This window comes from Nonomuraea sp. NPDC005692, from assembly GCF_040631115.1.
Taxonomy (GTDB): Bacteria; Actinomycetota; Actinomycetes; order Streptosporangiales; family Streptosporangiaceae; genus Nonomuraea.
Map to the genome: position 1 here is coordinate 57,672 of NZ_JBEXYU010000006.1, position 110,154 is coordinate 167,825.

Annotated in this window: 106 protein-coding genes, 1 tRNA gene, 1 pseudogene and 1 riboswitch (2 of these 109 running past the window's edge); of the genes and pseudogenes, 47 read left to right on the forward strand and 61 right to left on the reverse strand. The window is 71.8% G+C overall.

Going from position 1 to position 110,154, the window contains the following annotated elements; all coding sequences use genetic code 11:
- Together ABZ459_RS15400 and ABZ459_RS15405 are read left to right on the forward strand one after the other, a co-directional pair.
- On the forward strand, positions 1-540 hold the final stretch of the coding sequence (locus tag ABZ459_RS15400; protein ID WP_357970794.1) for a glycoside hydrolase family 15 protein. 1,275 nt of this gene lie to the left of the window's left edge; the window shows 540 of its 1,815 coding nt (coding positions 1,276-1,815); the start codon falls outside the window, past its left edge; its stop codon occupies positions 538-540.
- 90 nt (positions 541-630) lie between these two features.
- Complete coding sequence (locus ABZ459_RS15405; RefSeq protein ID WP_357970797.1) at positions 631-2,133, forward strand: alpha/beta hydrolase; 1,503 nt, start codon at positions 631-633, stop codon at positions 2,131-2,133.
- A gap of 4 nt (positions 2,134-2,137) precedes the next feature.
- Here ABZ459_RS15405 and ABZ459_RS15410 read toward each other — a convergent pair whose 3' ends face one another.
- Entirely contained in the window at positions 2,138-2,716 is a 579-nt protein-coding gene (locus ABZ459_RS15410; RefSeq protein WP_357970800.1) for a YbhB/YbcL family Raf kinase inhibitor-like protein, read from the reverse strand.
- A 267-nt stretch (positions 2,717-2,983) separates the two neighbouring features.
- Between ABZ459_RS15410 and ABZ459_RS15415 the strand changes: the two genes are divergently transcribed.
- The 3 genes from ABZ459_RS15415 (at position 2,984) to helR (ending at position 6,824) form a co-directional block, all read left to right on the forward strand.
- A complete protein-coding gene (locus ABZ459_RS15415) occupies positions 2,984-3,256 on the forward strand; it encodes a GlsB/YeaQ/YmgE family stress response membrane protein (protein WP_357970802.1) in 273 nt (90 codons plus the stop codon).
- A gap of 170 nt (positions 3,257-3,426) precedes the next feature.
- Positions 3,427-4,410, forward strand: coding sequence for a sporulation protein (locus ABZ459_RS15420; RefSeq protein ID WP_357970804.1), 984 nt, complete (start codon positions 3,427-3,429; stop codon positions 4,408-4,410).
- Between the two features lie 236 nt (positions 4,411-4,646).
- Positions 4,647-6,824, forward strand: a complete 2,178-nt coding sequence (gene helR, locus ABZ459_RS15425; protein WP_357970807.1) for an RNA polymerase recycling motor ATPase HelR — start codon at positions 4,647-4,649, stop codon at positions 6,822-6,824.
- A gap of 43 nt (positions 6,825-6,867) precedes the next feature.
- On the opposite strand, the gene ABZ459_RS15430 is transcribed toward helR, so the two are convergent.
- Positions 6,868-8,064, reverse strand: a complete 1,197-nt coding sequence (locus ABZ459_RS15430; protein ID WP_357970810.1) for an FAD-dependent oxidoreductase — start codon at positions 8,062-8,064, stop codon at positions 6,868-6,870.
- A gap of 94 nt (positions 8,065-8,158) precedes the next feature.
- Positions 8,159-9,103 carry an RNA polymerase sigma-70 factor gene (locus ABZ459_RS15435; RefSeq protein WP_357970812.1) on the reverse strand — a complete coding sequence of 315 codons (945 nt, stop codon included), beginning with the start codon at positions 9,101-9,103 and terminating at the stop codon, positions 8,159-8,161.
- Positions 9,104-9,218: 115 nt separating this feature from the next.
- Here ABZ459_RS15435 and ABZ459_RS15440 point away from each other — a divergent pair, with 115 nt between their 5' ends.
- On the forward strand, positions 9,219-10,079 hold the full coding sequence (locus ABZ459_RS15440) for an alpha/beta hydrolase (protein ID WP_357970815.1): 861 nt from the start codon (positions 9,219-9,221) through the stop codon (positions 10,077-10,079).
- A 21-nt stretch (positions 10,080-10,100) separates the two neighbouring features.
- Here the strand turns inward: ABZ459_RS15440 and ABZ459_RS15445 are convergent, their stop codons facing one another.
- A complete protein-coding gene (locus tag ABZ459_RS15445) occupies positions 10,101-13,220 on the reverse strand; it encodes a BTAD domain-containing putative transcriptional regulator (RefSeq protein ID WP_357970818.1) in 3,120 nt (1,039 codons plus the stop codon).
- A 169-nt stretch (positions 13,221-13,389) separates the two neighbouring features.
- Here ABZ459_RS15445 and ABZ459_RS15450 point away from each other — a divergent pair, with 169 nt between their 5' ends.
- The gene (locus tag ABZ459_RS15450; RefSeq protein ID WP_357970821.1) at positions 13,390-14,442 is read left to right on the forward strand and encodes a hypothetical protein; all 1,053 of its coding nucleotides are present in this window, start codon (positions 13,390-13,392) and stop codon (positions 14,440-14,442) included.
- 209 nt (positions 14,443-14,651) lie between these two features.
- Positions 14,652-15,224, forward strand: coding sequence for a Pycsar system effector family protein (locus ABZ459_RS15455; RefSeq protein WP_357970824.1), 573 nt, complete (start codon positions 14,652-14,654; stop codon positions 15,222-15,224).
- 35 nt (positions 15,225-15,259) lie between these two features.
- Here ABZ459_RS15455 and ABZ459_RS15460 read toward each other — a convergent pair whose 3' ends face one another.
- The 4 genes from ABZ459_RS15460 to ABZ459_RS15475 all read right to left on the reverse strand — a co-directional run bounded on the left by ABZ459_RS15460 (position 15,260) and on the right by ABZ459_RS15475 (position 19,636).
- On the reverse strand, positions 15,260-16,009 hold the full coding sequence (locus ABZ459_RS15460) for a hypothetical protein (RefSeq protein WP_357970826.1): 750 nt from the start codon (positions 16,007-16,009) through the stop codon (positions 15,260-15,262).
- Between the two features lie 25 nt (positions 16,010-16,034).
- Positions 16,035-17,990 carry a hypothetical protein gene (locus ABZ459_RS15465; protein ID WP_357970829.1) on the reverse strand — a complete coding sequence of 652 codons (1,956 nt, stop codon included), beginning with the start codon at positions 17,988-17,990 and terminating at the stop codon, positions 16,035-16,037.
- Positions 17,991-18,118: 128 nt separating this feature from the next.
- Complete coding sequence (locus tag ABZ459_RS15470; RefSeq protein ID WP_357970832.1) at positions 18,119-18,874, reverse strand: hypothetical protein; 756 nt, start codon at positions 18,872-18,874, stop codon at positions 18,119-18,121.
- A 57-nt stretch (positions 18,875-18,931) separates the two neighbouring features.
- Positions 18,932-19,636 carry a Crp/Fnr family transcriptional regulator gene (locus tag ABZ459_RS15475; protein WP_357970834.1) on the reverse strand — a complete coding sequence of 235 codons (705 nt, stop codon included), beginning with the start codon at positions 19,634-19,636 and terminating at the stop codon, positions 18,932-18,934.
- An 89-nt stretch (positions 19,637-19,725) separates the two neighbouring features.
- Between ABZ459_RS15475 and ABZ459_RS15480 the strand changes: the two genes are divergently transcribed.
- Positions 19,726-20,178, forward strand: a complete 453-nt coding sequence (locus ABZ459_RS15480) for a hypothetical protein (protein ID WP_357970836.1) — start codon at positions 19,726-19,728, stop codon at positions 20,176-20,178.
- Positions 20,179-20,336: 158 nt separating this feature from the next.
- Here the strand turns inward: ABZ459_RS15480 and ABZ459_RS15485 are convergent, their stop codons facing one another.
- Both ABZ459_RS15485 and ABZ459_RS15490 read right to left on the reverse strand, forming a co-directional pair.
- Complete coding sequence (locus tag ABZ459_RS15485) at positions 20,337-22,349, reverse strand: CehA/McbA family metallohydrolase (RefSeq protein ID WP_357970838.1); 2,013 nt, start codon at positions 22,347-22,349, stop codon at positions 20,337-20,339.
- A gap of 396 nt (positions 22,350-22,745) precedes the next feature.
- Positions 22,746-22,817 (reverse strand) — tRNA-Arg (locus tag ABZ459_RS15490).
- Between the two features lie 114 nt (positions 22,818-22,931).
- Here ABZ459_RS15490 and ABZ459_RS15495 point away from each other — a divergent pair.
- The 4 genes from ABZ459_RS15495 to ABZ459_RS15510 all read left to right on the forward strand — a co-directional run bounded on the left by ABZ459_RS15495 (position 22,932) and on the right by ABZ459_RS15510 (position 25,023).
- On the forward strand, positions 22,932-23,318 hold the full coding sequence (locus tag ABZ459_RS15495) for a response regulator (RefSeq protein ID WP_352349704.1): 387 nt from the start codon (positions 22,932-22,934) through the stop codon (positions 23,316-23,318).
- A gap of 122 nt (positions 23,319-23,440) precedes the next feature.
- A complete protein-coding gene (locus tag ABZ459_RS15500) occupies positions 23,441-24,103 on the forward strand; it encodes an AIM24 family protein (RefSeq protein WP_357970841.1) in 663 nt (220 codons plus the stop codon).
- A 64-nt stretch (positions 24,104-24,167) separates the two neighbouring features.
- On the forward strand, positions 24,168-24,467 hold the full coding sequence (locus ABZ459_RS15505; protein ID WP_352349708.1) for a winged helix-turn-helix domain-containing protein: 300 nt from the start codon (positions 24,168-24,170) through the stop codon (positions 24,465-24,467).
- The gene (locus tag ABZ459_RS15510; protein ID WP_357970844.1) at positions 24,457-25,023 is read left to right on the forward strand and encodes a YbaK/prolyl-tRNA synthetase associated domain-containing protein; all 567 of its coding nucleotides are present in this window, start codon (positions 24,457-24,459) and stop codon (positions 25,021-25,023) included. The genes ABZ459_RS15505 and ABZ459_RS15510 overlap by 11 nt, the downstream gene beginning before the upstream one ends.
- 85 nt (positions 25,024-25,108) lie before the next feature.
- Here ABZ459_RS15510 and ABZ459_RS15515 read toward each other — a convergent pair whose 3' ends face one another.
- Together ABZ459_RS15515 and ABZ459_RS15520 are read right to left on the reverse strand one after the other, a co-directional pair.
- A complete protein-coding gene (locus ABZ459_RS15515; protein WP_357970846.1) occupies positions 25,109-25,945 on the reverse strand; it encodes a universal stress protein in 837 nt (278 codons plus the stop codon).
- A 2-nt stretch (positions 25,946-25,947) separates the two neighbouring features.
- On the reverse strand, positions 25,948-26,298 hold the full coding sequence (locus ABZ459_RS15520; protein ID WP_357970848.1) for a hypothetical protein: 351 nt from the start codon (positions 26,296-26,298) through the stop codon (positions 25,948-25,950).
- Between the two features lie 59 nt (positions 26,299-26,357).
- Here ABZ459_RS15520 and ABZ459_RS15525 point away from each other — a divergent pair, with 59 nt between their 5' ends.
- Positions 26,358-28,601: a glycoside hydrolase family 95 protein gene (locus tag ABZ459_RS15525; RefSeq protein WP_357970851.1), complete on the forward strand. Its 2,244-nt coding sequence runs from the start codon at positions 26,358-26,360 to the stop codon at positions 28,599-28,601.
- Here ABZ459_RS15525 and ABZ459_RS15530 read toward each other — a convergent pair.
- Complete coding sequence (locus ABZ459_RS15530; RefSeq protein ID WP_357970853.1) at positions 28,561-29,181, reverse strand: class I SAM-dependent methyltransferase; 621 nt, start codon at positions 29,179-29,181, stop codon at positions 28,561-28,563. The genes ABZ459_RS15525 and ABZ459_RS15530 overlap by 41 nt on opposite strands.
- A 35-nt stretch (positions 29,182-29,216) precedes the next feature.
- Positions 29,217-29,329, forward strand: a riboswitch (TPP riboswitch).
- Between ABZ459_RS15530 and thiC the strand changes: the two genes are divergently transcribed.
- Positions 29,322-30,800, forward strand: coding sequence for a phosphomethylpyrimidine synthase ThiC (gene thiC, locus ABZ459_RS15535; protein ID WP_357970856.1), 1,479 nt, complete (start codon positions 29,322-29,324; stop codon positions 30,798-30,800). Its footprint overlaps the riboswitch before it by 8 nt.
- A 9-nt stretch (positions 30,801-30,809) precedes the next feature.
- On the opposite strand, the gene ABZ459_RS15540 is transcribed toward thiC, so the two are convergent.
- The 4 genes from ABZ459_RS15540 to ABZ459_RS15555 all read right to left on the reverse strand — a co-directional run bounded on the left by ABZ459_RS15540 (position 30,810) and on the right by ABZ459_RS15555 (position 36,626).
- A complete protein-coding gene (locus ABZ459_RS15540) occupies positions 30,810-31,661 on the reverse strand; it encodes an SDR family oxidoreductase (RefSeq protein WP_357970859.1) in 852 nt (283 codons plus the stop codon).
- 79 nt (positions 31,662-31,740) lie between these two features.
- Complete coding sequence (locus ABZ459_RS15545) at positions 31,741-34,830, reverse strand: DUF3427 domain-containing protein (protein ID WP_357970862.1); 3,090 nt, start codon at positions 34,828-34,830, stop codon at positions 31,741-31,743.
- Positions 34,831-34,921: 91 nt separating this feature from the next.
- Positions 34,922-35,755 (reverse strand): hypothetical protein, encoded by an 834-nt coding sequence (locus ABZ459_RS15550; protein WP_357970865.1) that lies wholly within the window; start codon positions 35,753-35,755, stop codon positions 34,922-34,924.
- Between the two features lie 73 nt (positions 35,756-35,828).
- On the reverse strand, positions 35,829-36,626 hold the full coding sequence (locus ABZ459_RS15555; protein ID WP_357970867.1) for an SDR family NAD(P)-dependent oxidoreductase: 798 nt from the start codon (positions 36,624-36,626) through the stop codon (positions 35,829-35,831).
- Between the two features lie 96 nt (positions 36,627-36,722).
- Here ABZ459_RS15555 and ABZ459_RS15560 point away from each other — a divergent pair, with 96 nt between their 5' ends.
- The 5 genes from ABZ459_RS15560 to ABZ459_RS15580 all read left to right on the forward strand — a co-directional run bounded on the left by ABZ459_RS15560 (position 36,723) and on the right by ABZ459_RS15580 (position 40,578).
- Positions 36,723-37,133, forward strand: coding sequence for a hypothetical protein (locus tag ABZ459_RS15560; protein WP_357970868.1), 411 nt, complete (start codon positions 36,723-36,725; stop codon positions 37,131-37,133).
- Between the two features lie 12 nt (positions 37,134-37,145).
- Positions 37,146-38,543: a HAMP domain-containing sensor histidine kinase gene (locus tag ABZ459_RS15565; protein ID WP_357970870.1), complete on the forward strand. Its 1,398-nt coding sequence runs from the start codon at positions 37,146-37,148 to the stop codon at positions 38,541-38,543.
- Positions 38,540-39,202 carry a response regulator transcription factor gene (locus tag ABZ459_RS15570; protein WP_352349732.1) on the forward strand — a complete coding sequence of 221 codons (663 nt, stop codon included), beginning with the start codon at positions 38,540-38,542 and terminating at the stop codon, positions 39,200-39,202. The genes ABZ459_RS15565 and ABZ459_RS15570 overlap by 4 nt, the downstream gene beginning before the upstream one ends.
- A gap of 87 nt (positions 39,203-39,289) precedes the next feature.
- Positions 39,290-39,820, forward strand: coding sequence for a DUF4956 domain-containing protein (locus ABZ459_RS15575; protein WP_357971206.1), 531 nt, complete (start codon positions 39,290-39,292; stop codon positions 39,818-39,820).
- Positions 39,817-40,578, forward strand: coding sequence for a polyphosphate polymerase domain-containing protein (locus ABZ459_RS15580; protein ID WP_357970872.1), 762 nt, complete (start codon positions 39,817-39,819; stop codon positions 40,576-40,578). Before ABZ459_RS15575 ends, ABZ459_RS15580 begins: the two co-directional genes overlap by 4 nt.
- On the opposite strand, the gene ABZ459_RS15585 is transcribed toward ABZ459_RS15580, so the two are convergent.
- Complete coding sequence (locus ABZ459_RS15585; protein WP_357970874.1) at positions 40,573-41,796, reverse strand: acyl-CoA dehydrogenase family protein; 1,224 nt, start codon at positions 41,794-41,796, stop codon at positions 40,573-40,575. The genes ABZ459_RS15580 and ABZ459_RS15585 overlap by 6 nt on opposite strands.
- A 68-nt stretch (positions 41,797-41,864) precedes the next feature.
- On the opposite strand from ABZ459_RS15585, the pseudogene ABZ459_RS15590 reads away from it, so the two are divergent.
- Positions 41,865-42,041, forward strand: a pseudogene (locus ABZ459_RS15590) (TetR family transcriptional regulator); the annotation flags it as partial.
- Between the two features lie 447 nt (positions 42,042-42,488).
- Here ABZ459_RS15590 and ABZ459_RS15595 read toward each other — a convergent pair.
- The 5 genes from ABZ459_RS15595 to ABZ459_RS15615 form a co-directional block, all read right to left on the reverse strand.
- A complete protein-coding gene (locus ABZ459_RS15595) occupies positions 42,489-43,484 on the reverse strand; it encodes an acyltransferase family protein (protein ID WP_357970876.1) in 996 nt (331 codons plus the stop codon).
- 73 nt (positions 43,485-43,557) lie between these two features.
- A complete protein-coding gene (locus ABZ459_RS15600; protein ID WP_357970878.1) occupies positions 43,558-45,510 on the reverse strand; it encodes a DUF6807 family protein in 1,953 nt (650 codons plus the stop codon).
- On the reverse strand, positions 45,501-46,550 hold the full coding sequence (locus tag ABZ459_RS15605; protein WP_357970879.1) for a mandelate racemase/muconate lactonizing enzyme family protein: 1,050 nt from the start codon (positions 46,548-46,550) through the stop codon (positions 45,501-45,503). The genes ABZ459_RS15600 and ABZ459_RS15605 overlap by 10 nt, the downstream gene beginning before the upstream one ends.
- Positions 46,547-47,419 (reverse strand): 5-dehydro-4-deoxyglucarate dehydratase, encoded by an 873-nt coding sequence (locus ABZ459_RS15610; protein ID WP_357970881.1) that lies wholly within the window; start codon positions 47,417-47,419, stop codon positions 46,547-46,549. The genes ABZ459_RS15605 and ABZ459_RS15610 overlap by 4 nt, the downstream gene beginning before the upstream one ends.
- A complete protein-coding gene (locus ABZ459_RS15615; RefSeq protein ID WP_357970883.1) occupies positions 47,416-48,306 on the reverse strand; it encodes an NAD(P)-dependent oxidoreductase in 891 nt (296 codons plus the stop codon). The genes ABZ459_RS15610 and ABZ459_RS15615 overlap by 4 nt, the downstream gene beginning before the upstream one ends.
- Positions 48,307-48,498: 192 nt before the next feature.
- Between ABZ459_RS15615 and ABZ459_RS15620 the strand changes: the two genes are divergently transcribed.
- From ABZ459_RS15620 to ABZ459_RS15645, 6 genes are all read left to right on the forward strand, one after another.
- Positions 48,499-49,452, forward strand: a complete 954-nt coding sequence (locus ABZ459_RS15620) for a LacI family DNA-binding transcriptional regulator (RefSeq protein WP_357970884.1) — start codon at positions 48,499-48,501, stop codon at positions 49,450-49,452.
- A 206-nt stretch (positions 49,453-49,658) separates the two neighbouring features.
- Positions 49,659-50,618 carry a sugar ABC transporter permease gene (locus ABZ459_RS15625; protein WP_357970885.1) on the forward strand — a complete coding sequence of 320 codons (960 nt, stop codon included), beginning with the start codon at positions 49,659-49,661 and terminating at the stop codon, positions 50,616-50,618.
- Complete coding sequence (locus ABZ459_RS15630) at positions 50,602-51,468, forward strand: carbohydrate ABC transporter permease (RefSeq protein ID WP_357970887.1); 867 nt, start codon at positions 50,602-50,604, stop codon at positions 51,466-51,468. Before ABZ459_RS15625 ends, ABZ459_RS15630 begins: the two co-directional genes overlap by 17 nt.
- 45 nt (positions 51,469-51,513) lie before the next feature.
- Positions 51,514-52,791, forward strand: a complete 1,278-nt coding sequence (locus ABZ459_RS15635; RefSeq protein ID WP_357970889.1) for an extracellular solute-binding protein — start codon at positions 51,514-51,516, stop codon at positions 52,789-52,791.
- A gap of 10 nt (positions 52,792-52,801) precedes the next feature.
- Positions 52,802-54,082 carry a Gfo/Idh/MocA family oxidoreductase gene (locus tag ABZ459_RS15640; protein ID WP_357970891.1) on the forward strand — a complete coding sequence of 427 codons (1,281 nt, stop codon included), beginning with the start codon at positions 52,802-52,804 and terminating at the stop codon, positions 54,080-54,082.
- A gap of 16 nt (positions 54,083-54,098) precedes the next feature.
- Positions 54,099-54,956, forward strand: a complete 858-nt coding sequence (locus ABZ459_RS15645; protein WP_357970892.1) for a hypothetical protein — start codon at positions 54,099-54,101, stop codon at positions 54,954-54,956.
- On the opposite strand, the gene ABZ459_RS15650 is transcribed toward ABZ459_RS15645, so the two are convergent.
- From ABZ459_RS15650 to ABZ459_RS15680, 7 genes are all read right to left on the reverse strand, one after another.
- Positions 54,928-56,712, reverse strand: coding sequence for an ABC transporter substrate-binding protein (locus ABZ459_RS15650; RefSeq protein WP_357970893.1), 1,785 nt, complete (start codon positions 56,710-56,712; stop codon positions 54,928-54,930). The two genes, ABZ459_RS15645 and ABZ459_RS15650, sit on opposite strands and share 29 nt — an antisense overlap.
- Positions 56,713-56,731: 19 nt before the next feature.
- Positions 56,732-56,995 (reverse strand): DUF2160 family membrane protein, encoded by a 264-nt coding sequence (locus tag ABZ459_RS15655; protein ID WP_357971207.1) that lies wholly within the window; start codon positions 56,993-56,995, stop codon positions 56,732-56,734.
- A gap of 11 nt (positions 56,996-57,006) precedes the next feature.
- Positions 57,007-57,759 (reverse strand): carbohydrate ABC transporter permease, encoded by a 753-nt coding sequence (locus ABZ459_RS15660; protein WP_357971208.1) that lies wholly within the window; start codon positions 57,757-57,759, stop codon positions 57,007-57,009.
- A gap of 62 nt (positions 57,760-57,821) precedes the next feature.
- Positions 57,822-58,790, reverse strand: a complete 969-nt coding sequence (locus tag ABZ459_RS15665; protein WP_357970894.1) for a sugar ABC transporter permease — start codon at positions 58,788-58,790, stop codon at positions 57,822-57,824.
- On the reverse strand, positions 58,787-59,893 hold the full coding sequence (locus ABZ459_RS15670) for an ABC transporter ATP-binding protein (RefSeq protein WP_357970896.1): 1,107 nt from the start codon (positions 59,891-59,893) through the stop codon (positions 58,787-58,789). Before ABZ459_RS15670 ends, ABZ459_RS15665 begins: the two co-directional genes overlap by 4 nt.
- Positions 59,886-60,977, reverse strand: coding sequence for an ABC transporter ATP-binding protein (locus tag ABZ459_RS15675; protein ID WP_357970898.1), 1,092 nt, complete (start codon positions 60,975-60,977; stop codon positions 59,886-59,888). Before ABZ459_RS15675 ends, ABZ459_RS15670 begins: the two co-directional genes overlap by 8 nt.
- Positions 60,978-61,093: 116 nt before the next feature.
- The gene (locus ABZ459_RS15680) at positions 61,094-61,522 is read right to left on the reverse strand and encodes a MarR family transcriptional regulator (RefSeq protein WP_357970900.1); all 429 of its coding nucleotides are present in this window, start codon (positions 61,520-61,522) and stop codon (positions 61,094-61,096) included.
- A 63-nt stretch (positions 61,523-61,585) separates the two neighbouring features.
- Here ABZ459_RS15680 and ABZ459_RS15685 point away from each other — a divergent pair, with 63 nt between their 5' ends.
- Positions 61,586-61,975, forward strand: a complete 390-nt coding sequence (locus tag ABZ459_RS15685) for a VOC family protein (protein WP_357970901.1) — start codon at positions 61,586-61,588, stop codon at positions 61,973-61,975.
- Positions 61,976-61,988: 13 nt separating this feature from the next.
- Here ABZ459_RS15685 and ABZ459_RS15690 read toward each other — a convergent pair whose 3' ends face one another.
- Positions 61,989-62,771, reverse strand: a complete 783-nt coding sequence (locus ABZ459_RS15690; RefSeq protein WP_357971209.1) for an SDR family oxidoreductase — start codon at positions 62,769-62,771, stop codon at positions 61,989-61,991.
- A 106-nt stretch (positions 62,772-62,877) separates the two neighbouring features.
- Between ABZ459_RS15690 and ABZ459_RS15695 the strand changes: the two genes are divergently transcribed.
- Positions 62,878-64,452 (forward strand): DUF4434 domain-containing protein, encoded by a 1,575-nt coding sequence (locus ABZ459_RS15695; RefSeq protein WP_357970903.1) that lies wholly within the window; start codon positions 62,878-62,880, stop codon positions 64,450-64,452.
- 52 nt (positions 64,453-64,504) lie between these two features.
- On the opposite strand, the gene ABZ459_RS15700 is transcribed toward ABZ459_RS15695, so the two are convergent.
- Positions 64,505-65,164 (reverse strand): TetR/AcrR family transcriptional regulator C-terminal domain-containing protein, encoded by a 660-nt coding sequence (locus tag ABZ459_RS15700; protein ID WP_357970905.1) that lies wholly within the window; start codon positions 65,162-65,164, stop codon positions 64,505-64,507.
- Positions 65,165-65,244: 80 nt separating this feature from the next.
- Here ABZ459_RS15700 and ABZ459_RS15705 point away from each other — a divergent pair, with 80 nt between their 5' ends.
- Both ABZ459_RS15705 and ABZ459_RS15710 read left to right on the forward strand, forming a co-directional pair.
- Positions 65,245-65,673, forward strand: a complete 429-nt coding sequence (locus ABZ459_RS15705; RefSeq protein WP_357970907.1) for a hypothetical protein — start codon at positions 65,245-65,247, stop codon at positions 65,671-65,673.
- Positions 65,670-66,194, forward strand: a complete 525-nt coding sequence (locus tag ABZ459_RS15710) for a nitroreductase/quinone reductase family protein (protein ID WP_357970908.1) — start codon at positions 65,670-65,672, stop codon at positions 66,192-66,194. The genes ABZ459_RS15705 and ABZ459_RS15710 overlap by 4 nt, the downstream gene beginning before the upstream one ends.
- On the opposite strand, the gene ABZ459_RS15715 is transcribed toward ABZ459_RS15710, so the two are convergent.
- Positions 66,180-67,061, reverse strand: a complete 882-nt coding sequence (locus ABZ459_RS15715; protein ID WP_357970910.1) for an arginase family protein — start codon at positions 67,059-67,061, stop codon at positions 66,180-66,182. The genes ABZ459_RS15710 and ABZ459_RS15715 overlap by 15 nt on opposite strands.
- 28 nt (positions 67,062-67,089) lie before the next feature.
- On the opposite strand from ABZ459_RS15715, the gene ABZ459_RS15720 reads away from it, so the two are divergent.
- Positions 67,090-67,620, forward strand: coding sequence for a CGNR zinc finger domain-containing protein (locus ABZ459_RS15720; RefSeq protein WP_357970912.1), 531 nt, complete (start codon positions 67,090-67,092; stop codon positions 67,618-67,620).
- 31 nt (positions 67,621-67,651) lie between these two features.
- Here the strand turns inward: ABZ459_RS15720 and efeB are convergent, their stop codons facing one another.
- The 7 genes from efeB to ABZ459_RS15755 all read right to left on the reverse strand — a co-directional run bounded on the left by efeB (position 67,652) and on the right by ABZ459_RS15755 (position 75,498).
- Positions 67,652-68,914: an iron uptake transporter deferrochelatase/peroxidase subunit gene (gene efeB / locus ABZ459_RS15725; RefSeq protein ID WP_357970914.1), complete on the reverse strand. Its 1,263-nt coding sequence runs from the start codon at positions 68,912-68,914 to the stop codon at positions 67,652-67,654.
- Between the two features lie 15 nt (positions 68,915-68,929).
- Entirely contained in the window at positions 68,930-70,069 is a 1,140-nt protein-coding gene (gene efeO / locus ABZ459_RS15730; RefSeq protein ID WP_357970916.1) for an iron uptake system protein EfeO, read from the reverse strand.
- An 11-nt stretch (positions 70,070-70,080) separates the two neighbouring features.
- Positions 70,081-70,914 carry an iron uptake transporter permease EfeU gene (gene efeU, locus ABZ459_RS15735; RefSeq protein ID WP_357970917.1) on the reverse strand — a complete coding sequence of 278 codons (834 nt, stop codon included), beginning with the start codon at positions 70,912-70,914 and terminating at the stop codon, positions 70,081-70,083.
- 123 nt (positions 70,915-71,037) lie between these two features.
- Positions 71,038-72,405, reverse strand: a complete 1,368-nt coding sequence (locus tag ABZ459_RS15740; RefSeq protein WP_357970919.1) for a cellulase family glycosylhydrolase — start codon at positions 72,403-72,405, stop codon at positions 71,038-71,040.
- A 2-nt stretch (positions 72,406-72,407) separates the two neighbouring features.
- Positions 72,408-73,253, reverse strand: coding sequence for a carbohydrate ABC transporter permease (locus tag ABZ459_RS15745; protein ID WP_357970921.1), 846 nt, complete (start codon positions 73,251-73,253; stop codon positions 72,408-72,410).
- Complete coding sequence (locus tag ABZ459_RS15750; protein WP_357970923.1) at positions 73,250-74,209, reverse strand: sugar ABC transporter permease; 960 nt, start codon at positions 74,207-74,209, stop codon at positions 73,250-73,252. Before ABZ459_RS15750 ends, ABZ459_RS15745 begins: the two co-directional genes overlap by 4 nt.
- Positions 74,206-75,498 carry an extracellular solute-binding protein gene (locus ABZ459_RS15755; RefSeq protein WP_357970924.1) on the reverse strand — a complete coding sequence of 431 codons (1,293 nt, stop codon included), beginning with the start codon at positions 75,496-75,498 and terminating at the stop codon, positions 74,206-74,208. Before ABZ459_RS15755 ends, ABZ459_RS15750 begins: the two co-directional genes overlap by 4 nt.
- 152 nt (positions 75,499-75,650) lie before the next feature.
- Here ABZ459_RS15755 and ABZ459_RS15760 point away from each other — a divergent pair, with 152 nt between their 5' ends.
- Positions 75,651-76,661, forward strand: coding sequence for a LacI family DNA-binding transcriptional regulator (locus tag ABZ459_RS15760; RefSeq protein ID WP_357970926.1), 1,011 nt, complete (start codon positions 75,651-75,653; stop codon positions 76,659-76,661).
- A gap of 488 nt (positions 76,662-77,149) precedes the next feature.
- Here the strand turns inward: ABZ459_RS15760 and ABZ459_RS15765 are convergent, their stop codons facing one another.
- The 3 genes from ABZ459_RS15765 to ABZ459_RS15775 all read right to left on the reverse strand — a co-directional run bounded on the left by ABZ459_RS15765 (position 77,150) and on the right by ABZ459_RS15775 (position 80,245).
- On the reverse strand, positions 77,150-77,281 hold the full coding sequence (locus ABZ459_RS15765) for a hypothetical protein (RefSeq protein ID WP_357971210.1): 132 nt from the start codon (positions 77,279-77,281) through the stop codon (positions 77,150-77,152).
- A gap of 276 nt (positions 77,282-77,557) precedes the next feature.
- Positions 77,558-78,787, reverse strand: coding sequence for an ATP-binding protein (locus tag ABZ459_RS15770; RefSeq protein WP_357970927.1), 1,230 nt, complete (start codon positions 78,785-78,787; stop codon positions 77,558-77,560).
- A 102-nt stretch (positions 78,788-78,889) separates the two neighbouring features.
- Positions 78,890-80,245, reverse strand: a complete 1,356-nt coding sequence (locus ABZ459_RS15775; RefSeq protein ID WP_357970928.1) for an FAD-binding oxidoreductase — start codon at positions 80,243-80,245, stop codon at positions 78,890-78,892.
- A gap of 46 nt (positions 80,246-80,291) precedes the next feature.
- Here ABZ459_RS15775 and ABZ459_RS15780 point away from each other — a divergent pair, with 46 nt between their 5' ends.
- Positions 80,292-80,645, forward strand: a complete 354-nt coding sequence (locus ABZ459_RS15780; RefSeq protein WP_357970930.1) for a nucleotide pyrophosphohydrolase — start codon at positions 80,292-80,294, stop codon at positions 80,643-80,645.
- 132 nt (positions 80,646-80,777) lie between these two features.
- Here the strand turns inward: ABZ459_RS15780 and ABZ459_RS15785 are convergent, their stop codons facing one another.
- Complete coding sequence (locus tag ABZ459_RS15785; protein WP_357970932.1) at positions 80,778-82,256, reverse strand: MFS transporter; 1,479 nt, start codon at positions 82,254-82,256, stop codon at positions 80,778-80,780.
- Between the two features lie 102 nt (positions 82,257-82,358).
- On the opposite strand from ABZ459_RS15785, the gene ABZ459_RS15790 reads away from it, so the two are divergent.
- Positions 82,359-85,484, forward strand: coding sequence for a BTAD domain-containing putative transcriptional regulator (locus tag ABZ459_RS15790; protein WP_357970934.1), 3,126 nt, complete (start codon positions 82,359-82,361; stop codon positions 85,482-85,484).
- 18 nt (positions 85,485-85,502) lie between these two features.
- Here ABZ459_RS15790 and ABZ459_RS15795 read toward each other — a convergent pair whose 3' ends face one another.
- Positions 85,503-85,955 (reverse strand): SRPBCC domain-containing protein, encoded by a 453-nt coding sequence (locus ABZ459_RS15795; protein ID WP_352320052.1) that lies wholly within the window; start codon positions 85,953-85,955, stop codon positions 85,503-85,505.
- A 4-nt stretch (positions 85,956-85,959) separates the two neighbouring features.
- Positions 85,960-87,168: an MFS transporter gene (locus ABZ459_RS15800; protein ID WP_357970936.1), complete on the reverse strand. Its 1,209-nt coding sequence runs from the start codon at positions 87,166-87,168 to the stop codon at positions 85,960-85,962.
- 109 nt (positions 87,169-87,277) lie between these two features.
- Between ABZ459_RS15800 and ABZ459_RS15805 the strand changes: the two genes are divergently transcribed.
- Both ABZ459_RS15805 and ABZ459_RS15810 read left to right on the forward strand, forming a co-directional pair.
- Positions 87,278-88,492 (forward strand): amidohydrolase family protein, encoded by a 1,215-nt coding sequence (locus ABZ459_RS15805; RefSeq protein WP_357970938.1) that lies wholly within the window; start codon positions 87,278-87,280, stop codon positions 88,490-88,492.
- A 92-nt stretch (positions 88,493-88,584) separates the two neighbouring features.
- On the forward strand, positions 88,585-89,283 hold the full coding sequence (locus ABZ459_RS15810; protein WP_357970940.1) for a helix-turn-helix domain-containing protein: 699 nt from the start codon (positions 88,585-88,587) through the stop codon (positions 89,281-89,283).
- Here the strand turns inward: ABZ459_RS15810 and ABZ459_RS15815 are convergent.
- Genes ABZ459_RS15815 through ABZ459_RS15830 form a run of 4 tightly spaced genes read right to left on the reverse strand, consistent with a single transcriptional unit; the run spans position 89,249 to position 91,513 of the window.
- Positions 89,249-89,893 carry an alpha-ketoglutarate-dependent dioxygenase AlkB gene (locus ABZ459_RS15815; RefSeq protein WP_357971211.1) on the reverse strand — a complete coding sequence of 215 codons (645 nt, stop codon included), beginning with the start codon at positions 89,891-89,893 and terminating at the stop codon, positions 89,249-89,251. The two genes, ABZ459_RS15810 and ABZ459_RS15815, sit on opposite strands and share 35 nt — an antisense overlap.
- Positions 89,887-90,330 carry a hypothetical protein gene (locus ABZ459_RS15820; protein WP_357970941.1) on the reverse strand — a complete coding sequence of 148 codons (444 nt, stop codon included), beginning with the start codon at positions 90,328-90,330 and terminating at the stop codon, positions 89,887-89,889. Before ABZ459_RS15820 ends, ABZ459_RS15815 begins: the two co-directional genes overlap by 7 nt.
- Positions 90,327-91,028, reverse strand: a complete 702-nt coding sequence (locus tag ABZ459_RS15825) for a 2OG-Fe(II) oxygenase (RefSeq protein WP_357970943.1) — start codon at positions 91,026-91,028, stop codon at positions 90,327-90,329. Before ABZ459_RS15825 ends, ABZ459_RS15820 begins: the two co-directional genes overlap by 4 nt.
- Positions 91,025-91,513 carry a methylated-DNA--[protein]-cysteine S-methyltransferase gene (locus tag ABZ459_RS15830; RefSeq protein WP_357970944.1) on the reverse strand — a complete coding sequence of 163 codons (489 nt, stop codon included), beginning with the start codon at positions 91,511-91,513 and terminating at the stop codon, positions 91,025-91,027. Before ABZ459_RS15830 ends, ABZ459_RS15825 begins: the two co-directional genes overlap by 4 nt.
- A gap of 74 nt (positions 91,514-91,587) precedes the next feature.
- Between ABZ459_RS15830 and ABZ459_RS15835 the strand changes: the two genes are divergently transcribed.
- Positions 91,588-92,400: a lysophospholipase gene (locus tag ABZ459_RS15835; protein WP_357970947.1), complete on the forward strand. Its 813-nt coding sequence runs from the start codon at positions 91,588-91,590 to the stop codon at positions 92,398-92,400.
- Positions 92,401-92,630: 230 nt separating this feature from the next.
- On the opposite strand, the gene ABZ459_RS15840 is transcribed toward ABZ459_RS15835, so the two are convergent.
- Positions 92,631-92,933: a hypothetical protein gene (locus ABZ459_RS15840; protein ID WP_357970949.1), complete on the reverse strand. Its 303-nt coding sequence runs from the start codon at positions 92,931-92,933 to the stop codon at positions 92,631-92,633.
- Positions 92,934-93,866: 933 nt separating this feature from the next.
- Here ABZ459_RS15840 and ABZ459_RS15845 point away from each other — a divergent pair.
- The gene (locus tag ABZ459_RS15845) at positions 93,867-94,757 is read left to right on the forward strand and encodes an SMP-30/gluconolactonase/LRE family protein (RefSeq protein WP_357970951.1); all 891 of its coding nucleotides are present in this window, start codon (positions 93,867-93,869) and stop codon (positions 94,755-94,757) included.
- A 299-nt stretch (positions 94,758-95,056) separates the two neighbouring features.
- On the forward strand, positions 95,057-95,644 hold the full coding sequence (locus ABZ459_RS15850) for a TIGR03086 family metal-binding protein (protein ID WP_357970953.1): 588 nt from the start codon (positions 95,057-95,059) through the stop codon (positions 95,642-95,644).
- 204 nt (positions 95,645-95,848) lie between these two features.
- Here ABZ459_RS15850 and recQ read toward each other — a convergent pair whose 3' ends face one another.
- Positions 95,849-97,696: a DNA helicase RecQ gene (recQ, locus tag ABZ459_RS15855; RefSeq protein WP_357970955.1), complete on the reverse strand. Its 1,848-nt coding sequence runs from the start codon at positions 97,694-97,696 to the stop codon at positions 95,849-95,851.
- Between the two features lie 64 nt (positions 97,697-97,760).
- On the reverse strand, positions 97,761-98,981 hold the full coding sequence (locus ABZ459_RS15860; protein WP_357970957.1) for an MFS transporter: 1,221 nt from the start codon (positions 98,979-98,981) through the stop codon (positions 97,761-97,763).
- A gap of 75 nt (positions 98,982-99,056) precedes the next feature.
- On the opposite strand from ABZ459_RS15860, the gene ABZ459_RS15865 reads away from it, so the two are divergent.
- The 3 genes from ABZ459_RS15865 (at position 99,057) to ABZ459_RS15875 (ending at position 100,486) form a co-directional block, all read left to right on the forward strand.
- Complete coding sequence (locus tag ABZ459_RS15865) at positions 99,057-99,818, forward strand: SDR family oxidoreductase (RefSeq protein WP_357970959.1); 762 nt, start codon at positions 99,057-99,059, stop codon at positions 99,816-99,818.
- A gap of 28 nt (positions 99,819-99,846) precedes the next feature.
- Positions 99,847-100,092: a type B 50S ribosomal protein L31 gene (locus tag ABZ459_RS15870; RefSeq protein WP_357970961.1), complete on the forward strand. Its 246-nt coding sequence runs from the start codon at positions 99,847-99,849 to the stop codon at positions 100,090-100,092.
- 154 nt (positions 100,093-100,246) lie between these two features.
- Entirely contained in the window at positions 100,247-100,486 is a 240-nt protein-coding gene (locus ABZ459_RS15875) for a DUF3040 domain-containing protein (RefSeq protein WP_357970963.1), read from the forward strand.
- Here the strand turns inward: ABZ459_RS15875 and ABZ459_RS15880 are convergent.
- The 4 genes from ABZ459_RS15880 to ABZ459_RS15895 all read right to left on the reverse strand — a co-directional run bounded on the left by ABZ459_RS15880 (position 100,394) and on the right by ABZ459_RS15895 (position 103,093).
- Positions 100,394-100,765 (reverse strand): DUF6343 family protein, encoded by a 372-nt coding sequence (locus ABZ459_RS15880; protein WP_357970964.1) that lies wholly within the window; start codon positions 100,763-100,765, stop codon positions 100,394-100,396. The genes ABZ459_RS15875 and ABZ459_RS15880 overlap by 93 nt on opposite strands.
- A 12-nt stretch (positions 100,766-100,777) precedes the next feature.
- Positions 100,778-101,479, reverse strand: a complete 702-nt coding sequence (locus tag ABZ459_RS15885) for a maleylpyruvate isomerase family mycothiol-dependent enzyme (RefSeq protein ID WP_357970966.1) — start codon at positions 101,477-101,479, stop codon at positions 100,778-100,780.
- 17 nt (positions 101,480-101,496) lie between these two features.
- Entirely contained in the window at positions 101,497-102,180 is a 684-nt protein-coding gene (locus ABZ459_RS15890; RefSeq protein ID WP_357970968.1) for a DUF4344 domain-containing metallopeptidase, read from the reverse strand.
- 172 nt (positions 102,181-102,352) lie between these two features.
- Positions 102,353-103,093 (reverse strand): hypothetical protein, encoded by a 741-nt coding sequence (locus tag ABZ459_RS15895; RefSeq protein ID WP_357970970.1) that lies wholly within the window; start codon positions 103,091-103,093, stop codon positions 102,353-102,355.
- 190 nt (positions 103,094-103,283) lie between these two features.
- Here ABZ459_RS15895 and ABZ459_RS15900 point away from each other — a divergent pair, with 190 nt between their 5' ends.
- The 3 genes from ABZ459_RS15900 to ABZ459_RS15910 all read left to right on the forward strand — a co-directional run bounded on the left by ABZ459_RS15900 (position 103,284) and on the right by ABZ459_RS15910 (position 106,021).
- Complete coding sequence (locus ABZ459_RS15900) at positions 103,284-104,156, forward strand: sugar kinase (RefSeq protein WP_357970972.1); 873 nt, start codon at positions 103,284-103,286, stop codon at positions 104,154-104,156.
- A 191-nt stretch (positions 104,157-104,347) separates the two neighbouring features.
- Positions 104,348-105,337: a LacI family DNA-binding transcriptional regulator gene (locus ABZ459_RS15905; RefSeq protein ID WP_352320092.1), complete on the forward strand. Its 990-nt coding sequence runs from the start codon at positions 104,348-104,350 to the stop codon at positions 105,335-105,337.
- A gap of 48 nt (positions 105,338-105,385) precedes the next feature.
- Positions 105,386-106,021, forward strand: a complete 636-nt coding sequence (locus ABZ459_RS15910) for a hypothetical protein (protein ID WP_357970974.1) — start codon at positions 105,386-105,388, stop codon at positions 106,019-106,021.
- A 60-nt stretch (positions 106,022-106,081) separates the two neighbouring features.
- Here ABZ459_RS15910 and ABZ459_RS15915 read toward each other — a convergent pair whose 3' ends face one another.
- Complete coding sequence (locus ABZ459_RS15915; protein ID WP_357970976.1) at positions 106,082-106,954, reverse strand: LysR family transcriptional regulator; 873 nt, start codon at positions 106,952-106,954, stop codon at positions 106,082-106,084.
- Between the two features lie 82 nt (positions 106,955-107,036).
- Here ABZ459_RS15915 and ABZ459_RS15920 point away from each other — a divergent pair, with 82 nt between their 5' ends.
- Complete coding sequence (locus ABZ459_RS15920) at positions 107,037-107,798, forward strand: SDR family oxidoreductase (protein ID WP_357970978.1); 762 nt, start codon at positions 107,037-107,039, stop codon at positions 107,796-107,798.
- 24 nt (positions 107,799-107,822) lie between these two features.
- On the opposite strand, the gene ABZ459_RS15925 is transcribed toward ABZ459_RS15920, so the two are convergent.
- The 3 genes in view from ABZ459_RS15925 to ABZ459_RS15935 are tightly spaced (at most 33 nt apart) and all read right to left on the reverse strand, a layout consistent with a single transcriptional unit that may run on beyond the window.
- Complete coding sequence (locus ABZ459_RS15925) at positions 107,823-108,719, reverse strand: aminoglycoside phosphotransferase family protein (RefSeq protein ID WP_357970980.1); 897 nt, start codon at positions 108,717-108,719, stop codon at positions 107,823-107,825.
- Positions 108,706-109,701 (reverse strand): LacI family DNA-binding transcriptional regulator, encoded by a 996-nt coding sequence (locus tag ABZ459_RS15930; protein WP_352320101.1) that lies wholly within the window; start codon positions 109,699-109,701, stop codon positions 108,706-108,708. The genes ABZ459_RS15925 and ABZ459_RS15930 overlap by 14 nt, the downstream gene beginning before the upstream one ends.
- Before the next feature lie 33 nt (positions 109,702-109,734).
- Positions 109,735-110,154, reverse strand: partial view of a GH1 family beta-glucosidase gene (locus ABZ459_RS15935; protein WP_357970982.1) — the 3' end only. The gene runs 951 nt beyond the window's last position; 420 of the gene's 1,371 nt are visible here — the last part of the coding sequence; its start codon lies off the right edge, out of view; the stop codon is at positions 109,735-109,737.

The window sequence follows — 110,154 nt, forward strand, 5'->3', positions numbered from 1 at the left end:
GAGCGCGCCATGCGCATGGCCGCCCGCCGCGGCCTGCCCGCCGACATCCCCCACTGGCGCGGCGCGCGCGACGACCTCTACCGGCAGATCATGGCCCACGGCTGGTCGGACGTGCGGCAGGCGTTCGTCCAGCACGAGGACGGCGACGTGCTCGACGCGGCGCTGCTGATGATGCCGCTGGCCAAGTTCGTCTCGCCCACCGACCCGAAGTGGCTGTCCACCCTCGACGCGCTCACCGCCGACCTGGTGTCCGACTCGCTGGTCTACCGCTACGACCCGGACGCCAGCCCCGACGGCCTGCGCGGCCAGGAGGGCACGTTCTCCATCTGCTCCTTCTGGTACGTCGAGGCGCTGGTCCGCGCCGGCCGGGTGGAGGAGGCCCGCCTGGCCTTCGAGAAGATGCTGACCTACGCCAACCACCTCGGCCTGTACGCCGAGGAGATCGGCCGGACGGGCGAGCAGCAGGGCAACTTCCCGCAGGCGTTCACCCACCTGGCCCTGATCAGCGCCGCCTTCAACCTCGACCGCGCCCTCGGCTGACCCCGGGGATCCCGAGGCGCGGCCCGGGGGTATCGGGGGAGCAGCCGGAAGCTCATGATCGGTGTCACCCCCCGACCGATGGGACATCTCATGCTGCGACCGATCCTTGCGGCACTGGCCCTGCTCGTGGCCGTGCTCGTCCCGCTCCCGCCCGCCGCCGCGACCCCGGGCGCCGGCTGGTCCCCCTGCCCGGAGGACCCGGCCGCCCAGTGCGCCCGGCTCACCCTGCCCGTCGACTGGGCCGACCCCGGCGGCCCGACGTTCGACCTGGCCGTGGCGCGGCGTCCCGCCACCGATCCCGCGGCCCGGATCGGCTCCCTGGTGATCAATCCGGGCGGCCCCGGCAACTCGGGCGTGGACGCCGTCCTGCGCGACGACCTGCGCCTCAGCCCGGAGCTGGCGGCCCGTTTCGACGTGGTCGGCTTCGACCCGCGCGGCGTGGCCCGCAGCCATCCGGTGCTCTGCTCGCTGCCGCTGGCCCGGCAGGCCCCCGACCCGCTGACCCGCGACCAGGCCGGCTTCGACCGGCGGCTGGCGTACAACGCCCGCTACCGCGAGGACTGCCGGGCCCGTACCGGGCCGCTCTACGACCACGTGGACAGCGCGTCCGTCGTCCGCGACCTGGAGGCGCTGCGGGCGGCGCTCGGCGAGGAACGCCTCACCTTCTACGGCATCTCCTACGGCACCCTCATCGGCCAGCTCTACGCGGAACGTTTCCCCCGGCGGGTCCGCGCGCTGGCCCTGGACAGCAACATGGACCACAGCCTCGGCACCACCGAGATGCTCGACACCGACACCTGGACCACCCAGGACTCCTTCGACGCGTTCGTCTCGTGGTGCGCCACGGCCCCCGCCTGCGTGCTGCGCGGACGCGACGTGCGGGCCCTGCTGAGAGACCTGCTGGCCCGGGCCGGACGCGGCGAGCTGTGCCTCCCCGACGGCCCGCTCACCCCGTCGGTGCTGCTCCATCTCGTGTTCAGCACCTTCTACGCCCCCGACTGGGCCGGCCTGGCCACGTTCCTGCGCGACCTGGACGCCGGCTCCGCCGCCGTGCCGCCGCTCGCGCCGCCCGACCCGGACCAGGAGGTGTTCAACGACGTCACGCAGGTCATCTGCCAGGACTACCTGCTCCCCGTACGCGACCAGCGGGCCTTCGAGCGGCACCTGCGGCGGCTGGCGGCCATCGCGCCCGACATGCGGATGAGCCCGATCTCGGTCTCGCTCACCGTCGCCTGCCTGGGACAGCCCACGCCGATCCCCGACCCGCAGCACCGGCTGCGCGTCTCGGGCACGCCGCCGCTGCTGCTCGTCAACGGCCTGCACGACCCGGCGACCGGCTACCCGTGGGCGCTGAGCACCGCCCGCCAGATCGGCCGGGAGGCCCGGCTGCTGACGTACGACGGCTGGGGCCACGGCGCCTACGGCCGCAGCCCCTGCCTGACCGGGGCCGTGGACCGCTACCTGACCACCCTGGCCCTGCCCGCCGCGGGCGCCCACTGCCCGGCGGTGCCGCCCGCGCGGGGGCTCACCGCCGGGCCCGGCCGTCCGGCGGGACCGGTGCCGGGTCTGCCCGGCTGGACCTGGCGCTCCTGAGGGTTCAGGACTCGCCGGACAACACGGCCGTCCCCAGGGACGCGCCGGAGATCACCCTCGCCGCGGTCGTCGTGGACGAACCGGAGCCCAGTTCGGTCAGGGCGGCCCGGTCGAGGGCGTGCACGGTGAACTGGTAGGTGTTGACCGACCAGGGGGAGCACGGCCCCTGGTAGCCGTACAGGCTCGCGCTGCCGCGGTAGTAGATCTGCCGGGCTCCGGCGGGCGCCGCGGGACGGTAGGCGTGCTCGACGTTCTGCGGCAGCGAGGTCACGCCCGCCGGGATGTCGTAGATCACCCAGTGGATGAGGTTGTTGTTGTCGAGGTCTCTCATGACCAGGGCGTAGCCGCGGGTCCCGGCCGGGCCGCCGCTCCAGGTCAGGGGCGGTGACTCGTTGCGCCGGCCGGGGTCGGTCTGGCCGCCGCTGGTGCACTCGTGCACCTTCGGGATGATCCCGCCCTGGGTGAAGGCGGTGCTGGTCAGGGTGAAGGCGGTGGCGTGCGCCGGCGCCGCGGCGGTCGTGGCGGCGGTCGTCGCGGTCGTCGCGGCGAGCAGGGCGTGCAGCACGATTCGTCTGACGGTCACAAAGGGCTCCTGAGGGGGTTCGGTGCGCCGTTCGTTCGCGTCTGCTGTTCGTGGGGTGTGCCCGCAGTGTAGGCACCGCGGGGCCGCCTGCGCCACCACCGCGAACGGCACACCCCCATGGATCCTGTCCGCCATGAACCGATATCAGGCTGAGTCGTCCGGTTTCTTTGTGATGCTGATGGGAAGCAATGGCGCTGTCAGGCCGGGGGTCACTCCTCCCCCACGAGGGGTGACGACGCCCGGCGCGGCAGAACGGGAGTGTGAAGCGTGGAAGTCACCGGCATCATCTCCGCCCTCATCATCGGGCTCGTCATCGGCGTCATCGGCCGGCTGGTCGTGCCGGGCCGTCAGAGCATCCCCATCTGGCTCACGATCGTGATCGGCATCGTCGCGGCCCTCATCGGCACCGCGATCGCCGCCGCGGTCGGCGTCGCGGACACCCGCGGCATCGACTGGATAGAACTGGTCATCCAAGTCGTGCTCGCCGGTCTGGGGGTGGCCCTGGCGGCGGGACTCTACGGCAGACGCGGCGTCCGGTAGAGCGGGACGCGCCGGGATCCCGGCGGTCGGCGAACGCGCCGCCCGCCGGGATCCCGCCGTTCCCGCCCCCTTGCGGGCAGACGTTTTCGGCATGACCGGAACCGGGGCCGGACGGAGATCGTTGTGCGGGGCGGCTGCACACATTCGATCTTCGACAGGGAGAACAAGCCGTGGTCTTCAAACGCATGCTGGGTGCCTTCGGCGTCGGCGCGCCCTCGGTGGACACCGTTCTGGCGACCCCGCGCGTCCAGCCGGGCGGCACGCTGTCCGGCGAGGTGCGGCTCAAGGGCGGCGACTTCGACGCCGAGATCGAGCACGTCACCCTCGGCCTGGTCGCCCGCGTGGAGTTCGAGCACGGCGACGGCGAGCACGCGGGGGCGGGGGAGTTCTTCCGCGTCCAGGTGTCGGGGCCGTTCCTGCTGCGTCAGGGCGCGGAGCGCACGATCCCCTTCGAGGTCGGCGTGCCGTGGGAGGCGCCGATCAGCCAGATCGGCGGGCAGCCGCTGCACGGCATGGCGCTCGGCGTGCGCACCGAGCTCGCCATCGCCAAGGCGGTCGACAAGGGAGACCTCGACGAGGTCGCGGTCGAGCCGCTGCCCTCCCAGCTGCGCATCCTGGAGGCGCTGCTGCAGCTCGGCTTCGCGTTCAAGTCCGCCGACCTGGAGGCCGGCCGCCTGTACGGCGTGCGCCAGGAGCTGCCGTTCTACCAGGAGATCGAGTTCTACCCGGCGGGCCGGTACGCCGGCGTGCTCGGCGAGCTCGAAGTGACCTTCGTGGCCGATCCGGCGGGGCTGGAGGTGGTCCTGGAGGCCGACAAGCGCGCCGGCCGCTACTCCGGCGACGCGATCGGCCGCTTCACCGTCAGCCACGCCGACGCCCTGCGGACCGACTGGGCCGCCGAGCTCGACCGCTGGCTGTCCGGCCTGGCCTCGCACGCCCACGCGGGCTTCGCGCACGGCGACCACCACGGCGACCACCACGGTCACCATGGTCACCACGGTTACGGCCATCACGAGCAGCACCACGGCGGGCCGGGCTTGGGCGCGGTGGCCGCGGCCGGCGCCGCCGGCGTGGTCGGCGGCCTGGTGGCGGGGGAGATCGTCGAGGAGATCTTCGAAGGCGACGAGGACGAGGGCGGCGACGGCGACTGGTGACCCTTGACCGGTGATCCGCCCGTCACGGGCGGGTCACCCGCTTCCGCTGCACCGCGAAGCGAGGTCTGTGCCGTGGAGCGGGCAAAGTGGCAGAAAAAGGAGCTTCTACTCCTTTCCACTCTCAACGTATAGCGCACCGGGGGGCTTGCGGCAAGACCCCCGTCGTGGCGCAGAATCGTCCGCCGAGGCCAGAAGCCTTGCCACGCGAAGACCGACCTCGTAGCGGAGCCACATACATGAATCCCCTGACCACCGGCGTGTTCGACCTGCCCGGCAACCTCGCCGCCAAGGCCGACCCGGCGCTGATCGCCGTCGACGAGCGACACTTCGCGGCCCTCGCCGAGAGCCTGGAGCAGTCGATCGCCGACCTGTCCGCCCGCCTCGACGCCGAACGCATGGCCCCCGGCGGCAAGGGCCGGCAGGCGCTCGACCGGGACCTGGAGATCCACCGCCTGTCCGCCCGCCTGCGTACGCTGCGCCGCTTCGGCCTTGACCTGTGCCTCGGCCACATGGTCACCGCCGACCACCCCGAACCGGTGTACATCGGACGGCTCGGCCTCACCGACAGAGACGGCCGCCGCCTGCTGCTCGACTGGCGTTCGCCCGCGGCCGAGCCGTTCTTCGGCGCCACCCACGCCAACCCCATGGGCCTGGCCAGCCGCCGCAGGTACCGCTGGACCCGCGGCCGGATCAGCGACTACTGGGACGAGGTGTTCACCGCCGACGGCTTCGAAGGGCACGCCGCGCTCGACGACCAGTCCGCCTTCATCGCCAGCCTGGGCGGCAACCGTTCGCCCAGGATGCGCGACGTGCTCGGCACCATCCAGGCCGACCAGGACGCCATCATCCGGGCCGGCTCCCGCGGCGCCCTCGTCGTGGACGGCGGCCCCGGCACCGGCAAGACCGTCGTCGCCCTCCACCGCTCGGCCTACCTGCTCTACTCCGACCCCCGGCTCGGCCACAACAAGGGCGGCGTGCTGTTCGTCGGCCCGCACCAGCCCTACCTGGCCTACGTCGCCGACGTGCTGCCCAGCCTGGGGGAGGACGGCGTGCGCACCTGCACCCTGCGCGACCTCGTGCCCGAGGGGGCGGCGGCGGCCCCCGAGCGGGACCCGGAGGTGGCGCGGCTGAAGGCGTCCGCGGACATGGTGAAGGCGATCGAGCCGGCCGTCAGGTTCTACGAGAACCCGCCCGCCAAGGGCATGACGGTCACCACGCACTGGTCGGACGTCTGGCTGAGCGCCGAGGACTGGGCCGAGGCGTTCCAGGCCGCCGAACCCGGCACCCCGCACAACGAGGCCCGCGACCAGATCTGGGCGGAACTGCTCACGATCCTCATAGACAAGCACGACCCGCATGACCAGCACGGCGATCAGGAGGTTTCGCCGGAGCTGCTGCGCAGGTCGCTGCGCGCGAACCGGGAACTGATGGCCGCCTTCAACCGCGCCTGGCCGCTGATCGAGCCCACCGACCTCGTCGGCGACCTGTGGACGGTCCCCGCCTACCTGCGGCTGTGCGCCCCCTGGCTCGCCCCGGACGAGATCCGGCGGCTCCAGCGCGCGGACGCCCAAGCCTGGACGGTCTCCGACCTGCCCCTCCTGGACGCGGCCCGCCAGCGCCTCGGCGACCCGGAGGCGTCCCGCCGGCAGCGCAGGCAGCAGGCCGCCCTGGCCGTCCAGCGCGAGCGCATGGCCCAGGTCGTGGACAACCTGATCGAGGCCGACGACGACGGCGAGGGCCTGGTGACGCAGCTTCGCCGGGCGGACCTCCAGCGCAACCTGGTGGACGAGTCGGAGCTGCCCACCGTGGAGCCGGACCTGCTCGCCGGGCCGTTCGCGCACATCGTCGTGGACGAGGCCCAGGAGCTGACCGACGCCGAATGGCAGATGTTGCTGCTGCGCTGCCCGTCCAGGAGCTTCACCATCGTCGGCGACCGCGCCCAGGCCAGGCACGGGTTCACGGAGTCGTGGACGGAACGGCTCGGCCGGGTCGGCATCGACCGCGTCGAGCTGGCCGGCCTGAGCGTCAACTACCGGACCCCGGCGGAGATCATGGCCGAGGCCGAGCCGGTCATCAGGGCCGCCCTGCCGGACGCCAACGTGCCGACCTCCATCCGGGAGAGCGGCGTCCCCGTCACGCGCGGGCCGGTCGCCGAGCTGGGCACGATCCTCGACGCCTGGCTCGCCGCGAACCCCGAGGGGATCGCCTGCGTGATCGGGGACCCGGCCTTCCGGGAGCGGCCCCGGGTCCGGTCGCTGACGCCGGAGCTGTCGAAGGGGCTGGAGTTCGACCTGGTCGTCCTCGTCGATCCGGACCGGTTCGGCGAGGACGGCGAGGGCGTCGAAGGCGCGGTCGACCGTTACGTGGCGATGACCCGGGCGACCCGGCAGCTCGTCGTCCTCACGACCCCCTGACGGGGGCCCGCCGCCGGGTGCGCCAGGCCGCCGCCGTCCGTCGTCACGCACGCGCCCTGGCGGCGGCGGGGCCGGCCGGGGCGTTCGGGCGGGTGACGCGGCGGCGCCGGGCCGGCAGGCCCAGCATCGGGTTGGCGACGCCCCAGGCGGCGCTCTTGCAGACCAGCTCCTTGTAGACGGCGGCGACCCGCCCGGTCAGCACGGTGGGCACGGCGCGGTCGTCGGCGGTGACGAACTGGATCAGGCCGTTGCTCCGGCCCAGCGAGACGCACTGGTTGAAGTAGCGCAGCGAGGTGTTCGGCAACTTCCCGCCGGTCAGCCGCGCCGCGATCGAGTCGGCGGCCTGCCAGGCGGTCGGGATGCCCGACGCGCACGACATCCGCAGCGGCTTGTCGCCGGGGCCCATCGCCATGGCGGCGTCGCCGACGGCGTACACGTTCGGGTGCGAGACCGAGCGCATGGTCCCGTCGACCACGATCTGGCCGGTGCCGGTGACCTCCAGGGTGGTCGCCCGCGGGATCGGGTGCACGGCGAAGCCGGCCGTCCAGACGGTCACCTCGGCCGGGATGGGCTCGCCGTCGGTGGTGACGCGGCCGGCCTCGACGCCGGTGACGGCCGTGTGCTCGTGCACGCTCACCCCGAGCCCGGAGAGGACCTTCCGCACGTGCGCGCGGCCCTTCGGCGAGAGCCAGTCGCCGAGACCGCCGCGGGCGGCGAGGGCCACGTCCAGGTCGGGACGGGCCTCGGCGATCTCGGCCGCGGCCTCCAGCCCGGTGAGCCCGCCGCCGACGACGACCACGCGCTGACCGGCGTCGAGCCGGGCCAGCCGCTCGCGCAGCCGCAGCGCCCCCGGGCGGCCGGCGACGTCGTAGGCGTGCTCGGCGGTCCCGGGCACGCTCTCGGCGTTCCAGCCGCTGCCGAGCGCGTAGACCAGCGTGTCGTAGGCCAGCTCCGTGGCGCCGTCCGCGCCGGTGACGGTGACGGTCCCGCGGTCGGCGTCGAGGCCGGTGACCGTCCCGAGCCGCAGCTCGACGCCGGTGCCGGCGAACATCTCGCGGAACGGCCGGGGCCTGAGGTCCTGCCCGGTCGCCACCTGGTGCAGGCGGACGCGTTCCACGAAGTCGGGCTCGGCGTTGACGAGGGTGATGGCGACGTCCTCGCGGCTGAGCCGCCTGGCGAGGCGGCCGGCGACGACGGCTCCGGTGTAGCCGGCTCCGAGGACGATGATGCGGTGCTGCATTTCCTCGCTCCTGTCTGACGCGGGTTCGCCACCTGAACCGGACGGCCCGCGTTTTCCTGACAGGATCACGATGTGAAGCGCGTCACACCGTGCCTCAGAAGACTCTGAACAGCGGCTCCCCGTGCTCGGTGGCCGCCCAGCGCGTGGTCGCGCGGTCCAGCTTGTCGGGGTTGACCTGGTTGCGGAACGCGGCGATGCCCTCGCCGGTGACCTCCAGGCACATGACGCCGACGACCCGGCCGTCGATGACCGCCACGACGGCCGGCTCCCCGTTGGCGGTCCAGGGGTAGATCTCGGGCGAGCCGCCGATGATGGCGCGCTTGGCCTTGCCGGGCTTGACCAGGCCCCACAGGAACTTCGCGACCGCGACGGCGCCCACGAACGCCTTGGCACGGGCCGGGACCTTGCCGCCGCCGTCGCCGATCGCGACGGCGTCCTGCGTGAGCAGGCGTACCAGCGGCTCGGTCTGCCCGCTGGTGGCGGCGGCCAGGAACTCCTCGACGATCCGCCGGGCGGCGGCCTCGTCGACCTCGGTGCGGGCCCGGCCGTCGGCGACGTGCTTCTTGGCACGGTGGAAGATCTGCTGGCTGGCCGACTCGGTGATGTCGAGGATCTCGGCGATCTCCCGGTGGGAGTGGTCGAAGGCGGCCCGCAGCACGTAGACCGCCCGCTCGTTGGGGGACAGGCGTTCCATCAGCGTGAGCACGGCGTACGAGACCGATTCGCGCTGCTCGGCGGTCTCGGCCGGGCCGAGCATCGGGTCGCCGGCGAGCAGCGGCTCGGGCAGCCACTCCCCGAGGTACGTCTCGCGGCGTGCCCGCGCGGAGCCGAGCTGGTTGAGGCACAGGTTGGTGAGCACCTTCGTCAGCCACGCCTCGGGCACCTCGACGTGGCCCGTGTCGGCGGACTGCCAGCGCAGGAACGTCTCCTGCACGGCGTCCTCGGCCTCCGCGGCCGAGCCGAGCAGGCGGTAGGCGATGGCCTCCAGGCGGGGTCTGGCGGCCACGAACCGGTCGACGTCGTCCACGGTCAAAGGCATGGCCCGATCCTAGAACGTCCCCTTATGCGGCGGAACTCCGGTTAAGCTGCCTTTCTCCCGGCGCTCTTGCCCGAGGTGGGTGTTGATCGGCGACGGTCCCGGGTAGAAGCGGCCGATGTTCGACGACTTCACGACCGGCATGATCGACGTCGGCGAGACCGAGCTGTTCGTCCGGTACGGCGGCTCCGGAACGCCTGTCCTGCTGCTCCACGGCCATCCCCGCACCCACGCGACCTGGCACCGCGTCGCGCCCCTCCTGGCCCCCCACCACACGGTGGTCTGCCCCGATCTGCGCGGGTACGGCCGCTCGGGCAAGCCGCCCACCACCCCCGACCACGCCCCCTACTCCAAGCGGGCCATGGCCCGCGACATGGTCGCCCTCATGCGCTCGCTGGGCCACGAACGGTTCGCCGTCGCCGGCCACGACCGCGGCGCCTACGTCGCCCACCGCCTGGCCGCCGACCACCCGGACGCCGTCACCCGCCTGGTCGTGATGGACGGCATCCCCATCGGCGAGGCGCTGGCCAGGGCCGACGCCCGCTTCGCGGCGTCCTGGTGGCACTGGTTCTTCCTCGGCCAGCTCGCCAAACCCGCCGAACGCGTCATCAACGCCGACCCCGACGCCTGGTACAAGGGGAGCGCCGAGCAGATGGGCCAGGAGGCGTACGAGGACTACCGCCGGGCCATCCACGACCCGGACACCGTCCACGCGATGTGCGAGGACTACCGCGCCGGCCTGACCGTGGACCGCGCGGCCGACGACGCCGACCGCGCCGCCTCCCGCCGCCTCACCTGCCCCACCCTGTTCCTCTGGACGTCCAAGGACGACATGGAGGACCTGTACGGCGACCCGCTGGCGATCTGGCGCACCTGGGCCGACGACGTGACCGGCCACCCGATCGACAGCGGCCACCACGTGGCCGAAGAGGCCCCGGACGAACTGGCCGCCTCCCTGCTCGCGTTCCTGCGCCGCTGACCCCGAACGCGCCGCCCCCGCTCAGCCCGCGGCGACCCCGGACGGATCCGCGCGCAGGGCCAGGAGCCGGTCCATCGCCTCCTGCCGCGGCAGGCCCGCGCCACGCCGGTACGCCTCCTGGTAACCCGCGTCGCCGAGCCGCCCGGCCAGGACGGGCACCAGCCGCCGCAGATCGGGGTCGCCCTCGTCGAAGACGCCCCTGATCACGTGGCTCATGCCGAGCGCCGATGCGGCCCCCGCCGCGTCGCCCTCCAGCCCGAGCAGCCTGGCCAGCAGTTCCGCGGCCCGGGCCATGGCGTTGGCGTTGGTGTGCCCGAGCACGCCGCGCATCGCGCGGGGCAGCAGCTCGCGTGCCCGGTCCGCCGCGCCCTCGGTCACGAGGACGGCCATCCGGGAGGACACGATCACGTCGCCGTTCAGCTGGGGCGGGCCGGGCAGCCGGTGGACGACCGTCTCCAGCTCGTCCACGACCTCATGGGCCCGGTCCAGGTCACCGGCGTGGCGGTGCACCTCGGCGAGCGGGAACAACATGCTGGCCTCCAGCCGCCGGTGGCCGTGCTCGCGAGCCACGCGTCGCGCGGCGTGGACGTCGTGCAGCGCGCCGTCCAGGTCGCCGCCGCGCATGCGGTTCTGGGCGAGATGCGACTTGGTGATGAACAGGTGTTCCTCGGTGCCCAGCTCGGCGGCGATCGCGACGGCGCGCTCGCAGGCCGCGACTGCGCGTTCGTGCTCGCCGCGCAGGCCGTGAACGCGGCTCTGCCGTACCAGGCTCATCACCAGGCCCCAGCGGTCACCGACCTGCTGGAACAGGCGCAGCGCCTCGTCCCTGTGGCGGGCGCCGGTCTCCTGGTCGCCCTGCTCCGTGAGCAGGAAGTCGTAGGCCCAGCGGGCGCTGGCGCGCACCCACGGGTCGGGGGAGTCCAGGGCCTCCAGGTCTCCGGCGTCCTGGGTGGTGAGCCTGGACAGGCGGAGCAACGGCAGCGCGTTGTGGAACTTCGTCACCCCGGGACGGCTCAGGTTCTCCTGGACCTCCGGCCCGCCCCGCCGGCCCGCCGTCGCCCGCACCACCTCGAAGGCGGTGCGGGCGTCGGCCGGCAGCTCGTCGCCGAAGGCCAGCACCTCGCCCAGGAACGCGTCGGACTCGGTGGACATCCCGCGCATGCCCCAGTACCAGATCATGGACCTGACGAACCGGGCCGCCGTGGCCGCGTCCCCCGCCCCGATGGCGGCCCGCAGCACGGCGACCAGGTTGTCGTGCTCGGCGTCGAAGACCTCGACGGCGCGCAACTGGTCCCCGGTACGCAGCAGCGGCTCGTTCTCCTCGGCCAGCGCCAGGAAGTACGCGCTGAAGCGGTCGCTGATCGGCGGCTCGGCGAGCTGGGCCGCCGCATAGGCGCGGACGGTCTCCAGCATCCGGTACCTGTCCCCGACCTGCTGGATCATGGACTTCTCGACCAGCGCGCCCGCGACGTACACCACGTCGGCGGCGGGCAGGGACGCGTCGGAGCAGATCGCCTCCAGCGCGGCCAGGTCGGCTCCGCCGGGGAAGGCGGCCAGCCGGGCGGCCAGCACCCGCTCGGGCTCCTCCAGCAGGTCCCAGCTCCACTCCACCAGCGCGAGCAGCGTGCGCTGGCGCGGCAGCGCGGTCCTGCTGCCCGAGGTGAGCAGGCGGAAACGATCGTCCAGGCGCTGGGCGATCTGCGTCACGCTCATCGCCCGCAGCTTGGCCGCGGCCAGTTCGAGCGCCAGCGGCATGCCGTCCAGCCGGCGGCAGATCTCCACCGTGGGCCCCAGCGTGGCCCCGTCGAGCGCGAACCCCTGGCGCACCCTGCCCGCCCGCTCGACGAACAGCCGCACGGCGTCCGACTCGGCGGCCTCGGCCAGATCCGCGTCCGGCACGGGCAGGCCGAGCGGGCCGAGGTGGCACAGGGCCTCGCCGTCGATCGCCAGAGCCTCCCTGCCGGTGGCCAGGACGCGCAGCTGCGGAAGCCGGCCGAGCAGCTGCTCGGCGAGCTCGGCGGCCGCCTCCAGCAGGTGCTCGCAGTTGTCCAGCACCAGCAAGGCGGGGCCGACGTCGAGCTGGGCGGCCAGCCGGGCCGGCGCGGGAGCCTGCGGCTTGAACCCGCCCTCGAACAGGCCGCCGCAGGCGCTGAGCACCGCGTCCGCGATCTGGTCCGGCCGGGTGACACCGGCGAGCGAGACGAACCACGCCCGTTCCCCGACGTGCTCGGCGGCCTCCAGCGCCAGCCTGGTCTTGCCCGCGCCGCCTGGCCCGACGATCGTCACCAGCCGCGCCTCGGCGAGCAGCAGGGTGAGCTCGCCGAGCTCACGCTCCCGGCCGACGAAGGTGGTGAGCCTGGCCGGGAGCCGGCTGGACGCGGCCTGCGGCCGTACGGCGGGCCGGCTCAGCTCCCCGCGCAGGAGGGCGAGGTGGACCGCGCGGAGCTCGGGCGAGGGGTCGATGCCCAGCTCGTCGCCGAGCCTGCCGCGGACCTCGTCGTACACGGCCAGCGCCTCCGACTGGCGTCCGGCGGCCGACAGGGCCCGGATCCGCAGTTCGGCCAGGCGCTCGCTCAGCGGCCGGGCGACGGCCGCGACACGGAGGTCGGCCAGCACCTCGGAGTGGCGGCCGAGCCGTACCTCCGCGTCGAAGAAGTCCTCGGCGACGGTGGCGCGCAACTCCTCCAGCCGCGCCGCCACGTTACGGGCGAACGGGGCCTCCAGCACGTCCGCCAGCGCGTCGCCGCGCCACTGCTCCAGGGCGGCGCGGAGCAAGGAGGAGGCCTCCCGCGGCCGGCCGGCCGTGAGCTCCCGCCTGGCCTGCCCGGCGAGCTGCTCGAACCGGTGGGTGTCCACGTCCTCGGGACGCAGCGGCAGCCGGTATCCGCCGGCCACCAGCTCCACGGACTCCGGCCCGCCCAGCGTCCTGCGCAACCGGGAGACCAGCCCGTGCAGCGCGTTGACGGCACCGGCCGGGGGCTCCTCGCCCCAGATGCAGTCGATCAGGGCGTCCGCCGACACCGGCCGACCGGCCTCCAGCGCGAGCCGCGCCAGCAGCACCCGGAGACGTACGCCGGGAATGTCGATCGGGGAGGCGTCGTCGGACGCGGCCGCAACCGGGCCAAGGAGGGAAATCTGCACCCGGCCACCTTCCCACCCACCCTTCCCCGAACAACCGCCGCCCTCCGCCACCCCGCCCTCCGCCGCACGGTCCGAACCACCGGTCACCGGCGGCGAATCGGTGACGAGCGGTTCCTCCAGGACCGAATGTGAGTGAGCATGATCCAGTCGTTGTGATGCGGGAGGGCGGATGGTCGTGTTCGCGTGTGCGGGATGCGGTGCCGTGCTGACGGCGCGGCTGTCGCGGGTCGCGCTCCCCGCCCATGCTGATCAGCAGCTCGGCCACGAGTTGCTGCCGGCGTTCCTGGAGCCTGGGACGTACGCGGTGAACCCGGAACCTTCGGGACCGCCGTGGCGGCTGTGGGAGGAGGTGGGCGCGGACGAAGCGGAGACCCGCGGCGTGTATGCGCCGGTGTCCGCCCTGTCGTACGGGCCGCCCGGAACGGTGGGGGTCGCGCCGGGCAATGTTTGCGGAACCGTGCTGATACCGGAGCGGTGCGACGGCTCCTGCTTCGGGCTGGACGGTCGTGACGGTCCGAATCTGGCGTGCGAGAGGTGCGGGCAGGCGGTGGCGACCCGCATTGACGACTGCACGCTCTGGCAGGTGGTGTGGCTGGACCCGCGCGCCGTGCGTCCGGTCAGCGTCGAGGGTCCCGCTCGTCGGGCGGTCGGCTGGGAGATGCTGCGAGAGGAGCATCCGGGCACGCCACCGATCGAGCAGCCGGGATGGTGGAGCCCGGTGTGGACGGCGGCCGTCGGGGCGGCGCTGGCCCAGCTGCTCGCGGTGTCGGGTGGCAAGCGGGTGGCCGTCCCCGACGGACCAGTCGCCGAGGCGTTTCGCAGGGCGATCGACATCTTGCTCCCGCCGGGACCGCCGACACGGGACCTGGTCCTGGCCGGTCCCGGCTTGTCCGTCACGGCCACGGACATGGCCCTGGTGCCGCGGCATCCACAGACCGATGAGGTGTGGCCGACTGGCGCACAGGCGGTGGTGCCGCTGGCTGCTGACGTGTGGATGTACATGGCCTTCCACGACGATCAGCGGCTCGTCCCGGCGGCGGGCGGGATGCCGGACGAGGTCCGCCGCGATGATCCGCCACCGCTGTTGCCGTGGAATCCGTTCCGACCAGACTGGGACGTGTTCCTCAGGACATTGGCGCGCCTGCCGGAGGTCCGTCAGCCGTGGTTACGCGCCATCTATGACCAGGTGCGCGACCGCCGATACCGACAGCCGTTCTTGTAGATGATTTTCGGGTGGCGTCCAGCAACGGTGGGCCTCAGGCCGGCCCTCTGAAGAAGAAGAAGGTGCCTCACGCGTCGGTGCTGTCCGCAATATGCAGAGAGCCTCCTGCTGAGGTGGTGTGCAGCGGGTGCGAAGAGCGGTACGGGCTTCAACTCGCGGCGGTCGTGGAATGCTCTGCGTTGTGATCGCCCCCGGCGAGGAGGTTTCTCGTGTTCCGCAAGATCGTGCGAGCCTTCAGCCAGCCCCCCGCCGACGAACGGCGGGCGGCCGAGGACGACGCGTGCGCCTACGGAACGCAATTACTCACGGAAGCCCGTGAGGAGCTCAACCGGGCGGACGCCAAAGCCCAGGTCCTCCTCGGCATCGTCGGCATCGGCCTCGGCGCCGTCGCAGGCGGCCTGCTCGCGGGAAGCTGGTCCCCCTTCGAGATGTCCAACGCCGTCGAGTGGCTGTGGTGGGCAGGGGCGGCGGCAGCTCTGGCGTCCGTGGTCGTGCTCGCCGGTGCGGTCTATCCGCGCCTGGATCGGCGGAAGGAAAGCCACGCCGTCATGTACTACGCCGATGTCCTGCACCTCGACTCCGCGGTGGCCGTCGGCGGCGCTCTGATGCGGTCATCGGCACTCGACCTGGAGCGGGTCGCTGATCAGCTGTACCGGGTCAGTCGCATCGTGGGGCGGAAGTATCGCCTCATCCGCTGGGGGTTCTGGCTGCTCCTCGGGGGAATGTCGGCCACGGTGAGCGCGGCGCTCATCGACGTGGTGCTCACCGGTTCCCCGCCGTGACCGTGCAGGCGCAGGCATGACGCCTGCACGGTGGGTCACGCTCTGCCTTCCAGCAGGGTGTCGTCCTCCAGGGGCGGAACGGGAAGACCGAGGAGTTCCAGGGTGCTGCGCAGCACCGATTCGTTCCGGACGACGAAGTCGAGCATGTCCACCTTCTCGTAGCTCTGCATGATCTTGTCGACTGTGTCGAGCAGCTTCTGCGCGCCCTGCTGCCGCTGCTTGTCGAGATCCGCGATGATCTGCGGCAGTTGCTCCGGAGCGGCAGCCAGTTGGATCGCGTGCACCACGCGGGCGCTTCCCTCCACGGCGGCGAGAAACTCCTGCCACTTCTGCCGGACCTCGTCGGTGCTGCTGATGTGCAGCAGGGCCGCGGCGGCGTCGGATCTGATGCCGTGCAGCTTCCTGTGGCTGTCGCGGTTGAGCTGGCGGACCTCGTCGGGAACGTTCACCTCGGCGCGGACCGTCCACCTGTAGACGCCCGTCATCGCGCCGGAGATCGATTGGAGTTTCTCGTTCGCGGCCCGTTCTGCCGCACCCGCCTCGGTGATGTCGAACTGCCGGGTGATCACACGAACCTCCTGGCACGCGCGCTGGAGAACCGCTTCGGCTTCGGGCACTTCGTCGTCGAGCAGAGCTCGGGCCGACTTCCCGGCCGAGGTCGCGGTCCGGAGCAGGGTGACGGAGAAGTCGTAGGCGTCGCCCTTGGCGGGCGCGGTCAGAACGAACGGCTCGATGTCGACAGGCGGTTCGGCCTCGGGCTCGTTCAGCTGGACGTGGTAGAGCATGGGGGCCAGCCATTTGTGCATGGGATCAGCTCCTTTGAACGAGTTGACGCAGGTGTTGGTAAAGATCGGCGGCGATCTCGCCCTGGCGCCGCCAGAGCCGGAGGTAGAGCAGGGCCCGTTTGGCGTTCCGTCCGTCGGTCAGGCTGAAGATCTGGTCCGTGATCTCCCGTACGGTGGGCCGCTCGTCGTAATGGCGCAGCCATTCGCTCAGCAGCAGGTCCCAGGACTCGGGCACGACCAGGCGGCCATCCTCCTCATGGCTGAGCGCGTTGCGCCAGAGCGTCACCAGCGAGGGGTGGGGGTCGAGCCGGCTCAGGTGCGGCCGTTCGGGGCTCGGGACGGGTAGCGCGGTCAGCCGTCCGAAGGCGAGGGCGGCACTGCGATGACCTGCGGGCCCTCCTTCGTCGACCCAATCGGCGAGGCTGTTCAGGATGGTGTGCGCGGTGTCCGTGCGATACAGATAGGCGACGGACTGGGCCACGTCCTGGTGGAACTTGTCGCCCCTGGTGAGGACCAGGGTCCTGAACGCGGCGAGGGCTTGGTCGGGGGCGGAGAGGCCGACGGACGAGGCATAGGCACGGATGGCGATCGCCTTCGTCACGTCGTTGCCCTGGATCATCGAACGGAGGTGGAGGTGAACGCGGCGGGTCATCGACGGGTCTTCGGCGGCTGCCTCCAGCGCCAGAGCGGCGAGCTGGTGGTCCCGCATGCGGCGGGACCGGCTCCACACCTGCAGGAACCGCTTGTCCACAAGGGCGAAGTCGAAGGTCGCGAGCTTCCCGACCGCGTGCCCGACCTTGATCCTGGTGTGCGACGAACCCTCGCCGCCGAGCCAGTGCAGCCAGTCGACCAGCGAGTCACGGATGGTCGGCTGGTCTTCCCAGATCACCCGCAGCATGACGGCCGCGAGCTGAGGACGTCTCAGCCTGATGCTCCGCCCGCCACCGGGCCCGGCGGGTGTGGCCTCGGCGTCCACGTAACGCAGCCAGAGAGGGAGCTTCTCCCAGAGCTGGACCGGTTTCGGCGAATGATCACGGCGCCACTTATCGTCGAGCCGTTCGGCCAGAGCCAGCGCCGCACCGGAGATCTCCGCCTCGGGCAGCCCATGGAGCACGGCGATGCTTGTCATGAAGCACCGGCCCAGGGTCGGCCTGCGCTTCTCCAGGTCTTCGCCGACCTTCGCGCGCATCCGGTGGAACCGCCGGTTCAGCATGCCCTCGATGGACGTGCCGGCCTCCAAGGTGGCGGCCACCTGCTTGGCCAGTTCGACCACCTGCCAGGGGGCGGAGTGGGCACGAAGCTCCTCCTCCAACAGCCGCCGATCGTCCGGGGCGAGCCGCGTGCCTGAGGCCTGAACGGACAGGTGCCTGGCGAAGATCCGGGCGTTCGGCGGGGCGTCGTGCTCGATCACGGGGGCGACGGTGGAGCTGATGTGCCCCGGCACCAGGACGATCACCCTGCAGTCCGCGTTGACGCCGGCCCGCTTGAGGTTCGTGGCTACCTTGTCCACGGCCTCGGGCGTATCGACCAGGTCGAGCAAATAGCCGTGTCCCGATTCCAGTTTCCACTCGCGGGGGTCCGGCGTGCTCGCTCCGCGCGGACTGATCCAGCTCGCCCTGCCGCACCAGTCGAGCAGCGCCGCCGCGGCCGTGGTCGCCTTTCCGGTCTCCGCCGGGCCGCCGAGCAGGACCAGGCGTTCGCTGTCGAGCAGCCTGCGTGTTTCGGCCTGCGACCGGGTCGGTACCAGCGTTCGCCGTAGTTCCTCGATCTCGTTCTCCGTCAGCTCGTGAATCTTCGCGGTCGGTTGGGTCCCTCCCTGAGTTACGTGGATGTCGCCTTGGGCGAACCAGACGTTCCCCTTCTTGACGCGGTTGTGCACGCGGCCGAACAGATCCCGAGTGCCGGCGCTGGGCCGCTCGTCGGCGAACAGGTCGTCCAGGCTCTGCTCACGTTCCAGCCACTCCTGTCCAGAGGCGGTCATCTCGTTGCGGATCGATGGGTTGTCCGGCTCCTGGGGTGCCTCGTCTGCTTCCTCCGGAACGGCGGCCTCGATCGCCGGAACTTCCTGCTGCGAGGGTTCGGATATCGGTTCCTCAGGTGGAGAGTCGCTCATTTCTCCCTCCGCTTCGGTTCACGAGTGACGTGCATGTCTCCCTGCGCGAAGAAGATCTCGCCCTTCTTGACCCGGTTCTTGATCGACCCGGTCCCCGGCGGCGGTGATGAGGGGGTGTTTCCGGGCGGGGGAGACTTCGGAACCTCCATGTCATGGACGTCGAAGTGCGGGACGTACAGGTATGCCGTGTACTCCTGTTTCTTCTCCGCCACCGCGACCTCCAGGAACTCCGACGGCCTCGGCCGCCCCGGCCCCTGTGACACGTAGTCGCGGAAGACCTCACGCGAGACGATCAGCGCCAGATCGGCGTCGCGGAAGGTGTCGAGGGCGGTCCGGATCGGTGCCGAGTCGCGCAACCTCGCGGGCTGTACCGCATGCTGCCCAGGCCAGCCGGCCGCGCCGTCCAACTGCAGCGGTCCGACGTGAACGGCCAGCCTCATTCTCATCCGGGCCCAGGTGGGATCGGAGCGTTGACTGTTGTGGGCCGCGATGGCCAGGTCCAGCTCGGTCAGGAACTGGTCGAGGAGGAGAGGAATCGTGACGAAGGGGCCCGGCTCGGCGGGAAGGCGGACGGTCAGCGAGTCACCGCCCACCTGGCGCTCCCACGCCCCATGGTCCAGCTGGACGCGGTCCGCCGCAGTCTCGATGGTGCTGACCAGTCCGAACTGAAGGTTTCGCTGCTGGGCGTCGGTACGGCCGCCGTAGTTCTCGATGTCCGCTGTGAGCAGGACGCGGTAATCGTGCGTGACCATGGCATCTCCAATGACCGGGTGGGCTCAACAGTGCGGCACCACCCGGCGGGAGAAGCCTTAGAAATATGGCTTGGCGAGGATCGGTAGGTCGGCGAGCGCGGTCAGCCCCGCCAGATCTTTCACCACGACGTCGCGGTGCCCTCGCCGGATGACCCCTTCCGCGGCCAGTTCGCGCAGCGCCTTCTGCGTCGTGATCTCCTTGGCGCCCACCAGCATGCCGAGCTCGGCTCTTGTGAGCGGTACTCCGATGCTCACGCCGTCGTCCATGGCGCAGCCGTGCCGTGCGACCAACGCGATCAGCACCCGTGCCAGGCAGATCTTCGTTTCGTAGCCGGCGAAGTCGAGGCGTCGCTGATTGGCCCAACGGAGGCGCTCGGCCACGACCTGCGTCAACGCCAGTGCCGCCGCCGGCCGCCGGGTGACGAAAGAGCGGAAGACCGGGCCTTTGACCTGTTGGAGAACTGCGCGTCCGCAGGTGGTCACGGTCGCCGACCGTGGCGACCCGTCCATGGCCGCCATATCGCCCACGACGTCGCCCGACACCCGGATCGCCAGGGTCGCCTCAACGCCGTTCTCAACGCCCCCGGTCACCTTGACCAGCGCATCCAGCAGAATCCACACCGATGTGCCGCGATCTCCCTGCCTGATCAGCACGTGTCCGGGCGGGAGCGAGCACAAGGTTCCCAGCCCGAGGAGCTCCGAGCGGAGCTCATCCGTCAGCCGGTGCATGAAGGTGCCGATCGGCCATCGATTGGAAGCCAAGTTTCCTCCAGTAGGCGATGTCCCACGCATACGCCGGCTGGGCCACGTCGGCAAGGGAGTCAGGCGTTCACGGGCGTTCTGTCCCGTCGATGGCCTTTGCGGCGGTGGTTCGCACTTCTGAAGGCGCGTCGATTCAAGTGGCGTTTGTCGTGGACGGTGACCACGAGTCGTCGGTCGAAATGCCATGCCGCTTTGGTTCGGCCGTTCGGGGGAGGCTGGAAGAGCAGCGTCGCTTGGCGGCGGCACATGAGAACTCCAGGGTGGCGCGTATCGCCATGGGCGTGTGCACGGGATCACTTGGGCTGCTTGCATCTCTGGCCAGCCTGGTGCCTACTGATGACGATCGGGATCCGGCCATGCCGGACTACAGCGATCCGCACGCGGTGATGATGGCGACGACCGCATCTGGTTTCGCCCTCTTCTTTTTCGTGTCGGCCATCATGTTTCTCTGGCGGAGCAACGCGGCTGCTGTCTTACCGCTGCTCTTGCTCGCCGGTGAAACGTATCGATTCGTTACCGTGGTGCCTCATTACACAGGCTGAATCGCGTCACAGACGAGTGCGCCGAACTGGCCGGCCACACCAGACGGAGCAGCCTGCCACGCGTCCGCCTGATCCACGAGCACGCCTGGCTCCTGGCGTGCGACCGTACGGCGCCCGGACCGTCGCCCCGCGGCCGGGCGCGCTCCCGCGGACCGAGGTCAGGGCAGGCGGTTGCGGTAGACCTGCCTGGCTCGCTCGTACAGGGCCAGGTGGTCGTCCAGCTGGGCGGGGGTGTCGAAGCGGCCGAACTCGCGCAGGATCGATTCCAGCCGGTCCAGCCAGGCCAGGCACCAGCGCACGTCCGCCTCCCTGGCCACGTGGCCGCCCGCGACGTCAAGGTACACAGGGCTGGTGTGGGCGTATGCGCCGCGCCGGTGTTGGGAGCGCGGATGCGGCCCGCCGGTTGCCACGGCCACCACGTACGTCGGTTCGTCCGCCGTCATCGTGGCCACCAGCCGCCCGGGAGGCCCCTGCGCGAGCACGCCCGCAGCGGTACGGATCTCCAGTTGCTCGACCTCCGGCCCGATCGTGGAGACCGCGATCTCCAGTTCCTGTCCCGGCGGCAGCTCCAGCGTGTCGCCGGGTCCGTGCCCGTTCACCGTGAGCTCCAGCCACGGCCCGGTGGTGGCGAACGTACGGCCGAGCAGGATCGCCTCGGCGTAGGACTCGGCGGTGAGGGGGCCGGCGACGTTGGCGTACACACGCTCCCAGCCGGGCGGGGCGGAGGCGGTGCCGCGGCGGCAGAACGACAGCACGGCGTCGGTCCCCGCCGTCACCGCCAGTCTGTTGCCCGCGCCGATGAGACGGCGGTACACGGCCGCCGTGGCCAGGACGGAGGAGTGGTTGAGCACATCGAGGGAGTCGATCAGGCCCAGTGCGGCATCGGCCACGATCTCCCTGGCCGCGCAGGACCGCCCGCGATCGAGTACGACGTCCGGCGGGGCGTCGTCACCGAACGCGGTGTGGAACGGGTGCCCGTAGGAGACGATCCCGCCGAGTGCCTTCAGCTCCTCGCACGCCGCCGCGTTGGGCGGCCAGTCCGCCGTACCGAACCCCGAGTGGTAGCGGCTCGGCAGCCCGCGCAGCCCGAACGCCGTGCAGTGGCCGAGCACGTCGTTGCGGTACTCGACGCCGATCCTGGCCACGTGCCGGTCGTCGGACCACGGCAGGTCCTTGCCCACCCACTGCTCCAGCGCCTCCACATCGTAGACGCGCTCGCTCGCCACATTGCCCGCCACCAGGTTGAGCACGTGGAGGTCCTCGCCGCGCTGCGCGGCGGCGGCCAGCTCGGGCGCGGCGGGCTCCTCGCCCATCCAGTTGAGGTGAACGTGCAGGTCGCCGCCGTACCAGCCGCGGGCGGCCGCATCGTACAGCCGTTCGGGCGCCAGCTCCACCAGCGTCTCCGCGCCGGCCTGCGGAGTCGTGGTCACTTCGGCGGTGTCGTACTCCATCCCTCTGGTCACGGTCACGGTGACGGGTTCGGCGGGTACGGCGACCACGAGGTCGTCGCCATGGAAGAACGGCCGGCGGTGCGCGTCCAGCTTGGGCGGCGCGCCGTCCGGGTACCAGCCCTGGCCGTTCGCGCTCGTCACGCTCCACCGGCACGGGAACCCCGCGCGCAACCGCACCCTGGCCGCCGCCACCCGCCTGCTCAGCGGCGCCAGATCGACCGGCTGCCCGTCGACGACGACGGACTCGGCGACCTCGACCACCTTGGCCCCGCGCGCCTCCACCGTGTACCGGGTGCCGTCCACGATCACGGTGACCGGTTCGTCCCTGCTGGAGTCGAGCAGCAACGCCGTACGACACGGTTCGCCCTCCAGCACGATCCGCGTGACGGCCTCCACCGCGCAGCCGCCGGGGGTCAGGCGCAGCACCGGCAGGTTGTCCACGACGTCGCCGCCGAGCGCGTCACGTACCACCCGGTCGGGGTCCACCTCGCCGAGGTGATCCTCCAGCTCGGCGGCGGGCACGTCGGGGTAACGTTCGGCCAGTTGGCGCAGTCCGGTGTTCCAGAAGTCGTAACGGCGATCGAGGAAGACGGTCGCCCATGCCTGGACGACGTAGGACAGAGACGGTTCGCCCCAGCAGGGGCCGTGCGCGTCACGGAGCGCGCGGTAATCGGTCAGGGCGGCGGATACGAGGGCAGGAAGTAACGCATCGTCACGCATTGGACACTCCTTGGAGGGGACCCATCGTCATACTGGCAGGGATCTCCCGCTGTGTCCCGCTTCGCAGGGAAGGGAGAAGGTCCTGACCTCGCAGCGATCGTCGCGTCGAACCCAACATGTCCACCGGCGTCGCATCGTCGATCGAGGCCCATGCGGCCCCGGCAAGGGGGCGCCTTATCCGTCCATTGGCGGCGTTCTCAGGTGCCACCATGCGGCTGCCGGCCTTCAGGCTGGCTGGTGTCGACCTCGCCGGATCGGCCAAGCGCCCGCCACCCGAGGTTGGCCCACAACCAGTGGGCTACAACGAGAACGGGCGGGGCTCCGTGAGACTGGAGGCCCGCCCGCATCTGTGATGTTTGCCCTGGTCGGCGGCCTGAGCCGCTGATCAAGATGGTGTGCCCCCTGTAGGATTCGAACCTACGCACCCGGCTCCGGAGGCCGGTGCTCTATCCCCTGAGCTAAGGGGGCGACGAGTGATAAGGCTATCAGCATCCGGGGACCACTCGGCACCAGATAACGCTCCTTGCACGCATCCCGCGAAAACCCCACGTGACCGGCCCGCTACGGGCTAGCTTTGCGCCCGTGAGCGACGTTCTTGGCAAAGTACTGGTCGTGGATGACGACGAGGTCATCCGGCAGCTCATCGCGGTCAACCTGAACCTCGAGGGGTTCGAGGTGTCGACCGCCACCGATGGGCAGGACTGTCTGGATCGCGTGATGGACGTCATGCCGGATGTGATCACGCTGGACGTGATGATGCCCTGCCTGGACGGGTGGGCGACGGCGGAGAAGTTGCGTACGGAGGAGGCGACCAGTCACATCAAGGTCGTCCTGATCACGGCGCGGGCGCAGGACGACGACCGGAGGCGGGGGCTGGGGATCGGGGTCGACGCGTACCTGACCAAGCCGTTCGATCCGGCCGAGCTCATTCAGGTCGTGCGGGAACTCGCTTCCGGGGCGCCGAGTTGATGGGGGTGTAGAACGGCGCCGGAGTGGTGTGCCGGAGGTGGTGGGAGCGGCGGAGATGACGCCGCTCGGGCCGGCTCCGGGTGCACGTCGGCGGCGACGACCATCGACGTGAGAGGCGCGACGTGCGTAGTTCGATCTTCGGCAACCTGGCCGGCCAGCCGCTTCCCGGCGGGTTCGCGCTGGAGAACCACAAGATGCTGCGGGTCCAGTTGCCGCACGAGGTGCTTGCCAAGCAGGGGTCCATGGTCGCCTTCCAGGGGCAGATGGACTTCGACTACGAGGGCGGCGGGCTCGGCAGGCTGCTGAAGAAGGCCGTGACGGGGGAGGGGGCCTCCCTGATGCGGGTACGCGGCCAGGGGCTGCTCTATCTGGCCGACAACGCCGACGACATCCACCTGTTCTACCTGGAGAATGAGGGGCTGACGGTCAACGGGCGGAACCTGCTGGCGTTCGGGCCGGAGCTCAAGTGGGACATCCAGCGGGTTCAGGGCGCCGGGGTCGCGGCCGGTGGGCTGTTCAACACCACGGTGACCGGCACCGGGTGGGTGGCGGTGACCACGCACGGCACGCCGGTGCTGCTGGACGTGGCGCGGATGCCGACGTTCGTGGACGGGCAGGCGGCGGTGTGCTGGAGCACGGGGTTGCAGGTCGGGGTCAACCGCACGGTGAAGGTCGGGGCCCTGATCGGGCGGGGCAGCGGCGAGGCCATGCAGCTGGCGTTCCGGGGGCAGGGGTTCGTGCTGGTGCAGGCCAGCGAAGGCGCGCCGGTGGTGCAGACGTCCTGAGGACCTGCGGTTCAGGGGCTTTCCGGGCGTGGACAGGTAATTAGCTTATTGCCATACTGGCTCGGTGGATGTGGATCTGGTCAAGGCGCTGGCCAGTGACAAGCGGCTGCTCATCCTTGAGTGGCTGCGCGACCCCGAGCGGCACTTCGGCCCCCAGCGTGACGGCGATCTCGTACGCGACGGCGTCTGTTCGCTGTTCATCGCCGAGAAGCTGGGCGTGAGCCGGCCCACCTGCGGCGAGCATCTCAAGGTGCTGGCCCAGGCGGGGCTGATCCGGGGCACGAAGATCAAGCAGTGGGTGTTCTACCAGCGCGACGAAGGCCGGATCGCCAAGGCCAAGGAGATGTTGAGCAGTGACTGGTGACGCGACTGACGCCTACGAAGGTCCCGACGCCTACGAAGGGGGCGAGGAGGATCGGCGGCCGGACGCCTATGAACGGCTGATCGCCGACCTCGACGCGGGCGGGGCGCGGTACCGGGTGATCGACCATCCGGCGGAGGGGCGTACCGAGCAGGTGAGCGCCCTGCGCGGGCACGGCGTCGAGCAGGCGGCCAAGTGCCTGATCGTGATGGTCAAGATCGGCAAGAAGCGCACCCGGCACGTGCTGGCCGTCGTGCCGGGCGACGCGCGGCTGGATCTGCAGGCGGTCAAGGGGTTGCTGGAGGGCACGTACGTGGCCTTCGCCGACAAGGACCGGGCGGAGGAGCTGGCCGGCAGCGTCAGCGGGACGGTGTTGCCGTTCAGCCATGACCCCCGCCTTGAGCTGGTGGTCGATCCTTCGCTGCTGGAGCTGCCGGAGATCTACTTCAACGCCGCGCGCCTCGACCGCTCCTTGGCGCTCGCCACCGACGACTACGTACGGCTGGCCGCGCCCCGCGTGGCCGGCATCGTGGCGGCGGCGGTGCCGGCCGCCGGTTAGCCACCGGCGGGCGGTGGGGGGCGGTCCAGAAGGACGGGACCGGGCCGGGGGAGTGGCGGACGGCGGTGACCCGCGGGACCGTACCCTAAACGGATGTAGCCTTCACGATCGCGAGCGGGCCGGGCGCGTGGTGCAGCATGGCCTGGCTGACCGAGCCGATGAGCATGCCCTTCAGCGTGCCGTGGCCCCGGCTGCCGACGACCAGCAGGTCGGCGCCGGCCGCCACCTCGCGCAGCACCTCGACGGGATGGCCGTGCACGACGTCCTCGATCACCTCCACGCCGGGATGGCATTGCCGGGGTATGGCGAGGAAGGTCCGCAGGGCCTCGCGGGTCTCGCGTTCGGCCTCCGGATCGGCGGGCTCGAATCCCGAGGGACGCGGCCAGGCGAAGGCCTCCACCGCGCGCAGCCTGGCACCGCGCAGCTCGGCCTCGGCGAAGGCGAACTTCAGCGCGCGGAGGCTGCCCTCGGAACGGTCGACGCCGACCACCAGCTCACCGCGCGGAACGGCGGGCGGGTCGCGGACCAGGACGACGTCCGTCTGGGCGTGGGCGGCCACACCATGGGCGACCGAGCCGAGCAGCAGCCCGCGTACGCCGCCCAGGCCGCGACTGCCGACGACGAGCAGGTCGGCCTGCTCGGCGGTCTTGATCAGCGCGGCGCGGGGATCGCCGGGCACGAGTTCCGTGGTCACCTCGGCGCCCTCTTCGCGGGCCCGCCGTTCGGCGGCCGCGAGCACCTCCTTGGCGCCGTCGCGCATCCACTTCCCCACCTCCGCGTACCGGCCGGAGATCGGGTGGCAGACCCAGTCGGGCACCACGTGGGCCACGGTCAGCGACACCCCGCGCAGCACTGCCTCCTTGGCGGCCCAGTCGACGGACAGCAGTCCGGTCGGCGAGCCGTCGACACCTGCGACGATCATGGTCAGGCCACGTAACATTCCACTTCGGCGCGGCGATAGGCCAAGCCCTGTCTGGTGGACTCGTCGATGCACGCGCGCTCGGTCTTGCTGAGGAGCAGTTCGCCGCAGACCGTCACGCCGGAGTACGTCCGGCAGTCGAGTGAACGGTTGCGCCGGCCGATTCGGTAGTTGTCCTTGACCGCCTGCCTGCACTTCTGGCGCAGGGCCTGTGTGTCGGCGTAGCGGCACTGGGCGGTCAGCGTCCGGTATTGCTGCTTGCTCACTTCCTGCTGCTCGATGCCGTCCCCAGAGGCGGCAGCCGGTCCGATCGTGGTGAGAGCCACGATCGCGGCCACAGCGGCGATCTTCATCATAGTTCCCCTGAGGGAGTCCGTACCGCCAGGGGCGATCGCCAAACCTTAGGCTGATCGCCATGCTGACGCTCCGGTACGACGAGCCCGCCCCCAGCTGGGAAGGACACGTCCTTCCGATCGGCAACGGAGCGCTCGGCGCCTGCGTGTTCGGGACGCTTGCGACCGAGCGGGTACAGCTCAACGAGAAGTCGTTGTGGACCGGCGGTCCGGGCAGCGCGGAGCCCTGCGGATCCGGCAACTGGCCGACGGACCGTCCCGGTGCTCTGGACGCGGTGCGGCGGGTCATCGACGAACGGGGTTCGATGGCGCCGGAGGAAGTGGCCGAGATCCTGGGAAACCCGGCCTACAGCACGGTGGGGCACATCCCCGGCTTCGGGGCGTACCAGAACTTCGGCGAGTTGCTGCTCGACGTGACCGGCGGTTCCTCCGGCGGCTACCGGCGCACGCTCGACCTGGAGACGGCGGTGGCCGCCGTGACCTACGAGGACGCCGACGGCGTGGTGCTCACCAGGGAATATTTCGCCTCGTACCCGGCGGGCGTCATCGTCGGCAGGCTGACGGCGGGACGCCCGGGACGGGTGGGGTTCACGTTGCGCTTCGGCAGCGCGCATGACGGCGGTGAGGACGTGACCGCCGAGGCCGGACGGCTGCGCGTCCGGGGCGTGCTGGCCGACAACGGCCTGGTGTACGAGGGCCAGATCCAGGTACTGACCGAGGGCGGCACCCGCACGGACGACGGCGACCGCGTCGTGGTGACGGGCGCCGACAGCGCGGTGTTCGTCTTCTCGGCGGCCACCGACTACGCGCCCGTCCACCCCGGCTACCGCGGGCCGGACCCGGCGGCGCGGGTCACGGCGGCGGTGGACGCGGCGGCGCGCCGGCCGTACGCGGAGCTGCGGGCCGAGCACGAGGCCGACCACCGGGCGCTGTTCGGCCGGGTACGCCTCGACCTCGGCCGGCGCCTGCCCGACCTGCCCACCGACCGCCTGCTGGCCGCCTACCAAGGCGCCGGCACCTCGTCCGACAGGGCCCTGGAGACGCTGTACTTCCAGTACGGCCGGTACCTGCTGATCGCCTGCTCCCGCCCCGGCTCGCTGCCGGCCAACCTCCAGGGGGTGTGGAACGCGTCCAACTCGCCGCCGTGGGAGTCCGACTACCACACCAACATCAACCTGCAGATGAACTACTGGCCCGCCGAGCCGGCGAACCTGGCCGAGACGGCGGTGCCGTACCAGGAGTTCGTGGCGGGGCTGCGCGCGCCCGGTCGCGAGACCGCGCGGTCGATGTTCGGCTCCGCGGGCTGGGTGGTGCACTCCAACACCAACCCGTTCGGGTTCACCGGGGTGCACGACTGGCCCACGTCGTTCTGGATGCCGGACGCCGCCGGCTGGCTGGTGCGCCAGCTCTACGAGCGCTACCTGTTCGGCGGCGACGAGAGCTACCTGCGCGGGCACGCCTACCCGGCGATGCGCGAGGCCGCCGAGTTCTGGCTGGCCAACCTGTGTCCCGACGGGCGTGACGGCAGCCTCGTCGTCTCGCCCGCGTACTCGCCCGAGCACGGTGACTTCACCGCGGGCGCGGCCATGGCGCAGCAGATCGTCCGGGACCTGTTCGCCTGCACGGCCGAGGCCGCGCGGACGCTCGGCGTGGACGCCGAGTTCGCCGGACGGCTGCGCGCGGCGGCCGACCGGCTCGATCCCGGGCTGCGGGTCGGGTCGTGGGGGCAGCTCCAGGAGTGGAAGGCCGACCTCGACGACCCGTCCGACCGGCACCGGCACGTCTCCCAGCTCTACGCCCTGCACCCCGGGACGCAGCTCACCGCTCCCGAGCACCTGGCCGCGGCGCGCACCACCCTCGAAGCCCGCGGCGACGGCGGCACGGGCTGGAGCATGGCCTGGAAGGTCAACTTCTGGGCCCGGCTCAAGGACGGCGACCGCGCCCTGAGCATGCTGAGCGGGCAACTGCGGTCCAGCACGCTGCCCAACCTGTGGGACACGCATCCGCCGTTCCAGATCGACGGGAACCTCGGCGCGACCGCCGGGGTGGCCGAGATGCTGCTCCAGAGCCACGCCGGCGTCATCGAGCTGCTGCCCGCGCTGCCGGCCGTCTGGCACGCGGGCTCGTTCGACGGGCTGCGCGCCCGCGGAGGCTTCACCGTCGGGGTGACCTGGGCGGACGGCGTGCCGGTCGAGGTCAGGCTGGCGTCGGCGCGCGGCGGGACCGCCCGGCTGCGCGGCCCCGGGTTCGCGCTCGACCTGGAGACTAAGGCAGGGGAGAGCTGCGCGCTGTCGCCAGCACGCTGAACCACGTGCGGTGGGTGACGTTCGTCTCGTGCCAGGCGACCGCGAACCCGGCCGCGTCCAGCACCGCGAGCAGGTCGCCCGCGTCGCGGTGGACGAACCAGCGCTCGTACTCCGTCCGGTACGGCACCGGCTCCCAGCCCTCGCTGTCGCCCAGGGCGGTGATCAGCGCGAGCACCCCGCCGGGGCGCAGCGCCGCGTGCCAGGCGCGCAGCGTCGGCTCGGTCTGCTCGGACGGCACGTGCACGAGGGCCGCGGCCGACCAGATGCCGTCCAGGGACTGCGGCGACAGCGGCGGCCGCCGCAGATCGCCCAGAACGGCGGGCACGCCGCGCCCGGCGGCGAGCCTGGCCATCTCGATCGACAGGTCCACGCCCACGGTGGTCAGGCCGCGTCCGGCGAACCAGGCCGACTCGCGCCCCGGGCCGCATCCCAGGTCGGCGACCGTGGCTCCGGCGGGCAGGGCTGAGGCGAACCGGTCGCGGACGGCCACGATCGAGGGTGACGGATCGGCGACCTGCTCGTCGAACTGGCGCGCGATGCGGTCGTAGGTGGCGGTCGTGTGCGCAATGGGATCAGACATCCCCTTGATCCTGCCACGCGCGGGGTTATGATCGCGGTGACCAACGCGGGAGCCCGGTACGGACCGGGCTGAGAGGACGGCTGTCAGCCGCCGACCGCCAGAACCTGCTCCGGATAATGCCGGCGAAGGGAGTTTGCGCGATGAGCGACGCGCGCTTTTCCAAGATCCACATCGGTGACCTCCAGGTGCCGATGCGCGAGGTCAGACTGTCGAACGGCACCTCGGTGCGGCTCTACGACACCTCGGGGCCGTCGTGTACCGACCGCTCGGCTTGGGGGTCGCCGGTCACCCAGCTCGGCGCCGCGCGGCGCGGTGTGGTGACCAAGGAGATGGAGTTCGTGGCCGTCCGGGAGGGTATGACCCCCGAGTTCGTCCGGCAGGAGGTCGCGGCCGGCCGGGCGGTCATCCCCGCCAACGTCAACCATCCCGAGTCCGAGCCGATGGCGATCGGCCGGAACTTCCTGGTCAAGATCAACGCCAACATCGGCAACTCCGCCGTCACCTCCTCGATCGAGGAGGAGGTCGAGAAGATGACCTGGGCCACCCGGTGGGGCGCCGACACCGTCATGGACCTGTCCACCGGGCCGAACATCCACGAGACCCGCGAGCAGATCATCCGCAGCTCGCCCGTTCCGGTCGGGACCGTGCCCATCTACCAGGCGCTGGAGAAGGTGGGCGGGCGTCCGGAGGCGCTGTCGTGGGAGGTCTACCGCGACACCCTGATCGAGCAGTGCGAGCAGGGTGTCGACTACGTGACGGTGCACGCGGGCGTGCGGCTGGCGCACGTGCCGCTGACCGCCCGCCGCAAGACCGGGATCGTCTCGCGCGGGGGCTCGATCATGGCCGCCTGGTGCCTGGCCCACCACCGCGAGAGCTTCCTGTACGAGCACTTCGACGAGATGTGCGCCCTGCTGGCCCGCTACGACGTGACGTTCTCGCTGGGCGACGGGCTGCGCCCCGGGTCGATCGCGGACGCCAACGACGAGGCCCAGTTCGCCGAGCTGCGTACGCTGGGCGAGCTGACCAAGATCGCGCATGCGCACGACGTGCAGGTGATGATCGAAGGGCCCGGCCACGTGCCCATGCACAAGATCAAGGAGAACGTCGACCTGCAGCGCGAGCTCTGCGACGACGTGCCCTTCTACACCCTCGGCCCGCTCGTCACCGACATCGCCCCCGGCTACGACCACATCACCTCGGGCATCGGCGCCGCCATGATCGCCTGGTACGGCACCGCCATGCTCTGCTACGTCACCCCCAAGGAGCACCTCGGCCTGCCCAACCGCGACGACGTCAAGACCGGCGTGATCACGTACAAGATCGCGGCGCACGCGGCCGACCTGGCCAAGGGGCACCCGCAGGCCCAGGCGTGGGACGACGCCCTGTCGGACGCCCGGTTCGAGTTCCGCTGGGAGGACCAGTTCGACCTGTCGCTCGACCCGGACACCGCCCGCGCCTTCCACGACGAGACCCTGCCGGCCGCGCCCGCCAAGACCGCGCACTTCTGCTCGATGTGCGGCCCGAAGTTCTGCTCGATGAAGCTCAGCCACGAGGTGCGGGCGGGCATGGCCGACAAGGCGGCCGAGTTCCTCGGGAAGGGCGGTTCGATCTACCTCTGACCTGCGCGGTCAGCCCGGGAGCGTCTCGCCGCCGATCGGGGCCAGCACCTCGCCCGTGTAGTACGAGGACAGCCGGTCGGCGGCGAAGAACACGTACGAAGGGGCGATCTCGTCGGGGTCGGCGGCCCGCTTCATGGGCACCTGCGCGCCGAACTTCTCCACCTTCTCCTCCGGCATCGTGGCCGGGATCAGCGGCGTCCAGACCGGGCCGGGGGCGACGGCGTTGATCCTGATGCCGCGCTCGACCAGGTTCTGGGCCATGGAGTAGGTGAAGGCGTTGATCGCGCCCTTCGTCGCGGCGTAGTCGATGAGGGTCTTGTTGCCCCGCAGGCCGTTGATCGAGGAGGTGTTCACGATCGCGCTGCCCTCCCGCAGGTGCGGCAGCGCGGCCTTGGTGACGCGGTAGTAGCTGTGGATGTTGACCGCGAACGTGTGCTCCCACTGCTCGTCCGTCAGCTCCTCCAGGGAGTCGACGGGCGCCTGGTAGGCCACGTTGTTGACCAGGACGTCCAGGCCGCCCAGCTCGGAGACGGCCTGCTCCACGACCGTCGCGCAGTGGTCGCGGTCGCCCAGGTCGCCGGGCAGCAGCACGCAGCGCCGTCCCTCCTGCTCGACCAGGCCGCGGGTGTGGTTGGCGTCGTCGTGCTCGTCGAGGTAGGCGATGGCGACGTCCGCGCCCTCCTTGGCGAACGCCACCGCCACCGCCCGGCCGATGCCCGAGTCACCGCCGGTGATCAGCGCCTTCTTGCCCGCCAGCAGGTCCCTGCCCTCGTAGCCGCGCATCTCGTCGCGCGGCTCGGGCGACATCTCGCTCGTACGGCCCGGGTACGGCTGGCTCTGGGGTGGTGGTGTCTCCGACATGTCCGGCGATCTTCCCCCGACGGGGTATCGATAACGTCATGCTTCGCCCAGATCACCCCTTTACGGCCAGCTACAGCTGTCAGCCGGCGATGGCCGCGCGCCGGAACAGGTCCGCGGGCATCTCCTCGTCCAGCCTCCAGGTGACGGCCATCGGGCGTTCGCCCTTGTGCTCGACGTAGCGGGCGGTGCCGTGGAAGACGTACGGCTCGGGGTGACGATGGTCGTTCTCCGTGCGTTCCCTGGTGAACAGCAGGACGTGGCTGCCGGCGTGCTCATGCCTCTGGTAGCGCAGGCCGGTGGCCGACCCCGCGCCGGTCCGGTTCTGGGACTCCCAGTGGAAGAGCTCCGGGGTCAGGGCGTAGTCGCGGTACATGGTCTGCGGGGAGAACTCCTTCTCGTTCTTGCGCAGGGTGACGAAGAGGGCGTCGCAGCGGGTGGCCGGGCACCACGCCACGCCCTCCCGCATGGTGGCGGGCACGGAACCGCCGAGGCTCGCCCAGCCCAGAGCGGCCAGGACCTCGTCGGCCGAGTAGTGGCCGTTGAGCACCAGCGGCACGCCGGCGAGCGTCGCGGGAAGGGGCCTGGTCACATGGCGCGGGCGCTCCACGCCGTAGGCGAGGACCTCCAGGATCTCCGCGCACAGGTCCGGCTCGGCGCGCAGCCGGTCCAGGCCCTCGTCGTAGGAGGCGAAGCCGCCGCCGTCCCGCCAGAAGGAGAAGAACAACATGCGGGCGAACGCCTGCGTGGCCGGCGGGCAGTCGTCGTAGCGGGGCCCGCCGGGACGCAGCAGGTCGGCGTAGGCCGCGGCCCGCGGGCGGTCGTCGACGTGGAGCAGCGCGCGGATCCGGCGGCCCAGCGCGTTCTCCAGCGCGGAGGCGGGGGCGGTGACCAGGCCGGACCGGCGCAGCAGGTCGGTCCAGTAGCGGCGGTTGCGGTACAGGTCGTCGATGTCGCGACCGCTCGCCTCCAGGTACTTCATCAGCGACGTCTCGGCGAGCGACCGGATCTCCTGCGTGACCATGGTGACCGTCGCGCTCAGATGGATCCGCAGCTCGTCGAGCAGGCGGTCTTTGGTGACCCGGTCCAGGACGATCTGCGAGCCCGACGGCAGGAGCGGGAAGTCGTTCCTGACCTGCGTCTCCAGCCGACCTCGGACGAAGCCGGTGAGCGCCTGGAACCGGTTGCCGAAGCGGTACTCCTTGCGGTGCTGGCCGACGAAGTCGAGGACGGTCAGCACGTCCTTGTCGGGGGTGCGGCGCAGGCCGCGGCCGAGCTGCTGCAGGAAGACGGTGGCGCTCTCGGTCGGCCGCAGCAGGAGCAGGGTGTTGACGTCGGGCACGTCGAGGCCCTCGTTGAACAGGTCCACGGCGAACAGGAAGGTGACCTTCCCCTCCCGTAGGGCCTTCAGCGCGTCCTTGCGCGACAGGTCGTCGGTGCCGCTGTCCACCGCCCGCGAGGGCAGCCCCGCCCTGGTGAAGAAGTCGGCCATGAAGCGTGCGTGTCCCACCGAGACGCAGAATCCGAGCCCGCGCACCGTCGCCAGGTCGCTGACCTTGTCCAGGAGCGCGTTGAACACCAGCCGCGCCCGCGCGGTGTCGCCGGTGAGGACGTTGTCCAGCGACGCGAGGTCGTAGGAGCCGCGCGACCACTTCACCGTGCTGAGGTCGGTCTCGTCGTTGATGCCGAAATAGTGGAACGGGCAGAGCAGGTCGGCGTCGAGGGCGTCCCACAGGCGCAGCTCCGAGGCGATGCGCCCGTCGAAGAACTCGTCCTGCACCCAGGTGCCGTCCGCGCGTTCGGGGGTGGCGGTCAGGCCCAGGAGCTCCTTGGGCCGCAGACGGTCGATGATCTGGCGGTACGTACGGGCGGCCGCATGATGGAACTCGTCGATGACGACCACGTCGAAATGGTCGGGGGCGAAGGTGTCGATGATCCTGCTGAGGGACTGCACCGAGGCGAAGACATGCTGCCACTGCCGGGAACGTTCGTCGCCGACGTGCAGCTCGCCGAAGTCCGGGACGGCCAGCACCTGCCGGTAGGTGTGCATGGCCTGGGCCAGGATCTCCCTACGGTGCGCCACGAACAGCAGAGTCGGCCGGCGGCCGAGACGCCGTTGCAGGTTGCGGTAGTCGAACGCGGCGACGACGGTCTTGCCCGTGCCGGTCGCGGCCACGAGCAGGTTCCGGTGCCGGTCGTGGACGGTCCTTTCGACATCGAGGTCCTCCAGCATCTCCCGCTGGTGCGGGAAGGGATGCGGGACCAGGGCCGGGATGTCGAAGAGCCGTTCACCGCTCCGCGACCGGGACAGCGCCTCGTCCAGCCGGCCGCCGTCCGTCTCGGGGGCGTACGGCTCGAACTCGGGACGGTTCCAGTAGGAGTCGAAGGTCGCCTCGAACTTGTCCAGCAGCCGGGGTGTCGTCACCGACGACAGGCGGACGTTCCATTCCAGCCCGTCCAGCAGGGCCGCGCGTGACAGGTTCGAACTGCCGACGTACGCGGTGTCGAAGCCCGTACGGCGGCGCAACAGCCACGCCTTCGCGTGCAGCCGGGTCGAGTTCTGCTCGTAACTGACGCGGACCTCGGCGCCGAAGTCGCGGACCAGCCGGTCGAGCGCCCGGCGTTCGGTCGCGCCCATGTAGGTCGTGGTGATGACCCGCACCGGCACGCCGCGCCGCCCCAGCTCGGCCAGCGGACGTTCGAGGATGCGCAGCCCCGACCACTTGACGAACGCGCACAGCAGGTCGACCCGGTCGGCGCTGGCCAGCTCGGTGGCCAGCTCGTGGGCCAGGTTGGGGTCCTCGCGGGCGTTGGTGAGCAGGGCCGCCTCGGAGAGCGACGTCAGCGGCCTGGCGGGGGCGGCCGCGCCGGGTTCGTTCCTGACGACGGACAGCAGGCGGGCGGGCCCGTCGGAGACGACCTCCACCTCGGCGTCCGCGAGCAGGCCGAGCAGCCGGTTGGCCAGCCGCACCTGCTCCTCCGGGTCCTTGAGCGCGGCGAACGCCCGGGTGGCCGTCTCGCCCAGGAACCGGCCCAGCAGGTGGCTGACCTCCTCCTTGTCGACGGTGGAGATCTCGACGAGGTGATCCGCGTCCTGCCAGCCGGCCGCGCGCTCCTGGAGTCTGCGGGTGAGCAGCGAGTCGTACAGGCCGGGGACGGGGGTGTCGGGCACGGGTCGCTGCCTCCTGTTTCCTGGCGCCTGGACCTCGGATCCTGGATCGGGAGGATCAGCGTAGATCGGGCGCCGGCGGGGGCGCAGGCGATCAGGTGAGCTTGAGGAGGCCGGAGTCCACTATGCGGCGGCCGAAGGGGCGGGCGAGGTCGGCGAGGCGTTCGCAGTCGGGTTCGCCCAGGGCGCCGTAGGCGGGCATGGCCAGGGTGTCGGTGCGGGTTTCGAGGTGGTGGCGCAGGGACTTGCCTTCGGGGGTCAGGTCGTTGCCGGGGGTCAGGAGGCCGCGGGTGCGGAGGGCGGTCTCGGCGTGCGCCCACTGGTCCGGGGGCCAGGCGCGGCTCATGGTGAGGAACGGCTTGGCGACCTCGCCGCTGGCCGCGTGCAGGACGAGGGCTTCGAGGCCGGTGATGCCCTCGGCCAGCAGTGTCGCCACGTGGCCGTCGCCGCGGAACTCGCGCAGGAGGGTCTGCGCGTGCCACAGCTGGAGCAGGGGGTCGTCGGGCCAGGGGAGGGCGGCGTGGGCGGCGAACAGGGGGCGGCCCTGGGGATGGTCGCAGGCGGCCTCGGCGGCGCGCCTGGCCAGGGTGAGCACGGGGACGAGGTCGGGAAGTTCGTGGACGGCGGCCCGGCGGAGGGCCTCGGCGGCGGCTTCGAGGCGGGCTTGCAGGACCTGGGCGGGGGTGACCTTGTCCCAGGGGAGGGAGCGGCGTACGAGGTCGGGGTTGAAGTTGTAGAACGTGGCGATGACGAGGTCGGCGGGGGCGGGGCCCAGGGGGGCGGAGCGTGAGGTGAAATATCCGGACATGCCGGTGAGGCCGAGGGCGGCGTACCGGGTGGTTGCCTCGGGGACGAAGTAGATCATCCCGTGGACGGGTTCCAGACGGCGCCAGGCTCGGCGGGCGGTCCGGGTGAGCTGCTGGTCCATGATCAGGTCGGGCCTTTCGCGAAGGGCGACGGCGGGGGGAGCGCCTTATGGGGTGCGGGGAGGCGGCTCGTGGTCAGTCGGTTGGGGGGGATTGGAGGGTGGTGATGAAGTTGGACATTCCGGCTAGCCATCTGTCCGGGGCCTCGGCCTTGCGGCGGTAGAAGTCGGCCACCTCGGGGTGGGGCAGGATGTGGAACCGTTCGGCGGCCAGGCCGTCGATCACGGCGGTCGCCACGTCGGCGGGGTCGAGGATCGCGCCCGAGGCCCCCACGGCGCGCGCCGTCAGATGGTCCTCCTCGACGCCGCGTTCCAGCATCCCGGTACGCACGCCTTGCGGGCACAGCACGCTGACCTTGATGCCCTGCGCGGCGTAGTGGATGGCCACCCACTCGGCGAAGGCGATGGCCGCGGCCTTGGTGACGGCGTACGGCGCGTCGCCGGGGCAGCTCACCAGGCCGGCCGCCGAGCAGGTGTTCAGCAGATAGCCGCCGCCGCGGGCGACCATGCCGGGGACGACGGCGCGGGCGGCGTGCACGTGGGCCAGGACGTTGACCGCGTACAGGGAGGTCCATTCCTGGAGGGGGGCGTCGAGGCCGGAGCCGCCGATGATGCCGGCGTTGGAGCAGAACACGTCCACGGGGCCGAAGGGGGTGGGCTCGGCCAGCGCGGCCACGTCGGACTCGACGGAGACGTCCGCGCGTACGGCCACCGCTCGTTCGCCGATCTCGTCGGCCACGGCTCTCGCGCCGGGCTCGTCCAGGTCGGCCAGCACGATCCCGGCGGCTCCCTCGGCGGCGAAGCGCAGGGCCATCGCCCGTCCGATGCCGCCGGCCGCGCCCGTCACGACGATCACCTTGTCCCGCACCCTCATGAAGACCTCCTGACCGACCAGCCGGTATCAGAACATGATTCTAATGACGACGGGCTGGATGGGAAGGGATGAGAGCTTCCTCATCCTGGCCTCAGGATGGTCTCCTCCGAGCGGCAGACGCTCTACCTCATGAAACGCGTGATGCTCATTCTCGTAGCGCTGACGGCGGCGGGGTTCCTCTCGGCCGGGTGGGTACGGGCGGCCGACGACGGGCCCGATCTGGGGGAGTCCGTCACGGTCTCGACCTCGCCGGGGACGTCGGCCGGCGACGGACGGCCGTTCACGTCGCCGGGAACCGGGGCCGAACCCGTCAAGCCACCCGCGCCGAAGCCCGGAGGCGGCGATGATGATGGCGACGAAGACCACCACCGCGCCTGGGCCGGCGGAGACGACGAGGACGACGCGCACGAAGACGACGACGACGCGCACGAAGACGACGACGATGACGATGACGACCGCGACGACGATGACGGCGACGACGACGAAGGTGACGATGGCGACGACTGAGCGGGGAGCCGGATGCGGGTGAGTGCCCGCGCCCGGATCGTGGGCTGGATGCTCGCCGTCGTCGGCCTGGCCCTGACGGTCTCGATCTTCGCGACCTGGACCGTCCTGCTCGCCCGCCTCGACGACCGGATGAACCTGGAGTTCACCAACGAGGCCGAGAAGCTGCGCAGGTACGCCGCCACCGCCCACGATCCCCGTACCGGCCGGCCGGTCTCCGACGTGCGGGAGCTGCTCACCGGCTACCTGGCGATCAACGCGCCCGACCGCTGGGAGACCTTCTTCACCATGGTGGGCGGCCGGGCCGACCGGATCACCGCCGTCACGCCCCCGGCCCGGCTCGACACCGACGAGAAGCTGGTCAAGGTGCTGGCCGCGGCCACCAGGCCCGCCTATGGCGACACCGAGAGCGTCGAGGGCACGGTCAGGTACGCCGTCATCCCGGTCAGGGTGGCGGCCGACCCCCGTCCCGGCCATTTCGTCGCCGCCGTCTTCTACGACCGCCACCGGGGCGAGATCGTGGACGCGGTCGGCGTGCTCGGGCTGTCGGCGCTGGCCGCGCTGGCCCTGGCGGGGGCGGCGGGATGGTTTGTGGCGGGGCGGGTGCTGGCCCCGGTGCGGCTGGTGAGCCAGACGGCCGAGCAGATCAGCGACTCGGCCGACCTCACCCGCAGGCTCGCGGTGACCGGCGACGACGACGTGGCCGCGCTGGCCGCCACGTTCAACCACATGCTCGACCGTTTGGAACGTTCCTTCGCCGTCCAGCGGACGTTCGTGGACGACGCGGGGCACGAGCTGCGTACCCCCATCACGGTCATCCGCGGGCACCTGGAGCTGATGGGGGACGACCCGGCCGAACGGGCGGAGACGCTCGCCCTGGTCACCGACGAGCTGGACCGCATGAACCGGATCGTGGACGACCTGCTCACCCTGGCCAAGGCCGAGCAGCCCGGCTTCCTCGCGGTTGAGGAGGTCGAGCTGGCCGACCTGACGGTGAGCGTGGTGGCCAAGGCCCGGCCGCTGGGCGACCGGCGGTGGCGGGTCGACCAAGTGGCCGAGGCGCGGATCCCGGCCGACCGGCAACGGCTCACGCAGGCGCTCATGCAGCTGGTGGTGAACGCCGTCCGGCACACCATGGACGACGATCTCATCGCGGTCGGGTCGGCCGTGCGGGACGGGCGGGCCGAGCTGTGGGTGCGCGACAGCGGGCCGGGCGTCGCGCCCGCCGACCGGGAGCGCATCTTCCGCCGGTTCGTCAGGGGCGCGGGACGTACGGGCGGGCACGACGGGGCAGGACTGGGGCTGGCGATCGTCAGGTCGATCGCCGAGGCGCACGGAGGCGGTGTGAGAGTGGCGGACGTCCCGGCGGGGGGCGCTTGTTTCGTGATGACGTTGCCGCTGGCCAGGGCATGAACCGGATCCTGATCGCCGAGGACGAGAGCAGGATCGCGGCCTTCCTGGAGAAGGGCCTGCGCGGGAACGGCTTCGTCACGGCCGTGGTCACGGACGGCGTCGCGGCCTACGACCTGGCCGGTTCGGGCGGGTTCGACCTGCTGCTGCTCGACATCGGGCTGCCGCTCAGCGACGGGTTCACCGTGCTGCGGCGGCTGCGGGAGTCGAAGGTGGCCATCCCGGTGATCATCCTGACCGCCCGGGGCGGCGTGACCGACACGGTCGCCGGGCTCGAAGGGGGCGCCGACGACTACATCGCCAAGCCCTTCGCCTTCGAGGAGCTGCTCGCCCGGGTCAGGTTGCGGCTGCGAGCCGACCGCACGCCCGAGCCGACCGTGCTGCGGGTCGGGGACCTGGCGCTCGACCTGCGGACCCGGCGGGCGCACGTCGGCGACCGCGTGGTGGACCTGTCCACCAGGGAGTTCGCGCTGGCGGAGATCTTCTGCCGGCATCCCGACCAGGTGCTGACCCGCGAGCAGCTGCTCAGCCACGTCTGGGGCTTCGACTTCGACCCCGGCTCCAACGTCGTGGACGTCTACGTCCGCTACCTGCGCAGGAAGATCGGCCCCGACCGCATCGAGACCGTGCGCGGCACGGGCTACCGGATGAGAGCCGCCTAATGGGCGCCTCACGGCTCCCTCACCGGCGAGCCGCAGGCTGGTGGACATGAGAACGAGGGGCAAGACACCGTGACGGCCGGACTGGCGATGGACCTGGCGGCGATCACCGTCCTCGCCTACGGCCTGTACTACCGGCGACACCACCGGCGCGACCTGCTGTTCGCCTACGTGGCGCTGAACGTGGGCATCTTCGCGGTGGTCTCCCTGCTGCTGGTCCAGCGGGTGGACCTGGCGGTCGGGTTCGGGCTGTTCGGGGTGTTGTCGATCATCCGGCTGCGGTCCAGCGAGATCACCCAGCAGGAGATCGCCTACTACTTCGTGGCGATCGTCCTCGGGCTGGTGAACGGCATCGCCTCCCAGCTCCCGCTGACCGCCCTGCTCCTGGACGGCGTGCTGCTGGCCGTCGTGCACGTCGCCGACCACCCCCGCCTGCTGGGCCGCACCAGGCAGCAGGTCGTGACGCTGGACGTCGTGCACGCCGACCACGAGTTGCTCAGGGCCGACCTGGAGAGCCGGTTGCGGGGCCGCGTCCTGCACTGCGTCGTCACCCAGGTGGACTACGTGCGCGACGTGACCGTGGTGGACGTGCGCTTCCAGATCGCCGAGGTGGCCCGATGAGGGACGCGGGCGCGCTGATGGCCGGCGTCGCGGCCGGGCTGCCGCCGGTGGGGCTGGACGACGTGCCGGAGCTGATGAGCCGGGTGGACCGCAAGTACGTGGTCAGCGTTCCGGCCATGGCCGAGCTCGTGGCCGAGCTGGGCGACCGGCTCTCGGTGTTGCGGATCGGGGCGTTGCGCCAGTTCCGCTACACCTCGACCTACTTCGACACGCCCGACCTGCTGACCTTCCGCCAGCACCGGCAGGACCGGCGGCGCCGCTTCAAGCTGCGCACCCGTACATACCTGGACGGGGGCGGGCGGTGGCTGGAGCTGAAGCTGAACGGCGCCCGCGGCAACACCGACAAACACCGCATCCCGTACGACGCCGCGCCGGCCGGCGAGCTGACCACCGAGGCCATGGAGTTCGTCGGCGACACGCTGAGCAGCGAGCTGAGCGTCGTCGTGCCCGACGAGCTCGGGCCCGTGCTGTCCACCGACTACCGGCGGGTCACGCTCGTCGACCGGGCCGGGCAGTCCCGGCTGACCTGCGACACCGGCCTGCTCTGCCACGACGGCGGCCGCCGGGTGCCCGCCCGCCGCGACCGGGTGCTGCTGGAGTCGAAGTCGGCCGACGGGCGGGCACTGGTGGACCGGGTGCTGCGCGGGCTGGGGGTGCGGCCGGTCAGCGTCAGCAAGTACTGCCTGGCGGTGGCCGCCCTCCGGGGCGTCCCGGCCAACCGCTGGCAGCCCGTCATGCGGGGATATCTTGCGCTATAGCGGCAGGCCGCCGGTCGCCGCGCTCGTCGAACCGGTCGCCTGGTAGGCCGCGATCGTGCGCTCGGCGATGCGCATCTGGTGAATCTCGTCGGCGCCGTCGGCGAACCGGGCCCAGCGGGCGTGCTGGAACATGCTCGCCAGCGGCGTGTCGGTGGAGTAGCCGAGCGCGCCGTGCACCTGGATCGCCCGGTCGACGATGCGGTTGAGGCTGTTCGCCACGAAATGCTTGGCCATCGACACCTCCGTACGGAAGTCCTCGCCCCGGTCGATCTTCGAGGCGGCGTGCAGCACCATCAGCTTGCACTGGTACAGCTCCATGGCCGAGTCGGCGATCAGCCACTGCACGCCCTGCTTCTCGGCCAGCAGCGAGCCGTGGCTGTAGCGGTTGAGCGCCCGGTCGACCATCATGTCCAGCGCCGTCTCGGCCTGCGAGATCCACCGCATGCAGTGGGCGAGCCGCGCCGGGCCCAGCCGGTACTGGCCCAGCCGGTGGCCGTTGCCCCGGCCGCCGAGGATCGCGCTGTCGGGCAGCCGCAGGTCCTCGATCACGATCTCGCTGTGGCCGGTCGAGCCGTGCATCGTCTCGACCTCGCGCACGTCCTTCCAGCCCGGGTTGGGCAGGTCCACCAGGAAGGCCGTGTTCGCGCCGCGCGAGCCCTCGGGCACGTCCTTCTCGGTGCGCGCGATGAGGATGGCGAAGCTCGCCCGGCGGGCGTTGGAGATGAACCACTTGTGGCCGTTGATCACCCACTCGTCGCCGTCCTTGACCGCCTCGGTGCGGATCAGGGTCGGGTCGGACCCGGCGACCTCGGGCTCGGTCATCGCGAAGCACGACATCTGGACGCCGTCCAGCAGCGGCCGCAGATACTTCTCCTTCTGCTCGTCGTCCGCCCAGTGGAGCAGCGTGTGCATGTTGCCCTCGTCGGGGGCCTGGCAGTTGAGCACCCACGGGCCGATGCGGGTCTTGGCCGCCTCCGACTGCACCATGGCCAGCTCGACGTGGCCGAGGCCCATGCCGCCCCACTCCTTCGGCATGTGCGGCAGCCACAGCCCCTCGGCCTTGGCCCGGCGGCGGAGCTCGAAGATCGTGCGGAGGTAGGCGTCCCGGTCGCCCTCCTCCACGCCGGACATCGCGGGGATCACGGTCTCCTGGACGAAGGACCTGACCCGCCTGCGGATCTCCTCGTGCTCGGGGGCGAGAGTGAAATCGATGGCCATGACTCTCCTTCGGCAATTTCACCGATAGTACTATCGGTGAAATCACACACAAGTCCCGTGAGGCGATCGTGACCAGCACACCGCTCAGCAGGAGCGAGGCGAAGGACCTGACCCGGCGCAGGCTGATCAGGGCGGCCCTGACCATCCTCGACGCGGAGGGCGAGACCGGCCTGACCACCGGCAAGGTCGCCAAGGCCGCCGGCATCGCTCAGTCCAGCTTCTACGTGCACTTCAAGGACATGCAGGAGCTGCTGCTGGTGCTCGCCGAGGAGGGCGGCGACCGGCTGCGCGGCGCGATGCGGGAGGCCCGGCGCAGGGCCCGCGAGGCGCCCGGCGACCTCGAACGCCACCGCGACACCTTCCGCATCCCGCTGGAGGCGATCTGCCGCCACCCCGAGCTGCTGCGCATCCAGCTGCGCGCGCGGCACGACCCGTCCTCCTCGCTGCGCGACTTCGCCGCCCGTACGGCCGCGGCCTACCGCGAGCACCACGCGGCCGACCTGGCCGCGCTGGGCTACACGGTCGGTGACGAACGGGACCGGCGCCGCCTGGAGATGATCGCCGAGGGCGTCAACGCGGCCACGAACGCCCTGGCCATGGGCCACCTGGAAGGCCGCTACCCCGACCTGGACGAGTGCGCCGACATCCTGGTCGCGCTGTCCAGGGGCGCGCTGCGGCTGCTCAGGCACGAGTCAGGCGGGACGGCGGAGCGGGGTGAAGGCCCAGGCCATGCGGGGCTCGACGGCCCAGCGGAACAGCCCGCGCACCCAGGGCGTGCACAGCAGGGTGGCGGTCAGGACGCCCAGCAGGAGTGAGAGCGGCAGCCCCAGGCCGAGCCGCTCGGCGCCTTTCACCACGAACCCGTGCAGCAGGTACGCGTACATGGTGGCCGAGCCCAGCCCGCTGAACCAGGTGCGCCGGGCCGGCGTGACCGCCAGGAACGCCGCCACCAGCACGGCCCCCGCCGCCAGCAGCCCCAGCCTGATCGCGGTGCCGGTGAGGTCGTCCACGCCGATGGCCGCGTTGGAGTGCCGCCACCTGATCCACTCGGTCGGCACCCGCTCGTGCACCAGCAGCGCGACCGCGAGCCCCAGCCCCAGCACGCAGAACCCGGCCAGCCGCATGGAGGGCCGCCGCAGCCGGGCGAAGTGCTCGGGCCGCAACATCAGGCCGAGCACGTAGAACGGCAGCAGCGCGAACGTGCGGTTCATGGCCAGCTCGCCGGGCAACCGGTCGAGCCCGGTCAGCAGGGACAGCACGACCGCGACCGCGAGCGGCCACTTGAGCTGCTGCCACACCGGCGTGGACAGCCGCCACAGGAACAGCGAGAGCAGGAACCAGGTGAGGTAGTACGGGTCGAGCAGGCTCAGCTCGAACTTGCCGTACAGGATCGGGCGGGGGAGCGAGTAGGCCAGCTCGAAGATCAGGTAGGGGACGGCGAGGGTGGAAATGAGTTTGCGCGCCTTGCCCCCCGAAAACGTGAAATTTCGTGACAAGTAGCCACTAAGCACGATGAATAGCGGCATGTGGAAGACGTACACGTAGAAGTACAGGGCGTGGGCGAGCGGCGCGTCGCGCTGGTCCTCGATCAGGTGACCGCACACGACCAGCACGATGGCCAGGTACTTCGCGTTGTCGAAGAACGGGTCCCTGGCGGTGGCGGGCCGGGCGATGACGGGGGCGTTCACAGACTCCGCACCCTAGCCGCGGCCCGCCGAACCGCCGGGAAACCGGGAATGAGGGCTTACCGAAGAGCGGGTGTCACGCGCGCTCCCCGATCATCGTCTCCACGGCGGCGGCCAGCGCCGACGCCGACGGCCCGTCGAGCCGCCCGTCGGCCACGACCGTGACGACCCGCCTGGCCAGCGTGTCCTCGACGACGAGCGGACGGTCCCACGCGAGCGCCTGCCCGACCCCGGGATACTCCGCCACCCGCACGAACCAGGGGTCGTCGCCGGCCTGCACGAACACCAGCGTCCAGTCCCGCCCGTCCGGCCCGGTCCCGGCCATGGCCACCCAGCGGCCCCGGCTGCCGTGCACGGCCTGCTCCTCGCCGGGGAAGGTCACCCGGCCGGTCGAGGCGCCGGGCGCGCGCCAGAAGAACCCGCCGTAGCCCGCGCCGGCCCGGCCCTTGGTGGCCGAGCTGTTGACCTCCAGCGGCGAGCCGGTCAGGGTGGTCAGCGTGAACGCGAGGTCGAGGGCCCACGCGCCGCCGACCGGCCGGGCGGTGACCGTGCGCCGCTCGCGGGCGATCAGCCGGTCGCCGGGGCCGATCCACTCCAGCTCCTCGGTGAAGCCGTCGTCGGCCAGCCGGGTGAACGCGACGTGCCGTTGCCTGCCGTGGTCGTCCAGCCAGGCCGGTCCCCGGCCCCTGACGTAGGTGCGGCCGCCCCAGAAGTTCGCGCCGCCCAGGTCGGCGATCGCCACGCCGGCGCCGAGGTGGTGCACGTGGTCGTCGGGACGCACCTCGGTGACGGTGACGCCGCCCAGCGTGCGTACCGGATGCAGGTACGGCCGCGGCGAGTCGGTGACGGGCAGGTCGGGCCGCCACTCGTAGGCCGCGACCGGCGTGTCCGCCACCCGCAGCTCCACCTTCGTCCACGGCGCGCCGAGCTCGGAGTAGAGCGCCAGCTCCGCGGCGCTGCGCGCGGTCAGCTCGGCGATGCCGGGCAGGAACCGGTGGGTGACCGTGCCGCCGCCGTCGCGCTCCACGACCTGGTGCCGTTCGGCGATGGGCAGCGGCTCGGGGGCCAGCCGCACCGCGTCCAGGACCTGGGTGAACGTCTCGGTGCGGGAGAGCGGGACGAGCAGCTCGGCCCCCGTGCGGATGTGCGCGACCAGGTTCTCCAGCAGCCCGTCGCGCTCGTGCACGGTGGTCCGCACCGAGCCGTCGGCCCGCTCGACGCGCAGCTCGTCCAGCGTGTACGTGAGCGTCGCCCGCCCCGCCTCCCCGTGCACCACCAGGTACGGCTCGCTGCGGCCGGTCGCGCACAACGACACCGCGATCGTGATCACCGGCCCGCCCGCGATCCGGACGCGCAGGCAGGAGGTGTCGTCGGCCTCGATCGGATGGGCGTGGTACAGCTCGGTCTCGACCGCCTCGACCGGGCCGTCCACCAGGGCGAGCGCGGTCGCGACGGCGTGCGCGAAGGGGTTGGTGAGCGCGCCGTCCACCACGTCCGCGCCGTGCAGCCTGCGCCGTCCGGCCCAGGACGAGCGGGTGAAGTACGACGAGGGCCGCTCCCACGCGCCCGCGCCGCCGATGCCGCGGATGCGGCCGAGCGCGCCGCTCGCCATCAGGTCGCGCAGCGCCGGGACCGCCCGCGAGCCGAGGCTCTGGAAGCCGACCTGGCAGGCCAGCCCGGTCTCGGCCACCGCCGCGGCGATCCGTGCGTGCGCCTCGGGGCCGGCCGCGGGCGGCTTCTCCAGCAGCACGTGCGACCCGGCGCGCAACGCCGTGACCGCGAGGTCGGCGTGCGTGTGGATCGGCGTGCAGACGATCGTGATCTCCGCGCCGGTGGCGGCGATGAGCTCGCCCAGGTCCGCCGACTGCGGCAGGGGGCCGCCGTCAAGTTCCACCGGCCGCACGTCGCAGATCCCGGCCGGCTCGACCAGGCCGGTGGCCGCGAGCCTGCGCAGGTTGTCCAGGTGGTGCCGCCCGTGCCCGGTCGCCCCGGCCAGGACGACCTTCACGGGGTCCGTCCTCACGTCCATCGCAACCCCAGTCCCGCGTGGCCGCCCACGCGCAGCACGCCGTCCTCGACCTGCACCGGGTACGGCTCGGCCAGCAGCCCCAGGCGGGCGAACGAGGCGTCCTCGACGTCCTCGGCCAGCGGCGGCAGCGGCAGCGCCAGGGCGAGCTGCCCGGACACCTCGCCCAGCAGGTGCGGATGGACCGGCACGTCGAACGCCCTGGCCAGCTCGGCGATCCGCAGGAACGGCGTGACGCCGCCGACGCGCACCACGTTCGGCTGGACGACGTCGCAGGCCCCCGCGGCGAGCAGGTCGCGGAAGCCGTAGACGGTGTAGACGTTCTCGCCCACCGCGACCGGCACGTCGGTCGAGCGGCGCAGCTCGACGTGCGCGGCCACGTCGTCGGCGGGCAGCGGCTCCTCGATCCAGTGGAGGTCGAACTCGCGCAGCGCGGACAGGGCGCGCCTGGCCCGGTGGAGGTCCCACCGCTGGTTCGCGTCGATCATCAGCAGCCGGTCGGGCCCGATCACCTCGCGTACGGCCGCCACCCGGGCCACGTCGTCGGCCAGGTCGGGACGGCCGACCTTGATCTTGACGCCGCGGTACCCGGCGGCCACCCAGCGCCGCGCCTGCCCGGTCAGCTCCTCCAGGGAGTAGTGCAGGTTGACGCCGCTGCCGTAGACCGGGACCTGCTCCCGGCGCCGGCCCAGCACGTCGGCCAGGCCGGCGTCGCCGCAGCGCAGGTCCCACAGCGCCAGGTCGATCCCGGCCAGCGCCACCGTGGTGATCCCGCCGGGGCCGGCCTCGCGCAGGTGCCGCCACAACCGGTCCCACACCAGCTCGGGATGAGCGGGCAGGCCGATCAGCGCCTCGCGCAGGTCGTGCTCCAGCAGGGCCCGCACGGCGTGCGCGCCGATCTGCGGCGTCCAGGAGAACCCGGTGCCGGTGCGGCCGTCCGCCAGCGTCACGTGGCAGACGATCACGTGGTTGGCCGGCACGTCCGGGCCCCACGGGCGGGGCAGGGGGACCGTGCGCAGCTCGGTCCGCAGGCCGGTGATCACGAGGCCGCCAGGGCGAGCCCGGACCTGATCAGCGCATCGAGCTCGGCCAGGTGGTCCTCGGTCACGTCGACCAGCGGCGGGCGCACCGGGCCGACGTCGAGGCCGCGCAGCCGTACGCCGGCCTTGACCAGGGCCACCGGGTAGCCGGGCACCTTGTCGCGCAGGCGGACCAGCGGCGCGTAGAACTCGGTAAGCAGCCGCTCGTCGCCGTTCAGGTACGCCACGGCGATCTCGGGGGCGAAGGCGAAGACCGCGCTGGAGTACAGGTCGACGCCGATGCCGCGGTAGGCGGGCATGGTCAGCTCGGCGGTCGGCAGGCCGTTGAAGAACAGGAAGTCCGGGTGCTTCTCGCGGACCGCGAGGACGGTCCGCTGCATGCGGTCGATGTCGCCGAGCCCGTCCTTGAGCCCGATCACGCCGGGGACGCCGGCCAGCTCGACCACGGCGTCCGGGGCGAGCACGACCGGGCCGCGCTGGTAGACGATCACCGGCAGCTCGGCGGCGACGGCGGCCACGTACGCGGCGAAGCCGCTCGCCGGACCCTGCGTCAGGTAGGGAGGCATGAGCAGCAGGCCGTCGGCGCCCGCCGCGCGGGCCGCCCGCGCCTGGTTCAACGCCGCGCCGATCGGGCCGCCCGCCCCGGCGAACACCGGCACCCGCCCGCCCACCACCTCGGCCGCCACCCGGACGGCCCGCCCGTGCTCCGCCTCCGACAGCGCGGAGAACTCGCCGGTGCCGCAGGCCACGAACACGCCGCCGGGGCCGTGCGCCATGCCCTGCCGGATGTGCTCGGCCAGCACCTGCTCGGCGAGCGCGCCGCCGGCGTCGAAGGGGGTGACGGGGAAGAACAGCACACCGCTGAGGTTCATTCGGATTCCTTGAGTTCGGTTCGCCAGCTTCGCTTGGGCTCCCAGCCGAGCAGGCGGCGCGCCTTGTCCGTGGAGAAGGCGGGAGCGGTGCCGGTGAGGGCCGCCGCCAGCTCCTCGGTGCCCGGCACCGCCTGCGGGAGCAGGTCGGCCAGCGGCTTCCTGGCCAGGGCGTCGGCCGCGCCGGCGAAGAAGACCTCGCCGCCCGGCAGCTCGGGCAACGCCGCGACCAGCACGGCGAACAGCTCGCCCGCGTCGCGCGCGTCGATGTAGTTGAACAGTGAGACGCCGCCGATCTCCGGCTGGTCGAGCCGCTCCCTGACGGTGTGCCCCGACTGCGTGGGCGCGCCCGCCCACTCCTCGGGCGGGATGACGAAGCACGGCCGGACGGCCGCCATCCTCGTCCGGCCCGCCCGCGCGAACGTCCGCATGGTCTGCTCGGCCACCAGTTTGGACAGGTTGTAGGCGTTCCAGGGCAGCGCCGGGTGCTCCTCGTCGATCGGCAGGTACGACGGCCGCCAGCCGCCGGGCGCGCCGTACCCGATCACCGTGGGGCTGCTGGCCACCACCACACCGGACACGCCCAGCTCCACCGAGGCCGCGCAGACGTTGAACGCCAGCCGGGTGTTCACCTGGAAGATCACTGACTCCGGCCGGCTGAACGGCGTCGCGATGGCCGCCAGATGGATCACCGACTCCGGCCGGAACCGGGCGACGACCTCGTACGCCTGGCCGGTGTCGGTGAGGTCGGCCGGTGACGTCGCGGCGGCCTCGACCGGCGTGCCGGGGGCCTGGTCCACGCCGATCACCTCGTGCCCGGCGGCGGCGAGCGTGGTGACGACGCTGCGGCCGAGGCGTCCGGCGCTGCCGGTGACGAGCACTCTGCTCACCGTGGGGGACTCCTTCAGGACTGCAAACAGTTGCATCAAACCTATGGGCCAAGCAGGGCGAGGCGTCAAGAGCTGATTTTCGACCATGGCCTCTAGCTGGGAATATGCCCGAACGATTGAAGGGTGGTCGCTCGGCAAGCGCTTTCAACGTTGCCACGGTGCCTGCAAGCGGTTGCGTTAGGGTGAGTGGCTGTGACAGTGACGATTCGTGATGTGGCCCGCGCTTCCGGAGTGCACGTATCGACCGTGTCGCGGACGTTCTCCGCGCCGCACATGGTGAACGCCGCCACCCGGACCAGAGTGCTGACGGTGGCCGAGGAGCTGGGGTACCGGCCCAACAGGGCGGCCAGGGCGCTCACGACCGGGCGCACCCACAACCTGGGCCTGATCGTGGCCGACATCGCCAACCCCTTCTTCCCGCCGCTGATCAAGGCCGCGCACGCCGCGGCCCGGCAGCGCGACTACCACCTGTTCGTGGCCGACACCGACGAGGAGCCGGCCGCCGAGGAGGAGCTGATCCAGGCGTTCTCCAAGCAGGTGGACGGCGTGGTGCTGTGCAGCCCGCGCTCGTCGAACAAGGTGCTGGAGCGGCTGGCCGAGCGGGTGCCGCTCGTGGTGGTCAACCGGCGGCTGCGCGGCGCCGCCACGGTGCTGATGGACGTCGGGCACGGCGCGCGGCTGGCGGTCGAGCACCTGGCCGGGCTCGGGCACCGCCGCGTGGCGCTGCTGTCCGGCCCGGCGGGCTCCTGGACGAGCGGCGAGATCCGGACGGCCGCCGAGCGGGTGGCGGGCGTCGAGCTGGTCGTCCTCGGGCCGAACGCGCCCACCGAGCAGGGCGGCCTGGCCGCCGCGTCCGCGGTGCGCGAGGCCGGGGTGAGCGGGGTACTCGCCTACAACGACCTCATGGCGATCGGCCTGGTCGAGGGGCTGGGCGAGCTCGGGCTGAGCGTGCCGGCGGACGTCAGCGTGGTGGGCATCGACGACATCGTCCCGGGGCGGCTCAACCGTCCCAAGCTCACCACGGTCGCCATGCCCACGGCGGCGGCCGGGCGGCTGGCGGTCGACCTGCTGATCCAGGAGGTGAGCGCCACGACCTCGCTGGAGACCCGGCTGGTGGTGCGGGAGTCGACGGCACCGCCTCGATGACCTGCAAACGGTTGTACTAAATCGCAGCAATATTCGTCCTACCTCTCGGCGGTAAGCGCTTGTCACCGGGGGAAATGCGCTGTCGATATATCGATAACGGCGATGTAACGTCTGCAAAGGGTTGACGGAACTTTCCCGGCAGCTATAGGAAAGCGCTATCCATTCACATCTCGCCGGAAGGTCCGTGATGACGAATGAGTTCCGTCATGGCTGACTCGGTGGCGGTGAGACTCCCGGACGCCGCAACCCCGCCCGAGCGGGGAGACCGTCGTGCGTCCAGACGTTCCCGCCGCGAGGCGCGGGCCGCCTACCTGTTCCTGGCGCCCTGGTTCGCCGGTCTGCTCGTCATCACGATCGGTCCCATCGTCGCCTCGCTCTACCTGTCGTTCACCGACTACAACCTCCTGGAGGAGGCCAAGTGGGTCGGCTTCGACAACTACGTCAAGATGTTCACCGCGGATCCCCGTTACCTGAACTCGCTGAAGGTGACGACGATCTACGTGGTCGTCTCCGTGCCGCTGCAACTGGCCTTCGCGCTCGCGCTGGCCCTGGTGCTCGACCGCGGGCTGCGCGGCCTGTCGCTCTACCGGTCGATCTTCTACCTGCCCTCGCTGCTGGGCGGCAGCGTGGCGATCGCGATCCTGTGGCGCAAGGTCTTCGGCGCCGAGGGCCTGGTCAACGCCGTACTGGCGGTCTTCGGGATCCAGGGGCCCGGCTGGGTCAGCGACCCCGACACCGCCCTCGGCACGCTGATCATCCTGCACGTCTGGACGTTCGGCGCCCCGATGATCATCTTCCTGGCCGGGCTGCGGCAGATCCCCGCCAGCTACTACGAGGCCGCCGCGGTCGACGGCGCCGGCGTGTTCCGCCAGTTCCGGTCGATCACGCTGCCGCTGCTGACGCCGATCATCTTCTTCAACCTGGTGCTGGAGATCATCAAGTCGTTCCAGTCGTTCACGCAGTCGTTCATCGTGAGCGGCGGCTCGGGCGGGCCGGCCGACTCCACGATGTTCAACACGCTCTACCTCTACCTCAAGGGCTTCAAGAGCTTCGACATGGGCTACGCGGCCGCCATGGCGTGGGTCCTGCTGCTCATCATCGCCGGTCTCACCGGGGTGAACTTCCTCGCGTCCAAGTATTGGGTCTTCTATGGCGACACCAAGTAGGCCGCTGCCCGTCCTGTTCCGCCCGTTCAGGGGCGGCCGGGTGGTCAAGCACGTGCTGCTGATCGGGTTCGGCCTGGTCATGCTCTATCCGCTGCTGTGGATGATCTCCAGCTCGCTCAAGCCCGAGGAGCTGATCTTCCGGCAGCCCGGCCTGTGGCCCAGCGAGGTCACGCTGGAGAACTACACCGAGGGCTGGGTCGCGCTGAAGCACCCCTTCGGCTACTACCTGTGGAACTCCGCGGTGATCACCGTGCTGTCGGTGGTGGCGAACCTGGTGGCCTGCTCGCTGGCCGCCTACGCCTTCGCCCGGCTGAACTTCCCGCTCAAGAAGCTGTGGTTCACCATCATGCTGGGCACGATCATGCTGCCGCACCACGTGCTGATCGTGCCGCAGTACGTCATGTTCTCCAAGCTCGGGCTGATCAACACGATCTGGCCGCTGGTCATGCCGAAGGTGCTGGCCACGGACGCGTTCTTCGTGTTCCTGATGGTGCAGTTCATCCGCTCCCTGCCCCGGGAGCTGGACGAGGCCGCCGAGATCGACGGCGCCGGCTACTGGCGCACCTTCGTCCGGGTGATCATCCCGCTCTGCACCCCGGCGCTGGCCACGACGGCGATCTTCACGTTCATCTGGACGTGGAACGACTTCCTCAGCCAGCTCCTCTACCTCAACAACCCGGACAACTTCACCGCTCCGGTGGCGCTGCGCACCTTCCTCGACGCCAGCAGCGACTCGTCGTGGGGCCCGATGTTCGCCATGTCGATCGTCGCGCTCGGGCCCATCTTCGGCTTCTTCCTGGCCGGCCAGAAGTACCTGATCCGTGGTGTGGCCACCACGGGACTGAAGTAGTTCCCCCACCCCCCGACACAGACGAATCCCACAGGAGGTAGAGCCGTGAGCTCTGGCAAGAAGACGTGGTCGGCGGCCCTGCTCGCCACCGCCGTGCTGGCGGTCACCGCGGCCTGCGGCAGCGGCGGCGACGACGCCGGCGGGAAGGTCAAGCTGCGCTTCTCCTACTGGGGCAGCGACGCGCGGCAGAAGATGACCGAGGAGGCCATCAAGAAGTTCGAGGCCAAGAACCCGGGCATCGACGTCGAGGGCGAGTTCTCCGACTTCGCCAGCTACTACGAGACGCTGTCCACGAAGGTCGCCGCCAGCGACGCCCCGGACGTCATCACCCTGGAGATCCGCGGCCTTCGCGAGTACGCCGACCGCGGCACGCTGGCCGACCTGACCGGCAAGGTCCAGACCGCCGACATCGACCCCAAGCTGCTCGGCACCGGCGGCATCGACGGCAAGCAGTTCGCCGTCCCCACCGGCGCGAACGTCTTCTCGGTGGTGCTCAACCCGGCCCTGGTGGAGTCGGCCGGGCAGAAGGTGCCCGACGACACCAAGTGGACGTGGAAGGACTACGTCGACCTCAGCTCGAAGATCACCGCCAAGGGCGGCGGCACGGTCTACGGCACCCAGCTCAACTGGAACCCCGCCTTCCTGCAGATCTTCGCCGCCCAGCGCGGCGAACCCTTCTACCAGGGCAACAAGATCGGCGTCACGCCCCGGACGATCGTGGCCTGGTGGCAGGTCATGCTGGACACGATCAAGGCCAAGGGCAGCCCCGACGCCGCCAAGACCGCCGAGGTCGGCGCGACCAGCGTGGACCAGTCGCTGCTGGCCACCAACACCGGTGCGTCCGGCATGTGGTGGAGCAACCAGCTCGGCGCGGTCGCCAAGGCGTCGGGCAAGGAGATGAGCCTGCTGCGCCTGCCCAAGGAGGAGGGCGCCACCAGCGGCGGCATGTTCCTCCAGCCGGCGATGTTCTACACCGCCTCCGCCAAGAGCGGGCACGCCGCCGAGGCCGCCAAGTTCATCGACTTCATGATCAACGACGCCGAGGTCGGCGGGATCATCCTCAGCGACCGCGGCCTGCCCGCCAGCTCGAAGGTCCTGGCCGCGGTCAAGGACAAGCTGCCGCCCGCGGACCAGAAGACGCTGCAGTTCGTCGACTCCATCAAGGGCGAGCTGGCCGACCCGCCCGCCGCGCCGCCGAAGGGCGCCAGCGCCCTGGAGGACATGCTCAAGCGGTACACCGAGGAGGTCATCTTCGGCCGGATGGCCCCCGACGCCGCCGCCCAGAAGTTCCTGACCGAGGCCAACGCCGCCCTCGGCGGCTGAGAGGACGACCATGAGGTACGCGTTCGTCGGGCTCGGGCACCGCGCGCAGCTGTACGTCGACGCGCTGCTCGGCGAGTGGCGCGACACCGGCACCGTCGTCGCCCTGTGCGACACCAACCGGACCCGCATGGACTACTACGCCGAGCGGATCGGCCACGAGGTGCCGTGCTTCGCCCCCGCCGAGTTCGGCAAGGTGCTCGAACTCGCCGACGCGGTCGTGGTCGCGACCGTGGACGCCGCGCACGCTCGCTACGTGTGCGCGGCCCTGGACGCGGGCCGCGACGTCATCGTGGAGAAACCGCTCACCGTGGACGCCGAGAGCTGCGCGGCCATCGCCGAGTCGGCCCGGCGGAGCACCGGAAGGCTGATCGTCACCTTCAACTACCGGTACTCGCCGCGCAACTCGGCCGTGCGCCGCCTGCTCATGGACGGCGCGATCGGCGAGGTGACGTCCGCGCACTTCGAGTGGACGCTCGACACCATCCACGGCGCGGACTACTTCCGCCGCTGGCACCGCGACCGGGCCGGCTCCGGCGGCCTGCTCGTGCACAAGTCCACCCACCACTTCGACCTGGTCAACTGGTGGCTCGGGGCGGCGCCGGAGACCGTCTTCGCGCAGACCTCGCTGCGGTTCTACGGCTCGGCCAACGCACGGTCGCGGGGGCTGGCCGACCGTCCAGAACGCGGCCGGGGCGCGCCCGGCCTCGGCAGCGACCCGTTCATCCTGGACATCGCCGCCGATCCCCGGCTCAAGCGCCTCTACCTGGACGCCGAGCACGAGGACGGCTACGTCCGGGACCAGGACGTCTTCGGCGACGGCGTGACCATCGACGACAACATGGCGGTCCTCGTCCGGTACGACAGCGGGGCGCTGCTGACGTACTCGCTGAACGCCCACGCGCCCTTCGAGGGCTACCGGGTGGCGTTCAACGGGACGGCGGGACGGCTGGACCTGGAGGTGGTCGAGCGGGCCTGGACGCCGCCGCACGCGGCGATCGACCCGAGCGCCGCGTCCAAGGAGCACGCCGCCGGGGCATGGGAGCGGCTCACCCTGCGCCCCCACTGGGCGGAGCCGCGCGAGGTGCCGATCGAGTCGGGCGCGGGCGGCCACGGCGGCGGCGACCGGCTGCTGCTGGACGACGTGTTCCGCGGCGCGACCGGCGACCCGCTGGCCCGGCAGGCGGGCCATCTGGACGGCATCCGCAGCGTCCTGACCGGCGTCGCGGCCAACCTGTCGGCCGCCTCGGGCGCCCCCGTGCACCTGGCGGACACCGGCACCCGCCTTGCCTGACGGGTCCGCCCCGGCTGTGTTCGGTGAACTGGCCGAGGTCGTCGGCGGGCAGTGGCGGCTGTTCCCGTCCCTGCCGGGGCCGGAGCTGCGCGCGGCGGCCCGGCAGGCGATCGGGGTGCCCGCCCTGACCGCCGGGGACGTGCGGGTCGAGCGCACGTGGACCGACGGCGGCCTGCACGGCGAGGAGCTGTCGTGGACGGTCGGGTTCGGGCCGCGTACCAGGGCGTACCTGCTGAGACCGCGCGACCACGGCGGCCCGCTGCCCGGCGTGGTGGCGCTGCACTGCCACGCGGGCATGAAGTGGGCGGGCAAGGAGAAGATCGCCGACGGCCCGGAAGGGCCGTCGCCCGAGGTGCGGCGGCTGCGGCGGGACGTCTACGGCGGCCGCGCGTTCGCCGGCGAGCTGGCCCGCCGCGGGTTCGCCGTCCTCGCCCACGACGTGCTCACCTGGGGCAGCCGCCGCTTCGCGCTCGACGTCCCGGAAGGGGAGAGCGGCCTCGCCGACCGGTACGACCGCGCGGCGGCCCGGCACGAGCACGTCGTGGCCAAGCACTGCGCCCTGCTCGGCACCTCGTTCGCCGGGGTGGTGGCGGGCGAGGAGGGCCTGTCGCGGCTGGGCGACTGGCCCGACCTGGTGGCCGCCCGCGCGCCCGCCCCCCTCATGGTCCAGTACGCCCTGCGCGACGAGCTGTTCCCGCAGGCCGGGATGCGCCGTGCCCACGCCCGCATCGGCGCGCGCTACCGCGACGCCCCCGGCCGCTACGAGGCCGTGTTCGCGCCGGCCCCGCACGGCTTCGACGTGCCCATGCAGGAGCGCGCCTTCGGCTGGCTGGCGCGGGAGCTGGTCAGCCGCCCGCCTTCCACCGGGCGATGAGCTTGTCGTAGTCGAGCGTGGCCGGCTCGCCGCGCTCGTCGGCCAGCTTCGGCGCGGGCGCGCCCGGCTGGTCGAACCAGTACTGGGCCGGACGCTCGGGGTTCAGCTTGGGCGCGCACTGGCCGCCGTAGCCCTGGCGTTCGCGCGACAGGCGTTCCAGCCGGGCCAGGATCTCGTCCTGCTGCCTGGCCAGGTTGTCCATCGACTGCTGCGGGGTGGTCTCGCCGGTGACGGCGGTGGCCACGTTCTGCCACCAGAGCTGGGCCAGCTTGGGGTAGTCGGGCACGTTCGTGCCGGTCGGGGTCCACTGCTTGCGGGCGGGGGAGTTGTAGAACTCGATCAGGCCGCCGTACCTGGCGGCGTTGTCCTTGAAGTAGTCGCTCTTGATGTCGGAGTCGCGGATGAAGGTCAGCCCGGTGATCGACTTCTTCAGCGACACCGTCTTGGACGTGACGAACTGGGCGTAGAGCCAGGCCGCGGCCCTGCGGTCCTTCGGGGTGTTGTTGAGCAGCGTCCACGAGCCCGCGTCCTGGTAGCCGAGCTTGTTGCCGTCCTTCCAGTAGACGCCGTGCGGGCTGGGCGCGATGCGCCACTTGGGGGTGCCGTCGTCGTTGACGACCGGCAGGCCCTTCTTGGTCATGTCGGCCGTGAACGTGGTGTACCAGAAGATCTGCTGGGCGATGTTCCCCTGCGCCGGGACCGGGCCCGCCTCGCTGAAGTTCATGCCGGCGGCCTCGCGGGGCGCGTACTTCTTCAGCCAGTCCACGTACTTGGTGAGCGCGTACACCGAGGCAGGGCCGTTGGTGTCGCCGCCGCGGGTGACCGACGAGCCCACCGGACGGCAGTTCTCCACCCGGATGCCCCAGTCGTCCACCGGCAGGCCGTTGGGGATGCCGGGGTCGCCGTTGCCCGCCATGGACAGCCAGGCGTCGGTGAAGCGCCAGCCCAGCGAGGGGTCCTTGCGGCCGTAGTCCATGTGGCCGTAGACCTTCCGGCCCTCGACGGTCCCGTTGCCGTTGACCTTGTTGCTGAAGAAGTCGGCGATGTCCTCGTAGGCCGCCCAGTTGACCGGCACGCCCAGGTCGTAGCCGTAGGCGTCCTTGAACTGCTTCTTGATCGCCGGGTCGGTGAACCAGTCGTAGCGGAACCAGTAGAGGTTCGCGAACTGCTGGTCGGGGAGCTGGTAGATCTTCTTGTCGGGGCCGGTGGTGAAGCTGATGCCGATGAAGTCGTTCAGGTCGAGGGTGGGGGAGGTGACGTTCCTGCCCTCCCCGGCCATGTAGTCCGACAGCGGGAACACGTACGTGCCGCGCGAGTGGGTGCCGATGAGGTCGGAGTCGTTGACGTAGGCGTCGTAGATGTTCTGGTCGCCCTGGATCTGCGTCTGGAGCTTCTCGATGACGTCGCCCTCCTGGATCAGGTCGTGCTTGACCCTGATCCCGGTGATCTCGGTGAACGCCCTGGCCAGCTTCTGCGACTCGTACTCGTGCGTGGTGATCGTCTCGGACACCACGTTGATCTGCATGCCCCGGTACGGCGCCGCCGCCTTGATGAACCAGTCCATCTCCGCCAGTTGCCGGTCCTTGGACAGGGTGCTCGGCGTGAACTCCTCCGACACCCACCGCTGCGCCGCGGCCCTGCCGTCGGCCTCCTTGAAGTCGCTCTTCGGCTGCTCCTCGCCGCCGCCCGTGCAACCGGCCGCCACCAGGGCCAGCGCCGCCACGACCGCCGCCGCGACACCCACCGCATGCCTCATCGCCTGGCTCCTCTTCCTCTCAGCCCCATATCCCGATCACGACCACGACCAGCAGCGCGACGCCGAGCGCCGCCCACATGGACAGGTCGGTGACTGCAATCCACAGGGCCAGCACGACGGCCGCGCTGATCAGGCCGATGTACAGCCGGTCGCCCCGGTCGGTCTCGATCCGCAGGAACCCCCGCCTGGCCACGGGCGGCGAGACCCGCGCCCAGACGGCCATCACGCACAGGAGCAGCCCCAGCCCGGCGAACACCAGGGCCGTGGGGGCGGTCCACACCATCCACTGCACGGTCAGACCCTCCCCAGGGCGAACCCCTTGGCTATGTAGTTGCGCACGAACCAGATGACGACGGCCCCCGGGACGATGGTCAGCACGCCGGCCGCGGCCAGCAGCCCCCAGTCCACGCCCGCCGCGCTCACCGTCCGCGTCATGGTGGCCGCGATGGGCTTGGCGTCCACCGACGTGATCGTCCTGGCGATCAGCAGCTCCACCCAGCTGAACATGAAGCAGAAGAACGCGGTGACGCCGAGCGCGGACCGGATCATCGGCAGGAAGATCCGGACGAAGAAGCGCGGCAGCGAGTACCCGTCGACGGCCGCGGTCTCGTCGATCTCCCGGGGGATCCCCGACATGAAGCCTTCCAGGATCCAGACCGCCAGCGGCACGTTGAACAGCATGTGCGCGATCGCCACGCCCAGGTGCGTGTCGAACAGCCCGACCGCCTGGTAGATCTGGAAGAACGGCAGCAGGAAGACCGCCGGCGGCGCCATCCGGTTCGTCAGCAGCCAGAAGAACAGGTGCTTGTCCCCGGCGAAGCGGAACCGCGAGAACGCGTACGCCGCCGGCAGCGCCACGACGAGCGACATGACCGCGTTCATCGAGGTGTAGACGATGGAGTTGAGGTAGCTCGAATACCACGACGGGTCGGTGAAGAACGTGACGTAGTTGTCGAAGGTCACCCGCTGCGGGATCAGCGAGAAGCTGCCCAGGATGTCCTCGTTCGGGCGGATGGACATGCCGAACATCCACAGCAGCGGCAACATCAGCGTGGCGGCGTACAGCCAGAAGACCGTGCGCGCCCACGGCAGCCGATGGCGCGTGGAACTCACCTCCCCGCCCTGGTCAGCACGGTGAAGAAGACGTAACAGGCGATCTGCACGAGCAGGAAGTACAGCAGCGAGAACGCGCCCGCCGGGCCCAGGTCGAACTGACCGACGGCGATCTTCGACAGCAGGATGCTCAGGAACGAGGTCGCGTTCCCCGGCCCGCCCCCGGTCACCACGAACGGCTCGGTGTAGATCATGAAGCTGTCCATGAACCGCAGCAGGATCGCGATCGTCAGCACCCCGCGCAGCCTCGGGAGCTGGATGTGCCGGAACGTCGCCCACGCCGACGCGCCGTCGATCTGCGCCGCCTGGAAGTACGGCTCGGGGATCGACCGCAGCCCCGCGTAGGCCAGCAGCGCCACCAGCGGCGTCCAGTGCCACACGTCCATGACCAGGACGGTGATCCAGGCGTCGGCCGAGTCGAGGGTGTAGTTGAAGTTGACGCGCAGCACGTTGTTGACCACCCAGCCGCCGAGCCCGATGTCGCCGCGGGCGAAGATCTGCCAGATCGTGCCCACGACGTTCCACGGGATGAGCAGCGGCAGCGCCACCAGCACCAGCGCCGCCGACACCCAGACCCCGCGGCGCGGCATGCAGACCGCGATGGCCACCCCGAGCGGGACCTCCACCAGCAGCACCTGCGCCGAGAACAGCAGCGTGCGCACGAGCGCCGCGCGCACCTCGGGGTCGCGGGCGATCTGCCGGAACCAGTCCAGGCCGACGAACACCCGGTCCACCGGGCTGAAGACGTCCTGAACGGAGAAGTTCACGACGGTCATCAGCGGGATCACCGCGGTGAAGGCCACCGACACCACGACCGGCAGCACCAGCAGCCAGGCCCGGTTGTCCCGCGGACGGGGATCGGCGCGCGGCCCGGCGGCCCCGGCAGCCTCGGCGGCGGGCGCGGCGACGGCCGGTTCGACCTCGCCACCCGCCTGGCTGCCCGCGACGGCGGTCCGGTCGCTCACGCCTGCCCCCTTCCGTCCAGGGGTGCGAGCGAGCCGCACCTGACCTCGTCGCGGAACAGGAACGTCCGGTCCGCGGGGAAATGCAGGAACTCGACCGTGCCCGGCGTCCAGGACGAGCCCGCCTCGGTCCTGGCGATCACCGGATGGCCGCCGACCTCGGCGCGTACCAGGTCGTGCGAGCCCATGCGGTCGATCCCGGTCACCCTGGCCGCCACGCCGGGCCCGACGGGCGGCCCGCCGACCTGGACGAACTCGGGCCGCACGCCGATCCGCACCGGCCCCGGCGGCAGCCCGCCGCCCACTGTGCCACCCACCGCACCGACCTCCGAGCGTCCGATCCGGACCACGTCGCCGTCGATCTCGGCGGGCAGCACGTTCATGCCGGGCGAGCCGATGAAGTGCCCGACGAACTCGTGCGCGGGCGACAGGAACAGCTCGGCCGGCTCCCCGGCCTGCACGATCTCGCCGTCGTTGAGCACGACCACCTCGTCGGCGAAGGTCAGCGCCTCGGTCTGGTCGTGGGTGACGTAGACCAGGGTGTGGCCGGTGTCGCGGTGGATCTCCTTGAGCTTGCTGCGCAGCGTCCACTTCAGCGCCGGGTCCACCACGGTCAGCGGCTCGTCGAGCAGCACGGCGGCCACCTGCTCGCGCACCAGGCCGCGGCCCAGGCTGACGATCTGCTTGCGGCCCGGGTCGAGCCGGCGTGCCCGGCGGCGCAGCACGTCGTCCAGGCCCAGCATGGCCGAGACCCGCAGCACGCGCCGGCGGACCTCCTCGGCCGGGACCTTCCTGTTGCGCAGCGGGAAGGCCAGGTTGTCGTAGACGGACATCTCCTCGTACAGGACGGGGAACTGGAAGACCTGCGCGATGTTGCGGCCGGCCGTGGGGACCCCGGTGACCTCGCGGTCGTCGAACCAGATCCGGCCCACCGTGGGCCTGAGCAGCCCCGAGACGATGTTCAGCAGCGTCGTCTTGCCGCAGCCGCTCGGGCCGAGCAGGGCGTAGGCCCTGGCACTGCGCCAGGTCCAGGTCGTCGGCCTGAGCGCCCACGTGCGGCCGCCGTCGTAGCTGTGGCCCACGCCTTCCAGGCGGATGTCAGCCATGCCGTCCCGCCCCCGCCGCCGGGGCGACCGGTAATCGGCCGCCGGCCTCGTCGAACACGAAGATGTGCCGCGGGTCCACGTACGCGGTGGCCGCCTGGCCCGGCGTGAACTGGCGGGTGCCCGGCAGGTGGGCCACCAGGTGCCGGCGTCCCGCCAGCAGCAGGTGCAGGAACGTCGCACCGCCGGTCACCTCGGCCAGCCTGATCTCGGCGGGCAGTTCCAGCACGCCGGGGCCGGTCCTGGTGATCGTCACCTGGTGGGGGCGGATGCCCAGCACGACCCGATCGCCGGAGGTGGTGGCGTGCGGTGCGGGGAAGGAGATGCCCATGACCTCGATCCGGCCGTCCTTGACCGTGCCGGGCAGCAGGTTCAGCGGCGGGTCGCTGAGCGTGGCCGCGACGGCGAGCGTGGGCGGCTCGGCGTACATGGTGGCCGGGTCGCCGACGTGCCGCACCCGGCCCTCGCCGAGCACCACGGCGGGCGCGGCGAAGGTCAGGGCCTCGTTCGGGTCGGCGGTGGAGTAGAGCACGACGCCCGGCGAGCCGGTGAACATGCGCTTGAGGTCCTCGCGCAACTGCTCCCGGAGTTTGAAGTCGAGGTTGGCCAGCGGCTCGTCGAGCAGCAGCACGTCCACGGGTCTGGCCAGCGCGCGGGCGATCGCCGTGCGCTGCTGCTGGCCGCCCGACAGCTCCGCGGGCCTGCGGCCCAGCAGGTCGCCGAGGCCCATGACCGCGGCCACCTCCCGCACCCGCCGGTCGATGCCGTCCTTCCGGTACGACCGGTCCAGCCGCAACGGCGAGGCGATGTTCTCGTAAACGGTGAGGGACGGGTAATTGATGAATTGCTGATAGACGAAGGCGATCGAGCGCTTTCGCACGGAAATCGAGGTGACGTCATTTCCGTTGACCAGCACCCGTCCCGAATCGGGCGGCTGCAACCCGGCGGCGACCCGCATGAGCGTGGTCTTTCCCGAGTTCATCGGGCCGACGAGGGTGGTCAGTCCGTGCGGTAGTTCCAGGTGGATGTCGTCGAGCCAGGTCTCCCCGCGCTGCCGTACGCGGACGCCATCGAGGATCAGCGTCACAATGCCCGGTCCTCTCTCCCGGAGCTTGCCCTCCATCTAACATGATCTGATTCTTTGTGCAAAGAGGGCAGTTGTTGTGACAGTTGTTCGTCAGTTGACGGGAGTTATGGGATTTGTCAAGGAGAGAATAGTTTCGTGACCAGACTGTGGAGGTCGCGGCGCTCGGCGTCCGTCAGCGGGGCGAGCGTCTGGCGTTCGACGTCCGCTACCACCGCGCGGGCCCGTTCCAGGGCGTCCCGGCCGGCGGCGGTCAGCGAGATCCGGTAGCGGCGGCGGTCGGCGGGGTCGCGCTCCCGGGCGGCCAGCCCCTCGGCGATGAGGCCGTCCATCAGGCGGACCATGTCGCTCGGGTCGAGGCCCAGCCGGTCGCCGACCTCCCGCTGGGCGGCCGGGCCGAAGTCGTCGAGCGTGGCCAGCGCCGCGAACTCCCACAGGCTCAGCCCCGTGTCGGCGGTGAGCCGCGCGGCCAGGGCACGCCGGTTGGCGACGCCGACCTTGTGCAGCACGAAGGTGGTCGTCCTGAGCAGGGTGGGTGGCAGTTCCATCTCATCGAGAAGTGTAGGTTGTTCCCAATAGTTGGTGATGACCCACTAATTCGGAGGATCAGGATGGACGCCCTCTACCCTCGGCTGCTGGTGCGCGACTTCCCGGCGAGCGTCGCCTTCTACCGGGCCGCCCTCGGGCTGGAGCCGGTGAAGGTGCTGACGGAGGCCGCCTACGCCAACTGGGACATCGACGGCCAGGCCGGACTCGTGCTCTTCGGCCGCGACCACGTCGCCGAGGTCGTCGGCACGTCCGGGCTGCCGGCGGCGGGCGCCCAGGACACGGTGATGCTGGTGATGCGGGTCGACGACGTCGACGGCGAGGCCGACCGGCTCGCCGGGCTGGGCGCCACCGTCGCCGCGCCGCCCCAGGACCGGCCCGCCTGGGGGCCCGGCCTGCGCACCGCCCACCTGCGCGACCCGGAGGGCAACCTGATCGAGCTCCAGTCGTACTGAGCGCGGGCGGGGGTCAGGGCAGGATGGCGTCCACGTAGCCGCCGTCCACGCGCAGGGCGCCGCCGGTGGTCGCCGAGGCGAGCGGCGAGCTGAGGTAGACGACCATGTTGGCGATCTCCTCGGGCTCGATCAGCCGCTGGAGCAGCGACTGCGGACGGTGCTCGCGCATGAACGCCCGCTGCGCCTCCTCCCACGGCAGCTCCCGGTCCACGAGCTGGTAGACGAACTCCTCCACGCCGCCGGTGTGCGTGGGCCCGGCGATCACCGAGTTGACCGTCACCCCGCTGCCGGCGGCCTCCTTGGCGAACCCGCGCGAGACGGCCAGCAGCGCCGTCTTGCTCATGCCGTAGTGGATCATCTCGGTGGGCGTGACGATGGCCGAGTCGCTGGCGATGTACTGGATCCGGCCCCAGCCGCGCTCGATCATGCCGGGCAGGTAGGCGCGCGTGAGGCGCACCGCCGACAGGACGTTGACCTCGAAGAAGCGCCGCCACTCCGCGTCGTCGATCTCCAGCGCCGGCCTGGCCTCGAAGATGCCCAGGTTGTTGACCAGGATGTCCACCTGCGGCAGCGAGCCGAGGACCCGCTGGAGCCCTTCGTCGGTGGAGACGTCGCCGGGCGCGGCGACCAGGCCGCGGTGGTCCATGCGCTCGATGGCCGATGCCACCGAGCGTTCGCTGCGGCCGTTGACGCCGACGCGCGCGCCCGCCCGTGCCAGACCGGTCGCGATGGCCGACCCGATGCCCTGGGTCGAGCCCGTGACCAGCGCCGTCTTCCCGCTGAGGTCGATGCTCACCATGACTCCATTGTCCGTGCCGCCTCGCGGCCGACCGGCCCCGGGGCACTACCGGCCGCGGATCGGGTAGATGCCTACTCTGGTCGCTACGTCGAGGGGAGCATGGGTGCGCCGGTTACGGTGGCTGGTCGTGATGGTGGTCCTCGCCGTCCTCGTCGTGGTCCCGGCCGGGCCCGGCGCCGGCGACGACGGGTGCCCGCCCAGGGACACGCGGGTGATCTCGCCGTACGCGATCACCGGATACTGGGTCATGCCGCGGGCCGACGTGTGCGTCACGCGGCGGACGGTGGAGGCGATCCACTCGCTCGGCGGCGACACGCTCGTCACGTTCGGGCCGCGGTTCGACGCCGGGCCGATGGAGGCGGAGTTCGCCGCCTGCCGGGTGGACGGACGGCCCTGCGCGCGGGTGCCCGGCAAGCGGATCCGGCACGTCTACACGTACGTGACCAGCGAGGAGTTCGGGCGCTCCGTGCTGCGCTGTCCGGGCCTCGACCGGCGGATCGAGAGCGGCGGGCGGATCTTCTACCGCGTGTCGCTGGCCGCGTCGTGCGCCGCGCGCGTCCAGGACCTGGTGCTGGTCTCCACCGACGGCGACGGGCTGGGCAACCTGGTCGAGGAGGCGGCGGCGTACGGGATGAGGGTGTTCCCCGGGCTGCCCGCCGCGCCGCAGCGGCGGGGCAAGCCGTGGGAGCCCGACCTCGCGCACCTCGCCGCGCTGAACGCCTTCACCACGCGGGTGCTGGCCGGCTACCGGGAGCGGTTCGGCGGGTCGGTCGCCTTCGGCGGCGTCTACCAGTCGTTCGAGCTGGCCATGCGCGAACGGGGTCCGCGCGACCCTGTCCTCGCCCTGTACGCGGCCCAGCACGCGGCGGTCGCCGCCGCGCTGCCCGGCCGGAAGATCCTGGTCAGCCCCTACATCGACGCCCGCAGGGGCCGCGGTTTCCCGCCCGGCCAGGTGCCCGGCGGGCTGGCCGACATCGCCGCCACCCGGGCCGGCGCGCCCATGGCCGTCGCCGTGCAGGACGGGCGGGGCACCGGCAAGGTCCCCGTGCACGGGATCGAGGAGGGCGGGTCCATGGTCGCCTCCCGGCTCGTCCCGGTGGTCGGGCGGGTGCGCAACGCCGACGGCTACTACGGGCCCACCAGGGACTACATCGAGGCGGCGGCCAGGAGCGTGCCCGCCGGGGTCGAGCTGTGGGTCAACGTCGAGGGCTTCGAGCCCGCCCCCGCGGACGGCGAGTGCGGGCGGGTCGAGCCGCTGCCGTTGCGGGGGCGTACCAGCAAGGCCCGGCTCGACCAGCAGATCATGGCGACCGGCGGGCACGCCGCGAAGATCATCTCCTACGGCTGGGAGCCCTTCTTCACCTGCCAGGCGAGCCCGTCCACCCCTTCGCTGGCCGACGACATCGCGAACGGCGGGCGGCAGCCGATCATCGTGAACGCCTACCGCGAGGAACGGGACGGACGGCCCGGGATCACCGTCGAGGGCTACAACCTGCGCGGCGGCACCCTGCGCTTCACCTCGCCCGGCGGCCGTGCGGTCGGCGTGGCCCAGCGGTGGCACGGGCCGGGCCGCCCCGAGTCGGCGTGGGCGCCCTACGTCCCGCCCGGCCCCTGGACCTCGGTCACCGCCACGAACGCCGCCGGCCGGACCAGCACGAGCGGGTACGTCTTCCGCTAGCGCTCGCCGCTTCCGCCAGGGTTCGCCGCCTCGGCGGGGTTCGCCGCTTCCGCTAGGGTGCGCCGGCGAAGCCGCGCAGCATGGCTTCGAGCGCGAAGACGAAGCGGCGGTCGGTCCCCGAGGACGGCTGGGCGCGCCGCGCCCGGGTGGCCTCGGCCAGCAGCGGGGTCTCCAGCAGGTCCGGCTCGGGGATGTCGCGCATCGCGGTGCCGGCCGCGGCCCGCTCGGCGGCACCCCCGGCGGCCAGGACGGCGACGTGGCCGACGACGAACCCGGTCACGGCGTAGAGCATGTCCAGCGCGCGGTCCGGCGGCAGCCCCGCCGCGCGCAGCACGCGGAGCCCCTCCTCCATCAGGCGCAGGTTCCCGGGCGTGATCGCGGGACGGCTGACCACCAGGGGGAGGACGTTCGGATGCGCGAGCAGGGCGCGCAGCAGCGCGTGGGCGTACTCGCGCAGGCCCTCCTGCCATGAGGCGGCCTCGGTCAGCAGCGGCGCGGCCTGCGTGACGACCTGCTCGACCAGGCCGTCGAGCAGCGCGTCCTTGCTGTCGACGTGCTGGTAGAGGGACATGGCCTCGACCCCGAGCTCCTGGCCGATGCGGCGCATGGACAGCGCCTTCAGCCCTTCGCGGTCGGCGAGCGCGAGAGCCGCCCGCAGGATGGCCTGCCGGGTCAGTCCGGCGTTCTGGCCGCGGGTGCGCTTCGGGGACATGGTGCCCTTTCTCGATTCTTACGTGGTAAGTATAGTAGAAACATACTTTGTAAGAATGTTGACCGGAAAGGATCCATGTCATGACAGGGAAGCCGCGCGGAGCCCTCGCCCTGCTGTGGGGCGGCGCCGCGCTCACGGTGCTCGTCACCCTCTTCGCCTTCGCCTACCGCTCCGGGCTGGTCGAGTACCTCAGGGCCGGCTATCCGGAGCTGGGGCCGGGCAGGATCGACGAGGGGGTCACCACGTACACGGTGATCCTCTCGGTCGTGGGGGCGCTCGGGCTGGCCGGCTGGCTCGTCACCGTCCGGGCGGCGGGCGCGGGCGGGGGGTGGGCCCGCTGGCTGGGGGCCGGGCTGTTCGTGGTGGCGTCGTGCTTCGCGCTCGCGGGCCTGACCGTCCGGGACACCAACGGCGAGGTCGGCCTGGTGCCGCTGCTCGGCTGGTTGCAGGTGCTTCCGCTGGTCCCGGGGCTGGTGGCGGTCGTGCTGCTGTGGAGGAGGGTGCGGTGACCCGGGTCGCCCACTGGCCGGCGGCGCTCAAGCGCCTGATGTACCGGGGCGGGCGGCCCAACGCGCTCATGCGCGCGATGAACCGGCTCGACGCGCTGACGTACGCGTCCCGGTGGCTGCCGCTGCCCCAGGGCGCCGTGCTCCAGGTGGTGGGACGCCGCAGCGGGGCCCTCACGTCGGTGCCCGTCGCGGTCGCCGGGCATGAGGGCGGCGAGTACCTCGTGTCCATGCTCGGCCCGGAGGCGAACTGGGTGCGCAACGTCCGGGCCGCCGGTGGCCGGGCCGTGTTGCGACGTCGCGGGCGGGCGGCGCCGATCAGGCTGGTGGAGGTCCCGGTCGAGCGCCGCGCCGAGATCCTGCGCCGCTACGCCGCCGTCGCACCCGGCGCGCGGCCCCATCTCGGTCTCGGCCCGAAGGCGCCGCTGGACCGTTTCCGCCGGATCGCGGCTGGTCATCCCGTCTTCCGCATCCTGCGGGCGGACGGCTCCGCCCCGGACGGCCACGGGTCAGCTCAGGGCTGAGACGAGGATGTCGGTCAGGGTGGCCGCCTGGCTGCCGTCCTCGTCGAGGTCGGGGTCGAAGATGGTGAACTGGATCCCGGCCGCCCCGGGCAGCGCGAGCAGCCCGCGGAGCAGACCGGCGAGCTGGTCGCCGGTCAGGCCGCCGGGGGAGGGCGAGTCGACGGCCGACACCACGGACGGGTCGAGCACGTCGGCGTCCACGTGGATCCAGAACCCGTCCAGGTCGTCGCGCACGAGCACGCGCTCGGCGGCCTCCAGGGGGATGTCGTTCCCGGCGACGTAGGCGATGCCGTCGTCGGCGAGGTCCTTGACGTCCTCGTCGTCCCGGACGCCGAGCACGATGACGTCCTCGTCCCGGACGTACGGGCGCAGGCCGTCGATGTCGGTCAGGTAGTCGTCGCCGCGGCCGGTCACCAGGGCCAGGTCCTCGCCGGCCGCCGCGCCGACGTGCGGCGAGTTGCCGAGGTGCCGGAAGTCGGTGTGGGCGTCGAGGTAGGCCACCCCGTAGCGGCCCGTCCGGCGCAGGGCGAGCACGGAGCCGAGCAGGATCGAGCAGTCGCCGCCGAGCAGGACGGGGAAGCCGCCGCCCTCCCTGATCCCGGCCACGCGGTCGGCCAGCCGCCGGGTGTAGGCGGCGATGGCCGCGCCGTTGCGCACGCCGTCGCCGGGCTTCCAGGTGGCCACGTAGCGGGGCGGGACCAGCGCGCCCGCGTCGGCCGCGCCGATCCGCGCGACCAGCCCGTTGTCCCGCAACGCCCAGGGAGCCTTGTAGCAGCCGGGGATGACATCCTCGGCGAGTGGACGCAGGCCGAGGTTGGACGGCGCGTCGAGGACGGTCAGTTTTCTGTCAGGGGTTATAGTGCTCATAGTCGTGACGGTAGCAGGAGGATGAGGGATGCGCCAGTTCACCGAGACGGGTCTCGTGGCCGTCGACCTGGCCAACACGTGGGACGAGTACCTGGACGATCCCGAACGGCTGCCCGACGTGGCGGAGCTGCGCCGCTTCTGCCGCGAGCTGGCTGAAGACGACCACGGGCTCGGGGAGGAGGACCTGCGGGAGGTCAGGGAGGTGCGCGAACGGCTGCGCGCGGTGCTGGCCGCCGAGCCCGCCGACCGGGCCGGGGCACTGGCGGAGTGGGTGGCCGGGCTGCCGGCGCGGGCGGCGGTGGAGCACGCGGGCGGTGTGCCCCGGCTGCGGCTGGTCGCGCCGGACGGGGCGACGGCGGCGGGCAGGCTCGCCGTACGGGCCGTCACCGAGCTGCTGGAGATCGCCGCGGCAGGCGACTGGGAACGGCTGCGCCAGTGCGCGGCCACGCCGTGCACCGACGCCTTCGTCGACCGGAGCCGGCCGGGCAAGCGGCAGTTCTGCTCGACCCGCTGCGCCAACCGCGCCCACGCCCAGGCCTCCCGCGCCCGCCACCGCTGACGGCGGGAGCGGGCGCGGCGCCGCGAGGGGGTCAGGCGAACAGGGTGCGGCCCCAGTAGTCGCCCGCGTCCTGGACGCCGGGCGGGCAGGCGAACAGGCCGCTGGAGACGTGCTTGATGTACTCGTTGAGCGCGTCGTGCCGGGCCAGGTTCATCTGCACGGGCACGAACTGCTTGCGCGGGTCGCGCTGGTAGGCGATGAAGAACAGGCCGGCGTCCAGGCGGCCGAGGCCGTCGGAGCCGTCGACGAAGTTGTAGCCGCGGCGCAGCAGGTGGGCGTTGCCGTTGTTGCTCGGGTGCGCCAGCCTGACGTGCGAGTCGTCCTTGATCAGCGGCTGCCCGTCGGGGCCCTTGACGGCGAAGTCCACGGCGTCGAACTCGGCCTTCTTGCCCAGCGGCGCGCCCTCGCCCTTGTCCCGGCCGAAGATCTGCTCCTGCTCGGCGAGCGAGGCGCGGTCCCAGGTCTCGATCGTCATGCGGATCTTCCTGGTGACCATGTACGTGCCGCCCGCCATCCAGGCGGTGCCGTCCGAGCCGCCGGCCCACAGGTGGTCGCGCAGCAGGTCGGCGTCCTCCAGCTTCATGTTGTTGGTGCCGTCCTTGAAGCCCAGGAGGTTGCGCGGCGTGGCCTGGGCCCGCGACGTGGACGACGTACGGCCGAAACCGAGCTGCGACCAGCGCACCGAGACCTTGCCGAAGCCGATCCTGGCCAGGTTGCGGATGGCGTGCACGGCCACCTGGGGGTCGTGCGCGCACGCCTGGACGCAGATGTCCCCGCCCGAGATCTCCGGGATGAGCTGTTCGCCGGGGAACTTCGGCAGGTCGGCCAGCGCGGCCGGCCGTTTGTCCGCCAGCCCGAACCGGTCGTCGAACAGCGACGGGCCGAACCCGATCGTCAGCGTCAGCCCCGAGGCGGGCAGCCCCAGCGCCTCGCCGGTGTCGTCGGGCGCCGCCTCGGCCGCACCGCCCACCGCGCCGAACGCCCCGGCCTCCTTGCCCTGCGTCAGCCGGGCCGCCGCGGCCGTCCACTCCTGGAGCAGGTCGACCAGCTCGGCCTTCTTGTCGGTGATGACGTCGAAGGCGACGAAGTGCAGCCGGTCCTGGGCGGGCGTGACGACGCCCGCCTGGTGCTGCCCGTAGAACGGGTACGGATCGGACGTCGAGGCGGCGTGCGCGACCGGCGGCTCCTCCAGCAGCGACCTGGTCGTCACCGCCCCCGCCCCGAGCACGGCCGCTCCCGCGGCCCCGAGCCCGAACAGCTTGCGGCGGCTCATCCGCCCGCCGGCCTGCGACATCGCCCCCACCTCCCGTTACTTGGCGATGACCGGTGCGATCTTACTGATCGGCTCGGCCAGCGCGTTGATCGCGTCGGACAGCGCCTTCAGCTCGGCCTTGGACAGCTCGTCGTGCAGCTTCCAGCCGTCGCCCTTCTGGTGCGCGCCCAGCGCGGCCTCCGCGGCGGCGAACTTCTCGTCCAGCGTCTTGACCAGGTCGGGGGAGCGCTGCTCCAGCACCGGGCGCAGCGACTGCACGGCGGCCTTGGAGCCCTGGAGGTTGGCGTCGAAGTCCCACAGGTCGGTGTGCGACCAGATGTCCTCCTCGCCGGTGATCTTCCCGGAGGCCACCTCGTCGAGCAGTTCCTTGGCGCCGTTGGCCAGGTTGAGCGGGGTCAACTCGGCGGCGTTGGACTTCTGGACGATGGTCTTGACGTCGGCGATCAGCTTGTCGGCGACCGGGCCGTCCTTGCTGATGTCCTTCTTGATCCACAGATCCTTCTCGATCCGGTGGAATCCGGTCCACTCCTCGCCGTCGGCCAGGTCGGCCTCGCGGGCGTCGATGGCCGGGTCGAGGTCGCCGAAGATCTCCGCGACCGGCTCGATGCGCTCCCAGTACGTCCGCGAGACCGGGTACAGCTCCTTGGCCTTGTCGATCTCGCCGGCCTTGACGGCGTCCACGAACTCCTGCGTCTTGACCAGCAGCGTGTCGCTCTGCGACTTGATGTAGCGCTTGTAGCTGGCGACGGCGTCGGCGAGCTGGGCGTCGGAGGTGAGCGCCTTGTGCTCGCCGGTCACCTTCAGTGCGTTGCGGATGCCCTTGCCCACCATGCCGGGCTTGCAGACGGCCTCGTACGCGCCGGCCGGCAGCTCGGCCACCAGCTCCCTGGTCAGGCCGGGCACGATGTTCTCGACCTCGGCCATCACCCGGTCACCGGGGGCGTACACGTAGAACTCGGTCACCTTGGACCCGCCGTTGGTGATCGTGAACGTGCTCGTGCCCGCCGCGATCTCGGCGGTCGCGACCTTGCACTCGGTGTCGGACGCGGCCACGGTGATCTTGCCGGGCGCGGCGGCGGGCCCCTTGGCGGCCTCCGTGGCGGTGGTGCCCGAACCGCACGCGGTCAGGCCCGCGAGGGCGAGCGCGCCGAAGGACAGGCTGATGGCGGTACGCATGATGCTCCTGTTCAGGCCGCGGGTGCGGTGGAGGCGGGAGTGGTCTTCACCCGCTGTGGCAGCAGGAAGAGGAAGAGAGTGGGCACGAGGTAGACGATCCAGGCCACGGCCTCGGCGATGCTCGGCTGCGGCGTGATGTTGAGCATGCCGGAAAGCAGTGCGCCGTACCAGGAATCGGCGGGCAGCACGGCGCTGATGTCGAAGGCGTAGGAGCTCAGGCCGGGCAGGATGTTGGCCTCCTGGAGGTCGTGCACGCCGTACTTGAAGATGCCGGCGGCGACCAGGATGAGCAGCAGGCCCGTCCAGGTGAAGAACTTGGTGAGGTTGATCTTCAGCGCGCTCTTGTACAGCCCCCAGCCGATGACCACCGACGTGAGCAGGCCGAGCGCGATGCCGAGCAGGGGGTCCATGGTGGCGGTCGCGCCCTGGACGGCGGCGAAGAACAGCAGCGCCGTCTCCAGCCCCTCGCGGGCCACGGCCAGGAAGGCCATCACGACCACCGCGAGCGAGCCCATCTGCAGCGCGTCGGAGAGCTTGCCCCGCAGCTCACCGGAGAGCGCGCGGGCGGTGCGCCGCATCCAGAAGATCATCCAGGTGACGAAGGCGACGGCGAGCAGCGAGGTGATCGCGTCGAACAGCTCCTGCCCCATGTGCCCGAGGTTGGCGGCGGTGAAGGTCAGCAGCGCGCCGAAGCCGACGGACAGCGCGACCGCCGCGGCGACGCCCGTCCAGACCTGGGGGAGCTTGTCCTTCCTGTCGCTCTTGACGAGGAAGGCGATGAGGACGGAGACGACGAGCGTCGCCTCCAGTCCCTCGCGCAGTCCGATGAGGTAGCTGGCGAACACCGTCACTCCTGCTGGCTGAGGAAAGGCTTACCTAAATTAGGGCAGCCGAAGCATACCTAGCGCAAGCAGTGATGGCGATAGTTTGCCCGGTGGTGTGACGCACCCGACTGTATGAGCGGTTTGTCACCCGGCGAGATTGCCGGCCAGCAGGTCGAGCAGCGGCTCACGCCGTACGCATTGCTCCAGCGCAAACGAGTCGGCCAGGGCCAGCAGCTCGTCGTCGCCGAGCCCCCTGAACAGCCCGGCGTACTCGGGCAGCAGGGCCTGGGCGAGGAGGATGTGCCTGATCAGGTCGTCGGTCTGGTAGCGGGCGCCCCACGGGTAGGGCGCCCAGTCCGGGAACTCGGTCTCGACCAGCCGGTGCAGCGGGGCGAGCACGTCGGCGCACTCCTCCATGGTCGAGCCCCACCGGTCCGCGCCGAGCCGCCGCTTCTTGCCGATGAACGCGCCGAACCTGTCCAGGTACGCCCCCGACGCGTGCACCAGCCCCTGGAGGCCCACGTCCTTGTACGTCCAGAGCGACCAGCCCGCGTCGTGGGCGTCGTAGATGTCGAGCTGGTCGCGCAGGACCTGGTAGCGCTGCGCGTCCCGGTCCGGGTCGCCGGTGTAGACCGGGCCGAACTCGCCCACCCACAACGGCGTGCCGGTCTCGCGCTGGAACCGGGACCGCCGGGCGAAGGTCTCCTCCAGCCGGCCGCGGTCGCACCACTCGCCCCTGGTGAGCCCCGGGTACGGGCCGCCGTGGGCGAACCCGGCCAGGGCGTAGTCGTGCATGACGAACACCGTGTTCTCGTACATCTCCCGGAACATCGAGAAATCGGTGGCGTAGGTGTTGCCATCCAGGAACAGGACGTGGTCCGGGTCGGCGGCCCGTACGGCCTTGACCAGCCGGTCGTAGAACGGGCCGACCACCTTGCCCGAGACGTCGCCCGGCTCGTTCACCATGTTGTACCCGGCCACCCAGGGATGTCCGCGGTAGTGGTCGGCCAGCGCCTCCCACAGGTGCACGGCCCGGTCCTGGAAGTGCCGGTGCTGCCAGAACGCCGCCACGTGCGTGGGGTTGTCGCTGTGCCAGTGCTGGTTCTGGGAACCGGGCAGGGCGTGCAGGTCGATCACGCTGTAGAGGCCGCGCTCGCCCAGCAGGCCGATCACCCGGTCGAGGTGCCGGAAGCCCCTCGGGTCGATCTCCATGGGCCGGTCGTCGGACTCCCAGTGGTGGTAGTTGACCGGGATGCGCACGCAGTTCATGCCCAGCCCGGCCAGCAGCCCGGCGTCGCTCCCGGTGAAGAACGAGGTGAGCAGCCGGTCGAAGAAGAGCTCGGCCCGCTCCTCGCCCAGCACGCCGGTCACGGCCGCGCGCATCGAGGTCTCGTTGGCGGGATAGCCGGTGATGAAGTTCTCCATGTTCATCCAGCCCCCGAGACCCACCCCCCTGAGCCGTACGGGTGTGCCTTCGGGGGTGAGGAGCCGGCTTCCGGAGACGTGGAGCATGTTCACCCTTTCGTCGCACCCGCGGTGAGCCCACCGACCAGGTGACGTTCAGCGATGGCGTAGAACCCGAGCGCCGGCACCATGGCCAGGATCAGGTAGGCGAGCACGCGGGCGGTGTCGGTGGCGTACTGGCCCTGGAACTGCTGGATGCCGAGCGGCAGCGTCCAGCTCGTCTCGTCGCTGAAGACCACCAGGGGCAGCATGAAGTTGTTCCAGCTGCCCACGACGGCCAGCACGGAGACCGTCGCCATGGCCGGGCGGGCCATCGGCAGCAGGATCCGCCAGAAGAACCCGAACGGCGAGCAGCCGTCGATGATCGCGGCCTCCTCGATCTCGCCCGGGATGCTCCGGAAGAACCCACGCAGGATGATGATCGTCAGCGGCAGCCCGAAGGCGGCCTGCGTCAGGATGACGCCGAGCGGGTCGTCCAGCAGCCCGAACGTGCGCAGCAGCACGAAGATCGGCAGGATGGCCACCGCGAACGGGAACATCAGCCCCGCGGTGAACAGCGTGAACAGCGCCTCCCTGCCCCGGAAGGCGAACCTGGCGAAGACGAACGCGGCCAGCGCCGCCAGCCCGACCATCACCACGGTCGTGGCGACCGCGATGAACGTGCTGTTCCACACCTGCCGCCAGAACGACCCCGAGCCGAGCACGTCGGTGTAGTTCGCGCTCACCCAGGGATCGGGCAGGCCGAAGGGGTTGCCCGACAGCTGGCTGTTGCTCTTGAACCCGCCGAGCAGCGCGTACCCGATCGGCGCCAGGACGAACGCGCCGACGGTCCAGGCGATCGCGTGCAGGGGCAGGGTGGGACGGCGCCGCCGCGCGGGCGGCCTTCCGTGGTTCATCGGCGGCCTCCCATGGACGTCGTCGCGCCCTCCAGGTCCCGGCGCAGCACCACGCGCTGGTAGACGAGGGCGAAGACGAGGCTGAGCGCGAACATCACGACGCTGATCGCGTTGGCGTAACCCACCTGGGAGCGCTTGAAGCCGAACTCCATCATGGTGACGGCCATCGTCTCCGAGGAGTGCGACGGGCCGCCCCCGGTGAGGATCCAGACCAGGTCGAACAGCTGGATGGTGTAGATGACCGACAGGAACACGCTGATCCGGACCGTCGGCCCGAGCAGCGGCAGCGTGACGTGCCGGAACGTCTCCCATGACGTCGCGCCGTCGATCTGCGCGGCCTCGATCAGCTCGTTCGGGATGCCCTGCCGTCCGGCCAGGTAGATCATCATGTGGAAGCCGAAGTACTTCCACGTCATGACCAGGAAGAGCGCGGGCATCACGGTGTCCGGATCGGCCAGGAACTCCGACTCCAGCCCGAACACCGACAGCAGCTGGTTCGCCATCCCGCCGTCCGGCGCGAGGATCAGCGAGAACAGCACGCCGGTGATCACCTCGGACAGCACGTACGGGGCGAAGAACACCAGCCGGTAGAGCGCCCGCCCCCGGATGCGCTGGTTCAGCAGCATCGCCACGGCCAGCGAGAACGGGAGCTGGACCAGCACCGACAACAGGACCAGGACCGCCAGGTGCCACAGGTCGGTGGCGAAGATGCCGGAGGACAGCAGCCTGGTGAAGTTGTCCAGCCCGACGAACTCGGTGGGCAGCCCGCCGAACCCGTTCCACTTGAACGCGCTGGCGTAGCCGGCCACCAGGATCGGGGCCACCACCAGCAGGAGGAAGAGCACCAGCGCGGGCAGCAGGAACAGCGCGATCGTCACCGCGCGCCCGCGCCGCCGCCCCGCCGGGGCGGGGGCCGGAGGCGCGACCGCCTCCGGCCCGCGGGTCAGCGTCGTCATTCGCTCTTGGCCACTTCGCTGATGTCCTGGCCGATCTGCTCCGGCGTCCTGGTCCCGGCGATCAGCTCGGCCACGCTGTCGTTGACCTGCTGGCCCACGGCCGGCGGGTAGGCCTGGTCCAGGTAGAGCTGGTAGCCGGAGGCGCCGGCCAGCAGCGTCGCGACCTGCTTGAGGTTGGCGTCCTTGACCGCGCTCTCCTCGCCCTTGAGCACCGGCAGCACGCCGCCCGCCGCCACCGCCTTGGTGTGCTGGTCCAGCTGCGTCATGAACTTCACGAACTCCACGGCCTCCTGGGGCGCGTCCGCGCCCACCGACAGGCCGTTGCCGCCGCCGAAGGCGTCGCCGATCGAGCCCTTGCCGCCCTCGACCGCGGGGAAGGGGAAGAAGCCCAGGTCGTCGCCGAGGCCCTTGCCCGCGTCCTTCTGCACGGCGGGCGCCCACTGACCCATGAGCTCCATGGCGGCCTTGCCGTTGGAGACCGTGGCCGCCTGCCCGTCGGGGGTGCCGTACCCCGCGCCGAGGAAGCCCTTCTGGAACGGCTGGAGGTCGGCCAGCGCCTTGACCTGCTGCCCGGCGGCCACGAAATCGGGCTTGGTGAAGTCGTGGTCCACGCCCGCCTGCGTGAGCGCGGGCAGGCCGGCGATGCGCATCGCCAGATAGGCCCAGTAGTAGTGGCCCGGCCACTTCTCCTTGCCGGCCAGCGCGATCGGGGTGGCGCCGGACGCCTTCAGCTTCTTGACGTCGTCGAGGAACTCCGCCCAGGTGGCGGGCGGGGCCGAGATGCCGGCCTTGGCGAAGAGCTTCTTGTTGTACCAGAAGCCGACCAGCCCGATGTCCGTCGGCAGCCCGTACGTCCTGCCGTCGAACTGGTACGCGCTCAGCGCCGCGGGGGTGAACGTGCCCAGCACGGAGGCGACGTCGCCCGAGACGTCCTTGACCAGGCCGGCGTCGATCTGCTGCTTGAGCACGCCGCCGCCCCACGTGACGAAGACGTCGGGGGCCTTGCCCGACTGGGTGATCGTGGTCAGCTTGGCCTTGTAGGCGTCGTTCTCCAGCACCGTCGCCTTGATGGTGACATTGGGGTGCGCGGCCTCGAAGTCCTTGGCCCGCTGCGCCCACAGGGACTTCAGCGGCTCGGCGGTGGACAGGTGCCACCATTCCAGCGTCACCTTGGCGGGCTTCTGGCCGGGCTGCGAGCCGCCGGGCTGCCCGCCGCTGTCGCCACTCCCGCCGCTGCCGCATCCGGCGACGAGCAGGGCGGTGGCCATGAGGATCAGACCGCGTTTCATCCAGGGGTCCCTTCATCGGGCACGAGCGGTATGAAAGTTTCGTGTAGCCCCCGATAATTTCGTTGGTCGGAGCATAGATATGTGCTGCGCAGGGCGTCAATAGCTGTCGTGGGAGCGGTTCCAGTCCGAAACTTTCGGATACACTCCCGAACGTGTCAGGTAAGAGGCGCGTGACGATCGCACTGATCGCAGAAGAGGCCGGGGTCTCCATCCCCACGGTCTCCAAAGTCATCAACGGCCGGCCCGAGGTGGCGCCGGCGACCCGTCACAAGGTCGAACGGCTGCTCCAGGAACACGGCTACCAGCGGCGCGTCAGCCAGGACGACACCCCCGCCGGCCTGGTCGACCTGGTGTTCGCCGAGATCGAGTCGCCGTGGGCCATGGAGATCGTGCGCGGCGCGGAGAGCGCGGCCCACGAGGCCGGGGCCAGCGTCGTCATCTCGGTGCTGCACACCCACGCCGGTCCCGGCCGCGACTGGCTCGAACGGCTGGCCGCCCGCCGCACCGACGGCGTGGTGATCGTCGCCTCGCGCCTGTCCACCGGCGTGCAGGCCCAGCTCAGCGCGCGATCGCTGCCGTTCGTGGTGGTCGACCCCGAGGGGGAGCCGGCCCCCGGCATCGTCTCGGTCGGCGCCACCAACTGGAACGGCGGCCTCGCCGCCACCCGCCACCTGCTCGAACTCGGCCACCGCCGGATCGGCATGATCAGCGGCCCCGCCGACATGCTGTGCAGCCAGGCGCGCGTCGACGGCTACCGGGCCGCCCTGGAGACGGCCGGCGTGCCGCTCGCCCCCGAACTCGTCCGGCGCGGCACCTTCCTCGTCGACTCCGGCCACGACCAGGGCCACGAACTCCTGTCGCTGGACGAACCGCCCACGGCCATCTTCGCCGGGTGCGACCTGATGGCGTTCGGCGTGTTCGAGGCCGCCCGCCAGCGGGGGTTGCGCGTTCCGGAGGATCTGAGCGTCGTGGGCTTCGACGACCTGCCGCTGTCGAAGTCGGCCTGGCCGCCGCTGACGACGGTCCGCCAGCCGTTGCAGGAGATGGCGGCGCTGGCCACCCGTACGGTGCTGGGGATGGGGAAGGGGGAGGTGCCGGAGACGAAACGGGTGGAACTGGCCACGGAACTGATCGTCCGCGAGAGCACGGCCGCCGTGGAGTGACGGGTCGCCGGAACTGCCCGCCTGAAGCGGTGGGCCCGGCCCCAGCGGTCTTCGCCCTCCGGGCTCAGGCGTCCCCCCTCTGGCGCCTCCGGCGCACCCCCCGCGCCTCCGGCGCCCTGACTATCCGCCCTTGACCTGCGAAATCTCTTCAGATCCGCCGCTCGGCGGCTCTGGTCGCCTGAGCGGCAGCTCGTTGCCCGGTCGCCGAGCCCGTCCCTCCGGCCGTCTCAGAGGAATGGCGGGATGCCGAGGCTGTCCAGAAGGCGCCACATGCCGCTGGACGGGTCCTGATCGACGAGGCCGCAACGCGGTTCGGGGCCTCGCGGATGGGAGCACTTGCCGGAAGCGCAGCGCCTGTCCAAGGTCCGCGCGTTGTCGAACGCGGTTTTGAGGCGTGGCATGAGGTGATCGGCGCGGGCTTTGGTGATCCTCTTGTCCCTCGGCCCGAACCCCGCGAAGCCAGGCCGCTGCGACAACAACTGGTGAATCTAGTGGTTACGGCCGTCCTGCGGTTGGTCGTAGAGGCCGTAGTGCGGGTAGAGCCAGAAGTCGAAGGACGGATGGGACATGGCGACTCTGATCTTGGAGTGTTCCTTGAGCGCGTTCAGGGCGTCGTCCAGGTCGCCGTGCTGGTCGCGGTCGAAGAGCGTCTTCCTCGGCCACGGTCAGGGCGCGCTGGGCGACTTTCCACGGCTTCATGTCGTCGGGCCGGTACTTCGGCATGTCGATGCGGAACGAGCACTGCCGGGAGAACGCGTTCTGCAGCATCGTGAGGTAGTCGTACTCGGTCACCGCGCCTTCGGTGACGGCGTAGAAGATGCGATTGGCGGCGCGGGGCGGCGGCTGGGCCGTCAGGCTGGAGCCGCGTTGGCGCTTCTTCCTGACCTTGTCGGGGCTCATGCGAGGGCCTCTCCCGCCTCGCGTGCCAGCTCACCGGGGGCGACCCGTGGCACGCCGCCGAAGCGGCCGAGCAGCCAGCCGCGTTCGAGGTTCTCGTTCGGACGGGGCGGTGGACGAAGGCTCGACAGCGGATACAGCTCCGTCGAACCCCTGGGGTCCTTCTCCGCCATCCAGACCACGTCACGGTCCAGGATCCGTTCCCCGCCCGCGAGCGGACGCAGCAGCGACGCGTCGTGCGTCGTGAACACCATCTGTGCCCCTCGCGCGTTGACCTCGGAGTCCTCGAACATCCTGATCACCTCGGCCGCGAGTGCGGGGTGCAGGCTGGCGTCCAGTTCGTCCACGAGCACCGTGGTTCCCTGCTGAAACGCCTCCAGCAGGGGCCCCAGCATCGCGAACCAGGCGCGGGTGCCCATGGATTCGTGCGCGAAGTCCAGAGAGGCCGTGTGATCGCCGGCGCGGTGGAGCAGCCGGACGTCGCCGCGCGCCAGGGCGTCGTTGTCGAAGCCGACGATGCCGAGGTCGGCCCGGGTCAGGAGGCGGCCGACCTGATCCCTGAACCGTTCGTCCGCAAGGGCCCTGGCCTTGGTGAACTCCTGGCGCTGGGGCAGGTCCTGTTCGGGGCTGATCAGCCGCAGATTGTCGCGGAACCACTCGAACACGGGCAGGAGTTGCTCGTTGTTCCACTCGGCGGCCACCGTGAGGAAGAGGGAGTCCGGGCGGGTCTTCCGCGCCAGGTCCTGCTTCTCGCCACGCAGCCCTTCCCCCGCGAAGCGGAAGTCGTCGCCGTCGCGGTCGAACCAGACCTGACGCCGGCCCTTGGGGTAGGCGTGCAGCCATTCGGCGTGGACACGTTCGTCGTCCAGCTCGAATCCGTAGGTGTAGCGGACACCTGCCAGTTCGAGGTCGATCTCGACGAAGGAGTCTTCGTCCGCGCAGCTCGGATCGAGCGCGAAGGGGATCCGGCGAGTCGGCTTCTCCTCGCTGATCCACGCCACCGAGTGCAGCACGGCCTGCCGCATCAGCCGCAGGCCGGCGAGCGTGTTGGTCTTTCCCGAGGCGTTGGCTCCGTAGATCCCGAGGACCGGGAGCACGGACAGGGGCCGCCCTCCCTCCCGGACCGGGATGGGGCGGGCGGTGCCGTCGTTCAGCTCCGTCGCGATCAGTGAGAGACGCTGATCGTCACGGAACGACAGGACGTTGGCCAACCGGAAGTTGAGAAGCACGGCGTCTCCCTTGTCGGGATCACCATACCCATTTGAAGCCATCTGGCGTGCGTTTCATTCGCCAGAAGGCGTCAAATGGCTTCTTGCAACCTACGATGCTCGTCAGAGGAAAAGGTTCTCCGGGTCGTGGGTGGTTTTGAGGGTGGTGAGTCCGGTCCAAGTGGACGGGGTGTACGCCTCGGCGGCCAGGGCCGGGGCCTGCGGGCCGGCCAGGAAGTTGCGGAAGCGGAGGCCCGTGCTGGACGGGTCGGCGGGGTCCAGGGGGGGTTTCGGGTTCGTGCCCGCGAAGGCGATCGTGGTCAGGCTGTAGGCGGCCATGCGGTGGTCGATCGCGTTCGGGACGTCCGGGGCGGCGGCCAGCGCGCCGCCGAGGCGGCGGATCTCAACCATCGCGAAGTCCGGGTCGGCGCGGTCGAACAGGCCGGCGTCGAGGGTGTGCAGCATCAGGGAGAGCTCGCGGTAGGCGGCGGGTTCCGTGGGGTCCTCGTGGACGGCGGCGATCTCGGTGTAGGGGCGGTCCCTGACGGTGTCCTTGGCCGGGTTCAGGGCGCGGAGAGGCGCGATCAGCTCCTCGGGCGTGAGGTACGAGGAGGCGGGGTTCGAGCGGGAGGGGTTCGAAGGGGAGGGGAAGGACGAGGGGGTGGCGTGGGCGAGGCGGATGGCGGTGAGGTGGGCGTGGGGGAGGCGGAGGAGGGCGATGGAGCTGTTCATCGTGTCCGGCAGGTCGCGGCTCCACTCCAGCCAGGCGGCCAGCAGCTCGGACGCCCGTTCGGCCGGGAAGCGCAGCATGCCGCCGTGGAAGCGGGGGACGGCGGCCAGCTCCAGCTCCATCGCGGTCACCACGCCGACGCCCGGCCGGCCGCCGCGCAGGGCCCAGAAGAGGTCCTGGTTCTCGTACGGGCTCACCGTGCGCAGGGTTCCGTCGGCCGTGACCAGTTCCAGGGACCTGACCCGGTCGGCGGCCCAGCCGAACGTGCGGCCGAGCACGGGCAGGCCGCCGCCCAGCGTGTAGCCGACCGCGCCGACCAGGGGGGAGGAGCCGTTCGGCGGGGCGAGGCCGTGTCCGGCGGCGGCGTCGACGACCTGGCCCCAGCGCACTCCGGCCTCGACGCGGGCGGTGCGGCTGGCGGGATCGACGGACAGGCCGGTCATCCTGCGGGTGTTGATCAGCAGGGCCCCGTCCACGGGGGTGGACAGGCCGTGGCCGGTCGCCTGGACCGCCACCCGCAGCCCCGCCGACCGGGCGTGGTCGATCGCCTTCCGGACGTCGTCCGCGTCCCGGGCGCCGACGACCACGGCGGGGCGGACGGGGCCGGCGACGGTGTTGAATCGGGCCGTCTCGTCGTCGTAACCGGGATCGCCGGGGACGAGGACCGGGCCGTTGAAGTGGGAGAACACGGGAGCCAGTCGATCGCGGAAGCGGCCGGGGAACCAGACGGGGTTCGTCCGGACTGTCATCACCGGTCGTGATGAATCGGCCGGTGGGCCAGTAGGGTCGGGTGGCGTGAACGAGGAGCTGGAGGGGCTGGCCGTACGGCTGCGGGAGTTCGCGCGGGCCCGCGACTGGGAGAGGTTCCACACGCCGAAGAACCTGGCGATGGCGCTGGCGGGGGAGGCGGGGGAGCTGGTCGCGGAGTTCCAGTGGCTGACCGCCGAGGAGTCCGCGAACCCGGACCCCGACACGCTCGCCCGCATCCGCGCCGAGCTCGGCGACGTGACCCTGTACCTGGTCCGGCTGGCCGACGTCCTGGGGGTCGATCTGGTGGCGGCGGCGACCGCCAAGCTGGCCGACAACGAACGCCGCTACGACGCGGCCGGCTACCGCGGCTCGGCCAGGAAGGCGCCGCCGTCCGGCTGACCGGGCGTACGAACGGCATGCCAGGAAGAGCCCGGCGACGGCGAAGGACCGCCGGCCGGGCCGGCGGTCAGGGGACGAGAGCGCTCAAGGGCGAGAGGGCGAGAGGGCGAGAAGGCGCAAGGGCGAGAAGGCTCAGGGAGTCGGGCGGTGGCCGCGGAGGGCGAGGAGGGCGAAGACGGCCAGCCCCGCGAAGACCACCGCGCTCACGGCCCCCACCGTGTTCAGCCCCGCCGTGAACGCCGCCCGCGCCAGGTCCAGCAGGCCGGGCAGGTCCTTGGCGGCGGTCACCGCCACGCTGATGCTCTCCCGCACTGCCTCCACCGGCAGGTGCTCGGGCAACTGACCGCGGTAGACGGCCGTGCCGAGGCTGCCGAGCGCGGCCACCCCGACCGCCACCCCGAACTCGCCGCTCGTCTCGGTCAGCGACGCCGCCGACCCGGCCTTCTCGGCGGGCGCGGCCGTCATGATCACGCTGTTGCCCGCGCCCATCGGCAGCGCGATGCCCGCCGAGGCCAGGACCAGCCCGGTGACGACGAGCCCGGTCCCGCCGGCGCTCGGGACCTGGGTGTGCAGGAACAGCCCGACGGCGCCCAGCGCCAGCCCGGCGGCCATCACGTACGCGGTGCCGATCCGGGCGGCGAGCCGCGGCGCGACCGACAGGGCCACGATCATGGCCAGGTTCTGCGGCACCAGCCACAACCCGGCGCCCAGCGGCGACAACGACTCGACGGTCTGCAGGTACTGGGTGGTCATGAGCGTGGTCCCGGCCATGACGATCCCGCCGAGCGACATGATGCCCAGCGTCGCCGCGAACGCGCGGTTGCCGAACAGCCGCAGGTCCAGCAGCGGGTTGGCGAGGTCGCGCTGCCGCCTGACGAACATCACGCCGAAGGCCGCCCCGGCGGCGACCGCGGCCAGGGGCACGGGCTGCCAGCCGCCGCGCGCGACCTCCTTGAGCCCGTAGACGACCGGCAGGATGGTCGCCAGGGACAGGGCCACGCTGGCAAGGTCGAGGCGGCCGGCGTGCGGGTCACGGTACTCGGGGAGCAGCAGCCGTCCGGCGACCAGCACGGCCGCCATGAACGGCACGCCCATCAGGAACGCCGACCCCCACCAGAAGTGCTCCAGCAGCAGCCCGCCCACCAGCGGCCCGACCGCCATGCCGAGCATGAAGCAGCCGTACCAGAGGCCGATCGCGGTCCCCATCTGCCGGCCGTCGGTGAACATCGTGCGGATCAGCGCCAGCGACGACGGCAGCAGCGTCGCCCCCGAGACGCCGAGCAGCGCCCGGGACACGATGAGCATCTCCGCGTTCACCGAGTACGCGGCGGCCACCGAGGCCGCGGCGAAGGCCACCGAGCCGAGCAGCAGCAGCCTGCGCCGCCCGATCCGGTCGCCCAGCGTGCCCATCGTCACCAGGAACCCGGCCAGCATGAACGAGTAGATGTCCAGGATCCACAGCTGCTGCGGCGCGGAGGCGCCGAGTCCGGCGCTCAGGTGCGGCAGCGCCAGGTAGAGCACGCTCAGGTCGATGGAGAGCAGCAGGGCCACCGAGGCGAGGACCGCGAGCCCGGTCCATTCACGCCGTCCAGCGAGGGTGCCGGTCTTCATGTCGTTTCCCCATTCCGTTGGCTTCACTGTTGGTTTCACGGTGCCGGAGGGCGCTTCCGGTGCGCTTCTCGTGGACTTACGGCGGCACATAAGGTGACGGACATGCGTTTTGGGGTGCTGGGGTCGCTGGCCGTGTGGACCGACGCGGGGGAGCCGGTGACGATCCCCGGGCTCAAGGTCCGGGCGCTGCTCGCCGACCTGCTCGTCCACGAGGGCCATCCGGTCTCGGCCGACCGGCTGGTGGAGGACCTGTGGGGCGAGGAGCCGCCGGGCAACCCGGCGGGCGCGCTCCAGGTGCGGGTCTCCCAGTTGCGCAAGGCGCTCGAGGACGCCGAGCCGGGCGGCAAGAACCTGGTGGTCTCGCGGGCGCCCGGCTACCTGCTGCGCGCCGATCCGGGCGCGCTCGACGCGGCCCGCTTCGCCGACCTGCTGGCCCGTGCCGAGGCCGCCGACAGCCCGCGGACCAGGGCGGGGCTGCTGGCCGACGCGCTGGCGCTGTGGCGGGGGGCGGCGTACGCCGACTTCGCCGACGAGGAGTACACCAGGTCGGCGATCGTCCGGCTGGAGGAGCAGCGGCTCACGGCGCTGGAGCAGCGCGCCGAGGCCCGGCTCGAACTGGGCGAGCACGGGCTGCTGGTGGGCGAGCTGGGCGATCTGGTGGCCCGGCATCCGCTGCGGGAGCGGTTGCGCGCCGTGCACCTGCGCGCCCTGTACCGGGCCGGACGGCAGAGCGACGCCCTGGCGAGCTTCGCCGAGCTGCGCGAGCGCCTGGCCGACGAGCTGGGCCTCGATCCCGGCCCCGAGCTGGTCGCGCTGCACCAGGCGATCCTGGGCCAGGACCCGGCGCTGAGCCTGCCCGCCGAGCGGCCCACCACGAACCTGCCCGCGTCCGTCAGCAAGCTCGTCGGCAGGGACGAGGCGCTGACCGAGATCTGCTCGCTGGTCACCGCCGAGCGGCTGGTGACGCTCACCGGCACCGGCGGCGTCGGCAAGACCAGGCTGGCGCTGGAGGCGGCGCACCGGCTGCTGGACGGCTTCGCCGACGGCGCCTGGCTGGTCGCGCTCGACGGCGCCACCCACTCGCCCGCCGAGGCGATCATGGCCGCCCTGGACATCCGGGAGGACCCGTCGGGCGGCGACGTGCGCGAGCGGCTGGCCGCGGCGTTGCGGCCGAGGCGCGTGCTGCTCGTGCTGGACAACTGCGAGCACGTGGTCGAGCAGGTCGCCGAGCTGGTCGACGCGCTGCTGGCCGCGGCGCCGGGCCTGACCGTCCTGGCCACCAGCAGGGAGCCGCTCGGCGTGGACGGCGAGGTGTTGTGGAGCGTCCCGCCGCTCGACCTGCCGGCGGGCACGGACCTGACGGAGATGGCCCGCTCGGACGCCGTCCGGCTGTTCGTCTCCAGGGCCGCCGCCTCGGCCCGCGGGTTCGCCCTGGAGGCGGGCAACGCCCAGGCGGTGGCCCAGCTCTGCCGGCGGCTCGACGGCATCCCGCTGGCCCTGGAGCTGGCCGCGACCCGGGTGCGGGCGCTGGGCGTCCAGGGCGTGGTGGACCGGCTGGACGACCGGTTCAGGCTGCTGGCGTCCGGACGGCGGGGCGCGCCCGCCCGGCAGCAGACGCTCACCGCCGTGATCGACTGGAGCTGGGACCTGCTGTCGGACGAGGAACGGGTGGTGCTGCGCCGCCTGGCCGTGCACGCCGACGGCTGCACCCTGGAGTCGGCCGAGGCGGTGTGCGCCGAGCCGGGGCTGGACGTGCTCGACCTGCTGGCCCGGCTGGTCGACCGCTCGCTCGTGGTCGTCGCCGAGAGCACGACGGGCGTCCGGTACCGGCTGCTGGAGTCGGTGTCGGAGTACTGCGTGGGCCGCCTGGCCGACGCCGGCGAACTGGCCGACGTGCGCCGCACCCACCTGCACCACTACCTGGAGCTGGCCGTGGCGGCCGAACCCGGCCTGTACGGCGGCGAGCAGCGCGACCGCCTGCTGCGCCTGGACGCCGAGTCGGCCAACATGCGGGCCGCGCTGGACACCGCGATCGCCGAGGGGGCCGCCGACACCGCCGCGCGCCTGGTCAACGCGCTGGCCTGGTACTGGTTCCTGCGCGGCCGGCTGGGCGAGGGCAGGCGCTCGCTGGGCGCGGCGCTGGCCGTCGCGGGGCCGGACGGCCCGGCCAGGCGCCGGGCGGCGGCCTGGCACGCCGGGTTCGCACTGCTCCTGGGCGAGCAGGTCGCATGGGAGCCGCTGCTCGAACGCGTCGCCGACCCGGGCGAGCGGGCCAGGGCCGAGCTGTTCGCCGGCATGAGCGTGCCCGACATGGTCACCGGCCAGGAGCTGACCGGACGGGCGCTGGCCGCCTGCCGCGCTTCCGGCGACACGTGGGGCGTCGCCGTCGCGCTGGCCAGGCAGGCGCGCGACGCGTTCACCATGCGCGACACCGAGGCGCTGGAGCGCGACGCGGGGGAGAGCGCGCGGCTGTTCGGCGAGCTGGGCGACCGCTGGGGCATGTTGCAGGCCACCGAATGGCTGGCGGGCGCGGCCGAGATGGCCGGCGACCACGAGCGGGCGCGCCGGCTGTTCGCCGAGGGGCTGCGCATGGCCGAGGAGCTCGGACTGTGGCCCGAGGTGGCCGGGCGCATCGCCTGGCTGGGCTGGACGGCGCTGCACGGCGGCGCCTACGACCAGGCCATGGAGCTGTGCGGACGGGCGCTGAAGCTGGCGCTCGGCCAGGGCTACAAGATGGGCGAGACCATGGCCGAGATGGGCCTGGCCTTCGCCGCGCGCCGCGCCGGGCTGCTCGACCTGGCCGAGTCGCACCTGAACCACCTGCTGGAGGGCCTGCCGCGCGACCCCGCCGTCGAGCCGCCGCTGCACCTGCCGGACCTGCTGGTCGAGCTGGGCCACCTCACCGAGCTGCGCGGCGACCCGGCCGCGGCCCTGGAGCTGCACCGGGAGGCGCTGGCCGCGGCGGTCAGGGTCGGCGACCCGCGCACGGCGGCGGCGTGCGTCGCGGGCGCGGCGTCGGCGGCCGGGCCGACCGAGCGGGCGGCGGTGCTGCTGGGGCTGGCCGCCGCGGTCCGCGAGCAGATCCAGACCCCGGCCAACGCCTCCGAACGCGAGGAGGAGGAGCGGGTCACGGCCAGGGTCAGGGACGCGCTCGGCGAACGCGCCTTCGCCGCGGCGTACGAGCGGGGCGGCACGTACAAGCTGGACGACGCCCTCGGCCTGTTCTGAGGATCAGCGTGTGAGGGGTCAGCGTGCGACATGCTCGGCCAGGCGGTCGAAGAACTCGTCCCAGCCGGCCCTGGCCTGCTCGGCGTGCTCCTGGTCGGTGTTGACGCCGAACTGGTGGAAGCGCATCTCGGTGCCGCCGTCCCGGTCGAGCAGGTCGAGCGTCACGACCGAGGCCGGGCCGTCGCCGGGGTTGTCGGGGTCGCCGGTGGTGAACACCAGCCGGGCGGGTGCCTGCACCTCGCGGTAGGAGCCCTCCAGCGTCGCCTCGAACCCCTCCTCGCCGACGAGCGTCGCGCGCCACCGGCCGCCGGGACGGGCGTCGAGGGTGATCCGGCCGACCGGCGTGGCCAGCATGCGCGGGCCGAACCAGCGGGAGAAACGCTCGGGCTCGGTCCAGGCGGCGTAGACGTCCTCGCGGGGGGCGTCGAAGGTGCGGACGATCTCGTACTGCGCGGTCTGCGTCGTTGTCATGCCTCTACGATGCGGGAGCGGCCTTACGGTCCTCTTCCCGCGGCCTTACGGTGATCTGCCGCACCGGCCGCAGGGACAGCAGCGCCAGCGAGCCGGCGACCGCCACCAGCGCGGAGAAGCCCAGCACCTCGCGGGAGCCCACCAGGGCGGCCACCGGCCCGGCCAGCGCCTGGCCGATCGGGAGCGACATGGTGGAGCCGCCGATCTCGTACGCGCTGACCCGGTTCAGCGCCTCGGCCGGCACCAGCGTCTGCACGCTCGTCGCCCACATCACCGACCAGAACGCCCACCCGGCCCCGCCCACCACGTGGCAGGCCATGATCACGCCGAGCGGCAGGCCGGCCGCGAAGCTCAGCGGTTCCAGCGCGAACAGGAACATGCCGATCCCGCCCGCCGCCAGCGGCCTGGCCGGCCTGATCCGCAACGCCACCAGGCCGCCCACGATCGTCCCCGCCCCGCTCGCCGACATGACCAGCCCGTACGCGGTCTGCCCGTACGCGTCGGTCGCCAGCACCGAGCCCAGCGGGATCAGCGGCCCGAACAGGGTGATCCCGAAGACCACCCAGATCAGGATGACGCTCCACATCCACGTGCGCGACCGGAACTCCCGCCAGCCCTCCCGCAGCCGCACCAGCACCGGCTCCTCGCCGGAGCCCGCCACCCGCACCCGCATGAGCAGCAGGCACGCCGCGCTGACCGCGAACCCGGCCGAGTCGGCGGCGAACACCACGCCCACCCCGGCGAGCCCGACCAGCGCCCCCGCCAGCCCCGGCCCGAGCAACTGCATGATCGCCTCGGACATGCGCAGGGTGGCGTTGGCCCGCTGCACGTCGGCCGCGATCCGCGAGATGGTGCCCGCCACGCCCGGCGTGTACATGGCGGCCGCCGCCCCGGCGACCGCCGACAGCGCCACGACCTGCCACAACTCCGGCCGGCCCAGCCCGAACAGCGCCGCCGTGCCCGCCTGCGTCGCCGTCCTGGCGAGGTCGGCGCCGACCATCATGCGGCGGGGCGTGAACCGGTCCATGAGCACGCCGCCGAACAGGATGAGCCCGGCCATCGGCACCATCCAGGCGGCCAGGGCCAGGCCGACGCCGGTGGCGCCGTACCCGGCGTCGTGCATGCCGAGCGCGGTGGCCACCGGCATCATCGCCGAGCCCAGCATCGACACCGTGCGGGCGGTGAAGAAGAGCACGAAGTCGCGCGTCCACATGGACGGCCATCATGCCCTAATAAGTAAACCTTCCTATCAGATGGGGGCTCCTGCGCCCGGCGTCCCGGCGGGCGGGCGCGGCGGGGGCGCGTGTGGCACTGTGGAGGGCATGCGGATCATCCGTGCCGGCACGGTGCTCACCGGGCGTCCCGGAGAGGTCATCACCCACGGCGAGGTGCTGATCGACGGCTCGCGCATCGTCTCGGTGGGCCCCCGCGGCAGCGCGGGCCAGGCCCCGGAGACACTCGACCTGCCCGATCACACCTTGCTGCCCGGCCTCATCGACGCGCACGTGCACCTCGGGTTCGACGGCACGGTCGACCCGGTGACCGGACGCAGCGCCGTGAGCGACGGCCACCTGCTGCTGCGCATGGCCGAGAACGCCCGCAAGCTCGTCTCCGCGGGCGTCACCACGGCCCGCGACCTCGGCGGGCGCGGCTTCCTCGACCTCACCCTGCGCGACGCGATCGAGGGCGGCCTCGCCGTCGGCCCCCACCTGATCGCCGCGACCCGGCCGATCACGGTCACCGGCGGCCACTGCTGGTACATGGGCGGCGAGGCCGACGACGAGCCGTCCGTCCGCCGGGTGGCCAGGGAGAACCTGCGGGCCGGCGCCGACTGCCTCAAGGTGATGGCCTCGGGCGGCGAGATGTCGCCCGGCTCGGTGCCGAGCTGGCGGGCCCAGTACCCGGCCGCGCTGATCAGGGCCGCCGTGGAGGAGGCCGCGACGCGCGGCAAGACCGTCGCGGCCCACGCCCACGCCCCCGAGTCGATCGGCAACGCGCTGGAGGCCGGGGTCACCACCATCGAGCACTGCACGTTCCACACCCCGGCGGGCCCGGCCTACGACGCGCGGCTGGCCGACCGCATCGCCGGGAGCGACACGTACGTGTGCCCGACCGTGCACGGCCAGTTCTGGAACCTGCGCGCGCTCGTCGGCGCCGAGCCGATGGACCGCTGGCTGGGCAACCTCGCCGCCATGCGCGAGGCCGGGATCAGGCTCGTCGCCGGGACCGACACCGGGTTCGCCATCGCCGGGCTCGACAAGCGCACCGACGACTACGTGTCGGGGCTGGAGGTCTTCGCCGAGGCCGGGTTCGGCAACGCCGAGATCGTCGAGCTGGCCACCGTACGCGCCGCCGAGGCGTGCGGAGTCGGGGCCGAGACCGGCAGCCTGGAGGCCGGGAAGCGCGCCGACGTCATCGCGGTCCGCGGCAACCCGCTCGACCGCCTGGCCGACCTGCGCGCGCTCGACCTCGTGCTGGTGTCGGGGCGCTCGGTCAGCCAGAAGCACGTGGACACCGTGACCTCGTCCGTCGGCTGAGCAGGGGGGAGGCGCCCGGCCGCGCCGGCTCCTGGCGTGGCTCGCCCCCAGCCTGTCCGCCTGACGGGACGCCGGGCGCTAGGCTGCCGCGTGTGGAGTTGAAGGATCAGGTACGCGAGCTGCGCGCCCAGGGCAGGTCTCCCAAGGAGATCGCCCGGGCGCTCAAGGTGTCGCCGTCGGTCGTCGCGCCCCTCGTGCGCGCCATCGCCGCCGAGAACGTGACGTCGGCCGAGCCCGAGGTGGTCGGCTGCTGGATGAACGTCGGCTGGAGCGCCGGGCTGGGCGTCGACCCGTCCAAGGGCTGGGTCGACGAGGCCCCGGAGTCCGGCGCCGGCGGCATGGTGTGCGTGCTGGTCGCCCGGCGCCACACCTGGGACCGGATGACGGTCTGCGGCTACCTCGCCGACGTCTACTGCCTCGGCATCAAGAACACCATCGGCCCCGACGTGCTCGACGATCGCGACCTGCGCAGGTTCCGCGAATACTTCTTCGGCGAGTACGCGGGCTACCAGGAGGTGCCGATCGAGCTGGCCCAGCACCTGGTCTTCGGCTCGATCGACCACGCGCGCACGCTCGGCTTCGAGCCCCACGAAGAGTTCGCGCCCGTCAGCGACCTGCTGGGCAAGTGGGAGGGCGGCTCGGCCATCACCTTCGGCCGCGACGGCAAGCCCTTCTACACCCCGGGCCCGCACGACGACCCCGGCAAGGTCCTGCGCATCCTGCGCCGCACCCTCACCGACGACCAGTTCGACTACTTCATCGAAGACCCGTCACCCGCATCGTCACGTTGAGGCGCCCGGCGGCCAGGCCCGTGGCCGGGTCGCCGGTGCCCGGGTAGACCTTCGGCACGCCGTGGTAGGCGAAGCGGGACGCGCCGCCGAACACGAACAGGTCGCCCGAGGCCAGCTCGACGTCGGTGTACGGCTTCCCGCGCGTCTCGGTGTTGCCGAAGCGGAACAGGCACGTGTCGCCGACGCTCAGCGACACCACCGGGGCGTCGGAGCGCTCGTCCTTGTCCTGGTGCATGCCCATCCTGGCCTGGCCGTCGTAGAAGTTGACCAGCGCGGTGTCGGGGTCGTAGCCGTCGTCCGGGCGGCCGTAGGCGTCGGCCAGCGCGCGGCGGCCGAGGTCGCCGAGCCACGCGGGGAACGCGGCGACCCGCCGCCCGTTCACGTCGTGGGCGAGACGCGTGTACCGGTACGGCTGCCAGTGCCAGCCGACGCACACCGTCCGCACCGACATCACGCCGCCGCCGGGCAGCACGGTGTGCCGGATCGGCACCGGGCCGGTCGCCCACGCGCGGCAGGCGCGCACCAGGTCCTGCTGCTCGGCGAGGGACAACCAGCCGGGGACGTGCACCGCGCCCGGGGCGATCTCCCGGATCGGCAGGGGGATCACGATGATTCCCGGAAAATCAGATTTCGTCCTAGTCGCCATGTTGTGCCGTCGGTGTCGGCTCCGCGCATGCCTTCCAGTGTCCCAGGAGCGGCCAGGGCGACCGCGCGGGCCGTGGCCGCCGAACCGTACGTCCGGCGGGGATCCCAGTCGGTGCTGCGGCGCAGGCGCTCGCTCATCCCGGCCCATCCCGCCGGCGCGCCCGCGACCACCCAGGCGTCGGGTTCCCCCGCCGTGAACCGCCTGGCCTGGCGCAACCAGGACGCCGCCGTCTCCGGCCAGGCGACCACCGCGAGCACCGTCCCGTCCCAGGCGTCCGCGAACGCCTCGGCCAGGCGGGCGCCGTCCCGGCCGTGGCCGACGACGACGGCCCGCGCCCGTGGGCGCTGGGCCCGGACGAGGGTGAGCAGCGCGTCCAGCTCGGCCGTCAGCTCGCCGGTCATGTCGCGTCGTGGAGGACCAGGCCGAGGGTGTGCCGCAGCCCCGAACGCACGGTGCTGACCCCGTGCCGCACCGGCGAGGCCGACCAGCCGCGCGAGGAGCGCACCGGCCGGTCGCGGGTGGTGAAGATCAGCCCGTGACCCTGCGGCAGCGCGGTCACCGTGCCCCGCGACTGGGCCCTCGGCCGCTGCTCCACCAGCAGGAACTCGCCCCCCGTGTAGTCCTCGCCGGGCCGGTCGAGCCCGATGACGACCTGCAGCGGGAACACGAGGTCGCCGTACAGGTCGCGGTGGAGCGCGTTCCAGTCGTTCTCCCGGTAGCGCAGCAGGATGGGGGTCGGCTTGGTCTGTCCCGCCGCGTGGCACATGTCCAGCCACTCGCCGAAGTCGTCCGGCCAGGGCGCGGGCTGCCCCAGCCGGGCCGCCCAGTCGCGGGCGATCGGCAGCAGATACGGATAGAACGCCGCCCGCAACTCCTCGACCAGCGGCGGGAACGGCCGGCGGAAGTACCGGTACTGGCCGGAGCCGAACCGGTGGCGGGCCATGTCGACCGTCGAGCGGAACCGGCCGGCCTCGTCGTACAGGCCGGAGATCTCCGCGCACTCCCCGGGCGAGAGCAGCCGGGGCGTCAGCGCGCAGCCGTGGGCGTCGAGCTCCCCGGCCAGCCGCTGCCAGTCGGCCCCTTCGACCCGCGGCGTCATGACGACACGCTCCAGAGCTGCGGCTGCAGGACGCCTTCGAGGGTGAGCAGGTCGCACTTGCGTTCCAGGCCGCCCGCGTAGCCGGTCAGCGCGCCGTTCGCGGCGACCACCCGGTGGCAGGGGACCACGACGAGCAGCGGGTTCGCGCCGATCGCGGCGCCGACCGCCCGGACCCGGTCCCGCGCCACGCCGGCGCGGGCGGTCAGCTCGCCGTAGCTCGTGGTCGTCCCGTACGGCAGCGCCGCCACCTCCCCCCACACCCGCTGCTGGAACGCCGTCCCGCGGGCGGCCAGGGGCAGGTCGAACGAGGTACGCCCGCCCGCGAAGTACTCGCCGAGCTGCCGTTCGGCCTCCCCGAACGCGGCCGGCTCCCGGCGTCCGGGCGGCGCGCCCACGTCGAACGACACGCGGGTCAGCCGCCCGGCGCCGTCGCCGACGAGGAGAATCTCGCCCAGCGGACTGTCGATGATGGTGTGGATGTCCATACTCTCTACAACACCGGCGCGCCCGCGGAAGTCAGCGGTTTTCGGACGTCGTGGCTGGATGGGAGAGGAAGTTCATGGCCGAGTCGCGAGAGCACACCTTCACCGGCACGCGGGGGCTGAACGTCGTCCGCGAATGGCCGCACGACCGGCCCCGCTACATCGCCCTCCTGGTCCACGGATACGGCGAGCACATCGGCCGCTACGAGTACGTCGCCGACCGTCTCGTCCGGCACGGCGCCGCCGTCCACGGACTCGACCACATGGGCCACGGCAGGTCGGCGGGCGAACGCGTGCTCGTCGAGGACTTCGAGGACGTCGTCACCGACGTGCACACCGTCGAGGAACGCGCCAGGGCCGACCATCCCGGCGTCCCGGTCGTGCTGATCGGCCACTCCATGGGCGGCATGATCGCCGCCCGGTACGCCCAGCGCTACGCCGAGGGCCTGACCGCGCTGGTGCTGTCGGGCCCGGTGATCGGCGAGTGGGAGGTCATCCCCGCGCTGATGGCGCTCGACGAGCTGCCCGACATCCCCATCGACCCGGCCACGCTCTCCCGCGACCCGTCGGTGGGGGCGGCGTACGCGGACGACCCGCTGGTCTGGCACGGGCCGTTCAAGCGGGCCACGGTGGAGGCGTTCGCCGCGATGCTGGACACGATCGCCAAGGGCGGCACGTTCGGCGCCCTGCCCACGTTGTGGGTGCACGGCGAGGACGACCAGCTCGTACCGCTGGCCGGCAGCCGGACCGGGGTGGAGGCGGTCAAGGGCAGCGACCTGACCGAACGCATCTACACAGGCGCCCGCCACGAGGTCTTCAACGAAACCAACAGGGACGAGGTCATCGACGACGTCCAAACCTTCGTAGACCGAGCACTGGACAACCGGTAGCGGGGGGCTGCTGGCAGCTGGGCAGCCAGTAGCCAGGGCGGCGCGTGCGTGGCTTGCTGGGCGCTGGCCTTCCGGCAGCCGGGGGTCTGTGCGGTGGGCTGCTGGGCGGCCCGCAACCGGCAGTGACGCGAGCCGTTGGCTGCCGGGTGCGAGGCAGCTGGTGGTCAGGCGTGGCTCGTGTGCTGGGCGCCTGGAAGCCAGCGGTGGCTCGTGTGGTGGGCTGCCAGGGGCTACTGGGCGACCGGTAGCCAGAGGTGCCCCTTGCCGTGGGTGCGGCTGAGCTCGATCTTCCAGCAGCCGGGCTTGGGGAAGACGAGCCCGGTGCCCCATTCGTCCCCCGGCCGGTGCCAGGACGACCCGCCGTGCTCCTCGGGTCCCCAGGCGAGGCGGGCGGCGGTGCCGTCAGGAAGGGACGCCCTGACCGTCAGCGGCCCTTCCCCGGTCATCCGCCACACGATCTTGGTGGTCTGCTTCCGGTGAAGCGGCAGCCCGGACACGAATAACAACCCCCACACCTCGGCGTCCGCCGACACCCCCCGCACCTCCGGAAACCCTCCCCCTCCGACCACCGACGCCCCCCGACACCCCACCCCCGCACTCGGGCTCGGGCGGGCGTCGATGCTCAGGGTGGGGGTGGGGCTCAGCCTTGGGCCAGGGAGGGGACTGGCGTCGGTGCTCAGACCGGGCCCCGAGTCCGGGGCCGGAGTGGCGTCAGCGAGCGGCCTGAGGTCAGCGATCGGGTCAGGGGCGGTGCTCCCGCCGTGGGCGGCGTTCAAGTTGGGGGCGGTGCTCCGGCCGGGGGCGGCGTGCGGGCCGGGGGCGGTGTTCGGGTGGGGGCCGGTGCTCCGGCTGGAGGCGGGGTTCGGGCCGGAGGCCACGTTCGAGGGCGTGTCGGGGGTCGGGCTTGGGCTCCCGGCCCCGCCTCCGCCCGGTGTGATCCCCCAAGACGCGCTCACCGAGGCACCCGCGCCGCCCCTCTCGCCTCCGAACGAGGACCCGGCGCCACCACTCGCCCCCGCCCCCTTCCCAGAACCCCCGGCCGCCGCACACCCGACCCCCACCACAAGCGCCGCCACCGAGAACACCGCCATCTTCCTCATGCCCTCACCTACCCCCCACCCGCCCAAAAGGTTCCAACGGGACACGCAAGCCCACGGCATCCGAGATCCCCGCGCCCCCGGCGTCGCGGCGGTCCAAGAGCACCCGGCCCGACCACCGGCACCCGCCCGTGCCGGTCCAGGACGATCCGCCCCGCCGCACCAGAAGCCCCGCACTCGCGCCCATCCGGGCGTCCCCGGACAGCGTCATCGTGCGGCCGTCGCCGCGTCGGGACGGACGTGGGCCGTGTGCCCGTCGAAGGTGACGGACCCGTCAAAAAGGGCGTCTACCGAACCACCTCTCGCGCGAGGGGCGATTATCCATATGGTGTCCGGTAGAAGTAGATTTTGTCAGAAGGAGGTTCAGTGATGGACAGATTCAAGGCGCGGTTCGAGGTCGTGGACGAGCGGTTCGGCTTCGACGGTGGCGACGAGTACGTGGAGGTGCTGCATCGGGGCAGCCGCAAGGCCGAGGGCCCGGCCTACTTCCCGGCCGGGCGCTACCTGGTGTGGAGCGACATCCCCAACGACCGGCTCCTGCGCTGGGACGAGACGACCGGCGCCGTCGGCGTGTTCAGAAGCCCGGCGGGCAACGCCAACGGCAACACGGTCGATCGCGAAGGCAGGCTGGTCACCTGCGAACAAGGGGCGCGCCGGGTGACCAGGACCGAGCACGACGGGTCGATCACCGTGCTCGCCGACAGCTACCACGGCAAGCGGCTCAACAGCCCCAACGACATCGTCGTCAGGTACGACGGCACGATCTGGTTCACCGACCCGCGCTACGGCATCACCGGCTACTACGAGGGCAGCCCGGCCGAGAGCGAGATCGGCGCGGACCACGTGTACCGGCTCGACCCGGAAAGCGGTGAGCTGACCGTCGTCGCCGACGACTTCGTCCGCCCCAACGGGCTGGCCTTCTCTCTTGACCAGAGCCGGCTGTACATCGTGGACACCCGCGAGCGGCACATCCGGCTCTTTGACGTCGGCGACGACGGCACGCTGTCGGGCGGCAAGGTCTTCGCCGAGGAGTGGTTCGACGGGATCAGGCTCGACTGCTACGGCCGCGTCTGGGCCGCCGCCCTCGACGGCCTGCACTGCTACCACCCCGACGGCGGCCTGCTCTGCAAGCTCCTGCTGCCCGAGTCGGTCTCGAACCTGACCTTCGGCGGCGTCAAGCGCAACGACCTGTTCATCACCAGCTCGGCCGGTGACCTGTACTCCATCCGAGTCACCTTCGCCGGGGCCGGCGACCGCTAGGGCCGGCACGGACCGCGGATGCGGCAGACGGTTCGCGGGCCCGCCGGGACGGGCCCTTCGCCCCGATCGGCAAACGGTTCGCGGGCCCGCCGGACGGGCCTTTCCGCCCCGATCGGCAGACGGTTCGCGGCCCACCGGACAGGCCCCTCCGCCTCCGACGGACGCTGAGTCGCACAGGGCGGCCACCGGCGGCCGGAAGGCCGGCCCGTCCGCTCTACCTACCGGACACGAACGGCATCCTGCCCCCAGGGCGATGATTTTCGGCCTTCCACGAGGTCTGTATGAATCGAGGAGGCGACATGGACGAACGGGCACGGGCGTTGACGGCAGGGGTGGCGTTGCTGGAGCGGGCCATCGACTACACCTTGGGCAGCCTGCGCGTGGTGAGCCCACACGTGCTGTGCCGGCCCACCCCGTGCTCCCGCTGGAACCTCCAGGAGCTCCTGGACCACATGCAGGACTCCTTCGAGGCCCTGAACGAGGCCGCGCTCGGCCACATCGCCCCCGCCCGCAGGCCCGTGCCGGTCGGCGGCCCGGCGCCCGGCAACCCGGCGCTGCTGCTCAGGGACGGCGCGACGGAGGTGCTCGGCACGTGGGCGGGCACGATCGAGGCCGGGATGGTCGCGGTGGGGAACGTGCCCATGACCACTCCGATGGTGGCCGCGGCGGGCGCCATCGAGATCACCGTGCACGGCTGGGACATCGCGCGGGCCTGCGGTGAACACCGCCCGATCCCGCACGCCCTCGCCGAAGAGCTGCTGGATCTGGCCCAGCTCTTCGTCACCGACGAGGACCGCCCGTTCCGCTTCGCCGCCCGGCTGCGGCCGCCCCCGCTGGGCACCGCCCAGGACCATCTCCTCGCCTACCTCGGCCGCCACCCGAACTGACGGCAGCACCGGCCCCCCACCCGGCGGCGGCACCCCGTACGATCGAAGAGGGACACCGGGGCCCGGCATCCGTCCGGCCGGTCGCGGGCCAGGCGCCTCGACCAGGTCGGCCAGCGTGATGGCGACGACCGTTCTTCGTGCGGCCGTCGCCATCACCCCGAATCGCGGCTCGCCCTGCTCCCGGAACTGAGCCGGGGACGGGCGTCAGGCGTCTTCGTCGGCCGCCCCGACGACCTCCAGGACCTGATCCCCGTATTTGGCGAGTTTGTTCTCCCCGACCCCGTTGACCCTGCTCAGCTCCGCCAGTGAGGACGGCGCCAGCGTGGCGATCTCCCGCAGCGTGGCGTCGTGGAAGATGACGTACGCGGGCACGCCCTGCTCCTTGGCGACCGCGCCCCGCCAGGCCCGCAGCCGTTCGAACAGCGGCGCGGCCTCGGCGGACAGCTCGGCGGCCGGCTGGCCCTTCGCCCCGGACGACCCGGACGACGACCCGGACGACGACCTGGACGCCCGGGACGCCGGGCGGGCCGTGTCGCGGCGCAACGGCACCTCCCGCTGCCCGCGCAGCACGTCGGCGCTGGCGTCGGTGAGCACCAGCGTGCCGTGGTCGGACTCCACCGCGAGCAGGCCCTGCGCCAGCAGTTGCCGGGCCACGCCGTGCCACTCGGCGTTGCCCAGGTCGGTGCCCACGCCGAAGACGGTCAGCGAGTCGTGGCCGTGCTGGAGCACCTTGGCCGTCTTCTTGCCGAGCAGGATGTCGACCACCTGCCCCACGCCGAACTTCTGGCCGCGCTCCCGCTTCAGCCGCAGCACGGTGGACAGCACCTTCTGGGCGGCGATCGTGCCGTCCCAGGACTCGGGCGGGCTCTGGCAGGTGTCGCAGTTGCCGCAGGGCTCGGCGCCCTTCTGCCCGAAGTAGTCGAGCAGCATGACCCGGCGGCAGCCGGCGGTCTCGCACAGCGCCAGCATGGCGTCGAGGTGGAGGACCTGGCGGCGGCGGTGGGCCTCGTCGCCCTCCAGGGCCATGCGCCGGTGCTGGACGACGTCTTGCAGGCCGTAGGCCATCCAGGCGGTCGCGGGCAGGCCGTCGCGCCCGGCGCGGCCGGTCTCCTGGTAGTAGCCCTCGACCGACTTGGGCAGGTCGAGGTGGGCGACGAAACGCACGTCGGGCTTGTCGATGCCCATGCCGAACGCGATGGTGGCCACCACGATCAGCCCGTCCTCCCGCAGGAAGCGGGACTGGTGGGCGGCGCGGGTGCGGGCGTCGAGCCCCGCGTGGTAGGGGACCGCCGCGATGCCGTGGTCGGCCAGGAACGCGGCGATCTTCTCCACCGACGAGCGCGACAGGCAGTAGACGATGCCGGAGTCGCCCGGGTGCTCGGTGCGCAGGAAGTCGAGGAGCTGCCGCTTGGGGTCGCTCTTGGACGTGATGCGGTAGTGGATGTTGGGCCGGTCGAAGCCGGCCACGAAATGGCGGGCCTGGTCGAGGCCGAGCCGGGTGGAGATCTCGGCGTGGGTGGCCGGGGTGGCGGTGGCGGTCAGCGCGATGCGCGGCACCTGCGGCCAGCGCTCGCGCAGCTCCGACAGGGCGAGGTAGTCGGGGCGGAAGTCGTGGCCCCACTGCGCCACGCAGTGGGCCTCGTCGATGGCGAACAGCGAGATCTCGCCCTTGGCCAGCAGCCGCATCGTGGCCTCGACGCGCAGCCGCTCGGGGGCGAGGTAGAGCAGGTCGAGCTCGCCGGCCAGGAACTCGGCCTCCACGAGCTGGCGCTCGTCGAAGTCCTGGGTGGAGTTGAGGAAACCGGCCCGCACGCCGAGCGCGCGCAGCGCGTCGACCTGGTCCTGCATGAGCGCGATCAGCGGCGAGACGACGACCCCCACCCCAGGACGCACGAGCGCCGGGATCTGGTAGCACAGCGACTTGCCGCCGCCGGTGGGCATGAGCACCAGCGCGTCGCCGCCGCCGACGACGTGGTCGATGATCTCCTGCTGACCCGCCCTGAACGAGTCGTAACCGAAGACGCGGTGGAGAGCCTCGGTGGGGGTATCCATGCGGCTACCTTACGTGGTCGTCGGCCGACGTTCCGTCAGTTCCGCCGACGGCGGACCGCGGGTCTCAGGTCGGCTCGGCGGGCAACGCGGCCTCTCGCTCCGGCGCCCGCCCGTACCGATCGTAGGCCACCAGCGAGAGCGCTCCGAGCACGCAGGCGGCCGCCACCGAGGCCATCACCGCCGGGTATCCGGCGACCTGCGCCACCGCCGCCGACAGCAGCGGGGCCACGGCCTTGGACACCGTGACGGGCAGGGCGAGCGCGCCGCTCAGCGTCGCGTACGCGGCCGTGCCGTACCGGTCGGCCAGCAGGGCGGGACGGGCGATCGTGGCCACCCCGAACCCCAGCCCGAACAGCACCACCCCCGCGATCGCCCCCGCCACGCTGTCACCCGCCAGCGGCAGCAGCAGCGCGGCCACCCCCTGGACGGCGAACATGGCCGCCGTGACCAGCGCCACCGGCCACCGGCTCTGCAGCCCCGTCGTGACCAGCCGCCCGGTCACCGACAACACGCCGAGCAGCCCGGCCACGCTGGCCGCGAACAACGGCGGATGCCCGAGCGCGATCAGGTACGTCACCAGCAGCACCCCCATGACCGCCACCGCGCCCGTCTGGGCCAGGAAGGCGGCCACCAGCAGCCAGAACGGCCGTTCGCGCAGCGCCGAGCCGACGATCGCCCGACGCCGGGCCGGCGGCGCGGACGCCCCCCGCCCCCGCACGGCCAGCGCGTGCAGCGGCACGGCCGTCAGCGCGTACCCGGCGGCCAGGACGACCAGCGCCTGCCGCCAGCCGTACCGGTCCACGAGGAACCCCGTCAGCGGCAGGAAGATGCTGGAGGCGAACCCGGCCACCACCGTCACGGCGAGCAGCGCGCGCGCCCGCCGGGCCGGGTGGAACCAGGCGACGATCACCGCGAAGGCCGCCTCGTAGAGCACCATGGCCGAGGCGATCCCGAGCGCCGCGCACACCAGGTAGAGCTGCGTCACGGTGCGCACCTGCGACCAGGCGAGCACCGCGAGCCCGCCCAGCAGCGACCCGGCCGTCATCAGCGCGCGCCCGCCGTGCCGGTCGAGCCAGCGTCCGACGAGGGGGGCGACCAGCGCGGAGACCAGCACCGACACCGTGATCGCGCCGGTGAGCTGGGCGACCCCGGTCCGCAGGTCGCGGGCCATCGGCGGGATGAACACCGAGAACGCGTAGTAGAGCACGCCGTAGCCGGCCGTCTGCGTGATCGCGAGCGCCCCGACCACGCGGGCCGGCGACCTCGGACCGGGTACGGCGATCACGCCCTGGTTCGTTCCCGTTCACCAGCCGGAAATACGGTGACAATGGTCACCCTGCGAGCGAGTAGCGTCGAACGCATGAGTCTTTCCTACGTGGTGACCGGCGGCGGGCGTGGCATCGGGAAGGCCGTGGTCCAGCGGCTCCTGGGGGAGAAGGACACCGTCGTCGTCATCGACCGCGACGGCGGCTCGCTGTCCTGGACGGGCCCCCGCGTCATCCCCGTCGTGGGCGACGCGGCCGACGACGAGCTGGTCTCCTGGGCCGCCGACCGGGCCGAGGAGGCCGGCACGCTGGCGGGCTGGGTCAACAACGCGGCGATCTTCCGTGACGCCTCCGTGCACGACGCCCCGATCGCCGAGGTCAGGCAGCTGATCGCGGCCAATCTGGACCTGGCGCTGGTGGGCTGCGCGGTCGCCGTCCGCCGCTTCCTCGCGGCGGGCACGCCGGGCGCGATCGTCAACGTCACCTCCCACCAGGCCACGCGGGCGGTCCCCGGCAGCCTGCCCTACGCCACCGCGAAGGCCGCGACCGAGGGCCTGACCCGGTCGCTGGCCGTCGAGTACGGCCGGTACGGCATCAGGGTCAACGCCGTCGCGCCCGGCTCGGTGGCCACCGAACGCTACGAGGACTTCCTGGCCTCCAGGACCGCGGACGAGGTGGTGGACGTCGAACGCGAGATGGCCAGGGTGCACCCCCTGGGCCGGGTCGCCTTCCCCGGCGAGGTGGCCTCGGTCGTGGCGCACCTGCTCTCGCCGGACGCCTCGTTCGTCAACGGGGCGACGATCCCCGTGGACGGCGGCCGGACCGTCCTCGGGATGGACCCCGAAGCCAGGGAATGAAAACCATTGCCATCCGGTTGAGAGGGGCATGAAGAAGAACCTGCACCCCTCGTACCGTCCGGTCGTCTTCCGCGACCCGAGCGCCGGCTTCGCCCTCCTCACCCGCTCGACCCTGACGAGCAACAGGACCGTCGAGTGGGAGGACGGCAGGACCTACCCGGTCGTGGACGTCGACGTGTCGTCGGCCAGCCACCCGTTCTACACCGGCCGCAGCCGCGTCCTCGACACCGAGGGCCGCGTCGAGCGCTTCAACCAGCGCTACGGCAAGAAATGACAGCCAAGGCTTGACCCGCCCCCGTACGTTCCGCGCCTTCCGGCCGGAACGGCCGGGGGTTTCGGCATGTCACGCCAAGGAGGCACCGGGCGGGCATGCTGGGGCTACTGGTGGGTACAAGGCTTTCACCGGCGTGGGAGCAATGGTGATCGCGATGGGTCTCTCTGGAAGGGAACGCCGCATCCTCGCTGAGATCGAGCAGGGCCTCGAACGGGACGACCCCGAGCTGGCCCGGCGCGTGGCGGCAATCAACAGGATCGAGTCCGACGGTATCGACTACCCGCAGGCCTACGGTGACCGGCTACGAGTGTGGGCGCTGACCCATGTCTGGATCATCTTCGGGGTGGCCGCCGCGGTGATCCTGCTGCTCCTGCTGGCCGTGCTCACCACCTGACCGACCGTGCTCACCACCTGACCGGGCGTGCCCGCCACGTGACGGCCCGCCGCGCCGGCGCCTGAGCACCGCCAGGTCCACGGCGGCCACCACGGCCACCGCGGCGGCCAGGGCGGCCTCCCAGACCCACACCTGCTGTCCCGTGGCCATCGCGCGGGTCACGAAGAAGACCGCCGCGGCGACGGCGGCGACCAGGGCGATCCACGACAGCACCCGCCTCGCCCGCAGCGGGCTGCGCGCGGTCACCGGCTCGGTGCCCGCGCGGTTGCGCAGCCACATCCCGCTCTCCCCTCAGGCCAGGCACCGCAGCGCGGCGGCGACCCGCGGGTTCAGCCCGTCGGTCGGCAGCCGCCCCACGGTGGCCTCCACGAACTCCGGGTACGACAGCGACGCGCTGCCCCCGTCGACGCTCACCCAGATCTGCTCGGCCGTCTGCTCCACCTGCGCCCGCGAGTCCTGCTCGGCCAGCACGAACCGCCCGACGGCGACCCGCCAGAACGTCCGGTCGTCGATCTCCTCCTGCGCCACCGGCGCGCCGACGTCGTCGGCGTGGGTGGCGTACTCGGAGTCGTAGTGGAAGGTCTGCAAGCCCACCGGGTACGGGCCCGCCATCGTGTCGATCAGCGCGTCGGGGCCGAGTGCGCGCATACGCTCGCGCGTCTCGCCGTTCTTGGCGCGCCACTCCTGGAGCACCTCCTCGACGGGCACGTCGCGGCGCTGCCGTACGGACCACTCGTTGAAGTCGTTGAACCCGGTCACCCCCTCGGCGGCCACCCGGGTCAGCAGCTCCTGCACGGTGCCGTCGAGACAGGCGTGGTTGTACGCCTCCTCACCCGCCAGATGGGCCAGCACGTCACGGACCGACCACCCGTCGCAGCGGGACGGACGCGCCCAGCCCGACTCGTCGAGCCCGGCGAAGAACCGGTCGAGCCGGGCCGCCTCGGTGTCGAAGATGTCGAACGGGTCGAAGTCTCTGAGCAGCTCCTCAGCCATACATCCGGACGTACCCCTCAGGCCCCGACTTTCACTGCCAGTGACCCCAGTTCCGCCCTGGCCCGCTCGTACTCGGCGCGGCACGACGGGACGCGCTCGGCCGGCACCCAGCCGCCCTTGGCGATGCGGGCGTACTTGGCGGGGTCGGCGCCGTACAGGAGGCAGGCGAACGTGGCGGCGGCGGCCGTCCCCGACAGGTGGTCGGCGTGGGTGTGGGCGGCCAGCAGGTGGCGGGCCTCGGCGGCGGCCACCACGTGGCCGCCGTCGCGCGCCGCGAGCGTCAGCGCGGCGAACCGGTCGGCCTGCGGCTCGTCGGCGGGCAGGCCGTTGAGCGCGGCCAGGGCGTGGCCGAGCTGGTGGTGGTAGAGGGCGGCCAGGGCGCCGTCCACGCGGGTGGCGGTGGTGCGCCGGTCGGCCTCCTCCGTCTCGGAGATGCCGGTGAGCGTGCGGTCGATCTTGGCGACCAGCGAGTAGCAGATCGTGATCCGCCGCCGGTCGCCGTTCCAGGTGGCGCGGGGGGCGTCGCAGCCGCGGGCGACGACCTGGACGCCGCCGAGCCGGGTGCGCAGCACGCCGCTGTCCTTCAGGAGCTTCCTGGCGTGCTGCTCGCGGGCCGTGCCGGCGGGTTCGTAACGGACCGAAGGGGCCGCCCCCAACGTGCTCGTCAGGCTCAGGACGAGGGCGATCAGGGGGTGGGGCATATGGGGGCTCCTGTCGGATCGACGCTGTGTCCGCGAGACGGCGGGCCGCCTCCTTTGCAAATGGGACAGTCCATGCGGCGATCCGCTGATCGATAAACCTCGCCGGCGGCAAAAGAATCAGGAAATGCCGGAGGCCCGGCTCCCACCAGGGGAACCGGGCCTCGGCGATCAATCAGCGGTGGTGCCAGGAGCGGTAGACCTTGACGTAGTCGCGACGGCTCTCGGAGCCGTTGAGCTCGTCGTCACCCTCGAAGACGGCCTTGAACGTGCCGCTCTTCCAGGCGCGGGTCTTGGTGGCGAACTTGCCGCCCCAGGAGGTCTTGGCCGAGGCGACCCACTTCCAGCCGCTGGAGCCGTTGGCGCGGTAGTAGACGCTCACCTTCTCGCCGCGCAGACCCTCCCAGCCTTCGTCATCGACCTGAAGGCGACCGGAGAAGTAGATCGAGCGGCCCTGACGGACCTTGTAGGGGTCGGCCGTGAAGCGCGTGATGCGGGTGTCGGCCTTGCCCTTCTGGATCTCGACGGCGAAGAACGCCGAGTCGGTGGCGACCTGCTTGTTGTCCTTGTCGAAGGCCACGGCGGTGGCCTTCCACTTGCCGGCGAAGTCGCCCTCGGTGAACGGGACGGCGAAGCGCCAGCCCTCGAGGTCCTTGACGTCCTTGGCACGGAAGGTGCGGACGTCGCCCTCCGGAGCCACGCTCAGCGTGACCTTCTTGACGTCGGAGCTGGCCCCGATGTCGAAGTACGCGGTGGTCTCGCTGCCGGCCTTCACCACGACCGGGTTGGGGGTGATGTCGCGGATCTTGAGTTCGGTGGCGTGCTTGGTCGCGGTGGCGGAGGCGGCGCCCGCGCCGGAAACCAACATGGCCCCGCCGACGAAGGCGGTGATGATTCCTACTGCGATCTTTCTCATGAGGGTGCTGATTCCTCTCCCCGTATCGACTCGAAGCCGGCGCCGGGGCGCGCCGGCTTCCTCTACTACTTAGAGGCAGAGGTTGGGGAAAAGGTTCGCTAAAGATACAGAAAATATTTGATCACGGTCCTAACCAGGACTTATGCGAAAAAATCAATCCGCGCAGTCGTGACCAACTACAGTCTGGCTCATGACGGACGTCTACGCGCTCGGTGAGCCGCTCGGAGTGGTCTCCAGCGGCCGGGTGCGGCACGAGAACGAGGCCAGACTGGACGTCTGCGGGCCCGAGTTCACCCTGGTGATCGCCCTGTCCAGGCTGGGCCACCGCTGCGCGTACGCCGCCCGGGTGGGGGACGACGAGCTGGGCGCCAGGGCGCTGACCGTGCTCAGGGGCGAGGGCGTGGACGTCGAGGACGTGCGGGTGGTCGAAGGGGCGCGTACCGGGATGGTGCTCAGGGAGGTGCGCGTCGGCCGCGAGCCGGTGACCGCCCAGTACCGCACCCGCTCGGCCGGGTCCCGGCTGTCGCCCGGCAACGTGCCGATGGACCGGGTGGGCGCCGCCAAGATGCTGTACGTGACCGGCGTCACGGCGGCCCTGAGCAGGGACGCGCTCGACGCCGTGCACGCCGCCATGAGCGCGGCGCGGACGGCCGGGGTGATGATCTCGTTCTCCGTCGATTACGTGCCCGAGTTGTGGCCCTCGGTCCGGGAGGCCGAGGAGGTGCTCGGCGAGCTGGCCTGCCAGTCCCACCTGCTCTTCCTCGCCCAGGACGAGCTGGACCTGGTCAAGCCCGCCCTCACCCCCGAGCGCGAGGTCGTGGTCGACCGGGGCGCCAAGGGCGCCAGCGTGCGCGCCGACCGCATGCGTTACGACGTGGCCGTCCCGCAGGTGCCCGTCGTGGACATGGCGGGCTCGGGCGAGGCGTTCGCGGCCGGTTACATCAGCGCCGCGCTCGACGGCCTGACGCCGCAGGAACGGCTGCATCGGGGTGCGCTGCTGAGCGCGGCGGCGATGGCGAGCGTGAGCGATTGGCAAGGCTTGCCGTCCAGGGCGGAGCTATGACGCAGGTTTTCGCAACCGGTTGACGTGATTGCGCAAACATTTGACTGGCGATTGTCGTGCGGCACCCCGCATTTCTTCCGTCCGGTGCGCCGAAATTGTCGGGAAGGGCGTCCTGGGCGGGAGTGGGAAGGGGCAGCTGTGGCTACGTAAGTGATCGCAAGCGCTTGCGCGGAAGGCCGTATAGTTTGCGCATGACGCGACGACTCGCAGAGGTGGCGAAGAAGGTCGGGGTGAGCGAGGCGACGGTCAGCCGCGTGCTCAACGGCAAGCCGGGTGTGTCCGACGCCACCCGCGAGGCCGTGCTGACCGCGCTCGACGTGCTCGGCTACGAACGTCCCACCCAGTTGCGCGGCGACCGGGCCCGCCTGGTCGGCCTGGTGCTCCCCGAGCTGCAGAACCCGATCTTCCCCGCCTTCGCCGAGGTCGTCGGCGGCGCGCTGGCCCAGCAGGGTTTCACCTCGGTGCTCTGCACCCGCACGGTCGGCGGCGTCTCCGAGGCCGACTACGTCGATCTGCTGCTCCAGCAGCAGGTCAGCGGCGTGGTCTTCGCCGGTGGCCTCTACGCCCAGGCCGACGCCTCGCACGACCACTACGAGCTGCTGCACGAGCGCAAGCTGCCGACCGTCCTGGTCAACGCGGCCGTCGAGCGGCTGGACTTCCCGCAGGTCTCCTGCGACGACGTGGTGGCCGCCGAGATGGCCCTGTCCCACCTGCGCGCGCTCGGCCACGAACGCGTCGGCATGGTGCTCGGCCCGAAGGACCACATGCCCTCCCGGCGCAAGCTGGAGACGTTCCAGGCCCGGGGCGGCGACCCGCGGCTCGTCGAGCACACGATGTTCTCCCTGGAGGGCGGGCACGCGGCCGCGTCCAGGCTGGTCAAGCAGGGCGTGACCGGCGTGATCTGCGCCAGCGACCTGCTCGCGCTCGGCACGGTCCGGGCGGCCAGGCGGGCCGGCCTCGACGTGCCGGGGGACGTCTCGGTCATCGGCTTCGACGACTCGGCGCTGATGAACTGCACCGAGCCGCCGCTGACCACGGTCCGCCAGCCGATCGACGCGATGGGCCGGGCCGCCGTCGACCTGCTGGTGGCCCAGATCGACAAGGCCGTGGTGCCCGCCGACGAGCTGCTGTTCGAGCCGGAGCTGGTGGTCAGGGCCTCGACGGCGCGGGCCCGCGGCTGACCTCGCCCGCACGTGCGCCCGGCCGCTACTTCCCGTACATTCGGGCAAATGTGGATCGAGCGGGCCAGGGGGCTCTACGAACGCGGGATCTACGCAGGGGACGACGCCGCGCTCGCCGCGTCCGACCGTGAACTGGACGCGGTCGAGGCCGCGTTGTGCCTGGCCAGAGGCCGGGTCCTGCACGTGCGCTTCGTGCAGGGTGGCGAGGCGGACCCGCGCGAGCTGGCGCTGTTCGAACGGGCCGGCGCGCTGTTCAAGGCGGTCGGCGACCGGCGCGGGGAGGGGGAGTCGGCGTTCTGGGAGGGCTGTTACCACCAGGTCGTCGAAGGCGATCTCGACCGCGCGCTGCCCCTCTTCCGCCGCGCCGGGGAACTGGCCGCGGAGACGGGGGACCTGGCCACGCTCGCGGAGGTGCTCAGGCACCAGGGGATCGCGGCCCACCGGTCCGGGCGGCTGGACGAGGCGCGCGAGAGGCTGACGGAGTCGTCGCGGCTGCGCCGGGAACTCGGGTCGCCGGCCGGGGTCGCGTCCAACCACGTCGGGCTGATCCGCATCGCGGTCGCCCAGGGGCGGCACGACGAGGCCCTGGCGCTCGCCGACGAGGCCCGCGCCCTGGCCGCGTCGTGCGGCGCCGACCGCGTCGCCGCCCACGTGGAGGAGGCCCGCGCCACCATCCCGACCTGACCCCGGCCTGGCCAGACCTTGACCCGACCTGCCTCGGCCCTGACCCCCGCCTGCCGCGCGTCACGCGCACAGGCAGCGGACGAACTCGCGTACCAGCGCGCGCACCGACGGCCTGCGGTCGTCGCGCCGCCAGACGATGGCCAGCCTGCTCGGCGGCAGCCCGGTCACCGGCCGGGCCACCACGTCGTCGCGCCGGTAGAGCTCGGCGTTCCCGGCCGAGACCAGCGCGACGGCCCGCCCGGACGCCACCACCTCGAACGCCTCCTCAGCCGTCTCCGCCTCCGCCCCGACCAGCGCCGGGCCGGTGCGCCGGTCGGCGGCCAGCCAGAAGTCCCGCATCGGCCCCGCCGTGCGCGGCAGCGCGACGAACGGCTCGCCGGCCAGCTCGGCCAGCCCGACCTCCATCCGCCCGGCCAGCCGGTGCCCGGCGGGCAGCGCCACCCACCGCTCCTCGGTGCTCACCACCGTCCAGTCGTAGGCGCCGTCGTCGAGGACGGGCAGCCAGGCGACCGCGACGTCCACCTGCCCGTCGCCCAGCCCCACGGTCGGGTCGCCCCAGGTGATCTGGCGGAAGCGCAGCTCCCACCCCGGCAGCGCCTCCACGATGGACGGCACCAGCCCCCGCCCGATCCGCGTCTGGAACCCCACGGTCAGCGTGCGCTCCTCGCGCGCCGAGGCCACCGCGCGCCGCGCGTCCTCCCACTGCTCGATGATCTGCCGGGCCAGCGGCAGCAGCGCGGCCCCGGCGGCGGTCAGCGCCACGGTCCGCCGGTCGCGGTCGAACAGCCTGGCCCGCATGGACAGCTCAAGCTGCCTGATCTGCCTGCTCAGCGAGGGCTGGGAGATGAACAGCCGCTCGGTGGCCGCCCGCGTGAAGCTCAACTCCTCCGCGACCGCCACGAAATACCGCAGATCACGGATATGGGCATCCATAGCAAGAAGCTATAACAGCCGGTCTTGGACGCCCGCGAAGTCCCCGCCGCACGATGGAGCTCCACCGATGAAGGAGCACGCAATGAGTGAGTTCGCAGGCAGGATCGCGCTGGTCACGGGGGCCTCGCGCGGCATCGGACGGGCCGTGGCGCGACGCCTGGCCGCCGGCGGCGCCCGTGTGATCGTCCACTACGCCACCAACGACGACCTGGCCAAGGAGACGGTCGCCGAGATCGAGAACGCCGGCGGACAGGCGTACGCGGTCAAGGCCGCCTTCGAGGACGGCGTGGACGCCCTGTTCGACGGCCTGCGCGACGACCGGCTGGACATCGTGGTGAACAACGCCGCCATCCTGGGGGGAGTGCTGAACTCGGTGACGCCCGAGCAGTTCGACCGGGTGTTCGCGGTGAACGTGCGGGCGCCGTACTTCGTCATCGAACGGGCGCTGCCGCTGCTGAACGACGGCGGCCGGATCATCAACGTGTCCTCGGCGGTCGTCCGCATCGCGCTGCCCGACGTCGTGTACTCGATGACCAAGGGCGCGCTGGACACGCTCGGCTTCACCCTGGCCCCGCTGCTCGGCCCGCGCGGCATCACCGTGAACACCGTCTCCCCGGGCGTCACCGAGACCGACATGAACGCCTGGCTGCGCGAAGACCACGACGGCGTCGCCGAGCGGCGCGTCACCGAGGTCACCGCGCTCGGCCGCATCGGCCGCCCCGAGGACATCGCCGACGCCGTGGCGCTGCTGGCCCGGCCGGACGCCCGGTGGATCACCGGCCACGTGCTCGACGCCACCGGCGGCTACTTCCTCGGCCCGGCGCAGGGCGTCGTGCCGGTCTGAGAACGGGCCCGAGCACGGGCCCCGTCAGCGGGAACGGCCGGTGGGGTCGCGCAGCCAGCCGTCGAGGACGGCGCGGGCGGCGGCCCGCTCCTCAGGGAAGCGCAGCGCCCTGGCCAGCGTCCACAGGACGGCCTGGAGAGCCCGCGCCTCGGCGAACACCGCCAGGGCCGGGTCGCCGGGATCGGCGCCGTAGGCCCGCACGGCCGCGCGGCCGTCGAGCCGCACGGTGCCGAGCAGGCAGGCCAGGTCCCAGCCCACGGGCCCGAACGTGGTCTCCTCGAAGTCGTTCCACAGCAGGCCGGCGGGCGTGACCAGCAGATTGCCCGGATGGGCGTCGCCGTGCACGGCCTGACCGCCGCCCGGCAGCCGGGCCGCCAGTCCGGCGCGGGCCTCGGCGAGCCGGGCCGACACCGCCGGCTCCAGGTCGGCGGCGAGCACCCGGAGCAGGTGCCCGGGCTCGTCGAGGACGGGCCCGAGGCGCGGCAGCGCGCCCGGATAGCCGCGCAGCGCCTCGTGCAGCTCGCGCAGCGCCCGCCCGAACACCTCGGGCGTCACCGGCCGCGACCCGTCGTGCTCGACGTGCCGCCAGAACGACACCGGCGCCCCGTCGCGCTCGTGCACCCGCGCCGGCAGCAGGTCGCTCGGCGGCACGACCGGCGCCCCCAGCTCGTGCAGGAACGACACCACCGCCAGCTCCCGGCGCATCGCCTCCTCGGGCCGGAGCCGGGCCAGGGCGGTGACCGTGGGCACCCGCGCCACGACCGGCGCCGGCCGCAGGTGGATCCGCAGGTTGTAGGAGTCCTTCAGCACGACGGGCTCGCGCACCGTGACGCCGTGCTCCTCGGCCACCGCGACGGCGGCGGCCACGGCCTCGCCGGCGGAGATCACCCGCGCGGCCCCGGCGGGCTCAGGCCGACTCACGGACCACCAGCTCGGTGGGCAGGATCACCGGTTCCCGCGAGCCGCCCTCGAACAGGCCGAGCAGCAGCCGGACCATGGCCGCCGCCTGCTCGGCGATCGGATGGCGCAGCGTGGTCAGCGGCGGCTCGGTGTACTTGGCCGCCTCGATGTCGTCGAACCCCACCACCGCGACGTCGTCGGGCACCCGCCGCCCGGCCTGGCGCAACGCCTGCAACGCGCCGACCGCCATCAGGTCGTTGCCCACGAACACGGCGTCGAGCGCCGGGTCGTCGCCGAGGAGCTGGCGCATCGCGATCGCGCCCGACTCCCGGGTGAAGTCGCCCACGGCCACGATCGAGCGGCGGTCGGAGTCGCGCAGCACGTTGCGGTAGCCGGTCAGGCGGTCCTGGCCGGCGATCATGTCCTGCGGGCCGGCGATGGTGGCGATCCTGCGCCGCCCCGACTCGACCAGGTGCCGGACGCCCGCCTCGGCCCCGCCCACGTTGTCGTTGTCGACGAACGGGATGTCGACCGGCACGGCCGGCCGCCCGTACGAGACCACGGGCACGCGCAGGCGCGACAGCGCGGCCGGCAGCGGGTCGGCGCCGTGCATGGAGATCAGCATGACGCCGTCGACGTGGCCGCCGGAGATGTACCGCTCCACCCGGGCGTGGCTCTTGGGCGAGGACGCCAGCATCAGCACGACCTGCTTGTTGACCGCCTCCAGCTCGTAGCTGGCCGACCTGATCGCCGTGGAGAACATCGGGTCCTCGGAGAAGACCCGGGTGCCCGGCTCGCTGACGACCAGGGCGATCGAGTCGGTGCGCTGGGTGACCAGGCTGCGCGCCGCCGAGTTGGGGATGTAGCCCAGCTCGTCGATCGCGCGCTGCACGGCGTCGCGGATGTGCGGCGCGACGGTCGTCTGGTTGTTGACGACCCTGGAGGCGGTCGCGCGGGAGACGCCCGCGCGGGCGGCGACCGCCTCCAGCGTCGGGCGTCTCATGACTGCACCAAGAGGGAGAGCACGGAAAAAAATCTACAGGCCGTTCCTGCTGATCACGTCGCGGTACCACAGAGCGCTGTCCTTGGGCACCCGGGCCTGCGTCGCGTAGTCCACGTGCACGATGCCGAACCTGCGCCGGTAGCCCTCGGCCCACTCGAAGTTGTCCAGCAACGACCACACCAGGTAACCGCGCAGGTCGGCGCCCGCCTCGACGGCCCGGTGCAGCTCGCGCAGGTGCCCGTCCAGGTACGCCACGCGCTCGTCGTCGTGCACCCGGCCGTCCTCGACCAGGTCGTCGAAGGCCGCACCGTTCTCGGTGACCATGAGCCCGACCTGCGGATAGTCCTTCGAGAGCCGGACGAGCAGCCGGGACAGGCCGTCGGGCACGATCGGCCAGCCCATCGCGGTGACCGGGGCGTCCGCCGTGGCGAAGCGCACGTCGTCCGAGCCCGG

Excerpts from the sequence above, each read along its gene's own strand:
- ABZ459_RS15750 (WP_357970923.1), bottom strand. The coding sequence starts at position 74,209 with ATGACGACGCTGACCCGCGGGCCGGAGGCGGTCGCGCCTCCGGCCCCC.
- ABZ459_RS15845 (WP_357970951.1), top strand. The coding sequence starts at position 93,867 with ATGGACAGATTCAAGGCGCGGTTCGAGGTCGTGGACGAGCGGTTCGGC.
- ABZ459_RS15570 (WP_352349732.1), top strand. The coding sequence starts at position 38,540 with ATGAACCGGATCCTGATCGCCGAGGACGAGAGCAGGATCGCGGCCTTC.
- ABZ459_RS15715 (WP_357970910.1), bottom strand. The coding sequence starts at position 67,061 with ATGAGCACTATAACCCCTGACAGAAAACTGACCGTCCTCGACGCGCCG.
- ABZ459_RS15720 (WP_357970912.1), top strand. The coding sequence starts at position 67,090 with ATGCGCCAGTTCACCGAGACGGGTCTCGTGGCCGTCGACCTGGCCAAC.
- efeB (WP_357970914.1), bottom strand. The coding sequence starts at position 68,914 with ATGTCGCAGGCCGGCGGGCGGATGAGCCGCCGCAAGCTGTTCGGGCTC.
- ABZ459_RS15460 (WP_357970826.1), bottom strand. The coding sequence starts at position 16,009 with ATGCTCTACCACGTCCAGCTGAACGAGCCCGAGGCCGAACCGCCTGTC.
- ABZ459_RS15525 (WP_357970851.1), top strand. The coding sequence starts at position 26,358 with ATGCTGACGCTCCGGTACGACGAGCCCGCCCCCAGCTGGGAAGGACAC.
- ABZ459_RS15905 (WP_352320092.1), top strand. The coding sequence starts at position 104,348 with ATGACGCGACGACTCGCAGAGGTGGCGAAGAAGGTCGGGGTGAGCGAG.
- ABZ459_RS15470 (WP_357970832.1), bottom strand. The coding sequence starts at position 18,874 with ATGGTCACGCACGATTACCGCGTCCTGCTCACAGCGGACATCGAGAAC.
- ABZ459_RS15600 (WP_357970878.1), bottom strand. The coding sequence starts at position 45,510 with ATGGACGTGAGGACGGACCCCGTGAAGGTCGTCCTGGCCGGGGCGACC.
- ABZ459_RS15680 (WP_357970900.1), bottom strand. The coding sequence starts at position 61,522 with ATGGAACTGCCACCCACCCTGCTCAGGACGACCACCTTCGTGCTGCAC.
- ABZ459_RS15435 (WP_357970812.1), bottom strand. The coding sequence starts at position 9,103 with ATGCCTTTGACCGTGGACGACGTCGACCGGTTCGTGGCCGCCAGACCC.
- ABZ459_RS15705 (WP_357970907.1), top strand. The coding sequence starts at position 65,245 with ATGACAGGGAAGCCGCGCGGAGCCCTCGCCCTGCTGTGGGGCGGCGCC.
- ABZ459_RS15800 (WP_357970936.1), bottom strand. The coding sequence starts at position 87,168 with ATGTGGACGCGCGACTTCGTGCTCTTCTTCACCGCCCGCACGGTGTCG.
- ABZ459_RS15560 (WP_357970868.1), top strand. The coding sequence starts at position 36,723 with ATGGTCTCCTCCGAGCGGCAGACGCTCTACCTCATGAAACGCGTGATG.
- ABZ459_RS15640 (WP_357970891.1), top strand. The coding sequence starts at position 52,802 with ATGAGGTACGCGTTCGTCGGGCTCGGGCACCGCGCGCAGCTGTACGTC.
- ABZ459_RS15480 (WP_357970836.1), top strand. The coding sequence starts at position 19,726 with ATGGCCTTTGCGGCGGTGGTTCGCACTTCTGAAGGCGCGTCGATTCAA.
- ABZ459_RS15900 (WP_357970972.1), top strand. The coding sequence starts at position 103,284 with ATGACGGACGTCTACGCGCTCGGTGAGCCGCTCGGAGTGGTCTCCAGC.
- ABZ459_RS15785 (WP_357970932.1), bottom strand. The coding sequence starts at position 82,256 with ATGAAGACCGGCACCCTCGCTGGACGGCGTGAATGGACCGGGCTCGCG.
- ABZ459_RS15915 (WP_357970976.1), bottom strand. The coding sequence starts at position 106,954 with ATGGATGCCCATATCCGTGATCTGCGGTATTTCGTGGCGGTCGCGGAG.
- ABZ459_RS15820 (WP_357970941.1), bottom strand. The coding sequence starts at position 90,330 with ATGACCGGCGAGCTGACGGCCGAGCTGGACGCGCTGCTCACCCTCGTC.
- ABZ459_RS15805 (WP_357970938.1), top strand. The coding sequence starts at position 87,278 with ATGCGGATCATCCGTGCCGGCACGGTGCTCACCGGGCGTCCCGGAGAG.
- ABZ459_RS15565 (WP_357970870.1), top strand. The coding sequence starts at position 37,146 with ATGCGGGTGAGTGCCCGCGCCCGGATCGTGGGCTGGATGCTCGCCGTC.
- ABZ459_RS15745 (WP_357970921.1), bottom strand. The coding sequence starts at position 73,253 with ATGAACCACGGAAGGCCGCCCGCGCGGCGGCGCCGTCCCACCCTGCCC.
- ABZ459_RS15880 (WP_357970964.1), bottom strand. The coding sequence starts at position 100,765 with ATGTGGCTGCGCAACCGCGCGGGCACCGAGCCGGTGACCGCGCGCAGC.
- ABZ459_RS15790 (WP_357970934.1), top strand. The coding sequence starts at position 82,359 with ATGCGTTTTGGGGTGCTGGGGTCGCTGGCCGTGTGGACCGACGCGGGG.
- ABZ459_RS15580 (WP_357970872.1), top strand. The coding sequence starts at position 39,817 with ATGAGGGACGCGGGCGCGCTGATGGCCGGCGTCGCGGCCGGGCTGCCG.
- ABZ459_RS15655 (WP_357971207.1), bottom strand. The coding sequence starts at position 56,995 with ATGGTGTGGACCGCCCCCACGGCCCTGGTGTTCGCCGGGCTGGGGCTG.
- efeO (WP_357970916.1), bottom strand. The coding sequence starts at position 70,069 with ATGCGTACCGCCATCAGCCTGTCCTTCGGCGCGCTCGCCCTCGCGGGC.
- ABZ459_RS15825 (WP_357970943.1), bottom strand. The coding sequence starts at position 91,028 with ATGACGCCGCGGGTCGAAGGGGCCGACTGGCAGCGGCTGGCCGGGGAG.
- ABZ459_RS15540 (WP_357970859.1), bottom strand. The coding sequence starts at position 31,661 with ATGTCGGAGACACCACCACCCCAGAGCCAGCCGTACCCGGGCCGTACG.
- ABZ459_RS15450 (WP_357970821.1), top strand. The coding sequence starts at position 13,390 with ATGGTCGTGTTCGCGTGTGCGGGATGCGGTGCCGTGCTGACGGCGCGG.
- ABZ459_RS15625 (WP_357970885.1), top strand. The coding sequence starts at position 49,659 with ATGGCTGACTCGGTGGCGGTGAGACTCCCGGACGCCGCAACCCCGCCC.
- ABZ459_RS15660 (WP_357971208.1), bottom strand. The coding sequence starts at position 57,759 with ATGTTGCCGCTGCTGTGGATGTTCGGCATGTCCATCCGCCCGAACGAG.
- ABZ459_RS15850 (WP_357970953.1), top strand. The coding sequence starts at position 95,057 with ATGGACGAACGGGCACGGGCGTTGACGGCAGGGGTGGCGTTGCTGGAG.
- helR (WP_357970807.1), top strand. The coding sequence starts at position 4,647 with ATGAATCCCCTGACCACCGGCGTGTTCGACCTGCCCGGCAACCTCGCC.
- ABZ459_RS15870 (WP_357970961.1), top strand. The coding sequence starts at position 99,847 with ATGAAGAAGAACCTGCACCCCTCGTACCGTCCGGTCGTCTTCCGCGAC.
- ABZ459_RS15830 (WP_357970944.1), bottom strand. The coding sequence starts at position 91,513 with ATGGACATCCACACCATCATCGACAGTCCGCTGGGCGAGATTCTCCTC.
- ABZ459_RS15885 (WP_357970966.1), bottom strand. The coding sequence starts at position 101,479 with ATGGCTGAGGAGCTGCTCAGAGACTTCGACCCGTTCGACATCTTCGAC.
- ABZ459_RS15585 (WP_357970874.1), bottom strand. The coding sequence starts at position 41,796 with ATGGCCATCGATTTCACTCTCGCCCCCGAGCACGAGGAGATCCGCAGG.
- ABZ459_RS15465 (WP_357970829.1), bottom strand. The coding sequence starts at position 17,990 with ATGACCGCCTCTGGACAGGAGTGGCTGGAACGTGAGCAGAGCCTGGAC.
- ABZ459_RS15910 (WP_357970974.1), top strand. The coding sequence starts at position 105,386 with ATGTGGATCGAGCGGGCCAGGGGGCTCTACGAACGCGGGATCTACGCA.
- ABZ459_RS15630 (WP_357970887.1), top strand. The coding sequence starts at position 50,602 with ATGGCGACACCAAGTAGGCCGCTGCCCGTCCTGTTCCGCCCGTTCAGG.
- ABZ459_RS15550 (WP_357970865.1), bottom strand. The coding sequence starts at position 35,755 with ATGGACCAGCAGCTCACCCGGACCGCCCGCCGAGCCTGGCGCCGTCTG.
- ABZ459_RS15895 (WP_357970970.1), bottom strand. The coding sequence starts at position 103,093 with ATGAGAAAGATCGCAGTAGGAATCATCACCGCCTTCGTCGGCGGGGCC.
- ABZ459_RS15650 (WP_357970893.1), bottom strand. The coding sequence starts at position 56,712 with ATGAGGCATGCGGTGGGTGTCGCGGCGGCGGTCGTGGCGGCGCTGGCC.
- ABZ459_RS15670 (WP_357970896.1), bottom strand. The coding sequence starts at position 59,893 with ATGGCTGACATCCGCCTGGAAGGCGTGGGCCACAGCTACGACGGCGGC.
- ABZ459_RS15575 (WP_357971206.1), top strand. The coding sequence starts at position 39,290 with ATGGACCTGGCGGCGATCACCGTCCTCGCCTACGGCCTGTACTACCGG.
- ABZ459_RS15405 (WP_357970797.1), top strand. The coding sequence starts at position 631 with ATGCTGCGACCGATCCTTGCGGCACTGGCCCTGCTCGTGGCCGTGCTC.
- recQ (WP_357970955.1), bottom strand. The coding sequence starts at position 97,696 with ATGGATACCCCCACCGAGGCTCTCCACCGCGTCTTCGGTTACGACTCG.
- ABZ459_RS15440 (WP_357970815.1), top strand. The coding sequence starts at position 9,219 with ATGTTCGACGACTTCACGACCGGCATGATCGACGTCGGCGAGACCGAG.
- ABZ459_RS15920 (WP_357970978.1), top strand. The coding sequence starts at position 107,037 with ATGAGTGAGTTCGCAGGCAGGATCGCGCTGGTCACGGGGGCCTCGCGC.
- ABZ459_RS15520 (WP_357970848.1), bottom strand. The coding sequence starts at position 26,298 with ATGATGAAGATCGCCGCTGTGGCCGCGATCGTGGCTCTCACCACGATC.
- ABZ459_RS15755 (WP_357970924.1), bottom strand. The coding sequence starts at position 75,498 with ATGAAACGCGGTCTGATCCTCATGGCCACCGCCCTGCTCGTCGCCGGA.
- ABZ459_RS15865 (WP_357970959.1), top strand. The coding sequence starts at position 99,057 with ATGAGTCTTTCCTACGTGGTGACCGGCGGCGGGCGTGGCATCGGGAAG.
- ABZ459_RS15515 (WP_357970846.1), bottom strand. The coding sequence starts at position 25,945 with ATGATCGTCGCAGGTGTCGACGGCTCGCCGACCGGACTGCTGTCCGTC.
- ABZ459_RS15740 (WP_357970919.1), bottom strand. The coding sequence starts at position 72,405 with ATGCTCCACGTCTCCGGAAGCCGGCTCCTCACCCCCGAAGGCACACCC.
- ABZ459_RS15795 (WP_352320052.1), bottom strand. The coding sequence starts at position 85,955 with ATGACAACGACGCAGACCGCGCAGTACGAGATCGTCCGCACCTTCGAC.
- ABZ459_RS15875 (WP_357970963.1), top strand. The coding sequence starts at position 100,247 with ATGGGTCTCTCTGGAAGGGAACGCCGCATCCTCGCTGAGATCGAGCAG.
- ABZ459_RS15685 (WP_357970901.1), top strand. The coding sequence starts at position 61,586 with ATGGACGCCCTCTACCCTCGGCTGCTGGTGCGCGACTTCCCGGCGAGC.
- ABZ459_RS15530 (WP_357970853.1), bottom strand. The coding sequence starts at position 29,181 with ATGTCTGATCCCATTGCGCACACGACCGCCACCTACGACCGCATCGCG.
- ABZ459_RS15835 (WP_357970947.1), top strand. The coding sequence starts at position 91,588 with ATGGCCGAGTCGCGAGAGCACACCTTCACCGGCACGCGGGGGCTGAAC.
- ABZ459_RS15430 (WP_357970810.1), bottom strand. The coding sequence starts at position 8,064 with ATGCAGCACCGCATCATCGTCCTCGGAGCCGGCTACACCGGAGCCGTC.
- ABZ459_RS15700 (WP_357970905.1), bottom strand. The coding sequence starts at position 65,164 with ATGTCCCCGAAGCGCACCCGCGGCCAGAACGCCGGACTGACCCGGCAG.
- ABZ459_RS15485 (WP_357970838.1), bottom strand. The coding sequence starts at position 22,349 with ATGCGTGACGATGCGTTACTTCCTGCCCTCGTATCCGCCGCCCTGACC.
- ABZ459_RS15555 (WP_357970867.1), bottom strand. The coding sequence starts at position 36,626 with ATGAGGGTGCGGGACAAGGTGATCGTCGTGACGGGCGCGGCCGGCGGC.
- thiC (WP_357970856.1), top strand. The coding sequence starts at position 29,322 with ATGAGCGACGCGCGCTTTTCCAAGATCCACATCGGTGACCTCCAGGTG.
- ABZ459_RS15775 (WP_357970928.1), bottom strand. The coding sequence starts at position 80,245 with ATGACAGTCCGGACGAACCCCGTCTGGTTCCCCGGCCGCTTCCGCGAT.
- ABZ459_RS15890 (WP_357970968.1), bottom strand. The coding sequence starts at position 102,180 with ATGCCCCACCCCCTGATCGCCCTCGTCCTGAGCCTGACGAGCACGTTG.
- ABZ459_RS15610 (WP_357970881.1), bottom strand. The coding sequence starts at position 47,419 with ATGAACCTCAGCGGTGTGCTGTTCTTCCCCGTCACCCCCTTCGACGCC.
- ABZ459_RS15930 (WP_352320101.1), bottom strand. The coding sequence starts at position 109,701 with ATGAGACGCCCGACGCTGGAGGCGGTCGCCGCCCGCGCGGGCGTCTCC.